Source organism: Streptomyces sp. NPDC017095, assembly GCF_044332325.1.
In the GTDB taxonomy this organism is placed as follows: domain Bacteria; phylum Actinomycetota; class Actinomycetes; order Streptomycetales; family Streptomycetaceae; genus Streptomyces.
This window is the reverse complement of record NZ_JBIROU010000014.1, coordinates 1-114,118: the sequence shown is the minus strand read 5'-3', so window position 1 is coordinate 114,118 and position 114,118 is coordinate 1. Positions and strand designations below refer to the sequence as shown.

Here is a 114,118-nt window from a genome sequence, read left to right as displayed (position 1 = left end):
GGCGATCCGGGTGGCCCAGCGACGGACTTCGGCCAGATCCTCCGAGAGCCGGGCCCGGCCGCTCAGCACCACGAAGTGGAACGGTGGACGGTCGTCGTCCACGCACAGGGCGACCCGGCCGTCACGGGCGAGATTGCGTCCCTTCACCGTGTCCTTGCCGGTGTTGAACACCACCTCGTCCCCGTCGAGCAGGAACCAGATCGGGGCCACATGAGGGCTCCCGTCGGCGCGGACGGTGGACAGCTTGCCGGTGCGGGTGCCGTCCGAGACGAACGCCCGCCATTCCTCATCGGTCATCTTCTCTGCCATGCGCCCATCCTGCTTGCCCGCGCGCCGGTCGTGGGGAAGGCTGGCGGTGAGTTCCTCCAGCCAGGGGGAGACATCACACGGGGAGATGGACATGGCGCAGAACCAGGGCCTCGGCTGGCTCCTGGACGATCTGACCGAGCGGGTGGACCACGTCCGCCATGCGCTCGTCCTGTCGAACGACGGACTGGTCACCGCGGCGAGCACGGGCCTGCGCCGCGAGGACGCCGAGCATCTGGCCGCCGTGGCCTCCGGGCTGCACAGCCTGGCCAAGGGCTCGGGACGCCACTTCGGCGCGGGACGGGTACGCCAGACGATGATCGAGTACGACGACGCCGTGCTGTTCGTGACCGCGGCCGGCACCGGCAGTTGTCTGTGCGTGCTCAGCGGCGCGGAGGCCGACATCGGCCAGATCGCCTACGAGATGACCCTGCTCGTCAACCGGGTCGGCGAACACCTCGGCGTCGACGCCCGACAACCCGAGCGAACTCGAATAGCAGACGCCTGACCTGGGGCTTTTCTCGCCCCCGTGGAGTTATCCACAGGCCCCGCCACGGCAGGTCAGGAAATGGCTACGGTGGGTGCACGGCGAACGCGCAGGGCGTGAGCCAGGACTCCGCGGGGGAGTACGACCATGTCGACCAGCACCTTCGATCCGGCCCGCACCAGCGCTCCGGTCCACGGCAGTACGTGTACACCGAGTCGTGCGGCTCGCGAACTTGGGCTCAAACCGGGCGAGTTCGATCTCGCCGTCCGGCTCGGCCACATCCGGACCGTGCCCGACGAAGGCGGGGGAGGGGGCCGCCGGGTGGACCGCGCGGAGATCGACCGTCTCCGCGCCCAGGACGGCTTCCCCGAGTCCCTGCTCGGACGGGTCCGGGTCGTGGGCACGGCGGAGGGGTCCGCCCTCATGGAGATTCCGGCAGCCAGGTTCACCAGGCTCGCCCGGCTGGGCCTGATCGTGCCCGTCAAGTTCTACCTCAACCGATACCGGGCCGTGGTCTGGCTCTATCTGGTCGAAGAACTACGCCAGTTCGCGACCGGGCCGGAGAACGCGCGCCTGCTCAAGGGGCGTACGCCCGAGACGCTGCGGGGCCAGCTCGCGGCGGGAGTGGACCTGCGCGCACGCAACTGGCGCGGACGCCACCTGGGCTTCCTGCTGCGGCAGGCCGGCGACTCGTGGGCACGCGCCGGGGCCGTGGCAGCGCTCCTCGCACCCGCCGAGGTCGCCGACATCGTCAAGGACCCTCACGAGCGGGCGCGTGTGAACCGGTTCCGGCCCAGCCCGGCCGGGCGCGGCGCTCCCGATTCACCTGCCGCGCACATCACCGAGCAGCTCATGACGGCGCAGGACGGGGACGAGATCGACTGGCTGCGCAGCGAACTGGCACGAGCGGTCGAGGAAGCCCGCGATACCTCACCCGCCCCGCACCCGGCCCACCGTCCCAACCCGTGCCCGGCCACCCCCGTCGCCCACCCGATCTCCCACCTCGTCCCGCCCCCGGCCACCCACCTCGCCCCGCGCGCGGCCGTCCGCCTCGTCCGGCATCCGGCCGGCCGCCTCATCCCGCGCCCGGCAGCCCGTCTCCGCCCGGTGGCGATGCGCGCGGCCGCGCGCCCCATTGCCCCGATGGCTCGCACGGTCACCGGCGCCACGTGGGAGACGCCGAAGCTGTCTCGGGCAGCGGCGTCGTCGTCCGCACCGGCACCGCGGTCGCGGTCTCCGTTGCCGCCCCCGGAGCCAGCGGTGCTGCCGTCTCCGGAGCCGGCGGTGCGGCCGGCGCCCCCGTCGGCCCGCCGAGGGCCTGAGCCGGCACGACCCGCTCCGCAGCGGCCGTCCCGCGGCCTGCGGGCCTGGCTGCGGCGCAGAAGCCCACGGTCCACGGCGCACGCGCGGGGCTGAACCCCGGCACGGCCCCTGCCCTCAGCGACTACAGGGCCCGGAACAGACCTTCCTGGACGACCGAGACGAGCAGCCGCCCCTCGAGGTCGTAGATGCGCCCGCGGGCCAGCCCGCGCCCACCCGTGGCGATCGGGGACTCCTGGTCGTACAGGAACCACTCGTCCGCGCGGAAGGGCCGGTGGAACCACATGGCGTGGTCCAGCGAGGCCATGTCGAAGTTGCGCGGACCCCACAGCGGCTCCACGGGGATGCGGACCGCGTCCAGGAGGGTCATGTCACTGGCGTAGGTCAGCGCGCACGTGTGCACCAGGGGGTCGTCACCCAGTGGTCCCACCGCGCGCATCCACACGGCGCTGCGCGGCTCGGCGCCCTTGATCTCGTCGTCGTTCCAGCGCAGCCGGTCGACGTAGCGGATGTCGAAGGGCTGGCGGCGTGCCATCCGCTCCAACTGCTCGGGCAGCGTGCCCAGTTGCTTGCGGATCTCCTCGGAGACCGTCGGCAGCGACTCGGGGTGCGGTATCTCGCGGGCCGGCGGCAGCTGGTGCTCGAAAGGTCCTTCCTCAGGCTTGTGAAAGGAGGCGGTCAGATTGAAGATCGTGCGGCCCTGCTGCACGGCCGTGACCCGGCGCGTCGTGAAGGAGCGTCCGTCGCGGACCCGCTCCACCTGGTACACGATCGGCACGCCCGGCCGGCCCGGGCGCAGGAAGTACGCGTGCAGCGAGTGCACAGGGCGGTCGCCGTCCGTGGTGCGGCCGGCGGCGACCAGCGCCTGGCCGGCCACCTGGCCGCCGAAGACCCGCTGGATGGACTCCTGCGGGCTGCGGCCACGGAAGATGTTGACCTCGATCCGCTCCAGGTCGAGCAGGTCGACCAGGCTCTCGGCCGGATTCGTCATCGGTGGGTTTCTCCTTGGCTTGCCTCGGGCCGGGTACGGCTCACAGCTGGCCGACATCGGTGACACGGACGATCGCGCGGCCCTCGGCGTCGGAGGCCGCGAGGTCGACCTCCGCGCTGATGCCCCAGTCGTGGTCGCCGTTCGGGTCGTCGAAGATCTGGCGGACGCGCCAGAGGCCGTTGTCCGGCTCCTCCGTGATGAGGAGCAGCTTGGGACCGCGGGCGTCGGGACCGGTGCCGAGGTCGTCGTACTCGTCCCAGTACTTGTCCATCGCCTCGCCCCACGCGTCGGCGTCCCAGCCGGACTCGGCGTCCAGCTCGCCGAGTTCCTCGACCTGGTCCAGGGTGGCCAGTTCCACGCGGCGGAACATGGCATTGCGGACGAGGACGCGGAAGGCGCGGGCGTTGGTCGTGACCGGCTTGACCTCGTCGGCCTTCTCCCGGGCCTCCTCGGCGGTCATCACCTCCGGGTTGGCGAGCTGCTCCCACTCGTCCAGCAGGCTGGAGTCCACCTGGCGCACCATCTCGCCCAGCCACTCGATCAGGTCCTGGAGATCCTCGGACTTCAGGTCGTCCGGGATGGTGTGGTCCAGGGTCTTGTAGGCGCTGGCGAGGTAACGCAGCACGATGCCCTCGGTGCGGGCCAGCTCGTAGAAGGAGACCAGCTCGGTGAAGGACATCGCCCGCTCGTACATGTCCCGGACCACCGACTTCGGCGACAGCGGGTGGTCGCCGACCCACGGGTGGCTCTTGCGGTAGGTGTCGTAGGCGTGGAAGAGGAGTTCCTCCAGCGGCTTCGGGTAGGTCACGTCCTGGAGGCGCTCCATGCGCTCCTCGTACTCGACGCCGTCCGCCTTCATCGCGGCCACGGCCTCACCGCGCGCCTTGTTCTGCTGCGCGACGAGGATCTGCCGCGGATCGTCCAGGGTCGACTCGACCACGGAGACCATGTCGAGGGCGTAGGACGGCGACTCGGGGTCGAGGAGCTCGAACGAGGCCAGGGCGAACGTGGACAGCGGCTGGTTCAGGGCGAAGTCCTGCTGGAGATCGACCGTCAGCCGGACGATGCGGCCCTCGGCGTCGGGCTTGTCGAGTTTCTCCACGATCCCGCCGTCCAGCAGCGAGCGGTAGATCGCGATGGCCCGGCGGATGTGCCGCAGCTGCTGCTTGCGCGGCTCGTGGTTGTCCTCCAGGAGGTGGCGCATCGCCTGGAAGGCGTTGCCCGGACGGGCGATCACCGACAGCAGCATCGTGTGCGTCACCCGGAAACGCGAGGTCAGCGGCTCCGGGTCCGACTCGATCAGCTTCTGGAAGGTGTTCTCCGTCCAGCCGACGAAGCCCTCCGGCGCCTTCTTGCGCACCACCTTGCGCCGCTTCTTCGGGTCGTCGCCCGCCTTCGCCAGCGCCTTCTCGTTCTCGATGACGTGCTCCGGCGCCTGTGCGACCACCAGCCCCGCGGTGTCGAACCCGGCGCGTCCGGCCCGGCCGGCGATCTGGTGGAACTCACGGGCCCGCAGGGTGCGCACCCGGCTGCCGTCGTACTTGGTCAGTGCCGTGAACAGCACGGTGCGGATGGGCACGTTGACTCCCACGCCGAGCGTGTCCGTGCCGCAGATGACCTTCAGCAGTCCGGCCTGCGCGAGTTTCTCCACCAGGCGCCGGTACTTGGGCAGCATGCCGGCGTGGTGCACACCGATGCCGTGCCGCACGTACCGGGAGAGGTTGCGGCCGAACTTGGTGGTGAAGCGGAAGTTGCCGATCAGCTCGGCGATCTGGTCCTTCTCCTCACGCGAGCACATGTTGATGCTCATCAGCGCCTGCGCCCGCTCCACGGCCTGGGCCTGCGTGAAGTGGACGATGTACACCGGGGCCTGCTTGGTCTCCAGCAGGTCGGTGAGCGTCTCGGTGAGCGGGGTCAGCTTGTACTCGTAGGACAGGGGCACCGGGCGGGTCGCCGAGCGGACCACCGAGGTGGGGCGGCCGGTGCGGCGGGCGAGATCCTTCTCGAAGAAGGACACATCGCCCAGCGTGGCCGACATCAGGATGAACTGCGCCTGGGGGAGTTCGAGCAGCGGGATCTGCCAGGCCCAGCCGCGGTCGCCCTCGGCGTAGAAGTGGAACTCGTCCATGACGACCTGGCCGACGTCCGCGTTCCTGCCGTCGCGCAGCGCGATCGACGCCAGCACCTCGGCGGTGCAGCAGATGACGGGCGCGTCGGCGTTCACGGAGGCGTCACCGGTGAGCATGCCGACGTTCTCGGTGCCGAACAGCTTGCACAGCTCGAAGAACTTCTCCGACACCAGGGCCTTGATGGGAGCCGTGTAGAAGGTGACCTCGTCCCGAGCCAGCGCGGCGAAGTGCGCGCCCGCGGCGATCATGCTCTTGCCGGAACCGGTGGGCGTCGAAACGATCACGTTCGCCCCGGACACCGCCTCGATCAGCGCCTCCTCCTGGTGGGGATAGAGGGTGAGACCGCGCTCCTGGGCCCAGGTCTCGAAGGCTTCGTACAGGGCGTCGGGATCGGCGGTCGGCGGGAGCTGATCGATGAGGGTCACGCCCCCATCTTGCCTGGCCCACCGCCCGAGCGGGGAATCGGCTGCGAGTACGAAGATCACGACGGTTACGCTGTGTCGCCGGCGCGGCGCCGGCGCACCAGGACAACTGGACAGCGGCACACGAGGAATGGGGCGGGAAGCGGCCATGATGGGACCAGCACACTCACTGTCGGGGGCCGCGGCCTGGCTGGGCGTCGGAGCGGCCACCGCGGCGGCCGGACACCCGATGCCCTGGCCGGTCCTGCTGTGCGGCGCCCTGATCTGCGCCGGAGCCGCTCTCGCCCCCGACCTGGACCACAAGGCGGCCACCATCTCGCGGTCCTTCGGACCGGTCTCCCGCTGGATCTGCGAGATCGTGGACAAGCTGTCGTACGCCGTCTACAAGGCGACCAGGAAGCAGGGCGACCCGCGCCGCTCCGGCGGCCACCGCACACTGACGCACACCTGGCTGTGGGCGGTCCTGATAGGCGCCGGCTGCTCCGCCGCGGCGATCACCGGCGGCCGCTGGGCGGTGCTGGCGATCCTGTTCGTGCACATGGTGCTGGCGATCGAAGGTCTGCTGTGGCGGGCGGCGCGCGGCTCCAGCAGCGACGTCCTGGTCTGGCTGCTGGCGGCGACCAGCGCGTGGATCCTGGCGGGCGTGCTGGACAAGCCGGGCAACGGCTCCCACTGGCTGTTCACCGAGCCGGGGCAGGAGTACCTGTGGCTGGGACTGCCGATCGTGCTGGGTGCGCTGGTGCACGACATCGGGGACGCCCTGACCGTCTCGGGCTGCCCGATCCTGTGGCCGATCCCGGTGGGCCGCAAGCGCTGGTACCCGCTGGGGCCGCCGAAGGCGATCCGGTTCCGGGCGGGCAGCTGGGTCGAGCTGAGGGTGCTCATGCCGCTGTTCATGCTGCTCGGCGCCGTGGGCTGCGCGGCGGCCCTGAACGTCATCTGAGCGAGCCCCCGGCACCGGCTCGCGTTCCGGCCGCGCTCCCGGGACCAGGGCGTGGCCCGGTGTGCTCCTCGGCAGCGGGCTCTGACCCGGCGGCGAGCCCGGATTCAGGGCCCCTCGCCGGCCTCCGCGCCCGCGGTGCCGTACCGGCGCTCGAAGCGTGCGACGCGGCCCTCGGTGTCGACCGTGCGCGCCTTGCCCGTGTAGAAGGGGTGGCTCTCCGCGGAGATCTCCACGTCGACGACCGGGTAGGACCGGCCGTCGTCCCAATCGATGGTCTGCTCGCTCTGCGCGGTGGACCGGGTCAGGAAGGCGTAACCGGCGGCGCGGTCGCGGAAGACGACGGGGTGGTAGTCGGGGTGCTTGTCCTGCTGCATGGCGGCTCCTCGATAGGGGAGGTCGGTGCGGAGGCGTCCGGATCACCAGGATGGCCCGGCTCAGCCGGGGAGGGCCTCCTCGTCGACGATGTGCACCGCGGCCTCCTCGGCGGAAGCGGCGGCACCGTCGATACCGACATCGGTGGCGACCAGGGCGGGCTCCTCGTCCTCGTGTGCTCCCTCGTCGGGGGCCACGAGCCGGCCGGAGCGGAAGTGGCCGACCTCGTTGTCCAGCAGCTCGCCGTCCGTGCCGGCGCAGTCGCCGATCCCGTCGCCGTCGGACGCGGCGAGATCGGGCAGCTCCTCGGCGAGCCGCTGGTCAAGGGTCTCGCCCGTCCGGCGTTCGGCCGCCGTCACCCCGATGTGCTCGACCGCCCACGGCCGCTCGGGAGGGGACCAGCCGCGGTCGAGCGGTTCGGCCAGACCGTCGAAGTCCAGTGTGTCCTCGACGTCGAGCACCCCCGTGTCCTCCGGTATCTCCGAGGGGTCGGGCTGGTAGACGTCGTCCCCCCATCCGTCGGCGCTGTCCACGACTACCTCCAGGTGGTGAGGACGGCCGGGTGCCACCCCAGCGGGCGGCGGGCCGCCGGCACACGCGGCACGGGCGTCGCACACCGCGAACCGGCTGGTTCCCGGGCGCGTCCCGAGCCGCTGCCGCTCTCCAGCCTTCCACCCCCGCTCGGCACCGCGCAACGCCACGGGAACGGGCGGGAGCGCCCGTCGCTGCGGCAGGGCCGGACACCGCTCACCGGGCGACGGCGCGCGGCGGGCGCAGGACCCGGACGGCCCCGGGGCCCGGCGCCCGGTGCCGCGGCGACGGGGATGCATCGAGCGGCCGTGACGGGGCGCTTCGCCGTCACCGTAGCCGCCCGCGTTCCCGGAACACCGGCCCCCGCCGGTGCGGGCGCCGGTGCGTCCGGTCGGTGCTCACCCGTGCCAGGACCGCCACAGCGCCGCGTAGGCACCGCCCGCCGCGACCAGCTCGTCATGGCTGCCCAGCTCGCTGATCCGGCCGTTCTCCACGACGGCGATCACGTCGGCGTCGTGGGCGGTGTGCAGCCGGTGGGCGATGGCCACCACCGTGCGGCCGTCGAGCACCCGCGCCAGGGAGCGTTCCAGATGGCGGGCGGCGCGCGGGTCGAGCAGCGAGGTCGCCTCGTCCAGGACCAGCGTGTGCGGATCGGCCAGCACCAGCCGGGCCAGCGCGATCTGCTGCGCCTGCGCCGGGGTGAGCGTGAGGCCGCCCGAGCCGACCTCGGTGTCCAGGCCGTCGTCCAGGGCCCGTGCCCAGCCGTCCGCGTCGACCGCGGCCAGGGCCGCCCACAGCTCGGCGTCCGTGGCGCCGGTGCGGGCCAGCAGCAGGTTGTCGCGCAGGGAGCCCACGAAGACGTGGTGCTCCTGGTTGACGAGGGCGACGTGCGAGCGGACGCGTTCGGCCGGCATGCGGGACAGCTCCGCACCGCCCAGGGTGACCCGGCCGTCCCGGGGCGCGTAGATCCCGGCGAGCAGCCGGCCCAGCGTGGACTTGCCCGCGCCGGACGGGCCGACCAGGGCCAGCCGGGTGCCCGGCGCGACCTCCAGGGAGACTTCGCGCAGCACGTCGGCGCCCTCCCGGTAGCCGAAGCGCACCCGGTCGGCGTGCACGGCCCGGCCCTCGGGGACCAGCGCCGCGTCCCCGGCTTCCGGCTCGATGTCCCGCACTCCGACCAGGCGGCCCAGCGACACCTGGGCGACCTGCACCTCGTCGTACCAGCGCAGGATCAGGTTCACCGGATCGACCAGCATCTGCGCGATCAGCGCGCCGGTGGTCAGCTGGCCCACGCCGATCCAGCCGTGCAGCACGAACACACCGCCGGCCATCAGCACCGAGCCGAGCACGAGGAGATGGACCGTGTTGATGACGGGGAAGAGCACGGACCGCAGCCACAGGGTGTAGCGCTCCCACGCGACCCAGCGCGCGATACGCAGCTCCGACAGGGCCACCCGGCGGGCGCCGAGGCGGTGGGCCTCGACGGTGTGGCCCGCGTCCACGGTCTCGGCGAGCGCGGCGGCGACGGCGGCGTATCCGGCGGCTTCCGAGCGGTAGCCGGACGGCGCCCGTTTGAAGTACCAGCGGCAGCCGATCACCAGGACCGGCACGGCGAGCAGCACGGCGGCGGCCAGCGGCGGGGCCGTCACGACCAGCCCGCCGAGCAGCAGCAGGGCCCAGACGACGCCGATGGCCAGCTGCGGCACGGCCTCGCGCATGGCGTTGGCCAGCCGGTCGATGTCGGTGGTGATGCGGGAGAGCAGATCGCCGGTGCCCGCCCGCTCCAGCACGCCCGGCGGCAGCGCCACGGCCCGGACGAGGAAGTCCTCGCGCAGGTCGGCCAGCATCCGTTCGCCGAGCATCGCGCCCCGCAGCCGCACCTGCCACACGAACACGGCCTGCACGGCCAGCGCCAGCGCGAACAGCCCGGCGGTCAGACCCAGGTGCAGTTCCCGGGCCCCGTCCGACACCCGCTCGACCAGGCCGCCGAGCAGGTACGGGCCCGCCATGGACGCCACCACGGCCACCGTGTTGACGGCGATCAGCAGCAGGAACGCCCGGCGGTGCCGGCGGAACAGCTCGGTGACGTAGGCGCGTACGGTCGCGGCGGCACCGACGGGCAGGGTGTCGGCGGTCGTCGGGGCCGCCGGGTCGTACGCCGGCGGCGCAACGCCGATCATGCGCTCTCCTCGATCTCTTCCAGCTCCTGGAGGGCGTCCAGCAGCAGGCCGTCGTCGGCCGTTTCCTCGTCGGTCTCCCGGGTCACCACGGCCCGGTACCGCGGCTCGCCGTCGAGCAGTTCGCGGTGCACGCCGACCGCCACGACCTCGCCCGCGTGCACCAGGGCGACCCGGTCGGCCCGGTCGAGCAGCAACGGAGAGGAGGTGAACACCACGGTCGTGCGCCCCGAACGCAGACGGCGCAGACCGTCCGCGATCCCGGCCTCGGTGTGCGAGTCGACGGCGGAGGTCGGCTCGTCCAGCACCAGCACCTCCGGGTCGGCGATCAGCGACCTGGCGAGGGCCAGCCGCTGGCGCTGTCCGCCGGACAGGGAGCGTCCGCGTTCGGTGATCCGGGTCTCCAGCGGATCGGTCGCGTCCAGTGAGCCCTGCACCAGCGCGTCCAGCACGTCCTCGCACCGCGCCGCCGCCAGCGCGTCCGCGGCCCGCACGGCACCGGAGGAGGGCACGTCGAGCAGGTCGCGCAGGGTGCCGGACAGCAGCACGGGGTCCTTGTCCTGGACCAGGACGGCGGTCCGGGCGGTGTCGAGGGGCAGTTCGTCCAGCGGCACCCCGCCGAGCAGCACCGACCGGTCCGGTTCCGCCGGATGGCCGCCCAGCCGTTCGGCCAGTTCGCCCGCCGCGTCCGGGTCGCCGCACACCACGGCGGTGAACCGGCCGGCGGGAGCGAGCAGACCGGTCACGGGGTCGTACAGGTCACCGCCCGGCACCTCGGCGCCGCGGGTGCCGGCCGTGGCCGTGGACCGCTCCAGCGCCAGCACGCGCGCGGCGCGTGTGGCCGACGGGCGTGAGAAGGAGTAGGCCATGGCGATCTCCTCGAAGTGCCGCAGGGGGTAGTTGAGGACCATGACCGCGCTGTAGACGGTGACGAGTTCGCCGACGCTGATCCGGCCCTGGCGGGCCAGTCCGATGCCGTGCCAGACCACCACGATCAGCAGCAGTCCGGGCAGCAGCACCTGCACGGCGGAGACCAGCGACCACATCCGGGCGCTGCGCACGGCGGCGTGCCGTACCTCCTGGGAGGCCCGGCGGTAGCGGTCGAGGAACAGTTCTTCGCCGCCGATGCCGCGCAGTACGCGCAGCCCGGCGACCGTGTCCGAAGCCAGTTCGGTGGCCCGGCCCGCCTTCTCGCGCTGCACATCGGCGCGGCGCGTCGCCCGGGGCAGCAGCGGCAGCACGGCGAGCGCCACGACGGGCAGGCCCACGGCGACGGTCACGCCGAGCGCGGGCTGGTACACGATCAGGCCGACGCCGACGACCAGCACCGTCACGGCGGCGGCGGTGAAGCGGGAGACCGCCTCGACGAACCAGCCGATCTTCTCCACGTCGGCGGTGGAGACGGCCACCACCTCACCGGCGGCCACCCGCCGGGTCAGGGCGGAGCCCAGCTCGGCGGCCTTGCGTGCCAGCAACTGCTGGAGGCGGGCCGCGGCGGTGATCCAGTTGGTGACGGCGGTCCGGTGCAGGAAGGTGTCGCCGACGGCGATACCCGTCCCGCACACCAGCATCAGAGCACCCGTCAGGGCGAGCCGGGTGCCGGACCGGTCGACGGCCGCCTGTACCGCGAGACCGACGCAGAAGGGCAGGGCGGAGACGGAGACGAAGTGGAGCAGTCCCCAGGCGAGCGACTTCAGTTGCCCGCCCAGCTGGTTGCGCCAGAGCCACCACAGGAATCGAGGGCCCGAACGCACGTCGGGCACGCCCGGGTCGGGATACGGAAGGTCTTGAATCTGCATGACGTCCCAGTGGCTCGTGTCAGGGCAGGGAAGAGAAGGAAAGGGGGAAAGGGGGAACGGGGAAATGGGGGAGAACAGGAGGGAAGGGCAGGGGATGGGAGGGGAGGGCGGGAGTCCGCGGCGAACGGCAGCAAGCCGTGAAAGGTTCGCGTCGCGGAGCGGGGATTTCAAACAGTTTTTCTGCGCGCCCCGCGCGATCCGCCGCGTTCCGGCCAGGACTTCGCCGTCCTTTTCCCCAGCTCCGTGGCCCGGGCGAGGCGGGGCGTGGTGGCACTCTGGGCGGATGCCCATCGACAACGCACGGCGCGCGGCGGTCGCGGTGGCGGCCTGCGCCGTCCTCCTCGCGACGCTCGCCGCCTGCGGCACCCCCGCCCACGGTCCCGTCCCCCGGGGCGTCCAGGGTGCCCACGGCCGGACGGCACCCACACCCACGGCCGGCCCGACCCGCGTCCCGGGGATCGGCGACCGCCTGTACCGGCGGATCCCGGCCGGCTCCCGGCAGGTCGTGGCCGTATACGGCGAAGGCCGGGACTCGACCGGCTCCCGGCTCGTGCTGTACACCCGGCGGGGCACCCGGTGGCGGGAGGTGCGCGCGTGGCCCGCCCACAACGGCCGCGCCGGATGGACCACCCGTCACCGCGAGGGCGACCAGCGTTCCCCGGTCGGCGTGTTCACCCTCACCGACGCGGGCGGGGTCCTCCCCGCCCCGGGCACCAGGCTGCCCTACGACCACGACGCGACGGCCTACGCGCCCCCGGCCGGCTGGGACCAGGCGCACCAGCACGACTTCGACCACGTCATCGCCATCGACTACAACCGCCGCAGGGGCACCCCGCCGCGCGACGCCACCCGCCCCTGGGGAGAGGACAAGGGCGGCGGCATCTGGCTGCACCTGGACCACGGCAGCGGCACCTCGGCCTGCGTCAGCGTCTCCAAGGAGGCCATGCAGTTCCTGCTGCGCACGCTCGACCCGGCCGACGGCCCGGTGGTGGTGATGGGGGACAGGGCGGCCCTGACGGCCGGGTGACCGCGCGGTGCCGCACCGCCTGCGTCAGGAGACCGAGGGTCAGGCGGCCGCGCCCGGAGGCACGCGCGCGGCCGCCGCGCGTCATCGCCCGGCCGGGCGGCCCTGCTCTCCACCCGGTCCCGCCGCGGCGGACGAGTCCACCAGGTCCACGTCGCTCGCCCGGACGTAGGCGAGCCGGTGGCCGAACTGGATCTCGTAGTACCGCTCGCGGCCCCACACCACCGGGTTGGGCGTGTCGGTGAAGGTCTTGGCGGTGTAGGAGCTGCCGACACCGGACTGCGTCACATACCGCTGACCGGCCCGGAAGCCGTACGGCAGCGGCGACTGCTCCGGTTCCTCCATGTCCTCCGGGTAGGCGTCCTCCTCCGGGAGGGCCCGCCCGTACACCGGCACCTCGTCCAGGCCCTCCTTCGGGGTGACCATGCGGCCGGCCGCTCCGACGGCGGTCGGGTGCTTCTTGGGGTTCTGGAACCACGCTTTGTGGCCCTGGAACCAGATCGCCGTCCACTCGCCGCTTCGGCCGGCGACGGCGAAGGTCTGGCCGGCGGAGACGCGCGACCCGAGATCGTTGACGTCCACGGTGGAGTCGTCGCCGTCCGGCTTGCGGCCGGGGTCCTGGATCAGCGCGGCGCGCTCGTTCGGCTCGGTGTACAGGCGCACGGCGCTGGAGCCGTGCGGCCGACACGGTGAACCACTGCCGGTGCACCCGGTGAACCGCGGCTTGTGCGTGGCGTACTCGGGCAGGATGGTCACCATGTCGCTGTCCGGTCCCGCCGTGGCCCGCAGTGGTGCGCCGAGGAGGTCGAAGTAGTGCCGCCAGTCCCAGAAGGGGCCGGGGTCGTCGTGCATGTCGGGGATGCTGTCGGTGGTCGGGGCCGGCACGTTGTCGTGGCCGAAGATGTGCTGCCGGTCGAGCGGGATGGCGTACTTCTTCGCCAGGTACCGCACCAGGCGCGCCGAGGCCTGGTACATCCGCTCCGTGTACCAGGTCCCCGGCTGGGTGAGGAATCCCTCGTGCTCGATGCCGATCGAGCGGGCGTTCACGAACTGGCTGCCGGAGTGCCAGGCCTCGTCCTTCGTCCGGACGTGCTGGGTGACGTGGCCGTCGCTGGACCGGATCGAGTAGTGCCAGGAGGACTCCGTCGGGTCCTGCACGGTCTGGAACATGCTCGGCAGGTTGGCCTCGGTGTCGTGGATGACGATGTAGTCGATCGGCTGGTCCCGGGGGCGGTCACCCAGGTCGTGGTTGCCGTAGGTGTCGTCGATCTCCTGGTACGGCGCGCCGAGCCAGTCGCAGGCCAGTTCGGCGGGGCATTCGACGTTCTTCGACCGTGGGGGGCCCGCGGCGGTCTGGGTGCGGTGGCGCGGGTGCACCCGGGGAGTGGCGGGGAGCGTGACGTCCTGTCCTTCGGCGGTGGTGCGGTGCGCGCCCCGGCGGATCAGCGCGAAGACGTCGTCGGCGTAGGCGGCGGCCGACGTGACGTCACGGGTGCCGGGGAAGCGGGCCACCGCCTCCCACCAGTCCCCGGGGTCGGCGCTGAGGGGCTTGCCGAGCTGGCGTTGGGTGGCGGCCAGGAGGGCGGCGCCGCCGCGTACGTTGGCGACGGCGTCCTCGCGAAGGCGTGCGGCCGGGGTCTGGATCAGCCGCGCCGCGCGGTCCAGGTCGGCCGGCTGCACGGCGTGCCCGGGCGAGGAGTCCGCGGGGCCCGGGGAGGCCGCGGAGCCGGTGGTCCCCGCCGGGCCCGCGGTGGCCGTCGAGCCTCCCGAGGCCGTGGAGTCGGGGACGGCTGTGGAGCCGGGCACGGTCGTGGAGCCGGGGGCGGTCGTGGGACCCGGGGCGGTCGTGGAGCCGGGGGTTTCCCTGGCGCCCGGACCCGCGGCCTCCGTGCCGGGCAGGGCGTGCACGCCGTCCGCCGGACGCGGGCCGGCCGGGGGTGACGATGCCGTGACGAGGCCGGTGTCCAGCAGGTGCATCGGGCCGAAACCGCCCGCGACGCTGGGCGCGCCCGGGTGGGAGTCCCAGCGCGACTGCATGTAGGAGACGCTCATCAGCACGCTGCGCGGCACCCGGAACTCGCGCGCGGCTTGGGTGAAGGCGTCCTGCAGACGCCGGTCGGAGGGGTCGTCGGTGCCGGACATCGGGAGGATCAGCAGCGGGGGCAGCAGAGCCGCCCCGGCGATCACACAGGCCGTACGGCGGCATCTCCGGACAGCACCGGGGACACGAGCAGCGACAGTTCTTCTCATTGCAGAGGCTCTCCCAACCACGCTCGTTCACAACCCGGGCAAAGGAGTTGCCCGTCGCGCCACCCCTCGTACGTTTCCGTGCCCTGCGCGCCGTGTCGTGGCGAGCGTCACCGGGGTGGACCAGCGGCCCCCCAGAGGCCACCCGGTCGGCGGCAGTGACTCGGCTGCCCGGGGCAACCAAACGCACCCGCCGCGTCCTGGTGCCGGGTGCGGTCGCGTTCCGCGGTGATGCCGGGTCGCGTTCCGCCGTGATGCCCGGGCCGCGCCTCGGTGTGATGTCCCGCGGCGCCCCGGCCCGGCGCCCGCCCCGGCCTGGCGCCCCCGCCCGGCGTCCGCCCAGCTCCGGTCCAGCGCCCAGCCCCGGTCCAGGGTCCGCGCCCGGCGCCCCCGCCCGGCGCCGACCCCGCCCCCGATCAGTCGTCGACCGGGTCCACCTCCCAGTCGGGATGTCCCGGCATGGGTGGCGTGTGCGCGCCGTACAGCCACGGCGTCAGGAAGGTGTTCAGGTCCTCGCCCGCGATGCGGGAGGCGAGCGCGACGAAGTCCCGGGTGCCGGCCGCCCGGCCCCGGTAGGCGCTCACCCAGGCCCGTTCGATCCGTGCGAAGGTCTCCTCGCCGACCTTCTCGCGCAGCGCGAACAGCACCAGCGCCGAGCCGTCGTAGCGCATCACCTTGAACAGCGTCGCGGCGGTGGGTTCGGCGGGCGCTCCCTCGTCGTGGCGCCACTGGTCGTGCTGCTCGTACGCCGCCCGCATCGCGGACTCCAGGCTCACGCCGCCGTGCTCGGCGGAGTACAGGCGCTCGTAGAAACGGGCGTGACCCTCGCTCAGCCACAGGTCGGACCAGCGCCGGAGGGCGACGCTGTCCCCGGTCCAATGGTGCGTCAGCTCGTGGACGAGGTTGCGTTCGGCGTCGACCCGGTCGCCCAGCAGGTCGTCCCGGGGCAGGACGGAGAGCGACTGGGTCTCCAGCGCCACCGGCAGGTCGGTGTCGCCGACCAGCACGCCGTAGCGGGGGAACGGGTAGGGGCCGAGCCGCCGCTCCAGCCAGGCCAGGTGGTCCGGGGTCAGCGAGCGGTACTCCTCGGTGTCCGCGACCAGGCCCTCCGGCACCACGTCCCGGACGGGCAGCCCGCGCGGACCCTCGCTGTCGACGAACGTGAACCTGCCGATGGCCAGCTGGACGAGCTGGGCCGCGATCGGCTGTTCGGAGTCGTACGTCCACCGGGTGCGGCCACCGGGGCGCCGGGCGGTGCCGACGAGCCGTCCGTTGGCCACCGCGCTCAGCCCGGGAGGAGTCGTGATGTGGAACGTGACGGGTGCCCGGAGGCTGGGGTGGTCGTTCGCCGGGAAGATCATCCGGGCGCCGTCGGGCTGCGCGCAGACCACGGTTCCGTCGGGCGTGGGCACCCAGCCGTAGTCCTGGATCACGTCGTCGCGGTGCCGCCCCTGCGTCGGGTCGGCGGTGTAGGCGACGCGGACCGTGAACGCGCCGCCGCGCGGGATCGGCTGCGCGGGAGTGACGACGAGTTCGTCACCGTGGCGTTCGGCGGTCACCGGCGCGCCGTCGACGGTGACGCGGTGCAGGGTGTTGCCCGCGAAGTCCAGGTCGAAGCGGGACAGTGCCTGGGTGGCCGTGGCGCTGATGGCGGCGGCCGCCTCGAAGGGCGTGCGGGGAGCCCGCCAGTCGAAGTCGAGTGTGTACCGGCGGACGGTGTAGCCGCCGTTGCCGGCCAGCGGCATGAGCGGATCGCCAATGCCCGGCGCGCCCGGGGCCGGGGCGGCCGAGGTGGCCGAGGTGGCCGAGGCGCCGGGGGCGGGCGTGCCACGGCCGGGACGGGGGCTCGGGTGCGCGGACAGGGCGTCACGCGTGAGGAAGACGGCGGCGGTGAGTGCCCCGGCCGCCGCGAGCGCGGCGGCCGTGCGGCCGAGTGCCGTGCGCCGCCCGTGTCCGAGCCGGGACACCGGGCGCGTGACCGGCGCCTTCACCGGAGGGACCCGTGGGCGTCACGGCGACGGGGAAGCGGGCGCGCGGCCGTGCCCGCCGCGGAACCGTGTCCCGCGCGACCACCGGCGGTGAGGATCTCCATGCCCGCACTATGCCAGTAAGGAATGCTTATATCACTAATGTCCCTTCGGTGGGTCATCGCGTCGATCCGCCCGAGGCATCCTTGCGGGGCGGTCCGTCCGCGCCGTAGAACACGGGTCATGAGAAGCCGGTTAGTCAGGTCCATGCTCGCCGGGGTGACCCTTCTGGCGGGCACTCTCCTCGGCGCGAGCACGCCGGGCGCACAAGCGGTGGACGTGCCCGCGGAGTTCGGCACCGACTGGCACGACCCGGTGACCGCCGCCCCGCCCGTCGGCCGGCCGCACACCGCGTCATGCCAGGTGACGCTCGCCGACGCGCGGTTCCGCGACTTCACGCCCTACCGCGGCGCGTACACGCCTCCCGAGGGCTGCGGCGACCGCTGGAGCAAGGTGGTCCTGCGCCTCGACGGCAAGGTGAAGGGCCGTCAGTACGACCGGCTCGGCTCGCTGCGCGTCGGCGGCGTCGAGATCCTGCGCACCTCCACACCGGAGCCCTCGCCCGACGGCATCGAGTGGCACGTCGAGAAGGACGTCACCCGTTACAGCGACACCTTCCGCGCCGCCCGGGACGTCGAGATGCTGATCGGCAACGTGGTGGACGACACCTTCACCGGCGTCATCGACGTCCACGTCACCCTGGCCTTCTATGCCGGACGCCCCGCGGCCCCCGCGCCCGACCGCGTCCTCACCCTCGCGGGCGCGCCCACCGGTACGACGCTCACCACGCCGCGCAACAGCGAACGGATCGTCGCCGAGGTGTACGCCACCGGTTCGGGCGGCGGCTGCGAGGAGTTCTGGTACCTGACCGTGCCCGACCCGGCGCCGTACTCGTGCACGGCAGGCGACGGCCCGTACCGGGAGGTGCGGGTGAGCGTCGACGGCCGGCTCGCCGGCATCGCGGCGCCGTTCCCGCACGTGTGGACGGGCGGCTGGTCCAACCCCTTTCTCTGGTACGTCCTCCCGGCCCCGCGCGCCTTCGACGTGCGGCCCGTCGCCTACGACCTCACGCCCTTCGCCGGCGTGCTCAACGACGGCCGGCCGCACCGCGTCGAGGTGTCGGTCGCCGGTGTGCCCGCGGGACAGCCGGGCTGGAGCACCGCGGTGAACGTCCTGGTCTGGCGGGACCCGCACCGCGCCCGCGTCACCGGAGCGCTCACCGAGGACACGGCGACCGCTCTGACCGACTCCTCGCGCTACACGCCCGGCGCGGAGCACCGGGTCGCCACCGAGGCGGGACACCGGCTCACCGTCTCCGGCTACCTGGACACCTCGCACGGACGCGTCACCACCACCGTCACCCGGACGCTCGCGCACACCTCCGTCCACCGCTGGGCCGACGGCGAGACCAGGGACGGACTCGACGCCGTCTGGAGCGACGACGAGACGGTCGGGGTCACCGGCCACGGCCCCGCGCGGACGACGCGCACCCACCGGACGTACACCATGAACGGCGCCACCACCCTCGGCCCGGACGACCGGCTGCGCACCGTGCTCACCCTCGGCGACCGGGCGTCGGTGCAGACGCGCGCGGACGGCCGGCGCGCCGCGTGGTCACGGCTGGACGACACCTACCGGGGTGACGCGGCGTACACGCTGAACGTCCCGCGTGACCAGCGGCACGCCGTGGGCACGTCGGCCGAGCGCTATCGCCTCGGCGGTTCGGGCGGCTGCCACGACCGGTCGCTGGCCACGGTCCAGGGCGTGCTGACGGAGGACCGCGACCGCTGCTGACGCCGGCCGGTGCGGGCGCGCGCGATCCCGCCGGACCGGCCGCGCCACGGGGGCGCCCCGGCCCCCGGTCCGCGCCGCGGGGGCGCGGCGGTCAGCAGCGCTGGGCCGCGTCCCCGTCCACCAGCGCGTCCAGCAGCACGCCGAGCACCTGGCGCTCCTTCTCCGTCAGCGGCGCGAGTATCTCCTCGGCCGCCGAGCGGCGGGCGCCGCGCAGCTCGCGCAGGGCCGCGCGGCCGTCCTCCGTCAGCTCGATCCGGGTCACGCGCCGGTTCGCCGGGTCCGCAGCCCGCCGCACCTTGCCGCTCGCCTCCAGCCCGTCGACCAGCGTCGTCACCGCGCGCGGCACCACCTCCAGGCGCTCCGCCAGGTCGGCCATGCGCGGTGGCGAGGGATAGTGCGCGAGGGTGCGCAGCAGTCTGGACTGGGCCGGGGTGACACCCAGGTCGCGCTCTTCCAGATGGCGTTTCTGGATGCGGTGCACCCGGCGGGTGAGCCGTAGCAACTGCTCGGCGAGCAGGCCGTCGGGATCGGGTGTGGTCATGCGGGAACAATATCAGGATGCCGTTCATTGTGAGTATAGGTAACAATGAGCTACGATCCGTCAGGCATCGCCGGCCGCCCCCGGGCCGGCGTCCGTCCCCTCCGTAGGAGCCCATGCATCCCGACCGTGAACCCTCCTGGACCCCACCTGCCGACGCGGGCGACCAGCCCCGGCAGGTGCGCCGCATCCTGCGGCTCTTCCGTCCCTACCGCGGGCGGCTCGCCGTCGTCGGCCTGCTCGTCGGCGCCTCCTCGCTGGTCTCGGTGGCCACGCCGTTCCTGCTGAAGGAGACGCTCGATGTCGCCATCCCGCGGGGCCGTACCGGACTGCTCAGCCTGCTCGCGCTCGGCATGATCCTCAGCGCCGTCCTCTCCAGCGTCTTCGGCGTGCTCCAGACGCTGATCTCGACCACCGTCGGCCAGCGGGTCATGCACGACCTGCGCACGGCGGTCTACGGCCGGCTCCAGCGCATGTCGCTCGCCTTCTTCACCCGCACCCGCACCGGCGAGGTGCAGTCCCGCATCGCCAACGACATCGGCGGCATGCAGGCCACCGTCACCTCCACCGCCACCTCGCTGGTCTCCAACGCCACCAGCGTGATCGCCACGATCGTCGCGATGGCCGCGCTGGACTGGCGGCTGACGCTCGTCTCGCTGGTCCTGCTGCCGGTGTTCGTCTGGATCAGCCGCCGCGTCGGCAGGGAACGCAAGAAGATCACCACCCAGCGGCAGAAACAGATGGCCGCGATGGCGGCCACCGTCACCGAGTCGCTCTCGGTCAGCGGCATCCTGCTCGGCCGCACCATGGGCCGCTCCGACTCGCTGACCGCGTCCTTCGCCGGGGAGTCCGAGCGCCTGGTCGACCTGGAGGTCAGGGCGAACATGGCCGGGCGCTGGCGCATGGCCGTGATCACGATCGTGATGGCCGCCATGCCCGCCGTCATCTACTGGACGGCCGGCCTCGCCCTCCGCTTCGAGGGTCCCGGCGTCTCCCTCGGCACCATCGTCGCCTTCGTCTCGCTCCAGCAGGGCCTGTTCCGGCCGGCCGTCAGCCTGCTGGCCACCGGCGTCCAGATCCAGACCTCGCTGGCGCTCTTCCAGCGCATCTTCGAGTATCTGGACCTGCCGGTCGACATCAGCGAGCGCGAGCGGCCGGTCCGGCTGGACCGGGTCAAGGGTGAGGTCCGCTTCGAGGGCGTCGCGTTCCGGTACGACGACAAGGGCGGCCCCGTCCTCGACGGCATCGACCTCACCGTGCCGGCCGGCGGCAGCCTCGCGGTCGTCGGTCCGACCGGCGCCGGCAAGTCCACGCTCGGCTATCTGGTGCCCCGCCTGTACGACGTCACCGGCGGCCGCGTCACGCTGGACGGCGTGGACGTCCGCGACCTCGACTTCGACACCCTCGCCCGCGCGGTCGGCGTCGTCTCCCAGGAGACGTACCTCTTCCACGCCTCGGTCGCCGACAACCTGCGGTTCGCCAGGCCGGACGCCACCGACGAGGAACTGCACGCGGCGGCCAGGGCGGCGCAGATACACGACCACATCGCCGCGCTGCCCGACGGCTACGACACGGTCGTGGGCGAACGCGGCCACCGCTTCTCCGGCGGCGAGAAGCAGCGCCTGGCCATCGCCCGCACCATCCTGCGCGACCCGCCGGTCCTCATCCTGGACGAGGCGACCAGCGCGCTCGACACCCGTACGGAGGCCGCCGTCCAGGAAGCCATCGACGCGCTGTCGGCCAACCGCACGACGATCACCATCGCCCACCGTCTGTCCACCGTCCGCGACGCCGACCAGATCGTGGTGCTGGACTCCGGACGCGTCGCCGAACGCGGCACGCACGAGGAACTGCTGGCGCGGGACGGCCGGTACGCGGCGTTGGTGCGCCGTGATGCGCAACTGCAACCGACAAACTGACATATGCCGGGTTTATGGCGATGAGCGTATTACCGTGCCCGCATGCAGACGAACACTCCGCCACGGACTTCGATCCGACTGACCCGCCGGGGCCGACTCGCCACCCTCGTGGCCGGAGCCGTCGTGGCCGGCACCGCCGTGGCGGTGCCGCTGCTGATGCTGGCGGGCGACCGCGGGCAGACGAGGACCGCCACACTGGTCATCCCGGACGGCTGGCGCGCGAGCCAGGTCTACGACGCGGTCGACAAGGCGCTCCGGCTGCCCCCGGGCAGCACCCGCAAGTCCCTCGGCAAGGCCGCGCTGAAGCTGCCGAGCGAGGCCGCGGGCAATCCGGAGGGCTACCTCTTCCCGGCCACGTATCCGATCCCGGACGGAGCGACCCCCGAGTCCCTGCTGCGGGCCATGGTCGACGCCGCCAACGACAAGTACGACCTCGCTCCGGTCACGGCGGGAGCGCAGCGCAACGCGATGAACCTCCACCAGGCCGTCACGGTCGCCAGCATCGTGCAGGCCGAGGCAGGCAGCAAGGCGGACATGGCCAAGGTGGCCCGGGTCATCCTCAACCGGCTGCAGCGCGGCATGCCGCTTCAGATGGACTCGACCGTCGACTACGCGCTCAGCCACGACCCCGCCCGCACCGGCCAGAGCGGCAGCCAGGCCCAGAGCCCCTACAACTCCTACCAGCGCATGGGCCTGCCGCCGACCCCGATCGACAACCCCGGCCAGGACGCGATGCGCGCCGCCCTCAACCCGGCGCCGGGCGACTGGCTGTACTTCGTCGCGGTCAAGCCCGGCGACACCCGCTTCACCGCGGACTACGACGAGCACCTGCGCAACGTGGCCGAGTTCAACGCCTATCGCCAGCGCCCGACGGACCAGCCCGACACCGGTGTGCCGTGGTCCCCGCCCTCCTCGCTCTCCGGGCAGCCCTCGGCCGGCTGAACCGGCCCGGCCTCACGCGGCGACGCGCTCCCCGGGCGGCAGCCGCCGGATGTCCCGGACCGCCGCGCGGCCGGCCCGGTTCGCCCCGATGGTGCTGGCCGAGGGACCGTAGCCCAGGAGGTGGACCCGCGGATCGGCGACCGCCCGGGTGCCCTCCAGCCGGATGCCGCCACCCGGCTCGCGCAGCCGCAGCGGGGCGAGATGGCCGAGCTCGGGCCGGAAACCGGTCGCCCACAGGATCACGTCGGCGGTCACCTTCCGGCCGTCCCGCCACTCCACACCGTCCGGACCGATCCGGTCGAACATCGGCAGCCGGTCCAGGACCCCGTCCGCCAGACCCCGCCGAACGGCGTCGTTCAGGGGCAGCCCGGTCACCGAGACCACACTGCGCGGCGGCAGCCCCCGGCGCACCCGCTCCTCCACCAGCGCCACGGCCGCGCGGCCCGCCTCCTGGTCGAAGGGCCCCTCCCGGAAGACCGGGGGCCGCCGGGTGACCCAGGTGGTCGCGGCGGCGTACGGGGCGAGTTCCAGCAGGTGCTGGGTGCCCGAGGCGCCTCCGCCCACCACGACGACCCGCTGCCCGGCGAACTCCTCGGGACCGGCGTACTGCGCGGTGTGCAGCTGCCGCCCGCGGAACGTCTCCTGACCGGGGTAGCGCGGTCGGAACGGCCGGTCCCAGGTGCCGGTCGCGTTGATCAGCGCACGCGTCGACCAGACGCCCTGCGAGGTCTCCACCCGCAGCCGGCCGCCGGTGCCCTCCCGTACCGCGCGCACGTCCACGGGACGCCGTACCCGCAGGCCGAAGGCGCGCTCGTACCGGTCGAAGTACTCCCGGACGACCTCGGACGAGGGCCGCGCCGGGTCGGCGCCGGTCAGCTCCATGCCGGGCAGGGCGTGCATCCCGTGCACCTTGCCGAAGGTCAGCGAGGGCCACCGGAACTGCCAGGCGCCGCCCGGCCCGGGGGAGTGGTCGAGGACCACGAAGTCGCGGTCCGGCTCCCAGCCGGTCCGCCGCAGGTGGTAGGCGGCGGACAGACCTGCCTGGCCCGCGCCGATGACGACGGCCTCGACCTCGCGTGCTGCGTTCACGCCCTTGCCAACAGGGAGCCGTGCGCGGATCTTCCCGGCGGCTCACCGCGGGCGGACGCCGAGCGGCCGGCGGGAACCCGCGCCGCCAGGGCCTTCCTCAGTGCCTGGCCGGGGTCGTCGAGGGCGGCAGGCCGCCGTTGTACCGGGAGTCGACGAAGCCGGCGAAGTCGACCTTGCGCGGAATGAGCCGCAACTCGGCGAAGGTGTCGGCGATCCGCTGCTCCGAGGCGACCAGCGGCTTGTCGACGGCGACCGCGACCCGGGTGGAGTTCGTGCGCCGTACGGAGGCCAGTGCCACCTCGTACGGCAGACCGGTGTCTTTCGCCCACACGGCGGCCCACTCCTTCTGGTGGCCGTTCACCCAGGCCGTGGCCCGCCGCAGCCGTGCCAGGTAGTCCTTGACGGCGGCGGCCTTCTCCGGGTCGCGCAGCGCGGCGGGCGAGGCGACCTGGAAGGTCAGGCCGTTGGTGACGCCCTCGCCGGTGGTGAGCACCCGGCCCCGCCCGGCCTGGAGGATCTGCGAGGTGTACGGGTCCCAGACCGCCCAGGCGTCGACCTTCCCGGAGGTGAACGCGGCGAGCGCGTCGGCCGGCTGGAGGTACGTGACCTTCACGTCGGACAGGCGCAGCCCCACCGCCCTGAGCGAGGCGACCAGCTGGTAGTGGGCGGACGAGCCCTGGGCGACGGCGACGGACCTGCCCTTCAGCTGCTCGGGCCCGGTCAGCCGCGAACTCTTCGGCACGAGGATGGTGTCGCCCTTGGAGGTGCCGTGCCAGGCCGCGACGACGGTGATCTCCGAGCCGGCACCGGCCGCGAAGACGGGCGGGGTGTTGCCGACGCCGCCGATGTCGACGGCTTTGGCGTCGACGGCCTCCAGCAGGGGCGGACCGGAGGTGAACGTCGACCACTTGATCCTGTAGTGCAGGTTCTCCAGTTCCCCGGCGGCCCGCAGGATGGCCTCCGAACCGCCCTTCTGGTCACCCACGTCGAGCGTGACCGGGCCCGCTCCGTCGGTGTCGGTGCTCGCGGTGGAGTTCCCGCCGCAGGCGGTGAACAGGAGCGCGAGAGGCAGGAGCAGCACGGCGGGGACGAGACGTCGTCGCATGACGGTTCCGTTCGGGTGCGAGGGCTTCCAGGGACCGGGGGGCGGGTTCGGGGATCAGGCGGGTGTGAGGACTTCCAAGGACCGGGCGGGTCGGGGTGGCGGGTGCGAGGGCTCTCGGGGATCAGGCGGGTTCGGTGGCCGTGTCGACGCCGAGCCGTTCGAGCAGCCGGACGCGGAGCGCGGCGAACCGAGGGTCGGTGATGTCGCGCGGCCGGTCGAGACCGACGCGCTGCTCGTGGGCGATCCGTCCGCCGTCCATCACCAGGACGCGGTCGGCGAGCAGTACGGCCTCCTCGACGTCGTGCGTGACCAGCAGCACCGCGCAGCCCCGGCGCTGCCACACCTCCCCGACCAGCCGCTGGGCCGTGATCCGGGTGAGGGCGTCGAGCGCGCCGAACGGCTCGTCGAGCAGCAGCAGGTCGGGTTCGCGGACCAGGGCGCGGGCGAGGGAGGCGCGCTGGGCCTCGCCGCCGGACAGGGTCTTCGGCCAGGCGCCGACCCGGTGCCCGAGGCCGACCTCGTCCAACGCCCGCTCGGCGACGGCGCGTTCGGGCCTGCCCGGCAGACCGAGCAGGATGTTGCGCCACACCTTCTTCCAGGGCATGAGCCGGGGTTCCTGGAAGGCTACGGCCCGGCGGCGCGGCACCAGGGCGGTGCCCTCGATGTCCCGGTCCAGGCCGGCGAGGATGCGCAGCAGGGTCGACTTGCCACAGCCGCTGCGGCCGAGCAGGGCCACGAACTCGCCGGGAGCGATGTCGAGCCGCAGATCGTCGATGACCGCGTGGCCGTCGAAGGAGCGGGTCAGCCCTTCCACCCGCACCGCCTGTCCGGTCACCGGCCGGTGAACGTCGGTCGCCATTGCAGCAGCAGCCTTTCGAGGGAGCGGACGATGGAGTCGGCGAGCAGACCGAGGAAGGCGTAGATGATCAGGCAGACCACGATGACGTCGGTCCGCAGGAAGTCCCGCGCCTGCACCATCAGGAAGCCGATGCCCGCGTCGGCGTTGACCTGCTCGGCGAAGACGAGCGCGAGCCAGGCGATGCCGAGCGAGTAGCGCAGCCCGGTCAGCGCCCCGGGCAGCGCTCCCGGCAGCACCACATGCCGTACCAGGCCCCACCGTGACAGCCCCAACGACTCGCCCGTTTCGATCAGTTGGGCGTCGACACCGCGGATGCCCGCGTAGACGTTGAGATAGAGCGGGAAGGTGACACCGAGCGTGATGATCGCGATCTTCGGGGTCTCGCCGATCCCGAACCAGATGATGAACAGCGGGATGAGGCCGACGAACGGCACCGTGCGCAGCATCTGCACCGGCGCGTCCACCAGGTCCTCGCCGACCCGGAACAGGCCGGAGAGCAGGGCCAGTCCGGTGCCGGTCACCGTGCCGGCCAGCAGGCCGAACGCGACCCGCCGCAGCGAGGTCGCCATCGCCGAGGGCAGTGAACCGTCGGCGATCAGGTCCCAGCCGACCCGCCCGATCCGGCCCGGCGAGGCGAGCGTGTCCGCGGCCAACACCCCGGTGTTGCTGAGGAGTTGCCACAGGGCGAGCAGCAGGAGCAGACCGGCGGCGCGGCGCAGCCAGCGCGGGATCCGGGCGCGGTGGGCGAGGGCGGGGACGACGGGCTGGAGATCGGGCGGGATGGCCGGCGTGGGGCCGTCCGGCCGGGGGATACCGGCGACACCGGGTGTCGGGGGATTGGGCGGGGCATGGCTGATGCTCATGGACGCTCCACGGGGGAGAGCGGGAGGAGGCGGGGACGACGGCCCGGCACCGCCGCGTCCCGCTCCTCTACGTCATGCTCCGGTCAACCACCGTCGGCGACTGGCCTGACGGTGCGAAGGGCGGTGCGGATGACGTGCGCGAGGGAGACATGCGGGGGCGGCGGCCCGGAGTCCGCGAGCGGACAGCGCGGAGAGGGAGGAAAAGCGTCAGCGGCCGCGGCGACACGCGGCGGAGACCACCCGCAGCAGGTCGATGTGACCGCGCGTGGTGAGATGGGCTGAACGCAGCATGCGGCAGAACGTAACCAGCCGGACGCGCACAGGTCAACGGTGTCTCGTCCAGCGGACCGCGCGTATCAGCGCATGGTGGTGCCGGGGCGTGTGAAAACCGGCGCATGGGTCAGGATGGGGGCATGTCCGATGCCTTCACCACGCGCATGCTGAACGTCTCCACCGGCTCCCGGGAACGCGTCGTCGATCTGACCGCCGACTGCGAGGAGTTCCTGCGGGAGACGGCGGCCGGCCGGGACGGTCTGCTCAACATCTTCGTCCCGCACGCCACCGCCGGGATCGCCGTCATCGAGACGGGCTCCGGCAGCGACGACGACCTCCTCGCGGCGCTGCACACCCTGCTGCCCGCCGACGACCGCTGGCAGCACCGGCACGGCAGCCCCGGCCATGGGCGCGACCACGTCCTGCCGGCGATCGTCCCGCCGCACGCCACGCTCCCGGTGATCGCCGGCCGGCTGGAGCTGGGCACCTGGCAGTCGGTGTGCCTGGTGGACACCAACAAGGACAACCCCGACCGGCGGGTACGGCTGAGCTTCCTGGGCTGACCTCGCCCGACGGGGCGGAGCCGGGCTTCCCCGGCCGGACCCGGCCGGCGGGGGAGCGGCGAAGGAGGGGGTCGGCAGGATCAGTCGCGTTCGGCGGCGTCGGACTGCTTCTCCCGCTTCTCCTTCTCCGCGTTCTTCAGCCGCGCCGCTTCCTTGCGGACCTCGGCCTGGGTGGCGCGCTCCTTCTCCAGCCACTCGGGCCGCTCCTGCTTGAGCGCCTCGATCTGCTCGGTGGTCAGCGCCTCGGTGACCCCGCCCCGGGCCAGGCCCGCGATGGACACGCCCAGCTTGGCGGCCACCACCGGACGCGGGTGGGGGCCGTTGAGCCGCAGCTCGCGCAGCCACTCCGGCGGATCGGCCTGCAGTTCGTTCAGCTCGGCGCGGGAGACCACACCCTGCTGGAAGGAGGCGGGGGTGGCGGGGAGGTACACACCCAGCTTCTTCGCCGCGGTCGCGGGCTTCATCGTCTGGGTGCTCTGCTGCGACTTCATGAGGTCAAGGGTATCGGCCGAGGGCGCGGGCGCCGACCACGGCCGGGGCCGGGCGACCGCCGGCGGCCGGTAGTCTGGCCTGGTGACAGGCTCGGAGGAATCACCGTCGTTCCGGCTCGCGTACGTTCCCGGGGTGACGCCCGCCAAGTGGGTGAAGACCTGGAAAGAGCGTCTGCCCGGCATTCCGCTCACCCTCGCGCAGGTACCGGCCGCCGAGGCGCCCGGGGTGCTGCGCGCGGGCGAGGCGGACGCGGGTCTCGTCCGGCAGCCGGTCGACCGCACGTTCTTCAGCGCGATCCCGCTGTACGCCGAGACCACGGTGGTCGTCGTCCCCAAGGACCACCTGATCACGGCCGTGGACGAGGTGACCCTGGCCGACCTCGCCGACGAGGTCCTCCTGCACCCGCTGGACGACGTCTTCGACTGGGAGGCGCCGCCGGGCGAACCGGCCTTCGAGCGGCCCGCGACGACCTCGGACGCCGTCGAGCTGGTGGCGGCGAACATCGGCCTCCTGGTCGTACCGCAGTCGCTGGCCCGCCTGTACCACCGCCGGGACCTCACCTACCGCCCGGTCGTCGACGCGCCGCAGTCCGGCGTCGCCCTGTGCTGGCCGGAGGAGGCCACCACCGACCTGGTGGAGGAGTTCATCGGCATCGTCCGGGGCCGTACGGTCAACAGCACCCGGGGCCGTACGGCGGCGAAGCCCGCGGCCGACGCCGGGCGGGGGAGTTCCGGCCAGGGCGGCACCCGGCAGACCCCGGCGGCGAAGTCGGGCAAGTCCTCCGGGACGTCCGGAAAGCCGGCCGGCCGCGGCGCGCGCGCCCGCACGGGCGGCGGCAGACCGGCCGGCCCGGCCAAGCGGGGCAAGCCGCGCCGGCGGTCGTAGCCGCCGCACCCCCGGCCGGCTCGGACGCACCGGCGGTCGTAGCCGCCGTACCCGGCCGCTCCGTCGGTCGTAGGTGCTGCACCGGTCGCTCGGCCGCGCCGGCGGTCGTAGGCGCCGCACCCCGTGACTCGGCCGCGTCGGCGGTCCTAGCGCGGTACCCGGTCGCTCAGCCGTGCCGGCGGTCGTAGCCGCCGTACCCCGGTCGCTCGTACCCGGGCGTGCCCGTCCCGGGAGGCACGGGTGTGCTCCGGCGGTTGCTCACGCGCCGGGCCGTACCTTTTCCTCGACGTCGTCCTCGCCCCGCCCGGCCATCTCCATGGCCTTCTCGGGTTCCGGGCGCACATGGCGTTCGCGCAGGTCGGCGATCGCCAGTACGAGGGCGACCAGGATGATGCCCACGGCGGAGAGCAGCCCGAGCTGCATCGCCGTGTCGGTGCGGCCGTGGTTGGCGAGGTGCGCGAAGTACACCGAGCCCACCACCGCGATTCCGGCCGCCGAGCCGACGCGCTGGCCCGTCTGGAGGACGCCGCCGGCCGCGCCCGCGCGGTGCACCGGGACCCGGGTCAGCGTCAGGGTCGTGTTCGGGGAGACCGTCAGCCCGGACCCGGCGCCGCCGATGAGCAGCGGCAGCGCCGACGCCCAGCCCAGGTTCTGTCCGGGTGCCAGCGCGACCGCCGCCATCACTCCGAGCAGTCCCAGTGCGACGCCGGCGAGGCCGATGACGACCAGCTTGCGGCCGAAACGCACCACCAGCCGGCCTCCGGCGGCGGCCCCCGCCGCCGAGGCCGCCGCGAAGGGCAGCACCGTCAGGCCCGACGCCAGCGCGCTGTAGCCGAGGCCGTTCTGGAGGTACAGGGCGTAGAGGAAGAAGACGGTGGTGAAGCCCGCGAAGTAGGTGAGGCTGATCAGGGCGCCCAGCGTGAACGAGCGCAGGGAGAACAGCGCCAGGTCCACCAGCGGGGCGCGGGAGAGCAGGCCCTGCCGTCGCTCCCACGCCCAGAACGCGCCCAGCAGCGCCAGCCCCAGCGGCAGCAGCGCCCACTTCGCCCGGCCGGTCCACTGCTGCTCCTGCACCAGGGGCAGCATGAGGGCGAGCACGCCCGAGCCGAGGAGCAGCACGCCGAACAGGTCGAAGTCCTCGCGCTTGCCCGCCGGCGGGAGCCGGGGCAGCAGCCGCAGGCCCGTGACGAAGGCGGCCACGCCGATCGGCAGGTTGACGAAGAAGACCCAGCGCCAGCCGTCGTCGGTGCCGGCGGCGTCGATCAGCAGACCGCCCACCAGCGGGCCCGCCGCCGTCGACACCCCGATGACCGTGCCGAGCACACCGAAGGCCTTGGCGCGTTCGTCGCCCTGGAACATCTGCTGGATCAGCCCGGAGGTCTGCGGTGCGACGATGCCCGCCGCCGTGCCCTGGATCAGCCGGAACACCACCAGCCAGACGGGTCCGGACGCGAGCCCGCAGGCCAGCGAGGCCACCGTGAACAGGGCGAGCCCGAACAGGAAGGCCTGGCGCCGGCCGCGCATGTCGCCCAGCCGGCCGGCCGGGACCAGCGCGAGGCCGAAGGTGAGGGCGTACCCGGAGACCACCCAGGACTGGGTCGCCTCCGAGGCGCCCAGTCCGTGTTCCAGCGAGGGCAGTGCCACATTCACGATCGAGGTGTCGAGAAGCGAGATGAAACCCGCCGCCAGACAGACCCCGAGCGCCTTCCACCGCCGCTCGTCGGGGGCGGGCCGTGCCTGGACTGTGCTCATGGGGTCACGCTAAGCAGCCGTGGCCCGCCGCGCACGCGGAGGCACCCGGCGTCACCTCGGCGTCACCCCGGCGGCTCCCCGGGCCTCACGGCGCGCAGGACACCCGCCGGGCCGTCCGCACCACCGCCTCGCCGTCCTCCCGGCCGGAGAAGACCGGAGGCCCGGCGGTTTCCCGCCGGGCCTCCGGCTGCTGTCGGACGCGTCGCCCGCTCAGGGAGCCTCGTCCGGTTCGATGTCCAGGCCGGCCTCCAGGTCGACCGCGTAGACCGGCCGTTCGTCGATGCCCAGAATGCGCATCAGCGGTGTCGTCGGAATCCTGAAGCGGCCTCCGACCCGCAGGACGGGGCAGGGGAAGTCGCCGCGGTGGATCAGCCGGTAGGCGGTGTGCGGGCAGATGCCCAGGGCCCGCGCGGCGGTGCGGAGGTCGACGGCCACGGGCAGGTCGAACACCTCGGTGAAGGTGAGCGGATCCCGCCTGGGGGAGGGGGTGCTCACGGACGCCTCCTCGGCGGGCCGACCCGCAGGGTCGCGACCCGGCGCCCGCGGCCGGGACGGCGCACCTGCCGGACGGCGTCGTGCAGGCCCAGGCGCTTGGCGAGCGCGCCCAGCCGCTCGCCTTCGACCTGCTCCGCCGAGACCGTGACGCGCACGGAGGCGCGCAGCCCGGCGGGGTCCGGGGGCGCCGCGATCTCCCAGGCGAGGCCGCCGGTTCCGTCCGTCTCGTGCTCGTGGCCTTCGTCCTCCCCGCAGGAGTCGCCGTCTCCCGGGCGGGCGCTGCGCGCGGCGACGCCCTCGATGTCGGCGGTGGGGAAGCTGCGCGCCTCGGAACGCGCGTAGTGCCAGGCGCTGCTGCGGGCGGCCCGGAGCAACTGCCCGATGGCGTCCGGCGCTTCGGGATCGACCGTCGTCAGCCGTTCCAGGAGGGTGGCGACCATCTCCGCTTCCAGGTCCCGCCGGCCGGTGCGCAGGCGCAGGGCGATCCGGCGGACCGTGCCCGTCAGGCGGGGCAGGGCGAGCCAGAGGAGCAGCAACTGCCACGGACGGCCGGGGGAGTCGTCGGAGCGCGCGGCCCGGATGGCGTCCCGCCAGACGGCGGCGGCCAGTTCCTGGTCGACGAGGTCGCCGTGGAGCGCCCGGTGCGCCTCGGCGGGCGTCAGCGGTACCGCGTCCTGCTCCGGCCCGTACCTGACGTGAAGGACCGCACGGTCCGCGAAGCGGGGCTGGGTGACGTGCGCCATGACCGCGGCGAACGCGCCGCCGGAATCTACCAGTATCAAGGCTTTTTCCTTCCTGGGCTGGGGTGGATGTGCTTATAGCGGGCAAAGCGAATGAACTGGGCATGCGTCACACGCGTAACGGTTTTGTACGGGTGTGAGGGTGGGAGGAGTGCGTGCGCCACGCGTTGCAGAGGTGGCTTTACGGGTGGCGGCCCGTAGGGGGCCAAGGGGGCGCCCGCCCGGAGGCGGGCACCCCGAGACCGTGACCGGCGCGGCAGGTGCCGCCGGTCAGGCGGACTCGTCCCCGGCCTCCGTGTCGGCCGGCGCGGCGGCCGGCGGCGTCTCGGGGGCGGCCGGGCGTACCGGGCGCCTGGAGGTCCGGCCCCCGCGGATCGAGGAGGACCGCCTCCGGCCTCCCCGGCGCGTGCTGCGTCGCTGGTTCATCGATCGTCTCCTTCGTGCTGCCGTTCGGCCGGCGCCTGTACCACCGGGCCGAACTGCCGGTCGCTCGGCCTCTGGTGAGGGGAGCGGCCGCGCCGGGCGCCCTGGGCGGGTGGTCCGGTGGTGCGGCTGACGGTGATGGTGGCCCTTTCGCGGCCACGGCGCCCGGCGCGTTCTGAGGGGAATCTGAGTCCGGTCTGAGGGCGCGCGGGAGCACTCGCGTGTGAAGCCGCGCCGATCGGCATACGCATGCACAGGTGCCGGCGGAACCAGGCCGGTGACCGTCACGGAGGTGAGGAGAGTTCGTGGAGGGGCAGGTACTCGGCCCGGTCAGAGCCGTCGTCCCAGGTGGGCGGGGAGTGGAGGGCACATCGATGCTTCCCCGCCTGTTCGCGCTGTTCGTGCTCGCGCGCGGCCATCGGGTGCGGCGGGAGGAGATCGTCTACCACCTCTGGCCGGACGGGAACCCGAGTGACAACGCGATCAGCCGTCAGTTGACGGACCTGCGCAAGCGGCTGGGCGGGCGGGTGGCGCGCATGGGATCGGGCGGATGTTCGATGGATCTGTCGGGGTGTCGTGTCGACCTCCTCCACTTCCGCGATGAAATGCGACGGTCCAGGGAAATGTCGGCTTTCGCGCGCTTCGATGTTCTCCGTGGCGCTCTGGAGCCGTGGTGTCCCGAGGGGCCGCTGACCGGTCTTCCCGGTCCCGGATTCCGGTTGGCGCGGACCGAGTTGCTGGGTGAACGGAGTGCCGCGGTGGTCGCCTGCACGGCCGCCGCCTGGGAGGCCGGAGAGCATGAATGGCTACGCAAGGAAACCGAGGAGTTCTTGGACCGGTTCCCCGTCGACAGGAAGAGCGATGAACAGATATTCCGCTACCGATTGCAGGCGACCGCGGAGAAGTCGGTGCGGGCCGCCAAGCAGTTGATCAGGGACCGGAAGAGGGTCCGCGGCAACCCGGTCGACGCCGAACTCGCCCGGCTGGTCCGTGCCCTCACCCGGAACACCTACCAGGCCGGCCGCGTCCGGACCGGCACGCCCAGCCCTCCGGTTCCCCGCCAGCTCCCCTTCCCGGAACGCGAACTGCGGGGCCGCGGTGCGGACATCACGTCCCTGCGCCGGTACCTCGCCCAGCGGCGGGCCGAAGGAAAGGTGGCGGTGATCCTGCTGACCGGTCTGCCGGGAGTGGGCAAGAGCGCACTGGCGAACCACCTGTGCCGGTCGGTGGAAGCGGACTACCCCGACGGCACCCTCTCCGCGCACCTGTACGGATTCGCCGGCGAAGGCGCGGCACCCGCCGAACCGGCCCGGGTGATCGGGCGGTTCCTGTCCGACCTGGGGGTCGGGACCGAGACGACCGATCCCGACGCGCTGAGCAGCACGCTGCGCACCCGGCTGGCCGGCCGCTCCCTCGTCATGCTGCTGGACGACGCCGCCAACGCCGGCCAGGTACTGCCGCTGCTGCCCGGCGCCGGCACCTCGGCCGTGATCGTCACCAGCAGGAACCGGCTGCCCGACCTCGCCGCCCGCGAGGGCGTGTACCTCTGCGACGTCGAACCGCTGGACCGGGAGCCGGCGGCCGAGGTCCTGTACGCCGCGATGGCCCCGGACGTGCGCGACAAGTGCGCGGCCGCCGTCGACCGGCTCGTGGAGCTGTGCGGCCGGCTGCCCCTGGCCCTCTCCCTGATCGCCGGACGGCTCCGCAACCGTCCGCCGCGGGCGGTCGCCGACCTGGTCACCCGGCTGAGCCGGGACCACGAACGGCTCAGCGAACTCTACGAGCCGGGCGGGACCCTCTCGGTGCGGCTGGCCCTCGGCTGTTCGGTCCGCGCGCTGTCGCCCGAGGCCAGGCGGCTGCTGTGGCAGCTGGGCGTCCATCCAGGGCCCAGCGTCGACTGGGACGCCGTGATGGACCTCGCAGCCGTGCGGCCGGGAAACCACACGGACCGCTACCTCGCCGAACTGACCGAGGCGAACCTCGTCGAATACGCCGCGCACCGCTACCGCCTGCACGACCTGGTGCGTGACTACGCACGCCATGAGGTGCTGTCGGAGGACGGCGAACCCCTGGAGGAACTGAAGGAGATGACGGTGCGCCGGATACTCGACCACCACCTGCACAACGTGGCGGCGTGCGACCGGGTGATCGATCCGCAGCGGACCCTGCCCATAGCGGACCCCGGCACGGGCCGGGTGATCGACCCCGACACGGAAGAACAGGCCATGGCCTACCTCGACGCCGAGTACGAGACGGTCCTGCGCGGCATCGAACTCGCCGCGGACCACCACCTCGGGGACCACGTCTGGCGGACCTCGCTGGCGCTCGTGTCGTACCAGTGGCGGCGCGGCCGGCATGCCGAGGCGGAGCGCCTGCTGCGCCGGGCCGCCGAGGAGGCGCACGGATCGGCCTCGCCCACCGAGCAGGCCATGGTCTACCGGATGCTGGCCGGGAGCCAGATACGCTGCGGCTCCTTCGAACTGGGGCTGCGCAACGTCGAGGCCGCCGTCCGGCTCAGCGCGGAGCGGGACGACCCCGCCGGCCGGCTGAGCCTGGCCTTCTCCCTCCACATGCGCGCCGCCGGCCATGAACGCCGCGGCGACCTCCAGGCGGCGGAGAACGATCACCGACACGCCCTGGGACTCTTCGAAGCGGTGGGCAACGCCGCGGGTGCGGCCGCCGCGCTGAACGGGATCGGCACCGTGCGGGGTGCGCGCGGCGAGTACGACGAGGCGCTGCGCACCTGTGGCGAGGCCCTGCGGATCTTCGAGACGACCGACGACGACAACGGGCGGGCGAACGCCCTGACGACCCTCGCCGGCATCCATGTCGCGCGGTCCGAGCGGGACGAGGCGCTCCGCCTGTACGAGCGGGCCGTCGGGATCTACCGGGACCTCGGCTACTGGCCGAACGAGGCCAAGACCCTGTGCCGGCTGGCCGAGGTCCGCCTGGCCTCGGGGCACACCGACGCGGCGGTCCGGGCACTCGAACGCATCGCCGTCCTCCGCGAGTTCATGGGCGACGACGACGGCGTGCGCGAGGTCCTCGACAAGCTGGAGAGCCTGCGGTGAGCGCAGGTGCCGGCAGGCTCACAGACGTGGCTCGTGGGTGCGGTAGTACTCGGTCGGATCGGGGTCGAGGGGTTTCGCCGGGGGCCTCGCCCCGGGCGCGGGCAGAAACGGACGCAGGTGGTCGAACACCTCCCGTACGTCCCGCGGACGGTTCCCCGGGAGACGGTCCACCATGCTCAGGGCGAGGTCCCGCAGTTCGCGGGGGACACGCCGCAGGTCGTCGGGCGGCAGCACCGGGCAGTCGGGCGCGGGGCGTTCCGCCATGCCGGCGTACGGCAGCCGCAGCACCGTCATCTCCAGGATCATGCAACCGAGCGCGAAGACGTCCGTCAGGTGCGTCACCCCGTGGGGGCAGCCGTCGTACTCGTCCGGCGGCACATAGCCGGGCGTGCCCTCGCCCCGGTCCGTCTTCTCACCCTGGTACCGCGCGAAGCCCATGTCGATCAGCCAGACCCGGCCGCTCCAGTCCAGGATGACGTTCTCCGGCTTGACGTCGCGGTGCACCAGCTCCCGGTCGTGGACCTGGTGCAGCGTCTCGCAGAGCTGACCGATGACGGCCGCCACGGTGGGCACCCGCAACGGACGGGCCTTGAGCATGGCGTCGTAGAGAACGGTGCCCTCGATCAGCTCCAGGACGATGCACCTGCGCTCCCCGCCGGAGCGGCCGGGTCCGCTGCGGCCGAAGACGCGCGGAATCCCCTGGATGCCGGTGAGCTGCCGAGTGGTGTCGGCCTCCGCCTCGAATTCCTCCCCCATCCCCCGATAGCTGCTCTCACGCTCGAAGAGGCGCGCCCTCTGGAGCTTCACCGCCACCGGCCGGCCGGTCTCGGTGTCCCGCCCGCGATACAGCTCGCCCTGACCACCGCTGCCGATCTCCGCCAGTACCTCGTACCGCCCCAGAACGGTCTTTCCCCGGTACGTCAACCGACTTCCCTTCCCTTCGCGCCGCACAGCCGCGTGCGGTCGTCACCGAACCGAGAGGAGTGAGCATGCCGGAATCCTGGTCACCACCCGAGGGGGTGTACCGCGGCTCCGACGTCGTCACGGTGTCACTGGGCATGTTCAAGGACACCGCCTACCGCTGCCCCGCCGCGGACGCGATGAAGGCCCGCGGGTATCTGCCGCGGGCCCGGCAGGAACGCCCACGCGAGATCCTGGAGCACTTCGCCCTGGGACCCTTCATGAAACCACGGTCCGGCCCCCTCCACGACGGACTGCGGCAGTGGTCCGCCCACGCCCGTTCCGTCTACGGCGCCGCCTTCCCGCCGGACCCGTCGCGCCCGCTGACCGAGGTGGACCCGTGGACCTACCGGCACCGGCTGCCCGCCGCCGACCACCGCGGCGCCGGCGAGTACCGCATCACCGTCTGGGGCCGCTGCCTGCGGTCACCGGACGGCACCACCCGCGAACTCCGGCTCCCCGTGCACCGGATCGGCGCGGCGGAACCGCGCCCGGGCCAGGTGGCCGCGGCCGCCCTCGCCACCGCCGAGGGCCTGCCCGGCCCACTGCCCGAGCGGGTGCGCGTCGTCGAGTTCGCCGTGCTCGACGGCCGCACGCGCGTCCTGTTCGAGGGCACCCGGGAGAAAGCCGTCGAACAGTACCGGACCGGCGGCGGTCCCGAGGCGCTGTCCGCCGTGCTCGACGGACAGGAGTACCGGCCCGGGCCCTCCTGCGCGGGCTGCGCCTACCTGCCCGTGTGCCCGGTGCTGCGCAAGGCACCGGGACTGCTGGGCTCGGACACTCCCGGACGGCCGCGGCGGACCTGGTCGGTGACCAACGGCCGCAGCTACCGCGACTGTCCGGCGCGCGACCACATGCGCCGCCTCCACCTCCCGGCCGCCGACGCCGTCGAGCGCGGCGCCGCCGCCGAACGCGGCCGTGCCGTGCACGCCTATCTCGCCCAGCGCCACGGCCAGGGCTCCCTGCGGCCCTGCACGGTGGACGTCCCCGCCCACTGGGTCCCGGCGGGCTTCGACCTGCCGGCGGACGAACAGCGCCTGGGCAGAGTCCTGTTGCGTCATCACGCCGCGGTATGTCCCCTGCGCCGCGTACGGGACCGCAGCGACGTGCGGGCCGAGCCCCGGGTGGTCCGCCACGACGACACCGCCGAGGTGATCGTGATCGCGGAGCCCGATCTGCTGTACCGCGACGGGGACTCCTGGGTGTGGCGGGAGACCAAGACGTCCGCCCGCGGCGCGCGCCCCGCTCAGGACCTGCTGCGCGCCTACCCCCAACTGGCCCTGGCCGTCCTGCTCCTCTCCCGGGGCGACCTCGGCGGTTCCGCCTCACGGGCACGCGTGGAACTGGAGATCCTGCGGCCGGACGGCGCCGACCTGGAGATCATCGACCCCACCGCCCCCGCCCACCGCACCACCGCGGCCGGCCTGGTCCGTGACCTCACCGCCGGATGGCACCGGGACGACGACTACGCCGCCACCCCGGGCGAGGTCTGCACGCGCTGCGAGGTGGCGCGGTGGTGCTCCGCCCGCACCGACGCGACGGACGCCGCGTGACGGCCGGGCCCGAGACCGCGGCGCCGGACCGCCACCCGGACGACCTCGTCCTCGACCTGGCACGCGCCCTCACCGTCCTGGCGGAACAGGACGGGCTCCGCTCGTTCTCGCTGCCGTATCCGCAGCCGGCGCAACTGGCCCTGGACCGCATGGTGCTGCACTGCCTGCACCACGGGCGGACGGCGCCCAGAAGCCTGCCCGAGCTGCTCTCCTGGTGCACCGGCCCCGGCACCCGCCGGCCGGCCGGGAGCCGGCCGGCACCGGTGCACCCCGAACTGTGGCTGATCGACCCGGTGGGGCTGGTGCCCACCCGCCGGTGCCTGGAACTGGCCCCGCCGGGCCGGGCGGGACGTGTGGAGCAGGACGCCCTCGACGCCCTGGCCCTGCTGGAACGCAGATGTGCCTCCGCCGACCGCTACAGCCGGTGCCGGCGCTTCCTGACCCGGCATCCGGTGGTCGGTCCCCGGGACCGGTTCGGCTCCCGCCGCTGGGACGCGGTCGTCTGGAACAAGGTCAGGGACCTGTACGAACCGGTTCCCGAGGCGCTGCTCGTCCGCGGCACCCTCAGGCTGTGCGGCACCTGCGGGCTGCCGGCCCGTGCCCCGGGCGACGAGCGCGAGAGCACCGGATCGACGTGGTGCGAGGCGGAGGACTGCCCGCCCGGCGTCCCCTTCCGGCTGATCCGCAAGCCCGCCGGCCACCGCCTCCTCACCCGTGCGCTGCGCGCGTTCCTCTCGGTTCCCGCACGCACCGAACAGGAGGCGCTCGACGCACTCGGGCGGGCCGGCGCCGCGTACACCCTGCTCGCGGACGGCGGCCTCGGCACCTACCGGGTCACCGGTGCCGGGACGCGCTCCCGCCTCCTCCAGGTGCACGACCGCCACGACCCCGCCCTGCTGGCCGGGCGGGCCGGCGCCGCCTTCGCGCGGACCACGGACCCGGTGCTGATCGTGGTCCCCCGCCGTGCGGCGGACCGGGCCGGTTACCGGCCGGCCTTCCGGGCCGCGCTGGGCGAGGAGTGCCGCGACCGCGTGAGCCTCACCACCCCCGACGGACTGGAGCGCCTGCTGCGTCCGCCGGGCCGCCCGGACACCGACCCCGAGAAAGGACCCTGATGCGCAGCTTCGCCCGTGGCGTGTCCGATGTCATCGCGCGCCTCCTGGAGTTCGATCCGGCCGGGCGCAGAGCGGCGTACGAGCTGCTGTGCCAAGTGGAGACGGGGCTGCGGCTCCAGGAGCGGCTGATGCCCGACAGCCCCGCGGTGCACGCCTGGGTGCTCTTCAGCGGCTATCCGTTCGCCGAAGCATGGGGCGTCCCGCTGCCCCCGGACGCGGACGCCGCGCTGCGCGCCGGCCGCTACTCGATGTGGACGCTGCGCAGGCGCCGCGCCTGGCGGGAGGCCCTGGAGCGCTACCAGCAGTCCGCCGCGGCACTGCGCGGTTACGACGTCCCCGACCCGGACGGCCCGGCCCGGCGCCGCGAGGTCTCCGTCGCGGCCGACCGGTGGGCCGCCTACGACCGGCTGCTGCGCGTGGCACCGCCGCCGACGGGCGACCGCCCCAAGGTGGCGGGGCCCGGACCGCACGCCTTCCCGCTCGGCCATACGACGGAGGTGATCGATCTGCCGGCCGTCCCGGCCGGCCCGCCCGTCGCCCACGACCTCGACGCCCTGCCGCCCGGCAAGGGGGAGCCGCTGACCTTCGACATCGACGAGCTGACACGGACGGCGGCCCGCATGGACGCCGTACGCGACCGCGACTGGGCGGGCCGGCTCGGCAAACTGCTCCTCTCGGTCAGGACCGGGCACGGATTCGCCGAACACGCGAAGACGTTCAGGGTCGACCGCGTCCAGCACCTCCTCGGCATCGTCGGCGCGGGCAAGAGCACCCTGCGGGACGTCATCGCCGTACATCTGGCCACCAGGCCCCGCAAGGGACGGGTCACCGTGGTGGTCGGCGACGTCGCCGAAGTCCTCCGCCTGGTCGAGCTGTACAACGTCTACACCGACGGCGCCGCCGCGCCGGTCGTGGGCGTCAAGAACCGGGAACGGCACGCGCAGCGGCTGCACCGGCGGCTGGCCGGGCAGGGCGAGCACCGCCTGCTCGCCCACCAGGACCCGGCCTTCGACCACCTGGGCACCTCCTGCGCGCTGAACGCCCTGCGGCGCGGGCCGGCGGCGGCGAAGGCACTGGCCTTCGGCGAGGCGCCCTGCACCCGGCTGCGGCCCCAGGCGCGGCGCGGACGCGGCGCCCCCGAGGCCTCCGGCGGCCCACGCTGGCAGAAACAGGCGGTGACCTGCCCCTACTGGTCCGTGTGCCCACGGCATCACACCTCCCGCGCGCTGGTCGACGCGGACATCTGGGTGGCCACACCCGCCGCGCTCCTCGACGCGCGACCGCCCTACGCACAGCAGGGGGAACGCATCCGGTACCTGGAACTCGCCTGCCGCCGCAGCGATCTGGTGATCGTGGACGAGGCGGACCGGGTGCAGATGCAGTGGGACCAGTCCTTCGCCCCGGCCGTGCCGCTGGCCGGGGGCCAGGAGGACGGCTTCATCGACCGGCTCGGCGGCCACAAGATCCGGGAGCTGGCGGTCCGCGGCCGGGTACAGCTCTCCGACCGGGACGTGGAGACCTTCACCGCCGCGCTGAACACCGCCCAGGCGGCGACCGACCGGCTCTACGCCATGCTGGTCACCGACCACGGGCTGCGCACCTGGGTGCGCACCGGCTACTTCAGCGCATGGACGTTGCAACTGAGACTGCTGGAGGAGCGCTACAGCCTCCCTGACGACCGGGCACCGGAAACCGACCGGGACGCCGCCGCCGACAGCGCGGCCCGGGAGGCGCTGTGGAACAAGCTGGACGCCTTCCGGGACAACCCGTTCGGGGACCGGCACCGGTTCACCGACGAGGACTTCGGCGACCTCACCGGACTCCTCAACGAGATCCTGCACACCACCAGCCCCGAGAACACCCGGCAGCGCGTCGGGCGGGTGATGGACCGGGTGTTCCGGCTCCAGCCCTTCATGGAACGCAGACGGCGGCAGTACCGGCGGGACCACGCGGCCTGGCAGGAGAAGTGGCAGCGGTGGAAGAACGGACGGGGCGCGTCCCGCGGCCGTGCCGAACCCAAACCGCCGCAGACCCCGCAGCAGTGGCGGACGGAGTTCGCCCAGCGCTTCGAGTTCAGCCTGCTGCTGTGCGCCCTGGAGCCGAGACTCGCCCTCGTCAACGCCATGTGGCCACGTGTCGAGGCCGCGCTCAACCTGGGCTTCAACACGATGTACCGCCGCCCGGACGACTACGGACCGATGGTGCCGGAAGCACCGATGGGCAACGTCATCGGCTTCAAGTTCCACGTCCAGGGACCGGACGAGGGCGGGGTGCGCAGCGGCTCGCTGACCTTCTTCCGGTGCAGCGGCGTCGGCCGGGAGCTGCTGCGGAAACTGCCCGAACTCGCGGCGGCCGACGGCCGGCCCGGGGCGCACGTCCTGCTGATGTCGGGCAGCAGCTGGGCCGGCACGTCCAGCCGCTACCACATCCACGTGCCCGTCGGCGTGATCATCGAACCGCCCGCCGCGGAGACCGGGCGCATCGCCGAAGAGAGCCTGATGCGTTTCGAGTTCATCGACGACGACGACGGTCCCGTCCGGGTGTCCGGCACCGACCCGGACGAACGGCTGGACACCCTGCGGTACATCGCCACCGTGCTCGGCGCGAGCGAGGAGAGCGGGACCGAGGGCGGCGGCCCCCTGGAACGCGAGATGGTGGAACTGCCGGACGGCCGGGACCACATCCTCCTCGTGGTCGGCAGCTACGAGGAGGCACGGGTCGTCGCCGACACCCTGCACAACCTCAACTCCCGCTGGCGCGGCCGGGTGCTGCGGCTCGTCTCCGACGACGAGGACCTGCACGAGGACGGCCACGACGGCGACGGTCCGCATGCCAGGACGCTGCGTCGCGGAGACGTGGAACACCTCAGGGAGGCCCGGGCCGACCTCCTGGTGGCGCCGCTGCTCGCCGTCGAGCGCGGCCACAACATCCTGAACCACGACGACCAGGCCGCCATCGGCACGGTCTACTTCCTGGCCCGCCCCAACCCGCACCCCGAGGATTTCGGGCTCGCCGTCAACGCCGTCAACGACTGGATCGTCCGCGCCCAGGACAACGGCGACTTCGCCCGGTGGGTGCGCGGCGGCGCGACGGTGGCGGACGGCGCCGAGGCGGTCCGGCGCGAGGCGCGCTCGCACTGGTACCACGTGCTGCGGCGGAGCATGGCCTGGAGCCGGCTCGGCGACGACCGGGAACAGGTCACGTGGGATCTGCTCGTGCTGATGTGGCAGGTCGTCGGACGCCTCGTCCGCGGCGGTGTGCCGGCCCGCGTGGTCTTCGTGGACTCCGCCTTCACGCCGTGCCGGGCGGCCGTCCCGCCGGGGCCCGACACACCCGTGACCAGCCTCCTGCACAGCGTGCGCCACGTGCTGCGGCACTACCTCGAAGACGGACACGGCGCCCCGGAGGACCACCGGTTCATCGTGCGGGCGCTGTACCAGCCCCTGTGGCGGATGCTCGACCGCTGTCTGGAGGCCCAGGGCCGGACCGCCGGCCACGGTACGCCCGGACCCGGACTCCCCGCATCATCCTGACCCCCCGAAGGAGGAACGCGTGTACGGCACCATCCGCACGGCCGCCTACGAACCCGACCCCGCCCACGGACCCCTGCTGGAGTCCCTGCACGTCATGCGCCTGGGCACGGAACTGCACACGGCACTGACCCGGCTGCACGACCACGCCCGGCACCACGACGGCCGCCCGGCGCGGCTGCCGGTGCGCCAGCTCAACTCCCTGCTGCGGGCCCTGGCCCCCGGCGTCGTGGCCACCGCCCGCAACGCGGACGCCGCCGGCCGCCCCTGGCTGTACGGCAGCGAGCCGGTGCCCGCCGAGGTGGTGGGCCCGCTGGTCGCCACCTGGGCGGCCGGCCTGCTGCGCGCACGCGGCGACGACGACACCGAGGACGACGACGCCGACACCCTCGACCGGGAGGACAGGCTGCTGGACCAGGTGGACACGGTTGTCGCGGACCTGCCCTCCTGGGAGAGCGAAGAGGTCGATCTGACCGAGGCCACCGTCTCGCCCGGAGGTACCGCCGAGCCCGCCCAGCGGGTGTTCGGCCTGCTGCCGGAATGGGTGGCCCACCGGCTCGCCGCCCGCCCGTTCGACGCGCTCGGCCCGGACATCCGGTTCCGCGTGGCCAGCCGCGAGGGCGGCGCCGAACTCGTCTCGTGGCCGCCGCGGGCACACGAGCACAACAAACGCACCTGGTACTACTCCGCGCTCCTCACCATCGCCGTCCACACCGTGCCGTTCGCCGCACGGCCGCGCGTCCACGTCTCGACGAGCATCCGCCGCTGGGCCACCAGCCTCGCGATCGCGCCCCGCGACCTGCGCGGCAGCACCGTCCTGCTGGACGCACCGCTGCCCTGGCCCGACGGCCCCGGCCGCGCACGCCGGCTGGTGGAGAACACCCTCGCCTACGACCGCGCCCGGGGCCGGGTCGTCTGGCGGCGGCACAGCCCGGCCATCCTGCTGCCGGACCTGGACATCGTGCGGCGCTACCCCGGGGCGGCGGACCTCTTCTCCGCTCCCGGGACCTGGCTCGCCGGCCGCGACGGCATCGCCGCGGGCATCGTCTACAGCCCGGTCCTCGGCCCGCACAGCGTGGGACCGGGCCTGATGCCCAGGGAACGGTCGCTCCTGGACGCCTGGGTCGAGGAGGGACTGCGGCCGATGCTGCGCCGCGTACCCGATCTCGGCCGGGTCACCCGGCGGAACACGCCCTCGCTGCTGCCCCGTACCGCCCCGGCGGACCAGCCGGAGGCCCGGGAGGCGGCTCTCTGCCTCGGCCGCCGCTCGGCCCTGGCCAAGGTGCTCGACGGCGCTCCGCTGGACGTGGAACTCCTCTGGCAGACACCCGAGACACGCGACGCGCTGATCGCCGCCCTCCCCGCGCTGATCGGACTGCCCCCGGGACGGCGCGTCGACGACGGCGAGGGCGGCGGTGGCGACGGCGGGGGCGCGACGTGGCGTTGGCAGACGGACGGCATCGACATCCGGGTCCGCGCGCGGCCCGCCGGCCGCCTCGCCGATCCCCTGCGGCTCCCGGGAGACCGCGGGCGGTCCCGGGCGCTGCGGCTCGCCGACGCGGTGACCGGCCGGTGCGACCTCGTCTCCCGGGAGCTGACCGAGCCGGCCGACGGCCTGGGCGTCGCCCTCGTGGAGATCCGGGGCAAGGAGGGGTTCCGGAAGGTGCCCGACTCCGACCCCAAGCACGCCCTGCGCATCGCCTGCGCGCACCGGGGGAGGCTGAGCCAGTTCATCACCGTGCCCACGGAGGCGGAGGAGGCCCTCGCGCACCGGGCGCGGTGGGCGTGGCTCGACGTCCTCAGGCAACTCGGCGCCCTCTCCCCGCCCGCGCACCGGGTCGGCGCGGGCATCCCGGGCGACCTCCAGTACGCCGCGCTCTGGCTGGTCCGCCACACCCGGAAGGGTCCGACACGCCGCCCTGTGCGGCGCCTCGTCGCGGTGCGCGTGCGGCCTGGCGACGGAACCGTGCACGGCTGGGACGCCGAGCGCGCCGAGTGGGTGCCGTACCACCGGCTGCTGCGCCTGCTGGCCGCCGAGGAGACCCAGGCCCCGCCCGCCGCACCCGGAGGGACGGCCACCGGCGGCCGGATCCGGGAGACGGCGGCAGAGCGCCCGTGGCCGTACGAGGCGACGGCGGGGCGGCCATGGCCGTACGAGGCGGAGCGGCAGATCAGGACCCTGCTCTACCAGTTCCGCGACCGGCCGACCCTGCTGCTGGCCGACCTGGGCAACCTGCGCCAGTGCTGGCCCCGGCTGCGGAACGGGGCACTGGCGCGGGACATGCTCGGCTTCGGCGCCGACCGGGACCAGCGGCTGGCCGTCTACGGACCCGACCTGCGCCTGGTCCTCACCCGGGACGGCAACGGCCGCGAGGAGGTACCCGAGTGGTACGCCCACGACGGCACCGGCAAGGTGGGCTTCTCCCAGGGCGTCTGGGGCCCGGCCGAGCCGGACAACCGGGTCTTCGCGAGCACGACCGACGTCCCGCACACGGCGACCCTGCCCAAGGGGCTGATGAAGCTGGTGCCCGTCGCGCCGCACCGGACGGCTCCCCGGAAGACCGCCTGGAACCCGGTGTACCTGGAGCTGACCGTGCTCGGCTGTCTGTCGGAGAAGGCCCTCGCCGACGCCGGCCGCCCGGAGGAGTCGGCCGACTCGCCCGCGGAGTGGGCGACCCTCGCCCATCAGCTCCGCCTGCACGACGACTACCCGCCGCTGTCCCGGCCCCTTCCCCTGCATCTGGCACGGCTGGCGGGGGAGTACGTGCTGCCCCTCGCCGAGCCTGCGCCGCGGTCGGCCGCCCCTGCGTCGCAGCCGACCGCCTCTGCGTCGCAGCCTGCCGGGTCCGCCGGGTCCGCCGGGTCCGCCGGGTCCGCCGGGTCCGCCGGGTCCGCCGGGTCCGGTGGTGACGGGAGCGGCTGAGCCTGTGCGCGCCGGGTCCGGCGGGTCAGCCGCGGGCCGCCCGGCCCACCGACTCCACCAGGGGCAGCAGCCGGAACGGCACGCGCTCACGCAGCGCCACCTCGGTACGGGTGCGCACCACGCCCGGGAGGCTGATCAGCTTCTGGATCACGTCCTCCAGATGCGCGTTGTCCCGGCCCACCACCCGGGCCAGCAGATCCCCGCCACCGGTGATCGAGAACGCCTCCACGATCTCCGGTACGGCGGCCAGCGCGTCCCCCACGTCGTCCAGGTGCCCCTGGGTGACCTCGATGTGCACGAACGCCAGCACCGGATGGCCCAGCGCGGCGGGGGACAGGGACGGACCCGTGCCGGTGATCACACCCTCCCGTTCCATCCGCTCCAGCCGGGCCTGGAGCGTGCCGCGGGCCACGCCGAGGATCCGGGCGTACTCGCGCACGCTGGTGCGCGGCTGCTCCAGGAGCAGCCGCAGGATTCGGGTGTCGAGTGTGTCCACGGCCATGACGGACGACTGTACCAATGGCTCAGCCGCCGACCACCCGCGCATGCCCCCGGACCTGGTCCGTTGGCATTCCGGTGAACGCTCGTTACGGTGCGCTGCTGGGCCAATGGCACGGCGATCCGGGCCGGACTTGAGCCAGTGACGCCGGTGATGCTCTCATGGACGTGTCGATGGCGCTGCGGATCCCCGCGGCGCCTTTTCCGTACCGGTGGTCTCCCAGGGGAGGGCGGCAAGTGCTGAAGAGGATGTTCGTGGCTCCGGACCCGGGACGGGCGCGGCTGCGCTTCGCCGCGCGGGCCGTCCTCGGCATCGGGCCGGCGGTCGTGGTCTGCTTCCTGGCCGGGCACTCCCTCGCCGGTGCGGTCACCGGCGGTCTCGCCGCGCTGCTCGCCCTGTTCACCGTCGCCGACCCGACCGTGCGCGGCCAGGCGGTCACCACCGCCCTGCTGCCCGCCGTGGGGCTCCCGGTGCTCGCCGTCGCGGCCGGGCTGCACGACCGGCCCGTCGCCCGCGACCTGGCGTTCCTGGCCGTCGTCGGCGCCGGCGTCTACGCCCGCCGGTGGGGCCCGCGCGGACACAGCCTCGGCGTGTTCGCCTTCATGACCTTCTTCGTGGCCCAGTTCCTGCACGCCACCCCGGCCCGGCTGCCCGAGCTGTACGCCGCCGTCCTGCTCTCCGTGGCCACCGCGGCCGCCGTACGGTTCGGGGTGTGGTGCTACGAGCGCCGGCTCCCCCCGGCCGCCGTACCCGCCCCGCCCGGCGGCACCGGGCTGGCCCGGGTGACCACCCGGCAGGCCGTCCAGGCGACCGCCGGCGCCGGTTTCGCGCTCCTCCTGGGCCAGCTGGTGTCCGGACAGCGCTGGTACTGGGCCGTCGGCGCCACCTGGTGGATCTTCGTCAACACCGCCTCGCGCGGCGAGACCCTGGTGCGCGGCTTCCGCCGGGTCCTCGGCACGGTGATCGGCATGGGGCTGGGCTTCCTCGTCGCCGTCCCGGTGCACGGCGCGCCCGTCCCGACGGCCGTCCTCGTCGCCGTCTGCGTCTTCGGCATCTTCTACACGGCCGCCGTCTCCTACACCTGGATGATGCTCTGGGTGACCCTGCTCGCCGAACTCCTCTACGGCCTGCTCGGCGTCCTCAGCCCCGGGCTGCTCGGGCTGCGGCTCGCCGAGACCGCCGTGGGCGCGCTCGGCGCCGCGCTCGCGGTCGCCCTGGTCCTGCCGGTCACCACGCACGCCACCACCGACGCCTGGATCCAGCGGGCGCTGCGCTGTGTGCACGCCTGCACCGCCGAGGCCGCGGCCCGCCTGGCCGGCTCCGCCACGGCCGACCCGGCGCCCCGCGTGGCCGAGCTGGAGCAGCTGCTCGGCCGGGTGCGGCTGTCGGTGGCGCCGCTGGTGCACCCGCTGAACCCGCTGGCGGCGCGCAAGGCGCGGGCCCGCCGGGTCCTGGCACTGCTGGACGACTGCGCCCGCGAGATCCGTGGTCTGGTGGCGGTCGCCGCCGACCCGGAGGCGTCCCACGACGCCCGGCTGGCCGCCGCCTGCTGGCGCGTCGAGGCGGCGGTCGAGGCCCTCACCGCGGGCCGCGCCGCCCCGACGCCCCACCCGGCAACAAACCCGTCCCCGACCTCCGTGCCCGCTCCCGCGCCGGCTTCCGCGTCCGGGCCCGCGGTGGCCGCGGCGCCTGGTCTCGCGCCGGCTTCTGGGTCCGGGTCCACGGTGGCCGCGGCACCTTCTGGGTCCGGGTCCGCCGTGGTGGCGGCGCCCGGTCTCGCGTCGGCCTCCGCATCCTGCCTCGCGGCGGTCCCGGTGCACGGCACCGCCTCGGCCTCTGGGTCCTGCCTCGCGGCGGTCCCGGCCCCCGCCCGCGCCTCGGCTTCCGCGCATGACCTCACCCCGGCCCCCGCGCACGACCTCACCCCGGCCCAGGCGCACAGCGCCCCCGTACCGATTCCCGCGCCCCGCCCCGCCCCCATCCCCATGCCGGACTCCGCGGACAACGTCGCCCTGTCCCGTCCGCACGGTCCCGCGCTGGTCCATCTGCATGGTCTGGAGCGTGCCCTCGCCGATCTCGCGGAGCCGCTGCGCAGGCCCGCCGGGGCCCGGCTGGTCCGTGCCTGAGCGGGGCCGGCGGCGAGAGGCACCGCGTGACGAACCGCCCGGCCGGCCCGCCCTCTTGGTCTAGACCGCTACGGACCGGCTGCTACCGTCGGCCCCGGAGCGGCACGACCGGCTCGACCGAGAGGGGACAGCGGTGGCACAGGACGGCAGGGCGGGCGGACGCCGGGCGTTCATCGGATCGTTCACGGCGGCGGGCGGCCCCGGCCTGGTGACCGCCCGGCTCGCGGCGGACGGCGGGGCCCTCACCCTCGGCGCCGCCCTCAAGGACGTACCCGACCCCTCCTACCTCGCCCTCGCACCGGACGGACGCACCCTCTACGCGGTCAGCGAGACGGCCGAGGGAGCCGTCGCCGCCTACCGCGTCACCGGCGACCGCCCCGAACCCGCCGGCGCACCGGTGCCGGTGGGCGGCAGCGGACCCACCCACCTCGGCGTGTACGCCGGGCATGTGCTGACCGCCAACTACGGCTCCGGCAGCGTCACCGCCGTACCCGTGCGCCCGGACGGCACGCTCGCCGCTGCGCCCTCCGGACGGCTCCAGCACACCGGCTCGGGACCGCACGACCGGCGCCAGCGCGGCCCGCACGCCCACCAGGTGCAGCCCGACCCGAGCGGCCGGTGGGCCGTCAGCGTCGACCTCGGCACGGACTCCGTCCGGGTCTGCACGCTCGTCGGCGGCAGCCCCGCCGTGCACCGCGAGTTCGCCCTGCGCCCGGGCTCAGGGCCGCGCCACCTGGCCTTCCACCCGGACGGCGAGCACGCCTACGTGGTCAACGAGCTGACTCCCACCGTGACCGTGTGCCGCTGGGACGCCCCGACCGGCTCGCTCAAGCCCCTCACCGAGGTCCCCGTGCTGCGCGACGCACCGGCCGGCGACGCCTACCCCTCGGGGATCGCCGTCTCGCCCGACGGCCGCTTCGTGTGGACGGCGACCCGCGGCGAGGACGTCCTGTCGGTCCTCGCCGTCGAGGCGGACGGACTGCGGCTGACCGGCACGGTGCCCTGCGGCGGGCACTGGCCACGCGCGCTGACCCACCACGACGGCTACCTCTACGCGGCCAACGAGCGCTCCGGCGACGTCTCCTGGTTCGCCGTCGACACGGCCACCGGCACACCCCGCTACGACGGCTCCGTACGCGTCCCCGCCGCCTCCTGCGTCGTCTTCGGCTGAACACACACCGGGCCCCCGGACGGGCCACACCGCCCGGGGCACGGCGAAGGGCCCGCTCCGGGCAGGAGTGGGCCCTTTCGCGGTACGGATGCGGATGCCGCGTGCCGGTGGCCGGCGCGGTACGGAGGCCGCGTGCCGGTGGCCGCAGGCGTCAGCGGACCGGTGCGCCCTGCGCCGGCTGCGGGGCGATGCCCAGCGCCGTCGTGTACTTGGCGAGCGCCAGCTTGCCGATCGCCGGGTAGGCGCCGAGCGCTTCGGCGGTGGCACAGCCCGCCTCCTCGGCCGCGGCGGCCAGCAGCCCCGGCTCGATCTCCGGACCGACCAGGTACGGCGCCAGGGCGAGCTGCTGCGAACCGGCGGACCGCAGCTGCTCGGCCACGGAGGAGATGGAACCCTCCTGGTCCAGCGCCGCAGCCATCACCGGCACGGCCAGGCGCGCGGCGAGCAGCATGCCGGTGATGCCGGCCGCCTGCACGGCCTCCTCGCCGCCCACGGTGGCCAGGACGATGCCGTCGGCGGCGGTGGCCACGGTGAACAGCCGGGCCCGGTCGGCGCGGGCCAGACCCGCCTCGGACAGCCGCACGTGCAGCGCCTCGGCGAGCAGCGGGTGCGGGCCCAGCACATCGGTCAGCTCGGCGGCGGCCCGGCTGTCCATCACGGACTGCCGGACGCGGCGCAGCAGCGCGCCGTCCGGACCGGCCAGCAGCGGAACGACGACGGCGTCCGGGCCGTCGGACTCCTTGGCTCCCTCGACCCCGGCGGCGGCCGCCCGCTCGCGCCGCGCGGTGCGCTCCCCGGCGGCGCGCGCCAGCACGGAGCGCAGCGTGGGGAACTCGGCGTCGTCCCCGTCCACATACCCGATCCGGGCGTCCAGGCCGGGCAGTTCGGAGCGGGCGATGCTCACGACCTCCTCGGCGAGGCTGCGCGTGGCGGGGCTGGGCGCACCGGGCACCGCGAGGACGAGCGCGGGCGCGCCCTCGGGAGCCACCAGCGGTTCCGGGCGGCGGTGCCGTCCGGGCTGGCGGGGTCGCGGCATTCGTACGGGCAGGCCGGACGCGGGTCCAGTGGGGGAGCTCATGGCGCCGCATGTTACTGGTTTCCTGCGCTCCGCCGTTCGGGGAGGGTGCAGGTGAGCGGTATCCGTCCGGTTTTGTCTGATGAGTTACGCGGGCGGGACACCCCCGTTCCGGCACATGCCGGGCACATGGTCCGCACCGGGGCAGAACCGCTCATGCCGGAAGCTCAGTCACCTCCGGTACGGGTCACGCAGAGCAGCGCCGGTTCGTCCGGCAGGAGGAGCCGGCCCGCCGCCAGATCCGTAGCGATCCGCACCGCGCCGTGCAGCGGGTCGCCCTCGGCCGGCACCTCCCGGGCGTGCGGCAGCCTGCGGGCCAGTTCCTCCCGCACGGGCGCGAGGAGCGGCTCGCCCATGCGGAACAGCCCGCCGGTGAGCGCCACTTCGGGTGCGCCGTCCGCCGGGCACACGGCGGCGGCGGAATCGGCCAGGTGCCGGGCCGCCGTGCGCAGGATGTCCGCGGCGACCGGGTCGTGCGCGGCGCACTCGGCCACCCGGGGCGCGAACGAGGCCAGTACGGCGGCCCGGTCGTCCCGCGGGTAGAGCAGGCCGGGCAGGCCGCGCACCGGGCCGAACCGCTCCTCGGCGCGGGCCAGCAACGGCGCGGAACCGCCGTCCCGGCCGTCGTGGGCGCGCAGCGCGGCCTCCAGTCCGGCCCGCCCGATCCAGGCACCGCCGCCGCAGTCGCCCAGCAGATGCCCCCAGCCGTCGGCCCGCCGCCAGCCCGTCAGGTCCGTGCCCACCGCGATCACTCCGGTGCCCGCGGCCAGCACGGCGCCGGGCCGCGCCCCGAGAGCGCCGGCGTACGCGGTGACGGCGTCCGCGGCGAGCGCCACACCGCGCACCCCCAGCTCCCGGGCGAGCGCGCCGGGCAGTTCGGCGCGCAGGGCGTCGCCCAGGCTGGCGAACCCGGCGGCCCCGACGACGGCCGTGCCCAGCGCGTCCAGTCCCGCCTCGGCGGCCAGGGCGCGCGCCACCGGGACGAGCTGCTCCAGCAGGTGGTCCGGGTCGAGGCCCCGCGCACCGGTGCGGACCGGTTCCCGGGTCTCCCGCCGGGCCGAGGGCTCCCGCCCCGGCACCCCGACGGCGATCCGGAGGCCGGAACCGCCGGAGTCCACGGCGAGATACCCGGGGACGGTCACGGCAGGCGCCAGTCCACCGGCTGCCCGCCCTGCTGGACCAGCAGGTCGTTGGCCCGGCTGAACGGGCGCGAACCGAAGAAGCCGCGGTCGGCCGACATGGGCGAGGGGTGTGCGGACTCCACCGCCGGCAGACTGCCCAGCAGCGGACGCACGTTGCGGGCGTCGCGGCCCCACAGGATCGACACCAGCGGCTTGCCGCGTGCCGCCAGCGCCTTGATCGCCTGCTCGGTGACCTCCTCCCAGCCCTTGCCGCGGTGCGCGCCCGGGCTGCGCGGCGCCGTGGTGAGCGCCCTGTTGAGCAGCAGGACGCCCTGCTGCGCCCACGGCGTGAGATCCCCGGTGGACGGCTGGGGCAGCCCCAGGTCGGCGTGCAGCTCCCGGAAGATGTTGATCAGGCTGGGCGGCAGCGGGCGTACCTCCGGAGCGACGGAGAACGACAGCCCCACCGCGTGCCCCGGGGTCGGATACGGGTCCTGGCCTACGATCAGGACCCGCACCTCGTCGAAGGGCTGCTGGAAGGCCCGCAGGACGTTCGGTCCGGCCGGGAGGTAGGTGCGTCCGGCGGCGATCTCCGCGCGCAGGAAGTCGCCCATCACGGCGATCCGTCCGGCGACGGGTTCGAGGGCCTTCGCCCAGCCCGGTTCGACGATTTCATGCAAGGGTCGTGGTGCCACGGGCGTCACCCTACTGCCGCACACCCGTCGGCGATCAACCGTTGGCCGGAGCCCGGCCGGCGTCCGCCTCGCCGCCGGTCCGCCCGTGCGCCTGTCCTCGCCGGCGGGCGGGGCGGGTGCCGTCATCCGATCACCGCGGCCCGTACACAGAGCACGTCCGGCAGGTGCGCGGCCAGCAGCCGCCAGCTCTCGCCCTCGTCGGCCGAGGCGAAGAGCTCGCCGTTGCGGTTGCCGAAGTACACCCCTGCCGGGTCCGCGTCGTCCGTGCACAGGGCGTCGCGCAGCACCGTGCCGTAGTGGTCCTCCGCCGGCAGTCCCTCGCTGAGCGGCTCCCACGACCCGCCCGCGTCGGTGGTGCGGAAGACCCGGCAACGGCGTCCGGCGGGCACCCGGTCGGCGTCCGCGTTGATCGGGAAGACGTACGCCGTGCCGCCCCGGCGCGGGTGCGCGGCCACCGCGAAGCCGAACGTGGACGGCAGGTTCCCGCCGATGTCGGTCCACCGCGCACCCGCGTCGTCGCTGCGGTACACCCCCCAGTGGTTCTGCAGGTACAGCCGGTCCGGGTCGCGCGCGTCCCGGGCGACCTTGTGCACGCACTGGCCGAACTCCGGGTACGGGTCCGGCAGGAACACCGCGGACACCCCGGAGTTGGACGGCGACCAGCTCGCGCCGCCGTCCGTCGTGCGGTACACCCCCGCCGCCGAGACGGCCACCGTCACGGACCGCGGGTCGCGTGCGTCGGTGAGCACCGTGTGCAGGCCCTCACCGCCCAGGCCCGGCACCCACCGGGAGCGGGTCGGGTGTTCCCACAGCGGCCGGACCAGCGTGAAACTCTCGCCGCGGTCCTCCGAGCGGTACAGCGCGGCCGGTTCCGTGCCCGCGTACACCACGCCGGGCTCGGCGGCGGCCGGGTGGAGCTGCCAGACGCGCTCCAGACAAGCGCCGGTGTCCTTGGGGAACTTCACGGCGGGCCGCGCCGGTTCGGTCCAGTTGCGGCCGAGGTCGTCGGAGTGGAAGACCGACGGGCCCCAGTGCGTGCTGTCACCGCCGGCCAGCAGTCGGGGCCGGGGCTCGCGGGTGTCGAGCGCGACCGAGTACACGGCCTGTGCGTTGAAATACGGACTTTCGTCGAACTCCCAGGGGCCGCCGCCCCGTCGCCGTCCGATGAAGAGGCCTTTGCGGGTGCCCACCGCGAGCAGTACCTCGGCCATGCCGGTCACCTCCGGGACGCCTTTGTCCGGGTTGTCATCAGATAGCGGCCAGTGTGCACCCCAGCACTGACAATCACCCCCACAACGGTCGTCCGCGCAGGTCACGGCCTGTGTCGCCGCCGGGTGGCCAAGATCGGCCGGTTCCGTCGCCGAGCACCTGCGCGAGAGGGGTGTCCCGTGCGACCGTCGGGTAACGGCTCGTCGTGAGCAACGGAGCGATCCCTTCCGTAGAGAAGGGCGGTCCGGCCGGTCGGTGCGCTCGTGAGGAGGATGCCCTTGAAGGCGTTCCGTGGTCCGAAGGCGTGGCTGTGGCGCTGGCGGCGCAACCCGCTCAAGCGCCGGGCCGACGTGGTGGAGGCCTGGGTGGTGCTCGGTGCCTGTCTGCTGACCGTCCTGGGCGGGGTGCTGGCGGGCCTCGCGGCGGCCGGTTCGGTGCAGCACGCACTGGCCCGGGAGCGGGATGGCCGGCGGCCCGCGGCGGCCCGGGTCGTCGAGAAGGTCCCGGACACGGCCCCCGCCCGCAACAGCCGCTCCTCCGGCGGCGGACGGGTCTGGGTCCGGGTCCGCTGGACGGCGGCCGACGGCTCCGCGCACACCGGCCGGGTCCGGATGCAGCCCGGCGCCGAGGCCGGTACGCCGGTCACCGTGTGGACCGACCGGCGGGACCGGCTCGTGAACAGGCCCACCTCCGTCGCCGAGGCCGCGTTCCGGGCGACCCTGATCGGCATCCTGGTCGGCGTCAGCGCCGCCGCCGTCCCCTGCGTCGGCGGCCTGGCCCTGCGGGGCCGTCTGGAACGCCGCCGCCTCCAGGAGTGGGACACGGAATGGGCCCGCCTAGGTCCCCAGTGGGGCCGCACGGTCTGACCCCACGCCCGGGACCACCCCGCCACCCCGGACGCGGCAGCCACCGGAACCCGCCCGAGCGTGACAGCCACCGCCACCCCACGGCCCCGGGCACGGCAGCCACCGGCCCCAGCGATCCGGCGCGGCGCCCACCGGGGCTCCCCGGCCGGGGTACGGCAGCTCACCGGGGCCCACCTGTCGGGCGTGGCGCCCACCGGCACCCCGCCGGCCCGAATACAGCAGCCACCGGAACTCACCGGCCCAGGCGCGGCAGGCCACCGGCACCCACCGCCCCGGGCGCGGCAGTCACCGGGACTCCCCGGCCGGGCGCGGCGCCCAGCGGCCCGATACGGCAGCCACCGGAACGCATCGCCCCAGGCGCGGCAGCCCACCCGGCTCACCGGCCGCACGCGGCGGTCACCGGTCCACCGTCGCAGCCACGTCTCTCACCCGTTGCCTCTAAAACCCCCGAAGTCCCCCCAGCACCCCCCGGCACCCGCGCAGCAGTTCCTCGTCGTCGGGGATGGCGTGGGTGGTGTCCGGGGACCGGTGGGCGGTGTGGCGGCGGGGGCTGCTCAGTTCCGTGGTGAGCAAGTCGTGCAGCGGCGCGGCGGCGGGGCCCATCGCGGTCAGGCAGTCGGCGATGGACAGGCGGGTGCCCGGCGCCGCCGGCCAGGCGGCACGGAACACGGGCACGACCGGCTCCGGGTCCCCGCCGATGTGCCACAGCGCGCACGCGACCGGTACGCGCTCCGGCAGCGGCCCCGACCGTACGAGCCGGTGCAGAAGGGGCAGCGCGGGGCGCGCGGCCGGGCCCAGCCGGCCGAGCTGGCGTGCGGCGCCGAGGCGTATCCGCGCGTCGCCGTGGGACAACTCGCGCAGCAGCACGGGGAGGACGGCGCCGGTGTCGCCGTCCGCCGACCACAGCGCGCCCGCCGCGGTGGCCGCGTGCCGGGTGGTGAGCAGGGCGCGCAGCGCCGGTGCCGCCTGGGCCGCGGCGCCCAGTTCCGTCAGTGTCCCGATCAGCCGGGGGACGAGCGCGTCCCGCGCGCCCGGTCCGCCGGGTGCCCCGGAGAGCAGCCGCAGCAGTTCGGGCACGGCGTGCCGGTCCCCGATGGCTCCCAGCGCCGTCAGCAGCGGCGCGGCGAGCCGGGCGGCGGCGGGCGAGGCCAGGGGGATGCGGGCGAGCCGGTGGCGCAGCGCGGGGGCGAGCGGGGCCGCGGCCCGGCCGAGGTGCGCCGCCTCGCGGCCCAGCTCCTCGGGTGCCGCCGGACCCGCCAGCAACTGGGCGAGGGCCGGGACAGCGCGCGGATCGCCGCTTCTGACCAGCGCCTTCAGCGGACCGCCCAGCGTGGGCGGGCAGCGCTCCCAGCGGTGGGTCCACAGGTCGGGCCGGGCGGTCACCAGCGCGTGCAGGGCGTCCGCCGCGGGCGCGGCCAGGGTGTACAGCTCCGCCAGCACGGAGACCGTCGAGTCCCGTAACCGGTCCTCCTCGGTGTCCAGTTGGTCCCCGAGCAGCCGCACCGGAGCGTCGTACGCGCCGCGCCAGCCGCGGAACAGCCCCGCCGACATCCACACGCCGTTGCACCGGTCCACCGGGTCCGGACTGGTCAGCTGGCCGGTGAGCAGGGCGATCCGGTCGTCGACCCGGTCACCGAGCGCGCCGTGCAGGGTGCGCAGCAGGGCGGCGCCCTGTTCGTCGGAGGGGCGCAGCCGCCGTATCCGGCCCACCAGCGTGTCCGGGCCGGGGTGTTCCCCGGCCTGCCGGCGCTGCGCGGAGCGCTGCCGCAGCAGCCGGACCGCGGTCGGCACCAGGTCGGCGGGGAGCCGGCCGGGTGCGACCAGCGCGAGCCGGCCGAGCGCCGCGAGCCGCAGTCCCGGCGGGTAGGGCGGTGCGCTCCGTTCGGCCAGCAGGTCCACCGCGCCGGCGGCGTGCGCGGTGTGCCGGCGGGCGAACAGGCCGAGCGCTTCGACGAGGGCCGGCAGCACCCGGTCGTCGTGCTCGGCCCGCAGCCGCCGCCGCAGCAGTTCCAGGATCCGCGCGGGCTCGTCCAGGAAGCGCACCAGGGCCCCGGCCGCCGCCCGCCGCACGGCGGGGTCCGGGTCCCCGACGAGCACGGCGAAGGTCTCGGCGCCCGCGCACACCGCCGCCCGCGCGCGGGGGTCCCGCGCCGTCTCCTCCTCGCCGTCCCCGCCGATGCTGACCAGCAGTTCCACGATGCCGCCGCGGTCCGGCACCTCCTCGCGCGCCGCCAGCGCGAACAGGAACGGGACACAGGCCGGCGTCGCGTCGAACACCCTGCCCTCGTGGTGCACCGCGCCGTACATCCCGTCGAGCGCGGTCGCCCGCTCGGCGGTGTCCGCGGACGCCAGGGCCCGCAGCCGGCCGGGCAGGTCCTCCGCGCTGCCGTGCGCGTGCCGCAGCGAGGCCCAGTCGACCTCGTCGATCCCCGTGAACACGTTGTCCTCCCCAGACGAGTGCCACCTGAGCGCGAGTGTGCACCACGGCACCGACAACGGTACGCGTCCGGCCGCTGACTGTGTGCGATCCGTCGGTGGTCACCGGCCACGGCAGGGCGGTGGCGGACTCCCGCGCCAGGAGTCAGTCGCCGCCGGGCAGGGCGCGCGCCAGGATGGCGTCGAGTCCGGTGCCGGCGGGCAGGGTGCCGAACGCGTGCCCCCAGTCGCCGCCCAGCCGGGAGGCGCAGAAGGCGTCCGCGACCGGGTGCGGGGCGTACCGGACGAGCAGGGACGCCTGGAGGGCGAGCGCCATCCGCTCGACCAGCCGGCGGGCGCCCGCCTGGTCGGTTCCGGCCACCTGGTCCTTGAGCGCGGCCACGGCCGCGTCCAGGCGGGCGTCGGCCCCGCGCGCGAGGGCGAGTTCGGCGAACAGCGCCTGGGCGCCGTCCTGTTCCCGGCCGAGGGCGCGCAGCACGTCGAGCGCGTTGACGTTCCCGGAGCCCTCCCAGATCGACAGCAGCGGGGCCTCGCGGTAGTGCCGGGGCATCCCGGAGTCCTCGACGTAGCCGTTGCCGCCCAGGCACTCCAGGGCCTCGGCGGTGAACGCCGGGCCGCGCTTGGTGACCCAGTACTTGCCGACGGCGGTGGCGACGCGCCGGAAGGCCCGCTCCCCGGCGTCCCCGCGCACCGCGCGGTCGGCCGCGCCGGCCAGCCGCAGCGTGAGCGCGGTCGCGGCCTCCGACTCCAGCGCGAGATCGGCCAGGACGTTGCGCATCAGCGGCTGTCCGAGCAGCCGGGCACCGAAGGCGCTGCGGTGCCGGGCGTGGTGGCCGGCCTCGACCAGCGTCTTGCGCATGAGGGTCGCCGAGGCCATCACACAGTCCAGCCGGGTGCAGTTGACCATCTCGATGATGGTCTTCACGCCCCGCCCCTCCGGGCCCACCAGCCAGGCCACCGTCCGGTCGAACTCCGGTTCCGAGGAGGCGTTGGAGCGGTTGCCCAGCTTGTCCTTCAGCCGCTGGATGCGGAAGGTGTTGCGGCTGCCGTCCGGCAGGACCCGCGGCACCAGGAAGCACGACAGCCCGCCCGGTGCCTGCGCGAGCACCAGGAAGAGATCGCACATGGGCGCCGACGTGAACCACTTGTGCCCGCGCAGCGTGTACACGCCCGGTTCGCCGGTGGGCGTCGCCGTGGTGGTGTTCGAGCGCACGTCGGAGCCGCCCTGCTTCTCCGTCATGCCCATCCCGGCGAGCAGTCCGGGCTTCTCGGCGGGGACGCGCAGCTCCGGGTCGTACTCCCGGCTGGTGAGCAGCGGCTCGTACACCTTGGCGAGTTCCGGCTGGGCGCGCAGGGTGGGCACGGCGGCGTACGTCATCGAGGTGGGGCAGCCGTGTCCCGCCTCCGTGTGCCCCCACACCAGGCCGCCCGCGGTCCGGGCCACGTGCGCGCCCGGCCGGTCGTCGGCCCACGGGGCGCCGGCCAGGCCCTCGGCGACCGCCGTCCGCAACAGGTGGTGCCAGCTGGGGTGGAACTCGACTTCGTCGACGCGGTGGCCGTAGCGGTCGTGGGTGCGCAGCACCGGCTCGTGCCGGTTCGCCAGCCCGGCCCACTCCTGCGCCTGCACGCTGCCGGCGCGCGCCCCCAGCCGCCGGACGTCCGCCTCCGCCCAGTCCGCGCCCTCCCGGCGCAGCCCCTCCAGCAGGGCCGGGTCGTCGGAGGCGTCGTACGGCGCGAGCGGCGGGGGCTGGTTGGTGACGTCGTGCGTGACGGACTGCGGCTGCGGCTGCGCGGGAAGCGAGACCATACCCAGCATGTTGCACTCTTTCCGCGGTCGTAGCAATGTTGCAACAACGGGTGGCACGTACAGTACGGACCCATGCGCATGAACGTTTCGGCGGAACCGGACCCGGCGGGGACGCGGCCGCTGTCCGCCCGGTCGGTGGTGCTGAGCCTGCTGCTCGGCACGCACCCGCCGCGACTGCCGGTGAAGGACCTGGTCCGGCTGGTGGAGCCGTTCGGGGTCGGCGGCTCCACGCTGCGGGCCGCGCTGAGCCGGATGGTGGCCGCCGGGGACCTGCGCCGCGCGGACGGCTTCTATCGGCTCAGCGACCGGCTGCTGGACCGCCAGCGCCGCCAGGACGACGCCGTACACCCCCGCACACGCGTGTGGGACGGTGACTGGGAGATGGTGGTGATCACGGCGACCGGCCGCGGCCCCGCCGAACGCGCCGGCCTGCGCGCCCGGCTGGCCGCGCTGCGCCTGGCCGAACTGCGCGAGGGCGTGTGGCTGCGCCCGGCCAACCTCGACCGCCCGCTGCCCGCCGAGGTGCACCGGGTGGCGCTGACGTACACGGCCCGTCCCGGCGAACCGCCGCGCGAGCTGGCCGCCCGGCTCTGGCCGCTGGCCGGCTGGGCGGCCACCGCGCGCGCCCTGCTCGCCCGCGCGAGCCGCGCCGACCACCCGGCCGACCGGCTCGGCGCCTACGCCGCGGCCGTCCGCCATCTGCTCGCCGACCCGGTCCTGCCGCCCGCGCTGCTGCCCGCCGACTGGCCGGGAGGGGAACTGCGCGCCGCGTACGCCGGATACCGGCGGGAACTGGCCGCTTTCCTCGGAGCGCGGGACGCCGTGAGCTGACCGGCAGGAGCGTCCCGCACGGCCCGCCGAACACGCTTGCGGGCAACGGCGGTTGCCGGACACGTGCTTGTCAGGCAGGTCGGGCCATGCCAGAGTGGCGTCTTCGTGAGGCTGACCGATGGACACCCTCCGCCGCGGCGCCGACCCCGCCGCGCGGACCCGGTTCCGCGGTCTGGAATGTGATGGCAGCGGAGATCCCGAGCCGGGGGGAACACAGGGTGTTCACGTTCGACATCGTCCCGGGCGGCACTGTGCGCGATGTGCTGCGCGACGGCCGCCGCGACATCATCGACCTGGTGGACCGGACCTACCGCCTCCACGAGGCCGGCCGGACCGTCAATCCCGACAGCTACTTCCTGCGTTTCCCGGAGAAGCCGGACTCCCGCATCATCGCGCTGCCCGCCTTCCTCGGCCCCGAGTCCGGCGTCGCCGGCATCAAGTGGATCGCCAGCTTCCCCGAGAACACCCGGTCCGGCGCGCCCCGCGCCTCCGCCGTGCTCGTCCTCAACGACTACGAGACCGGCTATCCCGTGGCCTGTCTGGAAGCCGCCGCGATCAGCTCCGCCCGCACCGCCGCCTCCGCGGCGCTCGCCGCCCGCACGCTGCGGCCCGCGGGGTACCAGGGCAGCACGATCGCGGTCGTGGGCGCCGGAGTCATCGCCCGCAACATCTGCGACTACCTGCACGCCGCGGACTGTGTCCCCGGCTCCTGGCTCGTCCACGACCTGCACGAACCCTCCGGCCAGGCCCTGGTCGAGCACCTGCGCGCCACCGGACGGGCGCCCGCCGCCTTCACCACGGACCTCGGCGAAGCCCTGGCCGCAGACACCGTCGTGTTCGCGACCACGGCACTGAAGCCGTACGTCACCACGCCGTTCAAACCCGGCCAGCTCGTGCTGCACATCTCGCTGCGCGACCTGGCGCCCGAGGTGGTGCTGGCGGCCCAGAACATCCTGGACGACGTCGACCACTGCCTGAAGGCCGACACCTCGCCGCACCTCGCCGAACAGGCCACCGGCTCCCGGGATTTCGTCACCGGCACGCTGGCCGGCGTACTGAACGGCGAGGTGACGCCCGACGCGGAACGCCCGGTGGTCTTCTCGCCGTTCGGCCTCGGCGTCCTGGACCTCGCGGTCGGCGCCTTCGTCCTGGAGCGGGCGCGGCGCGACGGCACCGCCATCGACATCCCCGACTTCTTCGGGGAGACGCGCCGCTGGTGACCCCGGCCGCGCGCGCGGACGGCGAACGCGTCGCCGGGCCGGGCCGCCGGATGCGGCCCGGCCCGGCGGGACTCACTTGTAGGTGATGTCCGAGCCGGAGTACTTGCAGTAGGTGCCGTCCGGGTCCGAGCCGTTCGTGGTCGGCTCCTTGCCGGTGTTGTTGCCGATGTACTTCTGGCAGGGAATGATCTTCTTGCCGGTGTCCCCGACGATGGTGATGTTGCGCAGGGTCGCGCTGTCGCCGTAGTTCGTGTTGATGCCGACCAGCTTGCTGCCCTTGTAGGTCGCCTCGATGCCGCTGAGGTTGATCGTGCGCTTGTACTGCGTCTTGCAGTTGCCGCAGGAGCGGGCGAAGGTGCCGAAGTTCTTCACCGCGAAGCCCGACACGTTGAGCGTGCCGGCCCCGTTGAACTGGAACACCTTGTCGCTGGCCTCCTTCGCCCCGCCGCCGCTGACGGTGTAGACGTTGGACGACGAGGAGCCGAGGAAGGTGGCCGCGTCCTCGCCGACGTCCTCCCACCAGACGTTCTGGAGCGTGCAGCTGCCGAGGCAGTGGATGCCGTCGGCGGCCGGGGAGCCGATGATGACGTTCTTGAGGACCGTGCCGGGAGCCAGCTCCAGCAGCGGGCCCTGGTCCTCGTCCTGGCTGTCGCTGCCGAGGTCGCCGCTGCCGTAGAGCTGCTTCATCCCGTAATCCTTGGTGCCGGAGACCGAGATGGTGGCGGAGACCGCCTGGCTGCCGTTGGCGGAGGGCCAGGTGGCCGCGCCCGCCGGCGCACCGGAGGTCATGAGCATGCCAAGTGTGAGTCCGAGGGTGGCCAGGCCGCCCAGCAGACCGCGCGAGGTCGCTGATGAGGTCATGTCCCGAATGCCTTCTTCCGAGTGGGGTCAGATCTTCCCGGCGCCCGCGCCGGACGTCACCGAGGCGACGACACCGGAGGCGGGCTCTGCCGTGTAGCCGTACGGCGGTGTGGTGAAGCCGCCGGTCTGCGAGATCTCGGTGGCGGCTCCGCCGAGGTCGTTGCCCCGCAGTACGGCGTATCCGTCGACGTCGCTGTCCCGGCTGGTGGTGACGGCGACCTGCGTGTCGCGGAAGACGTTGTTCTCGACGAGCATCTGCGCGCCCATGCGCGAGTGCACGCCGGTCTCCGCGCCGACCACGTAGTTGTCGTAGAAGTGCCCGGTGCCGAACCGCAGGCTCGGGGTGCGGGAGTTGACGTGGTCGAACCAGTTGTGGTGGTACGTCACGTGCAGGTGCCCGGTGTCCTCGGCCGCGTTGTTGTCGCTGTGGCCGACCAGCGAGCCCTTGTAGTGGTCCTTGAACACGTTCCAGGAGACGGTGACCTGGTCGGAGCCGTGGGTGACGTCCACCAGGCCGTCGTAGTAGTCCTTGCCGTGATCGCGGTCGGAGGACAGGGAGTTGTGGTCGATCCACACCTTGGTGGACGCCTGCACGGTGATGGCGTCGGTCTTGACGGCCTTGGTGATGACCAGGTTGCGCAGGACGACGTTGCCGACCTGCTTCAGGCGCAGTCCGCCGCCGGTGAAGCCGGACGACGAACCGACGCCCAGGACCGTGGTGTTGGAGCCGATGTCGACCTGCCCGCTCAGCGGGATCAGGCCGCTCACCTTCACCACCTTCGCCGTGCCGCCGGTCACGGCGGCCTTGAAGGCGGCCGGCGTGGAGACGGTCACCGCCGGGGCGCTGCCGCCGCCGGTGGTCCCGGCGCCGAAGCCGACCGGCGAGGAGTCGGCGGCACCGGCCGGGTGGGGCAGCGCGAGGACGGCGGCGGCCGCCAGCGCGACGGCCGTGGCCGCCGCGCTCGAAGCTGTTCTGATGTGCATGGGGGTGCGTCCCTTCTCTGTGGGGAGGGGTTGTGTACGTGAATGACGTACAACATCTGGAACGCAATCGTGCGATGTGGTGGCCGACCTCGCCCTGTCGCGCGCCGGTCGGTCACGTTGATGAACGGACCGTAGAGTGCAAGCGCTTTCTAGTCAACCTGTCGCGCAGTCTCGCCCGGTTCCCGGGAAGTCTGGTGGGAGCGCTTCCATGGCTTGCGTGTCCATGCCACGATGCCGGGTGTTCCGTCCGCAAGCACGCCCCCGCACGAGCCGTGACCAGAAGGGACCAGGTGACGTGCCCCCCACCTCGCACCGCTCACGAACCCGTCTCCGCACCGCACTCGCCGGACTGCTGGGCGCCCTGCTGCCGCTCCTCGCGGCCCTGGCCCTCGCCGCGCCCCCGGCCGAGGCCGGCACCCGCGCCGTGCCCACGGCCACCCTGACGGAGGTCACCGGCTTCGGCGCCAACCCGAGCAACCTCCAGATGTACGTCTACGTCCCCGAGCACCTCGCCCCGCACCCGGCGGTCGTCGTGGCCGTGCACTGGTGCGGCGGTTCCGCCTCCGCCATGTACTCCGGCACCGAATGGCCCGCACTGGCCGACCAGCACGGCTTCGTCGTCGTGTACCCGTCCGTGACCCGCGCCAGCAAGTGCTTCGACGTCTCCTCGCCGCAGGCGCTGCGTCACGACGGCGGCAGCGACCCGGCCGGCATCCGCTCCATGGTCGACTGGACCGTCCGCACCTACGCGGCCGACACCGGCCGCGTCTTCGTCACCGGCATCTCGTCCGGCGCGATGATGACCAACGTCCTGCTCGGCGACTACCCCGACGTGTTCGCGGCCGGCGCCGCCTTCTCCGGTGTGCCCTTCGGCTGCTTCGCCACCACCGACGGCTCCGAGTGGAACAGCACCTGCTCGGGCGGCACCCTCACCCACACCCCGCAGCAGTGGGGCGACTTGGTGCGCGGCGCCTATCCGGGCTACGCCGGGCCGCGCCCGCGCGTGCAGCTGTGGCACGGCACCGAGGACGACACCCTGCGCTACCCCAACTTCGGGGAGGAGATCAAGCAGTGGACGAACGTGCTCGGCGTGAGCCAGACCCCCGCCGCCACCGACACCCCCGCCGCCGGCTGGACCCGCACCCGCTACGGCGCCACCGGTGACCAGGCCCCCGTCGAGGCGATCAGCCTCCAGGGCGTCGGCCACAACCTCTACAGCTGGGGCATGGCCTCCCGCGCGCTCGCCTTCTTCGGGCTCGACGGCGGCACCACCACTCCCCAGCCCCCCGCCGCCGGCTGCGCGGTGACCGCCTCCGTCAGCGCCTGGAGCACCGGGCTGACCGCCTCCGTCACCCTCACCAACACCGGCACCACCCCGGTGAACGGCTGGCAGCTCGCCTTCTCCCTGCCCGCCGGCCAGACCCTCACCAACGGCTGGAACGCCGTCTACAGCGGCCGCACCGGCGCCGTGACGGCGGCCGACGCCGCGTACAACGCCACCCTCGCGCCCGGCGCCAGCGTGACCATCGGCTACCAGGCCACGCACACCGGGAACAGCGCGGCACCGGCCGCGTACAGCCTCAACGGCAGTGCCTGCACGACCGGCTGACCAACCGGGGTGCGCGCTACGCGGCCTTGGGGCGGGCGCGCACCCCCGCCGCTCCGGGGCACTCCCGCTCCGGGGCACTCCCGTACCCCGCCGCTCCGGGGCACGGGGACGCTCCCGCACCCCGCCGCCCCGGGATACGGCACGCTCCCGCACCGAGCCCGCGGTCGTCACCATGCCGCCCTGTGCCCGCCGTCTCCGTGCACGTCGCTGCCCCGGCGGCTCGTCCTCCCACGCCTCCGTCGGCCCTCCTCTCCCGCCAGTTCACCGCATCCCGGAAAGGCCCCCGTGAAACCGCCCAGCAGAACGCCCTTCGTCACCGTGCTCGGCACCTGTGTGCTCGTCCTCGCCCTCGTCGTCACGGCCTCCGCGCTCACCGCGCTGGCCGGCACACCGGGCCCGGCCGGCGCCGGTGCCGCCATCGCCGGGCCCGGCCGGCACTGGGTGACCACCTGGACCGCCGCGCCGCAGCAGGCCGAGCCGGCCAATCTGCCGCCCGCGCCGTACACCGGGGCGAAGTCGGTGCTCGTGGACACCACCCTGCGGCAGACCGTCCGGGTCACCACCGGCGGCTCCCGCATCCGGCTGCGCTTCTCCAACGCCTACGGCGACACCCCGCTGCCGCTCACCGCCGTCACCGTCGCCCTGCCCGAGGGCGGCAGGGCCGGGGCGGGCGCGGTCGAGCCGGGCAGCCTGCGCCGGGTCGCCTTCGCGGGCCGGGACTCCGCGACCGTCCCGGTCGGCGCCCAACTGGTCTCCGACCCGCTGGACTTCACGCTGCGCGCCGGTTCCGAGCTGACCGTGACGGCGTACACCGCGCGCGGTCAGGAGTCGCTCGCGCTCACCTCCCACCCCGGCTCGCGCACCACGTCGTACCTCACGCACGGCGACCACACCCGCGACCAGGACCTCCCGGGCGCGACCGCCGTCGACCACTGGTACCTGCTCAGCGATGTCGAGGTGCGGGCCGCCGGCCGCAGCCGGGCGGTGGCCGTCGTCGGCGACTCCCTCACCGACGGGCGCGGCTCCACCCCCAACGGCAACGACCGCTGGCCCGACCAGTTCTACGACCGCCTCCGCAGCCACCCGGCCACCTCGGACACCGCCGTCCTCAACCAGGCGCTCGGCGGCAACCGCGTCCTCGCCGACGGGCTCGGCCCCAGCGTGCTCGCCCGCCTCGACCGGGACGTGCTCGCCCACGGCGCGGTGGACTGGCTGATCCTCTTCGAGGGCGTCAACGACATCGGCACCGCCGACGCCGGACCCGGGGCGCAGCGCGCGGTCGCCGACGACCTGATCGCCGGTTACCAGCAGGTCGTCGCCCGCGCCCACGCCCGGGGCATCCGGGTCTACGGTGCCACGATCACGCCGTTCGGCGGCAACGCGCAGTACGACGACCCGGCCGGGGAACGGGAGGCCACCCGGCAGCGCGTCAACACCTGGATCCGCACGCCGGGCCACTTCGACGCGGTGATCGACTTCGACCGGGCCGTCCGCGACCCCGCGGCTCCGGGCCGGCTCCGCGCCGACCTGCACACCGGGGACTGGCTGCACCTCACCCCGGAGGGCTACCGCGTCCTCGCCGCCGCCGTGCCCGAAGGGCTGTTCCGGCCCGGGCGGTGAGGCGGCCCCGGCGGCGCGGGGACGGGTGGCGCCGCCGGGAGCGGGAACACATCCGGGCATCTGGGGGCATTTGTGGAGAAAAACGGGGATGGCCTGCGCGGTCACGGGCACTCGGGGAGCAGGTACGGGGATCTACCCGAGGAGAGTCATGGCTGAGCAGAAGTCGTCGTCGGCCCTCACGGCGCCCCTGCGCGGCGCCGCCTCGGTACTGCGCAGGGTGCCCGGCGCCGGAACGGTGGGCAGGGCCGCCGAGGGGACACTCGACAAGATCGGCGCCGTGTCGCCGCGCGGCCGGCGCATCGCGGTGTACGCGGGGGCCGGAGTCCTCGGCGCGGCGGGCGTGGTGGAGTGGCCCGTGGCGGTCACGGGCGCGGCGGTGGCCTGGCTGACCCAGCCGAGGCCGGCCCGGCCGGCGTCGGCCGGCCCCACGGCCGGACAGGGACCCGGACTCGTGTCCGTGCCCGAGTCCGGGCCCGAACGCGCGCACGACCTCGGCACCGCGGCCCTCAGGTCCGGCGCCGACAGCGGGCACGGCGGGGATGCGGCCGAGGACACGTCCGCCGGGACCGGGGTGTCCGCGGGTGCCGATGAGGCTCCGGGGCCGGTCCGGGCCATCGATCCGGGCCGCTCCGCCAAGCGGTCCAAAGGCTCCGGCCACCACAAGAAGGGCTCCGGTCACCGCGCCGAGGGGTCCGTCCAGCCCGGCGAGGCGTCCGGTCCGGCCGAGTCCGCCCCCGGGGTGAGGACGTCCTCCAGTCCTCTCGGCCCGACCGCGCGGCCCGACCGCACCACCCTCTGAGGAGGCCACGGTGCTCGGTCTGACGGCGCCGCCGGCCGCCCGCCTGCTGCCCGCCGCGCCCCGCCTGCTCGCCCGGGCGGCGGCACCCGCGGCCGGGCTGGCCGCCGGTGCCGCCGCCGGAACGGCGCGCGCCGGCGTGCGCGGCGCGGACACCGCGGTCCGGGTCGCCCGGGTGGCCCGGCACGCGCTGCCCGGCGCCGGTGTCCACTGGCGTTCGGGCGCCCGCGCCCACCTCGCCCTGCGCCCCGCGGAACCGGACGGGACGCGGCACGCGGACGGCATCGCGCACCTCGCGCGCCGGGTGGCCGAAGCGCTCCAGGAGCACCCCGACGTACTCGTCGCCTACTGGGACCAGGGACTGGCCCGTCTGGTGGTGACCGCCACCGGGCAGGAGGCCGCCGACCGGGTCCTGGACCACGCGGCCGGCCTCGCCGAACGGCACGGCCTGGTCCTGGCCGGACCCGCCGTGGAGGAGACCACGCACCCGGCGGACCCGGCCGGGGTGCGCGCCGCCGCGGCCACGCTCGCCGCCGACGCCGTCGGGACCGCCCTGGCCCTGACCGCGTACGCGCTGCGGCTGCCGCCCTCGCCCCGGATGGTGACCGCGGCCGTCACCCTGCTGCGCGAGAACCCGCGCTTCCGCGCCCTGCTGAGCGCGCGGATCGGGGACTCCCGCACCGACCTCTTGCTGGCCTGCGCGAACGCGGCCGTGCACGGCGCCGGGCAGACCCCCGCCTCACTCGTGCTCGACGGCGCCCTGCGCGCCTGCCAGATGGCCGAGACGGTGGCCCGCTCGGCCGCCTTCGACGCGCTGCACGACAAGCTGTGCGGCCCGGACCGGGTCAGCCTCGCCGCGGCCGGGCCACCGCGGCCGCCGCTGCGGGTCTCCCCGGCGCAGGAGTACGCGGCCCACGCCTCCACGGGCAGCGTGCTGGGCGCGGCGGCCACGCTGCTGGTGAAGCACAACGCCGCCGAGGCGGCGGAGGCCGTGCTCTCCGGCTCCCCGAAGGCCGCCCGCTACGGCCCGGCCGCCTTCCACGCCCTGCTCGGCACCGCGCTGGCCCGCGCCGGTGTCCTGGTCCGCGACCCGGAGCGGCTGCGCGAGCTGGAGATGGCCGGCACCGTCGTCCTGCACCCGAGCGCCCTGCGCGCCGGCGACGGCGAACCCGACCCGTGGGCCGAGCCGGTGCTCGACGCCGCCCGCCGGGCCGGCCTGCGCGTCGTCCTGGTGGACGACCCGGCGCTGGAGGACTTCACCGGCCTCGCCGACCAGGTCGTCGACGCCCGCCGGCCGCTGGACGACGTCGTGTACGAGGCACGCGGCCAGGAGGGTGCCGTGCTGGTGGCCGCGCGGGTGTGCTCGGCCGGCGAGCACGACGTCCTGGCCGCCCTGCGCGCCGCCGATGTCGCGGTCGCGCTGACCGACCGGGACGGCGCGGTCGTCTGGGGCGCGGACCTCCTCGCGCCGCACGGCCTGCCCGACGTGTGGCGGGTGCTGACCGCGATCCCGGCCGCCCGCACGGTCGGCCACCGGGCGCAGACGCTGGCCCGCTCCGGGGCCGCGCTGTCCGGGCTGCTCGTCGCCGTCGGCGAGTCCGGCGGCGGGCGCGGTCGCCGGTCGCTGCTGCCGGGGCTCCGGCACGCACCCGTCGACGCGGGTGCCGCGGCGGCGCTGCTGTCCGGCGGGCGCGCCGCGCTCGGCGTGGCGGCGGCCCGCGCCCCGCACCCGCGCCCCCGGGTGCACTGGCACGAGCTGGGCCCGGAGGAGACCCGGGACCGGCTGGCCCGCGAACCGGCCGCCGAGCCCGGCCCGTTCGACACGGTGACCGCTCCGCTGCGCAAGGCGGCCGAAGGCGTCACCCGGCATCCGGCCGCCGCGCCCGCCCGCTGGTCCTACCGGCTCGGCCGGGCCGTACGCGGTGAACTCCAGGACCCGCTCACCCCGGTGCTGGCCGTCGGTTCGGCGGCCTCGGCGATCCTCGGCTCCGTCGTGGACGCGCTGCTCGTCGTCGGCGCCCTGGACCTGAACGCCCTCGTCGGCGGCTTCCAGCGGCTGCGGGCCGAGCGGGCGCTGTCCGGGCTGGTCGCGGAGCAGAAGCAGAAGGCGCGGCTGGTGCCGGCCGGGGCCGAGGCCCCGGCCGGCGACGCCCGCACGGTCGAGGCGGGCCGGCTCCGCCCCGGCCATGTCATCCAGCTCAAGGCGGACGACGTGGTGCCCGCCGACGCCCGGCTGCTGTGGCAGCAGGGCCTGGAGGTGGACGAGTCGGCGCTCACCGGCGAGTCGCTGCCGGTGGAGAAGCAGACCGCCCCCACCCCGCACGCCGTCGTGGCCGACCGGCGCTGCATGGTCTTCGAGGGGACGACCGTGGTGGCGGGGGAGGCCCGGGCCGTCGTGGTCGACACCGGCGACCGCACGGAGGCCGCCCGCGCCGTGCACCTCGCCGCGCGCACGCCACCGGCCGGCGGCGTGCAGGCCAGGCTCCAGGAACTCACCCGCAAGGCCCTGCCGCTGACCCTGGCGGGCGGCGCCGCGGTGACGGGCCTGGCCCTGCTGCGCGGCACCCCGATCCGCGACGCGGTCAGCGGCGGCGTGGCGGTGGCCGTCGCGGCCGTACCCGAAGGGCTGCCGCTGGTGGCGACGGTGGCCCAGCTCGCCGCCGCCCGGCGGCTGAGCCGGGGCGGCGTGCTGGTGCGCACCCCGCGCACGCTGGAGGCACTGGGCCGCATGGACACCGTCTGCTTCGACAAGACCGGCACCCTCACCGAGAACCGGCTGCGCCTGGTGCGTACCACCGACGCCGGGGGCGCGGTGCACGCGGTGGACGAACCCGGCTCGGCGCGGACGGTCCGGGCCGCCGCCCGGGCCTGCCCGCGGCTGGGCGGCGGCTCCGGGCAGCCGGTGCACGCCACCGACGAAGCGGTGCTGGACGCCGCGGCACCCGATCCGGACTGGACGCAACTGGCCGGGCTGCCGTTCGAGGCCGCGCGCGGCTACGCCGCCGCCGTCGGCCGCGACGGGGACGGCCCGCCCGTCCTGGTGGTCAAAGGCGCCCCGGAGACCGTGCTGCCCGCCTGCACCGGGCTGTCCGGGGACGCCTCCGACGCCGCGCACGCGCTGGCCGGCGGCGGCCTGCGGGTGCTGGCGGTGGCCGAACGGCGGCTCGGCGCGGACGAGCAGGCGTCCCAGGCCCTGGAACATGCCCTGGAGGACCTGGAGTTCACGGGTCTGCTGGCGCTGTCCGACGTCCCGCGCGAGACCTCCACGGCGCTGGTCGGCGGGCTGTACAAGGCGGGCGTACGACCGGTGATGCTCACCGGCGACCATCCGCAGACCGCGCGGTCCATCGCCGCCGACCTGGGCTGGCCCGGGGACACCGTGGTGGTCACCGGCGACGAACTGGCCGCGGCCGACCGCGCGACCCGGGCCGGGATGCTGCGCGACGCCGGCGTGGTCGCCCGGGTGGCACCCGAGCAGAAACTCCAGGTCGTGGAGGCGCTCAGGGACGCGGGCCGGGTGGTCGGCATGGTCGGCGACGGCGCCAACGACGCCGCCGCGATCCGCGCCGCCGACATCGGTGTGGGCATCAGCGCCCGGGGCTCGGCCGCCGCGCGCAACGCCGCGGACATCGTGCTGACCGACGACGACCTGACGGTGCTGATCGACGCGGTCGGCGAGGGCCGCGCGCTGTGGCACAGCGTGGCCGACGCGATCGCCATCCTGATCGGCGGCAACGCGGGCGAGGTCGGGTTCGGCATCCTCGGGACGCTGCTGTCCGGGCGGGCGCCGCTGTCCACCCGGCAGATGCTCATGGTGAACCTGTTCACCGACCTGTTCCCGTCGATGGCGGTGGCCGTGACGGAGAAGGAGGACGGGCAGGAGACGGTACGGGCCCGGGGCGGGTCGCCGGAGGACGCCTCCGCGGTCCTGGGCGCCCCGCTGCTGCGGCAGATCCGGCACCGGGCCCTGACCACCTGCCTGGGCGCGGTCACGGCCTGGCTGATCGGCCGCTTCACCCCGGGCACCGCCCGCCGCTCCAGCACCATGGCGCTGTGCGGGCTGGTCGGCACCCAGCTCGTGCAGACCCTGCTCGACCGGCGGGACAGCCGGCTGGTGCGGGTCACCTCGCTGGGCTCCGCGCTGGCCCTCGTCGCCGTGGTCCAGACGCCGGTGCTCAGCCATGCGTTCGGCTGCACCCCGCTGGGCCCGTTCGCCTGGGCCGGTGTCGTGGCCGCGATCGCCCTGGCATTGGCGGGCCAGCGCACCCTGCCCCGCCTGGAACAGACCGTCGGCCGCCTGCTGCCTGTGTGAGGAGGCGGACCCGGCCACCGGCCGGCCCGGTCCGGCCCGGTCCGCCCTTTCCGGTCCGCCCCCTCCCGTCCCGGATCAGACCGACCGGTGGTACTGGTCCGGCACCCGGATCTCCGCGCCCAGTTCGCGGGCGGCCTGCCGGGCCCAGGACGGGTTGCGCAGCAGCTCCCGGCCGAGCAGCACCACGTCCGCCTCGCCGTTCTCCAGCACCTTCCCGGCCTGCCCGGCCTCGGTGATCAGACCGACGGCACCGACCGGCAGCGGCGTCTCGGCCTTGACCCGGGCGGCGAACGGCACCTGGTAGCCCGGCCCGGTCGGGATGCTGACGCCGGCGGCGTTCCCGCCGGTGGAGACGTCGAGCAGGTCGACGCCGTGGGCGTGCAGGTCACGGGCGAGCCGGACCGTGTCGTCCGGCGTCCAGCCGCCCTCCGGGAGCCAGTCGGTGGCGGAGACGCGGAAGAACACCGGCTTGTCCGCGGGCCACACCTCGCGTATGGCGTCCACGACCTCCAGGGGGAACCGCACGCGGTTCTCGTACGAGCCGCCGTAGGCGTCCGTGCGGTGGTTGGAGTGCGGGGAGAGGAACTCGTTGATCAGGTAGCCGTGGGCGCCGTGGATCTCGACGGCCTCGAAGCCCGCGGCGAGCGCCCGGCGCGCGGCGGCGGCGAACTGGCCGACGATCTCCTGTATCTGATCGACCGTCAACTCGGTCGGGACGGGGTGCCGTTCGTCGAACGGCAGCGCGCTCGGCGCGAGCGGCTGCCAGCCGTGCGCCTCCGGTCCGACCGGTGCGCCGCCCTTCCACGGCTGGTCGGTGGAGGCCTTGCGGCCGCCGTGGGCGAGCTGGATCGCCGGTACGGTGCCCTGCGCGGCGAGGAAGCGGGTGATCCGGCGGAACGCCTCGACCTGGGTGTCGTTCCACAGCCCGAGGTCGTACGGGGAGATCCGGCCCTCGGGTGCGACGGCGGTGGCCTCCACCACGATCAGGCCGGTGCCGCCGGTGGCCCGCGCCGCGTAGTGCGCGAAGTGCCAGTCGTGCGGGGCCCCGGTGAGCGGACCCGTCGGTTCGGCCGAGTACTGGCACATCGGCGCCATCCACACCCGGTTCGGGATCGTCACTTCGCGCAGGGTGAGAGGCTCGAAGAGGGCGCTCACGACGGACTCCATTCGTCAGGGACCACTGATGCTCTCGTACGGTACCTCTCGTACTACGATAGATGTCAAACTACGAAACTACTCGTACGATGCGGGTAGTGCAGGATTCCCGCGACGAAGGAGCGGTCGCCGTGACCGACACAGCCACCACCGGCCGCTCGCTGCCGCACCCGGAGCGGGAGGAGATCCGCCTGGAGTCGGTGCTGCACGCCCTCTCCGATCCGATGCGGATGCGGATCGTGCGCGAACTCGCCGCCCGGGACGTGGAGTTGTCCTGTTCGTACTTCGACCTGCCGGTGACCAAGTCCACCACCACGCACCACTTCCGGGTGCTGCGGGAGAGCGGGGTCATCCGGCAGGTCTACCGGGGCACGGCCAAGATGAACGGCCTGCGCCGGGACGATCTAGACAGTCTCTTCCCGGGGCTGTTCGACAGTCTCCTCGCCGCGGCCGACCGGCAGGCCGGCCGGCTCGGCGACGCCGCCCGGGTGCCCGCCGCCGGCTGAACCGCCCTTGCGCGGAAGGTGGTGGAAGAGCAGGTTCAGGACGATCGCGGACAGACAGCCCGCGCTGATCCCGCTGTTCATCACCGTCTGGAACCAGTCCGGGAACCGCGCGTACACCCCGGGCACCCCGACCGGCAGCAGGCCGACCGCCACCGAGACGGCCACCACGGTCAGACCCCCGTCACCGCGGAGGTCGGCCCGGGCCAGCGTCCGCAGCCCGCTCGCCGCGACCGTCCCGAACATCACCAGACCGGCGCCGCCGAGCACCGGCGCCGGGATCGCCGCGACCACCGCGCCCAGCTTGGGCAGCAGCCCGAGCAGCACCAGGATGCCGCCGGCCGCCGCGACCACCCAGCGGCTGCGCACCCGGGTCATGCCGACCAGGCCCACGTTCTGCGCGTACGCCGTGTACGGGAAGGTGTTGAACACGCCGCCCAGCACGGTCGACAGACCGTCCGCGCGCAACCCGTCCGCCAGCGGCCCGGCCGCGGCCTTCCGCCCGGTCAGCTCACCCACGGCGATCAGGTCACCGACCGTCTCGGTCATCGTCACCAGGGCCACGACCAGCATGGACACGATCGCGGACGTCCGGAACTGGGGCGCCCCGAAGTGGAACGGCGTGCTGACGCCCACCCAGTCGGCGGCGCCGACCCCGCCGAAGTCGGTGAACCCGAACGGCACGGCGACCGCCAGGCCCGCCGCGATGCCGAGGAGCACGGCGATCCGGGAGAGGAAGGCGGGTGCGAACCGCTGCACACCCAGCACCACCGCGAGCACGAAGCCCGCCAGCGCCAGGTTGCGCGGCTCCCCGAAGTCCTTCGCTCCGGCGCCGCCCGCCGCCCAGTTGCCCGCGACCGGCAGCAGGGAGACTCCGATGATCAGGATCACCGTGCCGGTCACCAGCGGCGGGAAGAAGCGCAGCAGACGGCCGAAGACCGGCGCGAGCAGCATGATCGCCAGCCCGGCGACGATCACCGAGCCGTAGATCGCGGGCAGCCCGCCCTGCGTCGTCCCGATGAGCACCATCGGTGACACGGCGGCGAACGTGCACCCCTGCATGACCGGCAGCCGCACCCCGAAGTGCCGGAACCCGACGCACTGGACCAGCGTGGCGATCCCGCACACCAGCAGATCGGCGGTGATCAGATAGGCCAGGTCGGCGGGCGACAGCTTCATCGCGCCGCCCACGATCAGCGGCACCGCGACGGCGCCCGCGTACATCGCGAGGACGTGCTGGAGCCCGAAGGCGGCGAGTTGCCGTACCGGGGGTATCTCGTCGACGGGGTGCACGTCTGCGGTGGTGGCCATGGGGACTCCGGCGGAGGCGGGTGGAGACGGACATGCGGACAGGACGAGACCGTAAGGGCCTTGAACAGTTTGTTGATTTCCGCCCTGTTGCCGGTGTGTGTCCTGCCCGGCGCGGCACCCGGCCGCCGTCGCGCGAGCCGCGGCCGGTCGCGCCGGGGCCGCCCGCCGCACCCTGCCGCCGGTCGCTCCGCGCAGGCGCTACGGCGCGGCTACGGCACCCTCGCCGCCCTGAGCAGCGTGTCCCAGTCGGCCAGCTTGACCACGCTCCGGCCCAGCCGCGCCCCCAGTTCGGCCTCGGCCCGTTCGATGGCCAGCCAGCCGCCCCAGGGCACGGGCTCGATGCCCGCCGCCCGCAGCGCCGCCACCGGATCCGCCCGTGCGGAGACGCGACCGAGTGCCGGGGCGTCCGCGAGCAGCGAGGTCACCGTCTCCTTGGCACAGGGCCGGTTGGTGCCGATGACCCCGGTCGGGCCGCGCTTGATCCACCCGGCGACGTACTCGCCCGGCGAGGGCACGCCGTCCCGCAGGACACGGCCCTCCCGGTGCGGGACCGTGCCGCTCGCGGCGTCGAACGGCAGCCCGTCCAGCGGCACTCCGCGATAGCCCACCGAGCGCAGCACCAACTGCGCGGGCACGTCCTCGTACCGGCCGGTGCCGGTCACACCGCCCCGGCCGTCCGGCGCGGTCCGCTCGAAACGGACGGCGCACACCCGGCCGTCCGCGCCGAGCAGTTCCACCGGGCGCAGGAAGAACCGCAGCCGGATCCGCCGGGCGGCCGCCGCGGCGGGCCGCGCCGCCCAGTCCCGCAGCACCTCCGCGTTGCGGCGCGGGCCGGCCGGCAGCGCGCCGGTGTCCGCCGGGTCGAGCGCCACCTCGGCCTGCTCCACGGTGACTTCGGTGCCGGGCAGGCCACCCAGCTCGCGCAGTTCCTTGGTGGTGAAGCGGGCCTGTGCGGGGCCGCGCCGGCCCGCCATGTGCACCTCGGTGAGCCCGCTCGCCGCCAGCGTGTCCAGCGCGGCCTGCGGGATGTCCGTCGGACGCAGTTCCGCCGCGCCGCGGAGCAGCATCCGGGCGACGTCCACCGCGACGTTGCCCATCCCGATCACGACCGCCGACCGCACCCCGCGCAGGAAGCCCGCGTCGGCCGCGTCCGGGTGCGCGCTGTACCAGGAGACGAACTCGGTGGCCGACCAGCTTCCCGGCAGATCCTCGCCGGGGATGCCGAGCCGCCGGTCGGTGGCGGCACCCACGCAGTACACCACCGCGTCGTACAGCTCCCGCAGCCGCTTGGCCGGCAGACCGCCGGGGCCGCCCACCCGGACACCGCCGAGGAACCGCACCCGCTCGTGCTCCAGCACCGTGCGGAGGCTGCCCTGCAAGGACTTGATCTTCTCGTGGTCGGGTGCGACGCCGTAGCGGACCAGCCCGTAGGGGCACGGCAGCCGGTCCAGGACGTCCACGAGAATGCCCGGATCACGCTGGACCAGGCTCTGGGCGGTGTAGCACCCGCTCGGTCCGGAGCCTACGACGGCGACACGCAGCACAGCGGAACTCCTTGCCCGAAGGAGGGGCGTGCGGACACTTCCAGCATGGCACCGAGGCGCACCGGCGGGCAGGGCCGGAGGAGTGATCCGGCCGCGCGTCCGCTCACCGGGGCGGGTGATCGTACGGCTGGGGCTGGGGCTGGGGCTGGGGCTGGGGCTGGGGCTGGGGCTGGGGCCGCGCCCGCTCACCTGACAGCGGCGACCCGCCGCGCTCAGGGCCGGTCCGGCGATGTCAGAGCCGGTCCGGCCGCCGTCCGTCGGGGGCCGGACCGCCGCCGTCAGGGACGTTCCGGCCGTTCCTCGGTGGCGAAGAAGCGGGACAGGTCGGACAGGTCCTCGCCCCCCGCTTCCGGGCCGGCGGCCCCGGCCCCCGGCGGCACGCCCATCTCCCAGTCCAGCCCGTACCGCTGGAACAGCTCCGCCCGCAGCGCCGGAACGGGCATCGGCACCCCCGGCACCAGCGCCGCGTACACCGCGCCCATCAGCAGGGCCCGCAGCACCGGATAGTCGGCCGAGACGTTCTGCGCGCCGTACCGGGCGACCGTGTCGCTGAGCAGCTCGGCGAGCCGGCGCTGCTCCGGGCACTGCACGAAGCCCTCGGCCTGGAGCAGGCCCGCCATGTGCTGCCGCATCAGCACGGGCCGGTCCCGGGCCAGGCCCAGGATCGCGTCGATGGCCCGGGCCAGCCGCTCCCGGCCGTCCTCCGTGTGCGGCTCCCGCTCCAGCGCCTCCTCCAGCGTGCGGTGCATCAGCCGGTGGACGGCGGACTGCACCAACTGGCGCTTGCCGGGGAAGTAGTACGACACCAGTCCGCGTGCCGAGCCGGCCCGGTCCGCGATGTCGGCCAGCGTCGTGGCCTCGAATCCGCGCTCGCCGACCAGTTCGACGGCGGCCTGCAACAGCCGTTCCCGGGAACGCCGCCGCAATTCTTCATTGACCGAGGCGCTGCGCGGGGACATCCTGTAACTCCTGCGTTGACTGGCTGCCAGCCAACTATACTCAACGCATCGGGCACCCGTGTGTTCGGGATCGCCCGGGGCAGCCGTCCGTCTGGGGCGACGCGGGGGATCGTCTCAGACGGACGGCGCCGGACTTCCGGCCGCCTCGGCGCGTCCGCTCCGGCCCGCCGGCCGCGGGCTCAGCCCACCAGGTCCAGCACCGGCAGCAGCGCGTCCGGGCGCCGGTCCACGGGCAGGTGGTCCACGAAGCGGACCCGGCAGCCGAGCGCGGCGGCGCCGCCGTCCGCCACCTTGTTGTCGCCGACCATCAGCACCCGGCGCGGATCCGCGCCGAGCGCCTCGCAGGCGACCGAGAACAGCCGCGGATCCGGTTTCTGCACGCCGTGTTCGTACGACAGCGTGTACCTGTCCACGTACGCGTCGAGCCCGTGCGCGCGGAACACCGGCCGCAGGTCCCAGCCGATGTTGCTGACCACGCCGACGCCGATCCCGCGCTCGCGCAGCGTGCGCAGCACCTCGGCAGCGTCGGGGTACGGGGTCCATGCGGCCGGCGACATGTGCCGCTCGTACAGGGCGTCGTGCAGCCCGGGATCCGGCAGCGGCACCCGGCGGGACAGGCCCGTGTACGCGGCCCGGTGCAGCCGCGCGCTCTCGTCCCGGACCGCCCACAGGCCGGCGAGGTCCGCCGGCACCCGCACCGGCGCCGCGCCTCCCGGCAGCGCGCCGGCCGCCTCCAGGGCCCGGGCGACGCGGGCGAGTTCGGGTTCGGCGAGTGCGTGTCCGGTCTCGCCCAGCACCGCGCGCAGCCAGGTTTCGACAGGCTCGACGCGAAACAGCGTCCCGGAGAAGTCGAACAGTACGGCGGTCATGCGCGGGACTCTACCGACGGCCCGGCGGTCGCGTCCGGCGGTCGCGCGGCCGTTCGTACACCAGCACGGCCAGCGCCACCAGCAGCGCTCCGAACAGCCACCCGCCGAGCACGTCCGAGGCCCAGTGGACGCCCAGCCACACCCGGGTCACGCCCACGCCGGCCACCGAGACGAGCGCCGCCCCCACCGCCGTACGCCACAGGGGGCGGCCCGGGGCGTGGCGGCGCAGCAGCCACAGCAGCAGGCCGCAGACCACGGTGGCGGTCAGCGCGTGTCCGGACGGGAAGGCCGCGTAGTGAGCGGAGTCGACGGGATCCGGCCAGACCGGGCGGGGCCGGCCGGCGGCGGCCTTCAGCGACTGCTGCACGAGCGCCGCCAGCGCACAGGTCGCCGCCAGCCACAGCGCCGTCCACCAGGCCGCGCGGCGCCAGACCAGCCACCCGGCCGCCGCCGCGCACACCAGGCGCATGGTCAGCGGGTCCCACACCCAGTCCGTCAGCACCCGGAACAGATGGGTCACCTCGCGGTCGCGGACCGCCCAGCGGTGGGTGGTGCGGGCGATGGCGCCGTCCAGGGAGAACAGCGGATGCCAGCGCGCCGCGACGAGGACGAGCAGCAGAACCGAACAGCCACCGAGGACCACGGCGACGCGGCCGGCCGCACGGGCCGCGGCGGGTGAGCCGGGGGGCGGCAAGGGGCCGGGGGCTGGTGGAGGGCCAGAGGGCGGGGGGTCGGGGGGCGGCGCGGGCGGGGGAGCGGTGGGACGATCGCGCATGCCGCGATCTTTGTCGATACGACGGCCCGGTCCAAGCCCGGCGGGGCCGAAAACCACCGCGAGCGACCGAGAGCGACCGATGGCGGGGGCGCCGCCATGCGGGGGAGGCAGACGGAGGTGCGGGGCGCCGTCACGCGGAGCGGCCGGCGGGGGGCGCGGGGCCGGTCGGTCGTTCTGCGGGCTGCCGTGGCGGCGGCAGTGGTGTCGGCGTCGGCCGGCATCCGCGCGCGCCGGGGCGCCCGGCGCGCGCGGGTGTTCACATGGTCAGCAGCATCGCCACCATGCCGATCCCCATCGACAGCCGGCACGCCCGGGCCAGCTCCGGGCGGTCGCCCCAGCCGGCCGGTCCGGGCCCGCCCGCCGGGGCCGCCGCGGGCACCAGGCGGGCGCCGGACAGCAGCACATAGCCGGTGAAGTACAGCAGGAGCGCGCCGGTCAGCAGCGGTACGCCCGTGCCGCCGTGATCATGGTGGGCGGCGGGCAGGGCCACGGTCATCGCCACCGCCATGTAGACCATCGCCGCGCTGCCCACCAGATGGTGCAGATGGCGGGAGCCGTCGCGCGCGGTCCACAGCGCCCGCAGGGCCGCCGCGCCGAACACGGCCGCGTACACCGGCCACGCCCACCGCGGCGGGGTGAACACCGCCGCCGGCACGGCCATCGCGGCCATGCCGAAGCCCATCAGCGCTTCGCCGCCCGCGGCCCGGCGCTGCTCCTCGACGCCGCTGCGCATCCGCAGCAGGCAGTAGGCGCCGGTCACCGCGCACAGCGCCACCAGCAGCCAGGCGGTCGACACCGGTCCGTGCACGCGTACCTCCCCGCTCGACGGTCCGCCCAGGGATGCCCCGAAGACGCTCCAGGGGGTGCGATGCCCCACGCGGACGGAGCGCACGCGAGCGCAAGGATGTACGCGGGGAGCATGCGGGGGAGCACACGCCGTGATCACCCCGCCCGGCGCAATTATTTCACTGGTAAAACACGTGCTAAATTATTGGGATGAGCAGTACCTCCCCCCACCGTCTTCCCCTGGCCGGAGTCCTCCGCCTCGGGCGTCCCTCCGACATCTGGTTCAAGCCCGCGCTGAGCGTCGTCGCCGCGGTCGCCCCGCCCAACCTCACGCTGCTCGCACTCGGCCGCCTCGATCTCGCCATGTACACCATGGCCGGATCGCTGTGCGCGCTCTACGCCCACAACCGGCCCTACCCCGCCCGGGCCCGCGTCCTGGCCTGGGTGGTGCTCGGCATGGTCGGCGGCCTCGCCGTGGCCCTGCTCGCCGCGGCGCTGACCACGAGCGCCGTCGTCCTCGTCACCGTCGGCGCCGTCCTCGCCGCGGTCCAGAAGACGGTGTGCGACGCCACCCGGATCGGACCGCCCGGCAACGTGGTCCTCACCTTCATCAGCTCCGCCTCGCTCTTCGCGCCGCAGACCGCCGGCCAGCTCCCCGGCCACCTCGGACTGGCCCTCGCCGCGGGCGCCTGGGCCTGGCTGGTCGGCATGGCCCCCGGGCTGCTGCGCCCGCACGGCCCCGAGCGGCGCGCCACCGCACAGGCCCTGAACACCGCCGCCGCGTACGCCGGCACCCGCGGCACCGCCGAAGGCCACGCCCGGGCCCGCGCCGCGTGCGCCGCCGCGATCCACGCCGCCTGGCAGACGCTGCTCGCCGCCGGCGCCCGCCCCGACCCCACCCGCCGCGCCCTCGAACAGCTCCTCGTGCGCGCCGAGGTCGCCCTCGCCGCCCCCGCCGACACCGACCCGGAGCGGCTGCGCGGCTGGGCCCGGGAGCTGCGCGGCACCGGCCGGGTCCCGCGCGTCGAGCCGCCCCGCGAGTCCGCCGACGAACTCCTCGGCGTGGCCGCCGAACAGGCCGTGCCGCCCCGCTCGCTGCGCCACCGCCTCGCCCCGCTGGCCCCCCTCGCCGTCCGCACCGCGCTCGGCTGCGCCCTCGCCGGGTACGCCGCGCTCGCCCTCGGCGTCGGCCGCCCCTACTGGGCGCTGGTCACCGCGGCCTCCCTCTACCAGGCCAACGTCACCCTCACCTGGAACCGGGGCGTCCAGCGGGTCGTGGGCAACCTCGTCGGGGTCCTCGTCTTCGCCGCCCTCGCCCCGCTCGCCCATCTGCACCCCGCCGCCCTGGTGCTCTGCTCGCTCGCCCTGAACTTCGGCGCCGAGGCGCTCATCGGCCGCAACTACTGGCTGGGCAGCGTCTGCGTCACCCCGATGGCCCTGCTGATCACCGAGTTCGCGCGCAGCCAGAACCCGGCGGAGCTGATCACCGACCGGGTCGTGGACACCCTCGTCGGCGCCCTGGTCGGCTTCGCCGCCGCCGTCGCCGTCACCAACCGGCGGGCCGGCGACCGCCTGGAACACGCGCTGACCGCTGCCAACCGCGCCCGCGAGAGCGCCGCCCGCCTGCTCGCCGAGCCCCGCCCGGCGCCCCGCGCCCTGGAGTCCGCCCGCCGCGCGCTCGCCGCCGCCCTGGTCGACCTGCGCGCCACGGCCGACGCCGCCGCCGGCGAGTGGTGGCAGCGCGCCCTGCCCGGGGAGCGGGTCGTGCTCACCGAGCAGGCCGGACACCGTACGCTCGCCGCGACGGTACGGCGTCAGGGGCTCGTACCGCGGGACGAGGACCGGGACCCGGCGGGCGACCGCGGCCGGGAACCGGGCAGGACGACGGAGGACATACGGCCATGACGGCGACGCACGGCGGACCGACGCCCGGCAGCGACGCGCCCCGCACCCGACCCGCACCCCACACCGATGCCACGCCGGCCGGCACCCAAGCCGTGCCCACCGGCACTGATGCCACGCCGGCCGGCACCGAAGCCGTACCGACCCGCACCGGTCCGGCCGGTACCGACACCGTCTCCGCCGTCGTCCGCCAGTGGCGGGCCGTCCACCCGGAGCTGGACACCGGACCCATGGAGGTCATCGGCCGGATCAACCGCTGCGCCGCCCTCCTCCAGCAGGCCGAGGACGCCCCGCTGCGCCGGGCGGGCCTCAGCCGCGCCGAGTTCGACCTGCTCGGCGCGCTGCGCCGCACCGGACACGAGCTGACCCCGGGCGAGCTGGCCCGGGAAACCTTCTCCTCGGGGGCCGCCGTCACCAAGCGGCTCAAGCAGCTGACCGAGCGCGGTCTGGTCGATCGGCGCGGCGACACCCGTGACCGGCGCGTCGCCCACGTCCGTCTCACCGACGCCGGGCGCGACCTGGTCGACGGCATCCTGCCCGAGCAACTCGCCTACGAGACCGCCGTACTGTCCGTCCTGGCTCCGGACGGCCAAGGCGAACTGGCGGGCCTGCTCGCCGGGTTGCTGGGCCGCCTGGAGAGCCGGACGGGCGCGCTGCGCACCTGACGCCGCCGGCCGCCCTCCGAATGACGGCGCGCGTGGCCGGACAGGCCCGCGGCCTCTCGTCGGGACCGGACCGGCCGGTGGATCCCGGCGGGGTGACGCGTCGCTCCGGGACGGGACCGGCCGTTCGTCGGCCGCCGGGGCACGGCCGGTCAGCGGGTGCCGTCCGGGCGGTGGACGGTCAGATCGCCGTGGGCCGACAGCACGCCGGCCAGGTCAACGGGGCGGTGCCGCAGGGTGGCGTCCAGGAAGGCGAGCGTCGTCGCGGCGACGACGCGCGGGCTCTCCGCGCGGCCCAGGGAGCCGACCACGGAGGGCACGGGCGGCAGGTACAGGGGGCCGTCCATGAAGGTGAGGTGCGCGGCGCCGGGGACGGTGAGCCGGTAGCTCGTCGCGGTGCTGTGCTCCAGGGCGCTGGTGAGGCGGGGCAGGTAATCCGGGTCCGTCGCGGGCGTGATCGCCTGGGTGAGCGCAAGGGCCGGCCGGCGGAGGGCGGGGAAGGCGGGGCCGTGGGGGTAGCCGTCCAGGTCGATGACGGCGTCGAACCGGCGGTCCTGGCGGGCTGCCTGCAGCGCGGCGGCACCGCCCATGGAGTGGCCGGTGACCGCGACCCGGCCGGTGTCCAGGCGTCCGGCCAGCGGGCCGGCCGCCCCGTCCCGGCCCGGGTGTTCCAGCCGGGTGAGGACGAAGCGGAGGTCCGCGGCCCGGACGGCCGTCCAGCGGGCCGCCAGCCTGCCGTCCTCGACCCGGTCCCCGGAAGAGGTGGTCCTGGCGCGGATCGTCCGGCCGTCGGCGAGCACGACGGCCGCGGAGTCGTACGGGTGGTCGAGCGCGGCGACCACGTAGCCGTGGCTGGCGAGTTCCTCCGCCCAGGCGGTGTTCTGGGTCCGCACTCCGCCCGACCCGGGGGAGAACAGCACGACCGGGAACCGTCCGCCCCCGCCGGTCACCGGGGCGTCGAACACCGCGTGGGTGTGCGCCCGCGGCACGCCGTCCACCAGGAAGCCGGGCAGGCCGGCGCCGCGGGCGAGGGCACCGGAGACGATGCGCGCCTCGTGCTCCGTGCGCCCGAGGTACCGGGCCAGCGGCGTGCCTGCCGGGCTCTTCCGGGCGGGGTACCAGAGCTGGACCACGACCGTGCGCCGGTCGTGCGGATCGGCGGTGAAGCTCTCGGGGCGGTGCGGGTCGGTCCACTGCACCACGCGGGTGCCGACCGCGAAACGGCCCGACGGCTCGGGGAACACGGGCACGGGAAACGCCCAGGCGGCCACCGGACCCGTGGCGATCAGGCCCACGCACACCGCCGACCCCGGCAGCGCCAGCCACCACCGGGCCCGCCACGCCGGCCGGCCGGCACGGCGGCGCAGCCACGGGGAGAGGGCGAACGGCGCCGCGACGGCGGCGCCCGCCAGGGCCGGCGCCATCTGCCAGCGCATCCCCGTCACGCTCAGCACGATCGCGGCCGGCACGAGAACCATCACCGCCGCGAGTGTCACGCGCGGGCGGGCCGCGCCGGGAAGCCAGCGCGCCGCCACCAGCGCCACGGCACCCAGCACGGCAAGCAGTTCCAGGGGCGACAGGTACAGCCCCGCGATGATCTCGGTCACCCGGCCATCCTCACGGCGGGGCACGCCCGGCCACATCGGCCCAGGGTCGCCCTCGCACGCGCCCCCGGTCACCCTTGAGGACCCGCCCCGGGTGCGACCACGGTCGCACCCGGGCACCCCGCCGTACGACCGCGGTCGCACCCGGCAGCGGTCGTACGGACCGGCCGGCGGGTGTCAGAGGACGTCGTGCACGGTACGGCGGTAGGCGGAGCGGCGGTCCTCGATGTCCGGCCAGCGGTCGCCGTACACGTTGCGGGTGATGGGCGGCTCGCGCAGGAAATCGTGCGGGAAGCCCAGCGGGACCGCGCTCACCTCGTCCAGCCGGGCCCGGGCGTCCGCGTCCAGCCGGACGCCGGTGCTCGCCAGGTTGTCCGCGAGCTGCTCGGGCCTGGTGGCCGACACGATCGGCACGACGTTCCCGGGCCGGCCGAGCAGCCAGGCCAGGGCCACCTGCGCCGGACTCCAGCCGCCCGCCTCGGCGACCTCCACGACCGCGTCGACGATGCCCTCCTCCCACGCCTGCGGCCGCTCTCCCAGCGTGTCCAGCCGGCCCCGCTCCCCGCGCCGGTACTTCCCGGTGAGCAGGCCCGCCGCCAGCGGCGCCCAGGCGAACACGGCGAGGTCGAACGCCCGGGCCTGCGGCAGGAGTTCGCGCTCCACGGTCCGCTCCAGCAGGCTGTAGCGCAGCTGCGAGCCCGCGAAGCACGTCCAGCCGCGCAGCTCCGCGAGGGTGTTGGCCTGCGCGATCTCCCAGGCCGGCCAGTCCGATACGCCGATGTGGAGCACCTTGCCCGCGCGCACCACGTCGTCCAGGGCGCGCATCACCTCCGGCACCGGCGTGAAGTTGTCCCGGGCGTGCACCCACAGCACGTCGAGCCGGTCGGTGCGCAGCCGGCGCAGGCTGGCCTCGACCGACCGCACGAGGTTCCCGCGGTGGTTGCCCGCGGAGTTGGGGTCGCCGTCGCGGGTGGCGCAGGTGTACTTGCCGGCCAGCACGAACCGGTCGCGGCGCCCGGTGAGCAGTTCGCCGAGGATCCGCTCGGAGCTGCCCGAGGTGTAGATGTCGGCGGTGTCCACGAAGTTGCCGCCGGCGTCGGCGTAGGCGTCGAGGATCCGGGCGCTGGTGTCCTTGTCGGCACCCCAGCCCCAGTCCTCCCCGAAGGTCATGGTGCCCAGCGCCAGTTCGCTGACGCGCAGGCCGGTCCGTCCGAACAGCGTGTACTTCACGGGTGCTTCCCTCTCCGCAGATGGTCGGCTACGACGCTAGGAGCTGGAGCGCCCTCGAAGGCAAGCCCGCCGCCCGGTCCCGCGCGCCTCGCGACCGCGGGCGGTCCGGCCGGACCGCCCGCCACCAGGCCCCGCTTGCCGTCCCTAGATCCCCGGCCGGTACCGCAGCGGATGGTCCGCGGGGATCTCCACCAGAACGATCCGCGTGCCGTCCGGGTCGGTGATCCACATCTCGATCAGGCCCCACGGCTCCCGCACCGGCGGCCGTACGATCTCCACGCCCCGGGCCCGCAGCTCCTCGGCCGCGGCCGCCACGTCCTCGACCTGCAGCCACAGCCGCACCGCGGGCGAGGGCGGGACGTCGGACCGGCCGGACAGCTCCAGGAAGCCGCTGCCGAGGAAGTAGACCGTGCCGCGCTCGGGGCCGGTTCCGAACTCGCGGTGGACGGAGAGGCCGAGCTGCTCGCCGTAGAAGGCGCGGGAACGCTCGGGATCGGTGGGCCGGAGCAGGGTCCGGCTGCTGAGTACATGCACCATGCGGGCCGAGCCTAGTCGCAGCGCTACCCTCTTCGGGACCCCGGCCACGCCCGAGCCGGTGCCGCGCACCCGAGATCGGAGACCCTCCCCATGGACACCCCCGCCACCGCACTCGTCTTCCGTGACGCCACCGCCGCCGACGTGGACGCCCTCGTCGCGCTGGTCGAGTCGGCGTACCGGGGTGACAGCAGCCGGGCCGGGTGGACCACCGAGGCGGACATCCTGGACGGCCAGCGCACCGACCCCCAGGGCGTGCTCGACGTGATCGAGTCGCCCGGCAGCCGGCTGCTCACCGTCGAGCAGGACGGCCGGATCGTCGCCTGCTGCCAGCTCGAACACCGCGATGACCACGCCTACTTCGGGATGTTCGCGGTGAGCCCCGCCCTCCAGGGCGCCGGTCTGGGCAAGGCGGTCCTGGCGGAGGCGGAGCGCCGGTGCCGGCAGACCTGGGGCGTCACGGAGATGCGCATGACGGTGATCTCCGTACGGGAGGACCTGATCGCCTGGTACGAGCGCCGCGGCTACCGCCGTACGGGACAGACCTCCCCGTTCCCGTACGGCGACGAGCGCTTCGGCATCCCGCTGCGCGCCGGCCTCCGGTTCGAGCTGCTGGTCAAGAAGCTCAACGGAACCTTCACCGCCTAGGCGGTGAAGCGCCCCGTGCGCTTGATCTCCGGGTAGTCGGTCGTCGCCCCGTCCAGCTCCAGGGCGCGGACCAGCCGCAGCTGGTCCTGGGTGTTGACCACCCAGCCGATGATCCGCAGCCCGGACGCGCGGGCGTGCTCGACGATCTCCAGGGTGAGCCGGCGGATGTTCAGGCACAGTGTCGCCGCGCCCGCCGCGACCGCGCGGTCCACCACGTCGGTGCCGTACCGGCTCGCGACCAGCGCGGTGCGCACGCCCGGCACCAGCCGCGCGATCTCGGCCACCGCCTCGTCGTGGAACGAGGACACCTCCACCCGCGCGGTCAGGTCCCGCGCGCGCAGCACCCCGGCCAGCGCCCGTGCCGCCGCCACGTCCTTGATCTCGGCCTGCACCGGTGTGCGCACCGCCTCCAGCACCTCCTCGAACACCGGGATCCGCTCGCCGCGGCCCGCGTCCAGGGTGCGCAGCTCCGCGAGGGTCTTCTCGGCGATCAGGCCGGACCCGTCGGTCGTCCGGTCCACTTCCGCGTCGTGCATGACGACCAGGGCACCGTCCTTGCTCAGGTGCAGGTCGAGTTCGATCAGATCGAGGCCGGCCTGCTGCGCGGCGACGAAGGAACGGAGGGTGTTCTCGGGCTCGACGCCCATGACCCCGCGGTGACCGATGGTAAGGAAGTTCAAGGTTCAACTCGCTTCCGTCGACGGCGGCTCGGCGACGCGCGGACCGACGGACCCGGTGGCGGACGCCCTCGTCCACGCGGCAAGGCCGCAGCCTAGTGGCCGCGCCGTGCGTTGGACCCGTGGCTGCGCCGGGCATTCGGGAGCCGGGGCAGGCGCCAGTTGGCCGGTATCCGCCCTGGCCGTCACCCTCTGGTGGGCGCGTCCTCTGCTTCCTTGACCGCCCGGCGTCCCGGCCGCCCGCGAGCCCGGGGCCTTTGCTGAAGTGAGTGCCGTCACGGTTTGCGGCAGGAAAAACATCGGTGACCAAGGGGTTCGGCAGAATAATTTCCCGATCGGGCTCTTGCTGAGAGTAACGGGGTATGCATACGGTGTCTCCACGCGAGGTTCTCCCGTGGAGGATGGGACATGACGGAAATTCTTGTGCGGCCGGGTTCGGAGGAGCGGGTTCCTCCGCTGAGCAGGGTGGTCGAGCACCCGGCCTGGGCGGTGCTCAAGGATGCCGTGGAGCAGATCCGGCCATGGCAGTCGCAGGACGGATCGATCGACTTCGCCGCCGAGGACGCCCCGCCGCGGGCCGACGCCGTGGCGGCCGTCGAGCGGGTCGCCGGCGCGGTCGAGGAGCTCTCCCCGCTGGTCCCGCACGACGCCGCGTACCACCAGGCCCTGGTGCGGGACCTGCGCCGCTGGGCCGAGGGCGGCTTCGAGGTGCCGGACTTCCTGGACTCCCTGCTGGCCTTCCAGCCCGCCGCCCACCGCGAGGACGGCCTCCAGCACCTGGTCGTCTTCCCGATGTACACGCAGAACGGCAACCCGGACCGCAATCTGGAGGCGGTCGTCCTGCGCATGGTGTGGCCGGAGTGGCTGGCCGAGCTGGAGCGCACCCGCTACGACAACCCGCTCTTCTGCGGCATCAGGTTCGAGGACTTCACCGCCGGCTACGACACCAACTCGGCGGTGCTCTTCCCGGAGACCATCGCCGTCCGCCAGGCACCGGAACGGTTCTCCTGGGGCGGCATCTTCTGCGACCGCGAGGCCGCCCGCTTCCGCCGGGTCACCGAGGCCGCCGTGGACATCCTGGGCCTGGAGCTGCCCGAGGACATCGCCGCGATGGTCCGCGACCAGAAGCGCTGCGAAGACGCCTTCGTCCTGTGGGACATGGTCCACGACCGCACCCACAGCCACGGCGACCTGCCGTTCGACCCGTTCATGATCAAGCAGCGCCAGCCGTTCTGGATGTACGGCCTGGAGGAGCTGCGCTGCGACCTCACCACCTTCAAGGAGGCCGTCAAGCTGCAGGCGGACGGCGTCCCGCAGGGCCGTGACGTGCAGTACGCGGTGCTCTTCGACCGTGTCTTCCGCTTCCCGGTCACCGGCGACCGCGTCCGCAACTACGACGGCCTCGGCGGCCAGCTGCTCTTCGCCTACCTGCACCGGCACGACGTCATCCGGTGGACCGACAACAAGCTCTCCCTCGACTGGGAGCGCGCCCCGCAGGTCACCAACCAGCTCTGCGCCGAGATCGAGAAGCTCTACCGGGACGGCATCGACCGCCCGAAGCTGGTGCACTGGCTCGCCGGCTACGAACTGGTCTCCACCTACCTCGCCCCGCACCCCGGCTCCACGTGGGCCAAGGGCCCCGACGCCCTGGACCTGACCCTGCCGCCGCGCAAGCTGGTGGACGACGTGCTTCCGGACGAGTTTCCGCTGAGCATGTTCTATGAGGCGCTCGGCAAGAAACTGAAGAACGTGATCGCCTCCACCAAGGGCATCACGGCGGACAGCGCCGAGCGGATCGCCGCGTGAGCGGCCACGCCCGCGGCACGGACACGGTGCAAGAGGGGACGAACATGGTGGGCAACGGGGTTCTGAGCGGTGCGGTGATCGCGGTGGCCGGCGCGGGCGGACCGGCCGGACGCGCGGCGCTGATCCGGCTCGCCGAGGCGGGCGCGGTCGTCGTCGGCGCCGACAACAACCCGGAGCGGCTCGCGGAGGCCGTCGACGCGGCCCGCTACGCCCGTGGCGGCGCCACGGTCACCGGTGAGACCGTCGACCTGCTCGACCTGGACTCCACCCGGGACTGGGCCGCGCGGATCGAGAAGGACCACGGCCGCGTGGACGGCCTGGTCCATCTGGTCGGCGGCTGGCGCGGCGGCGCCGGCTTCGGCGACACCGACCTGGCCGACTGGGACCTGCTGGAGAAGCTGCTCGTCCGCACCGTCCAGCACACCTCCCTCGGCTTCTTCGACGCGCTCCAGCGCGGCGAGCGCGGCCGGTACGTGCTGATCAGCGCCGCCGGCGCGGCGAAGCCGACGGCGGGCAACGCGGCGTACTCCGCGGCCAAGGCGGCGGCGGAGGCCTGGACGCTCGCGATGGCCGACGGCTTCCGCAAGGCCGGGGGCGAGGCGGGCCCGCGCGCGGCGGCTACGATCCTGGTGGTGAAGGCGCTGGTGCACGACGCCATGCGCGCCGAACGCCCCAACGCGAAGTTCGCGGGCTTCACGGACGTCACGGACCTGGCCGAGGCCGTCGAGGGCGTCTGGCGCAAGCCCGCCGCCGAAGTGAACGGAAACCGTCTGTGGCTGACCGAGAAGCCGTGAACCCTCCCAGGACCGACGCGCGTCGCCACCACGACCCGCGGGTCCGCGGTTTCGCCAGTGACAACTACGCCGGAGCCCACCCCGAGGTGCTGGCCGCCCTGGCCCTGGCCAACGGCGGCCACCAGGTGGCGTACGGCGAGGACGACTACACCGACCACCTCCAGCGGATCGTCCGCAGCCACTTCGGTGCCACCGCCGAGGCGTTCCCGGTCTTCAACGGCACCGGCGCGAACGTGGTCGCGCTCCAGGCGGTGACCGACCGCTGGGGCGCGGTGATCTGCGCCGAGAGCGCGCACATCCACGTGGACGAGGGCGGCGCCCCCGAGCGCATGGGCGGACTGAAGCTGCTCACCGTGCCCACGCCCGACGGCAAGCTCACCCCGGAGCTGATCGACCGGCAGGCGTACGGCTGGGAGGACGAGCACCGCGCGATGCCGCAGGTCGTGTCGATCACCCAGTCCACCGAGCTGGGCACCCTCTACACGCCCGGGGAGATCCGCGCGATCTGCGAGCACGCCCACGCGCACGGCATGCGGGTGCACCTGGACGGCTCCCGCATAGCCAACGCCGCCGCCTCCCTGGACGTGCCCATGCGGACGTTCACCAACGCGGTCGGCGTCGACATCCTCTCGCTGGGCGGCACGAAGAACGGCGCCCTGTTCGGCGAGGCCGTCGTCGTCCTGAACCAGGACGCCGTACGGCAGATGAAGCACCTGCGCAAGATGTCGATGCAGCTCGCCTCGAAGATGCGCTTCGTCTCCGTGCAGTTGGAGGCCCTGCTCGCCAAGGACCTCTGGCTGCGCAACGCCCGGCACGCCAACGAGATGGCCCAGCGGCTCGCCGAGGGCGCCCGCGCGGTGCACGGCGTGGAGATCCTCTACCCGGTACAGGCCAACGGCGTCTTCGCCAGGCTCCCGCACGACGTGAGCGAGCGGCTGCAGCGGCGGTTCCGGTTCTACTTCTGGGACGAGGCCGCCGGAGTGGTGCGCTGGATGTGCTCCTTCGACACCACGGACGAGGACGTCGACGCGTTCGTGGCGGCCCTCAAGGAGGAGATGGCCCGCTAGCCAGCTCTGCATAGGTATGCGGTCACCCGAAAAATCATTGACGTTCGGGTGATCGCTTTCCTATGCTCTGCGGGCATGGAGCTGATCCAGAGCACAGCCGACCTGTCCGCGTACCTGGCCGCCGACGAGGCCGTCGACCACCACCACCCGGTGGTCCGGGAGACCGCCGCGCGTCTCGCCGCAGGAGCCGCCGACTCGTATGACTATGCACGCGCCGCCTATGAATTCGTCCGGGACACCCTCACGCACTCCGCGGACTCCGGCGACCTCCGCGTCACCTGGCGCGCCTCCGACGTGCTGACCCTCGGCACCGGCGTCTGCCACGCCAAGTCCTACGCCCTGGCCGCCCTGCTGCGGGCCGAGGACATCCCGACGGCCCTGTGCTACCAGCGTCTGACCGACGACGAGGGCGGTCACCTGCTCCACGGGCTGATCGCCGTCCGCTTCCACGGCGCCTGGCACCGGCAGGACCCGCGTGGCAACAGACCGGGCGTCGACGCCCAATTCTCCCTGGACGGCGAACGGCTGGCCTGGATCCCGGACCCCGCGGCCGGGGAGAGGGACTATCCGGCCCTGTACGCCGCCCCGCACCCGGCCGTCCTCACGGCCCTGCGCACCGCCGCCGACCGGCGGCACCTGTGGAAGACGCTCCCGGACAGCCTCTGAGACCGTAGCCCTCGCGGCGGGCAGGCCACGGGCCGGCCCGCCCCACCGCGTGCGCCGGCGCCGCGGCCGGGCGCCGCAGGTCTCAGCGGACCTCGACCGCGCGCAGCTCCTGTGCCGTGGGCGCCGAACCGCCCAGGTGCGACGGCAGCCACCAGGTGTCCTCCGGGCCCTTGGGGTGGCCCGGGTAGGCGCGCTGGGCGGCCTCCAGCAGTTCCTGGACGCGCTCGCGCAGCCGGCGGGTGATGGCGCCGGCGTACTGGTCGCGGGGTGCCTCCACCGCCTCGCCGACGCGGATGGTCACGGGCAGGTGGCTGCGCTTGAAGTTGCGGGGGTGCCCCTTCGTCCACAGCCGCTGCGTGCCCCAGACCGCCATCGGGATCAGCGGGACGCCCGCCTCCTGGGCCAGCCGGGCCGCACCCGACTTGAAGCTCTTCAGCGTGAACGACTGCGAGATCGTCGCCTCCGGGAACACCCCGATGATCTCGCCGGAACGCAGCGCGTCCAGCGCGTGCGCGTACGCCGCCTCGCCCTGCCCGCGGTCCACCGGGATGTGCTTCATCCCGCGCATCAGCGGCCCGGAGATCCGGTGCCGGAAGACGGAGTCCTTCGCCATGAAGCGCACCAGGCGCTTCTGCGGCAGCGCCGCCAGGCCGTTGAAGATGAAGTCCAGGTAGCTGATGTGATTGCTCACCAGCACGGCGCCGCCCGAGCGAGGGATGTTCTCCGACCCACGGCAGTCGATGTTCAGGTCCCAGACCTTGAACAGCGTCTTGGCGAAACCGATGACGGGACGGTAGACCAGCTCTGCCATGGGCGGGGTGGACCCTTTCTGCTCTGCTCGGGAAAGGGAGGGCTCCCGGCGGGAAGTTACGCGGCCGTAGGTTTTACGGCGTCTCGCAGATCGTGCCCGAAGAACGCGCGGGTAGCCAGTCCTGGTGCCTCGCGGCGGCGAGATCCTCGTCACGTCGGCCTACATTCCGCCCCGGCTCCCCCCGCTTGCCCTCCCTCCTCTCCCCTTCTTTTCCCTTCTTTGCTTCCCTCTTCGCCGCGGGCGGGAATCTTCGCGGCCCCGCGACTGCTGGTGCTGAGGGAGACCGGACCGGTGGCGCGCCCGCGCGGGTGCCCGCCGTACTGAGCCGCAGCGGCGGCGGAACGGGAGAGTGCGGGTGTGCGGGCGCGACGACGGCAAGCGGCTCGGGGCGGCCGAACTCGGCGTGGAACCAGGGCGGCGCGCCACGCTGGTGCAGTTCTCCAGCGCCTTCTGCGCGCCCTGCCGGGCCACCCGGCGGGTGCTGCGCGAGGTCGCCGGGATGGTCCCGGGCGTGACCCACGTCGAGATCGACGCGGAGGCCCACCTGGACCTCGTGCGCGCGCTGGAGATCCGCGCGACGCCCACCGTCCTGGTCCTGGACGCCGGCGGACGCGTGGTGCGGCGCGCCACCGGACAGCCCCGCAGAGCCGACGTCATCGCGGCCCTGGGGCAGGCCGTCTGAGCGTGCCTCAGCGGACGGTGCGCCCGCTCGCGGACCGCGGGCCCCGCTTGACTGCACGGCTCACCTCTCGTCAACCTGACCGTATGCCGACAGAACTCCTTCTCTACGGGCGGGTGCACATCGACCTCGCCCGCACCGCGAGCGCGCGCTGTCCCGTCCGTTGAGCACCCGCGATCCCGCTCGTGACCTCCGGCAGAAGGACGATTCCATGACGGCCACGCCCGACCTCGGCACCCCTCAGCTCGCCTCCCCGGACCTGCTGCGCTCCACCTTCCGCCGGCACGCCGCCGGTGTCGCGGTGATCACCGCGCGCGGCGCCCGCGGACCGGTCGGCTTCACCGCCACCTCCCTCACCTCCGTCTCCGCGGAGCCGCCGATGGTCTCCTTCGGCATCGGCACGGGCGCCTCCAGCTGGCCCGCCATCGCCGAGGCCGACCATGTCGGCGTGCACATACTCGGCGAGCACCAGAGCGAGCTGGCCGCCACCTTCGCGCGCAGCGGCGCCGACCGCTTCGGCGCGCCCACCGCCTGGCGGGAGGGCCCGGAGGGCGTGCCGGTGCTGGGCGACGTGCTCGCCTGGCTGGTGTGCCGGATCGTCGGCCGGGTCCCCGCCGGCGACCACCGCATCGTGCTCGCCGAGGTCGTCCTCGGCGATCCCTCGGGCGCCGGCCGCCCGCTCCTCTACCACCAGGGCCGCTTCGGCGGCCTGCGGGACTGATCACCCCGCCGCCCCCTGCGAGACCGTCGGGTTCCGGTTACGCTGCGTTGCGAAGGTCACAGTTCAAAGCGCTTGCTTAGCGGGCAGGAACTGGGTGTACTGACGAGTAATATCTCGTTCGGAGCGCGCGGACGCCCCGACCGGGATCGGCCGCTTCAGGCGCCTATGCTGCCTGCAAGAGGCAGCCCGAACAGACGATGCAGTAGGAGAGCCGGCGTGAGCTTGAGGATCGTTGTCACTGTGAAGTACGTGCCCGACGCCACTGGCGACCGGCACTTCGCCGATGACCTGACCGTCGACCGCGACGACGTGGACGGTCTGCTCTCCGAACTGGACGAGTACGCGGTCGAGCAGGCGCTGCAGATCGCGGAGAACGCGGACGACGCCGAGGTCACCGTGCTGACGGTCGGCCCCGAGGACGCCAAGGACGCGCTTCGCAAGGCCCTGTCCATGGGCGCCGACAAGGCGATCCACGTCGAGGACGACGACCTGCACGGCACCGACGCCATCGGCACCTCCCTGGTGCTGGCCAAGGCGATCGAGAAGGCCGGCTTCGACCTGGTCGTCTCCGGCATGGCCTCCACCGACGGCACCATGGGTGTCGTGCCCGCGCTGGTCGCCGAGCGTCTGGGCGTCCCGCAGGTCACCCTGCTGTCCGAGGTCTCCGTCGAGGACGGCGTGGTCAAGGGCCGCCGTGACGGCGACGCCGCCTCCGAGCAGCTCGAGGCGCAGCTCCCGGCCGTCGTCTCCGTGACCGACCAGTCCGGCGAGGCCCGCTACCCGTCCTTCAAGGGCATCATGGCGGCCAAGAAGAAGCCGGTGCAGTCCTGGGACCTGTCCGACCTGGACATCGAGGCCGAGGAAGTCGGCCTGGACGGCGCCTTCACCAAGGTCGAGTCCGTGACCGAGCGCCCGGCGCGCACGGCCGGCACCATCGTCAAGGACGAGGGCGAGGGCGGCAAGCAGCTCGCTGAGTTCCTCGCGGGCCAGAAGTTCATCTAGGCCCGGCCCCCGCTGACCGCCCCTCAACTTCGTTACGCAGGAGAGCAATCCCATGGCTGAAGTCCTCGTCTACGTCGATCACGTGGACGGTGCCGTCCGCAAGCCCACGCTGGAGCTGCTGACCCTGGCCCGCCGTATCGGCGAGCCCGTCGCCGTGGCCCTGGGCAACGGCGCCGCCGACACCGTGAGCACCCTCGCCGAGCACGGTGCGACCCGTGTGCTGACCCATGAGGCGTCCGAGTACGCCGACTATCTGGTCGTGCCGAAGGTGGACGCCCTCCAGGCCGCCCACGAGGCCGTCTCCCCGGCCGCCGTGCTGGTGCCGTCCTCCGCCGACGGCAAGGAGATCGCCGCCCGCCTCGCGCTGCGCCTCGGCTCCGGCGTCATCACCGACGCCGTCGACCTGGAGGCCGGCGAGGAGGGCCCGGTGGCCACCCAGTCGGTGTTCGCCGCCTCCTTCACCACCAAGTCCCGCGTCGTCAAGGGCACGCCGGTCATCACGGTCAAGCCGAACTCGGCCGCCGTCGAGGCCGCTCCGGCCGCCGGCGCGGTGGAGTCCCTGTCGGTGTCCTTCTCGGACCAGGCGACCGGCACCAAGGTCACCGGCCGTACGCCGCGTGAGTCGACGGGCCGCCCGGAGCTGACCGAGGCCGCGATCGTGGTCTCCGGCGGCCGCGGTGTGAACGGCGCGGAGAACTTCTCGGTCATCGAGGCGCTCGCCGACTCCCTCGGCGCGGCCGTGGGTGCCTCCCGCGCCGCGGTGGACGCGGGCTGGTACCCGCACACCAACCAGGTCGGCCAGACCGGCAAGAGCGTGTCGCCGCAGCTGTACATCGCCAACGGCATCTCGGGCGCGATCCAGCACCGGGCCGGCATGCAGACCTCGAAGACGATCGTGGCCGTCAACAAGGACGCGGAGGCCCCGATCTTCGAGCTGGTCGACTTCGGCGTGGTCGGCGACCTGTTCGACGTCGTCCCGCAGCTGACCGAGGAGATCAAGACCCGCAAGGGCTGAGCCGTACCGTACCCGTACGAGGCCCCCGGGACCGCGCTGCCGGTCCCGGGGGCCTCGTGTCGTCCCGGGTGCCGCGCCCGCCGCGGGGGTACGCGGATGCCGAGCCGGTTCCGCCGTGTCTTCCTTCCGCTGTTGACCAGCGGGAAGTTGCCCGATAACTTCGCCATACGGATTGTTGATTCCATAAAGCGGAAAGTTGGAGGGTGTGGGATGGGTCAGCAGGAGAACGTGGCGACGAGCCTCGCGGGCGCCGTCAGCGAGGAGATCAGCGCTTCTCTCGCCTCGGTCGACGCGGAGCTGGAGCGCCGCTACCCCGGGGACCCGGGAACCCGGCAGCCCGTCCACACCGTGTACGTGCCCGGGGACGCCTTCGCCGCCGACACCATCCGCTCCTGGGGCGACCAGGCGCTCGCGCTGCTCGACGCGCACGCCCCGGACGCCGCCTCCTTCGCGGCCGTGCTCGGACTCTCGGAGGAACTGGCCGAACCGGTCTACTCCCGCGTCCGCGCCAAGCTGGAGCGCGAGCCCGTCGAGGACCTGCGCGTCGACTTCGAGGACGGCTACGGCCCCCGGCCCGACGCGGAGGAGGACGAGACGGCCGCCCGCGCCGCCCGGCTGATCGCGCGGGCGTACGCCGACGGCACGGCGGCGCCGTACATGGGCATCCGCATGAAGTGCATGGAGGCCCCCGTACGCGACCGGGGCATCCGCACCCTCGACGTCTTCCTCACCACGCTCATGGAGTCCGGCGGCCTGCCCGAGGGCCTGGTCCTCACCCTGCCCAAGGTGACCTACGCCGAGCAGGTCGGCGCCTTCGTCCGGCTGCTGGAGGCCTTCGAGAAGGCGCACGGCCTGGACGCCGGACGCCTGGGCTTCGAGATCCAGATCGAGACCAGCCAGTCCATCCTGGCCACCGACGGCACCGCCACGGTCGCCCGCATGATCCAGGCCGCCCAGGGCCGCGCCACCGGGCTGCACTACGGCACCTTCGACTACAGCGCCTGCCTCGGCGTCTCCGCCGCCTACCAGGCCAGCGACCACCCGGCCGCCGACCACGCCAAGGCGATCATGCAGGTCGCGGCGGCCGGCACGGGCGTCCGCGTCTCGGACGGCTCCACGAACGTCCTGCCCGTCGGCCCCACCGCGAAGGTCCACGACGCCTGGCGGCTGCACTACGGCCTCACCCGCCGCGCCCTCGCCCGCGCCTACTACCAGGGCTGGGACATGCACCCCGGCCACATCCCCACCCGCTACGCGGCCGTCTTCGCCTTCTACCGCGAGGGCTTCGAGCAGGCCGCGGGCCGCCTCGCCCGGTACGCCAACCGCGCCGGCGGCGACGTCATGGACGAGCCCGCCACCGCCAAGGCACTCAGTGGCTATCTGCTGCGCGGCCTGGACTGCGGCGCGCTGGACGTCGCCGAGGTGGCCCGCCTCAGCGGCCTGACCCGGGCCGACCTGGAAGCCTTCGCCTCCCCCCGCCGCGGCGACCTGACGGCCTCCGCGCAGTGACCGCCGGCCGGGGCTCACCCGCGAGGTGAGGCGGGCGGGCCCCGGCGGCTCCTTCGTCTCCGGCCGCCGGGCGGCTCAGTGCGCCGGGGGCAGCTCTCCCGAGCCGCGGGTGATCAGGCGGGTGGGCAGCTCGATGCGCTCCGGGGTGAGGAGGGTGCCGTCGAGCTGGCGGAAGAGGCGTTCGGCCGCGGTACGGCCGAGGGCCGCCGCGTCCTGGGCGACGACCGTGACGCCCGGCTGGAGCAGATCGGCCAGCTCGATGTCGTCGAAGCCGACGAACGCGATCCGGCGGGACTGCTCGGCCAGGACCCGGACGACGGTGACCGTCACCCGGTTGTTGCCGGCGAAGACCGCCGTCACGGGCTCGGGCCCGGACAGCATCTCCTCGGTCGCCCGGCGCACCCGCTCCGGGTTCGTCACACCGAGCGACATCCAGCGCGGCTCGACGGCGATGCCGGCGTCCTCCATGGCCGCCCGGTAGCCGCGCAGCCGCTCCGCGGCCGTGTGGATCCGCGGCATGTCGCCGATGAACCCGATCCGGCGGTGGCCGTGCGCGAGGAGATGGGCGACGCCGTCGCGGGCGCCGCCGAAGTTGTCGGACAGGACCACGTCGGCGTCGATCCGGCCGGCCGGGCGGTCCACGAACACGGTCGCCACCCCGGCCCGGATCTCCGGCTCCAGATACCGGTGGTCGTCACCGGCCGGGATCACCACCAGGCCGTCCACCCGCCGCGCGCACAGCGCCAGCGCCAGTTCCCGCTCACGCTCGGGGTCCTCGGCGCTGGAGCCGTTGATCAGCAGGGCGCCGTGGGCACGGGCCACCTCCTCGACGGCGCGGCTGAGCGGGCCGTAGAACGGGTCGGCGAGATCCTCCAGGACCAGCCCGATGCTCGCGGTCCGGCCCTTGCGCAGCACCCGCGCGCTGTCGTTGCGGCGGAAACCGAGCGCGTCGATCGCCTCCTGCACCCGGCGCTCGGTGTCCGGGGTGACCCCGGGCTCGCCGTTGACCACCCGGGAGACCGTCTTCAGACCGACACCGGCGCGCGCCGCCACGTCCTTCATCGTCGGGCGGTTGCCGTACCGGTTGCCGGAAAGGCGGTCTGCGCGGCGGGTGGTCTCGGGCACGATGCGCTGTCCTGTCTCTCGTCCGTCTCGCCCACGGAAGGTGCGGGACCGACGGGCTGGCTCGCCCACGGAAGGTGCGGAATCCGTGCGCTTGTATGAGGATGTGGCGTCGAGCATAGAGCCTGGACAACGTTGTCAGATGCGGGAGAGACTGTCCACCGCGCTTCTCCGGCCTGCGCCCCCACCGCTTGACCGGCCTGACGCTGTGTGGTTCTCGAGCCTTTCGACGGGGAGATCTGACGTGATGCACACCGACCTCGTGGCGGCCCTGGACATCGGGGGCACCAAGATCGCCGGCGCGCTGGTGGACGGCGACGGACGGATCCTGGCCCGCGCCCAGCGTCCGACGCCCGCCCGGCAGGACGGCGAGACGGTCATGCGGGCCGTCGAGGAGGTGCTCGGCGACCTCGCCGGGTCGCCCCTGTGGGGACGCGCCGGCGCGGTCGGCATCGGCAGCGCCGGCCCGGTGGACGCCTCGGCGGGCACCGTGAGCCCGGTGAACGTGCCGGGCTGGCGGGACTTCCCGCTGGTCGACCGGGTGCGGGCGGTCACCGGGGGCCTGCCGGTCGAGCTGATCGGCGACGGGGTCGCGATCACGGCGGCCGAGCACTGGCAGGGTGCCGCGCGGGGCCACGACAACGCGCTGTGCATGGTGGTCTCCACGGGCGTCGGCGGCGGTCTGGTGCTCGGCGGCCGGCTGCACACCGGACCCACCGGCAACGCGGGACACATCGGCCACATCAGCGTCGACCTCGACGGCGATCCCTGCCCGTGCGGCTCGCGTGGCTGTGTGGAGCGTCTCGCCAGCGGGCCCAACATCGCCCGCCGGGCCCGGGAGCGGGGCTGGCGTCCCGGCCCCGACGGCGACACTTCGGCCGCCGCGGTGGCCGCCGCCGCCCGCGCGGGCGACCCGGTCGCCGTGGCCTCCTTCGAGCGGGCCGCGCAGGCGCTGGCGGCCGGTATCGCGGCCACCGCGACCCTGGTGGAGATCGACATCGCGGTGATCGGCGGCGGGGTCGGCAAGGCCGGCGAGATCCTGTTCACCCCGCTGCGCAAGGCCCTCGCCGGCTACGCGGCCCTGTCCTTCGTCCGGCGGCTCACCGTCGTCCCCGCACGGACCGGCACCGACGCGGGCCTGGTCGGCGCCGCCGCGGCAGCACTGACCCGCAGCCCGGCCGTATCGGTGGCAAGCCGCTAACGCCGCCGGCCGGCCGGCCGGGACTGGCGGGCGCGGCTGTGCTGGCGCGCCACGCCGTAGTCCGGCGGGGCGCCGGGTGCGCGGCCGGGGCGCGGCCACCGGCCGGCCCCGGGGCCCACGGCGTGGGCGGTGAGGGCGGGGCTGGCCGTTGCGGCGCCGGGAGTCTGGGCCGACCGTGTGCAGCGGGTACCGCCGCGTGCCGAGCACGCGGGTGTTCTGATCGTGTCGGATCGGGCCGCGTGCGGGAGCGGGCGGTGCCGTCCGGCCGGACGCTGCGGCGTGGGCGGTGGTGGCCGGGCTCCGCGGCGGAGTGCCGGGGAGCCCCGCGCGGCCGTGTGCAGCGGGTTTCGTTGTGCCGAGCATGCGGGTGTCCTGGTCGCGTCGGGTCGTGGCGGGAGCGGGCGGTGCTGTCGGGCCGGACGTTGTGGCGTGGGCGGTGGTGGCCGGGCTCCGCGGCGGAGTGCCGGGGATCCCCGCGCGGCCGTGTGCAGCGGGTTTCGTTGTGCCGAGCATGCGGGTGTCCTGGTCGCGTCGGGTCGTGGCGGGAGGGGGCGGTGCTGTCGGGCCGGACGTTGTGGCGTGGGCGGTGGTGGCCGGGCTCCGCGGCGGAGTGCCGGGGAGCCCCGCGCGGCCGTGTGCAGCGGGTTCCGTTGCGCCGAGCATGCGGGCGTTCTGATCACATGGGACCGTGCCGTGTGCGGGAGCGGCCGGGCGCCACGGTGCGGACGGTGAGGGCGGGGCTTCCCGGTGGAGCGCCGGGGAGCCCCGCGTGGCCGTGTGCACCGGGTCCCTCCGCGCGCGCCGAGCACGCGCAGCGGACCGTGCCGTCCGGCCGTGGGTCGGGCCGGTTCAGCAGGTCAGCCGGGCGTCCGCCCAGTCCGCGTGGTCCGAGTCGACACCGTCCCCGCCGTCGGTGACGACGAGCCGGATCACCTGGGCGCCGGTGATGTCCGCGGTGAGCGACTGGGCGGGCATCTCGTTGGTGAGGACGCCGGTCGAGGCGGCCTCCGTGTCGTCCGCCAGGATCCGGAAGGCGACGCTGCCCTTGGCGCCCTTCTCGTCGTCCACGCCGACCGACGCGGTCACCTTCTCGCAGGCCCCGCCGGTGTAGAAGGCGATGTCGCCGAGCGCGTGCGTGCCGAGCCCCTTGGCGTACACCGTCCCGCCGATGGTCAGCGGGCCGCCGTCGCCGGCGCCGCTCTCCCCGTTGCTGGCGTTCCGCTCCACCGGCCCCCAGCCGTTGACCGCCGACAGCCACGGCAGATCGCCGAGGTACGACGTCCCGGACGGCGGCGCTACGACGACGGACGCGGTCAGCGGGAGCGTGGCGGTGACCGCCGTGCCGGACGGCGAGCGGTAACTCGCGCGCAGGGTCAGGCCGTAGGAGCCCGTCGGGGTGCCGGCCGGGGCGGTCACCCGCCAGCCGGTGCGCAGCGTCCGGCCGGTGGGCAGGGCGGTGGCCGAGGTCGCCGAGGCGGGCCGTACGGTCCAGCCGGCGGGGCCGGTGAGCGCCACCGAGACCCGGTGCGCGGTGGTGCGCCCGAGGTCGGTGACGGTGCTGGTCAGCGCGGCCGGGGTGGCCGCCCGCAGCAAGGTGCCGCCGTCCAGGCCGAGGGCGACGGCGGGCGGGTGGTCGGCCCAGTGCGGGTCGGTGAAGACGCGCAGCAGGACCGTGCCGTGGGCCGGGACGGTCGCGGCGAGGGCACCGGCGGTGTTGTAGGTGCGGTGCTGCCACAGATCGCGCACCGCGTAGCCGCCGGCGCCGGGCAGGCCCACGGCGCTCGCGCTGGTCGCGATCCGCTGGGCGGTGCCGGATTCGTTGAACAGGGCCACCGTGCGGCTGCCGTCCTTCATCTCCTTGGCGACGACCCAGCGTCCGCCGCCGGAGGAGACGACCGTGCCCTGCTTGCCGAGCGGGTCCTGGTCTACGGCGATGACCTCCTTGTTGCCCAGGATGTCGTAGGTCGCCGGGGACGCCGTGCGCAGGTCCGTGCCGATGAGCAGCGGTGCGGCCATGACCGACCAGAGCGAGAAGTGCGAGCGGTACTCGGTGTCCGTCATGCCGCCGTTGCCGACCTCCAGCATGTCGGGATCGTTCCAGTGGCCGGGACCGGCGTACGGCGCGAGCGGGAGGTTCTGCTTCAGGATCGACAGCATCGAGCTCCAGTTGTCGCTGATGTCGCCGGTGGTGCGCCACAGCTGGCCGACGTCGCCGGCCCACTCCCACGGCTTGTTCTGGCCCCATTCGCAGATGCTGTAGACGATGGGCCGGCCGGTCGCCCGGAGCGCGTCCCGCATGGTCCGGTAGCGCTGCCGGGCGTCCACACCCTGGTTGTTGCAGTTGTCGTACTTCAGGTAGTCCACGCCCCAGTCGGCGAACTGCCGCGCGTCGTCGTACTCGTGGCCCAGGGCGCCCGGGAAGCCCGTGTTGCTGCAGGTCTTGGTGCCGGCGCTGGTGTAGATGCCGAGTTTGAGCCCCTTGGCGTGGACGTAGTCCGCGACCGCCTTGATCCCACCGGGGAAGCGCGCCGGGTCGGGCACCAGACGGCCGTCCGCGTCGCGGTCCGGCAGGGCCCAGCAGTCGTCCAGGTTGACGTACTGGTAGCCCGCGTCCTTCAGGCCCTTCGCCACGAAGAGGTCCGCGATGCCCTTGACCATGTCCTCGTCGAAGTCGGCCCCGCACTGCGTGGAGTTCCAGTTGTTGAAGCCCATCGGCGGGGTGAGGGCCAGGCCGTCGGCCGGGGCGGGAGCGGCCGGGGCCGCCGGGGGCCGGGCCGGGGCCGCCAGGGCGGGGGCCGCGAGGCCCGCCGCGCACAGCAGGCCGGCGGTGAGGGCTCCGGCCAGTCTGCGGCGGGTCGTCCGGGTGGTGCTGGTGGTGCGGTCGTGAGGGTGACGCATCGTCGACGTTCCTCCCACTCGCGAACGGCAGATGACGGCATGCACGCGTCATCAGTGCGCGTTTACGGTAGGACCTGTCGGACTATGTTGGAAGAGGTCCGTCAGGGATGGTGCCGACGTTCGGGTCTGTGCGCTTCGCCGGTCAAGGCTTCCCGGCCGCTATCCGAGGGCGCGGACCCGCCGGATCGGTCCGGACCGCGGTCACCACAGCATCTTCACCCCGCACGCCATGATGAAGAAACAGAACGCCCACAGAATGATCGGTCCCGCGGCGCCTCGGAAGCGCACCACCCCGAAGAACTCCATCTCCACTTTGTCGTACCGGGCTTCGAGCAGGACGACGAGGAGGAAGGAGAGAAGTGCGCAGGCGGGCAGTCCGACGACAGCCGCGAAGTGGTCCTCGTACTGCTTCAGCAGCCACGGCTCCTGTCGCCAGAGGGCGAGCGCGATCGGGACACCGGCACCGGCGGCCGCACCGAGTGCGGACAGGATGGCGATGCCGCCGACCAGGTCACGGACCAGTCTCCGCAGCCGCGGTGCGTCCTGGAGGAACCGGTGGTGTCCCCCTGCCGCGGTGTCACGGACGGTGTTTCCCCGAATCTGATCGGTCATGCAGGTCAGTATTTCCCTACGGTCCCCGGCTTAGACGCCGCTCACCGCGGCGGCCGGCGGTGCCCGGCCGGCCCGGCCCCGCCGGCCGCCGGAGCCCCGGCTCCGCATCGTCGGTCCCACGCGAGTGCCGTGTTCCGCGAGACCCCCCGGCCTTTGTGCGCGGTCGATCCGTGACCCCCGGCCCTTGCGCGCAGTTGATCAGCGCATGAAGAAGCGCAGCATGCTCGCCCTCGCCACCCTCGCCGCCGGATTCGTCGTGGCCGCCGTCACCCCGTCCCACGCGGCGGACGGCGGGGCCCTCGGCGACCTCGACGTACCGGACACCGTGCAGACGGCCGGTCACCTCGTCAGCCAGGGAAGCCTGTCCGTCGACGAGAGCCCGCTCGGACAGGACTGACCCCGCCGCCGTACGGCCCGTGTGCCGGCGTCCCCGCCGCAGGGGGCGCCGGCACACCTGTGTGCGCGGACAGGCGCCCTCAACGGCGGGGGGTTTCCGTGGCAGGGTGGAGCGGGCAAGCCTCAGGGGGCCAACAGAAGAGGGGGAGTCCGTGACCGTCGTCTGGATCAACGGCGCGTTCGGTGCGGGGAAGACCACCACCGCGGGTGAACTGATCGAACTGATCCCGAACAGCGCGCTCTTCGACCCCGAGGTCATCGGCGGGGCGCTCACGCACCTGCTGCCGCCCAAGCGGTTCGCCGAGGTCGCCGACTTCCAGGACCTGCCGATCTGGCGCCGGCTCGTGGTCGACACCGCCGCCGCGATGCTCGCCGAACTGGGCGGCACCCTCGTGGTGCCGATGACCCTGCTCCGCCAGGAGTACCGCGACGAGATCTTCGGCGGCCTCGCCGCCCGCCGGATTCCTGTGCACCATCTGCTGCTCGCCCCGGCCGAAACGATCCTGCGAGAGCGAATAGCCGGACGCAAGGTGTCGTCCGACGCGCCGGACGGCGAGCTGCGGACGCGACAGTGGGGTGACGGCCACATCGAGCCCTACCGCGCGGCCCTCGCCGCCTGGCTCACCGCCGACGCCCACCTGCTCGACACCAGCGGCCTCACGCCGTACCAGACCGCCGTCCGTATCGCCGAGGCCGTCGGCAGCGGCGCCGTACCCGCCTGCGACATCGTGCAGACGCCCGAGCCGACCGGGGAGACGCTCGCCGCCGGGGTGCTCCTCTTCGACGAAGACGACCGGGTGCTGCTCGTCGACCCCACCTACAAGCCCGGCTGGGAGTTCCCCGGCGGTGTGGTGGAGCGGGGCGAGCCACCGGCCCGCGCCGGGATGCGCGAGGTCGCCGAGGAGACCGGGATACACCTGCGCGAGGTGCCCCGGCTGCTGGTCGTCGACTGGGAGCGGCCCGTACCGCCCGGCTTCGGCGGACTGCGGCTGCTGTTCGACGGCGGCCGGCTCGGCCCCGGCGAGGCGTCCCGGGTGCTGCTGCCCGGCCCGGAGCTGCGCGCCTGGCGGTTCGCCACGGAGCAGGAGGCCGCCACGATGCTGCCCCCGGTCCGCTACGAGCGGCTGCGCTGGGCCCTGCGCGCCCGGGAGCGGGGCAGCGCCCTCTACCTGGAGGCCGGCGTACCGGTCGGCTGACCCGGCCCCAGGGGCCGCCGGGCGTCCGCGGGCCGCCGGGCGCCCAGGGATCGCCGGCCGGGGGCCCTTCTCCTGTACGAGGCCGGTCCACGGGCCGCCGACCGAGGGCCTTGCTCCTCCACGGGGCCGGTCGAACCCGCGGCCGCGCGTCCCGGAACCGGGGCGGCCTGCCCAAAAACAGGCCGCCCCCTGGTATGCGCCCGGGGGCCGCCGTGGACGGGAGGGCTCAGCCCGCCGCGTAGTTGCGCAGGAACAGCGCCTCGGCGACGGACAGCCGCTCCAGCTCCTCGGGCGAGACGCTCTCGTTGACCGCGTGGATCTGCGCCTCCGGCTCGCTCAGCCCGATCAGCAGGATCTCCGCCTGCGGGTACAGCCCGGCGAGGGTGTTGCACAGCGGGATGGAGCCGCCCTGGCCGGCGTAGCTCATGGTCTCGCCCGGGTAGGCCACCGCCATCGCGTCCGCCATCGCCTGGTACGCGGGGCTGGAGGTGTCGGCGCGGAACGCCTGGCCCTGTCCGATCTGCTCGGTGCTCACCCGGGCGCCCCACGGGGCGTGCGCCTCGATGTGCGCCTGGAGCAGCTTGGTGGCCTCCGCCGCGTCCGTGCCCGGCGGCACCCGCAGGCTGACCAGGGCGCGGGCGCTCGACTGCACCGACGCGGTGGCACCCACGACCGGCGGGCAGTCGATGCCGAGGACGGTGACGGCCGGGCGGGCCCAGAGCCGGTCGGCGACCGAGCCGTCACCGATCAGCCCGACGCCGTCCAGCACCTTGGCGTCCCTGCGGAACTGCTCCTCGGCGTACTCCAGGCCCTTCCAGGTCGCCGTGGCGTCCAGCCCGTCCACCGTGGTCGAGCCGTCCTCGGCGCGCAGCGAGTCCAGCACCCGTATCAGCGCGGCCAGCGCGTCCGGGGCGGCCCCGCCGAACTGGCCCGAGTGCAGGTTGCCGGCCAGGGTGTCGACCCGCACCCGGAGCAGGGTCATGCCGCGCAGCGCGGTGGTGACCGTCGGCAGCCCGACCCGGAAGTTGCCCGCGTCGCCGATGACGATGGTGTCCGCCGCCAGCAGCTCGGGGTGCTGCTCGGCGTACCGCTCCAGACCGCCCGTGCCCTGCTCCTCCGAGCCCTCGACGATCACCTTCACGTGCACCGGCACCCCGCCGTTCGCCTTCAGGGCGCGCAGGGCGAGCAGGTGCATGAGGAAGCCGCCCTTGCAGTCGGCGGTCCCGCGGCCGTACCAGCGGCCGTCGCGCTCGGTCAGCTCGAACGGCGGAGTGTCCCAGCCGGCCTCGTCCAGCGGCGGCTGCACGTCGTAGTGCGCGTAGAGGAGAACCGTTTTCGCACCCTCGGGGCCCGGCAGATGGCCGTACACGGACTGCGTGCCGTCCGGGGTGTCCAGCAGGGCCACGTCCGTGAATCCCTCGGCGCGCAGCGCGTCGGCGACCCAGTTCGCGGCGGCCTCGCTCTCGCTCTTCGGGAACTGGGTGAAGTCCGCCACCGACTTGAAGGCGACCAGTTCGGCCAGTTCCGCCTTGGCCCGGGGCAGCAGCGAGGCGACGGTCTCGGCGACCGGATTCGACGGCATGGGCACGCTCCTCGTGGGTGCGACGTCGTACGGGGGGTGAGTACACCGATCCTCCCACAGCGACCTGCGCGGACGGTCGCCGTAGGATGCGACAGGACACTTGGCAGCGGCTTGATCGGAGCGGTAGACCATCGTGAGCGGCGACAATTCTTCGGCGGACGACGTGCAGCGGGTGTGGGACGTCGTCGTGGTGGGCGCGGGCCCGGCGGGCGCCTCGGCCGCCTACGCGGCGGCGGTCGCGGGACGGCGCGTGCTGTTGCTGGAGAAAGCCGAGTTGCCCCGGTACAAGACGTGCGGCGGCGGCCTCATCGGCCCCTCGCGCGACGCGCTGCCGCCCGGCTTCGAACTGCCCTTCCGTGACCGTGTGCACGCCGTCACCTTCTCCCACAACGGCCGCTTCTCGCGCACCCGCCGCTCCCGGCAGATGCTCTTCGGGCTGGTCAACCGCCCCGAGTTCGACCAGCAGCTCGTCGAGCACGCCCAGAAGGCGGGCGCCGAGCTGCGGACGGGCGTCACGGTCCAGCGGGTCGAGCAGCACGGCTCGGCGGTGCCGGACCGCCGCACGGTCGCCGTCGTGCTGCAGGGCGGCGAGACGGTGCTGGCCCGCGCGGTGGTCGGCGCCGACGGCAGCGCCAGCCGGATAGGGGCCCACGTCGGCGTGAAGCTGGACCAGGTCGACCTCGGTCTGGAGGCGGAGATCCCGGTGCCGGAGACCGTCGCCGAGGACTGGAAGGGCCGCGTCCTGATCGACTGGGGCCCGCTGCCGGGCAGTTACGGCTGGGTGTTCCCGAAGGGCGACACGCTGACCGTCGGCGTGATCTCCGCGCGCGGCGAAGGCGCCGCCACCAAGCGGTACCTGGAGGACTTCATCGCCCGGCTCGGTCTCGCCGGCTTCGAGCCGGCCATCTCCTCCGGGCATCTGACCCGCTGCCGCGCCGACGACTCGCCGCTGTCCCGGGGCCGGGTGCTGGTCTGCGGGGACGCCGCCGGTCTGCTGGAGCCGTGGACCCGCGAGGGCATCTCCTTCGCGCTGCGGTCGGGCCGGCTGGCGGGCGAGTGGGCGGTGCGCATCGCCGAGGCGCACGATGCCGTGGACACCCGGCGCCAGGCCCTGAACTACGCGTTCGCGGTCAAGGCCGGGCTCGGCGTCGAGATGAGCGTCGGCAAGCGGCTGCTGTCCGTGTTCGAGCGGCGCCCGGGTCTCTTCCACGCGGCGCTCACCGGCTTCCGCCCGGCCTGGCGCGCGTTCCGGGACATCACGCAGGGCTCGACCTCGCTCGGCGAACTGGTCCGCTCGCACCCGATCGCCCAGCGCGCGCTGACCGCACTGGACCGGGACCGCGGGCAGACCGCACCGGCCGAGCCGGCGGCACCGGCCGCGTCGGCGGAGGACCCCGTCGGTTCCTGACGGCCGGGGATCCGACCTCGTCGGTTGAGGACACCGCCCGCCCGACTGATGACCGGCCCGCTTACCGCCGGCCCGCTTACCGCCGGCCCGCTTACCGCCGGCCCGCGCGGGCCGGCGGGCGGGTCGGCGAGGGTGCGGCCGGGCTTCCGGGGCCGCGCCCTGCCGGCCGTACCGTCCTACTGGCCGTACCGCCGCGCCGGCCGTAACCGTTTTACTGGCTGTGCCCGCCCTACCGCTCGCGGCCGGCGTGACCCGGTGGGCCGGGCTGGACCGGCCGCTGGAAGCGCATCAGGACGCTCACCACCCGGGCCGCGAACACGACCGCCGCGGCCACCGCGCCCACCCGGAGCAGGATCGTGGCCGGCAGGGCGGGCAGATCGAACAGCAGCGCGGGCCCGGCCACCGCGCCGAACAGCACCGCCGCCGCGAATCCGGCGCTGACCAGCGCGTACCCGATCTCGACCGTCATCGCGTCCCGCTCCGCCCCGGAACGGCGGCCCCCGTGCGTATCCATGCCGTCAGCCTCGCAGCGAGGCGCCCGGCGAGGCAAGGCCGACCAGGCGGGATCAGGCCGGACCAGCGGGGCAAGCCTATGCAAACGCATTAAATTACGATGCAATGAACGGGGTTCTCTGCTACCGTGCCGCTATGGCGGCGACGAAGGCCGAGCAGGGGCTCGTGGAGCAGTGGCGGGAGATCCTGGCGCTGCACGCCCGCACGCAGTGCGAACTGGACCGGGTGTTGCACGCACACGGCCTGTGCGCGAGCGACTTCGAAGTGCTCGACCTGCTGGCCGCCGGCCCGGCTTCCGACACCGGCTGCGTCTACCGCGTACAGGAGATCTCCGACCGGGTCCACCTCAGTCAGAGCGCGCTGTCCCGGCTCATCGGCCGCCTGGAGAAGGACGGCCTCGTCGAGCGGGGCATGTGTCCGGAGGACCGGCGCGGAGTGCGCGTGTCCCTCACGGCGAAGGGCCGCGCGCTGCACGGTGAGGTACGGCCCGTACAGCGCGCGGTGCTGGTCCGGATGCTGGCCGACGCCCGCTGACCGGACCTCAGACCCCGGCCCGCTCCTGCCACAGAGCCACGAGCGACGGGTCACCGCTCACCCGCGGGAAGTCCCTCCGGTTCCACAGCGCCAGGTACAACTGGTCCGCGGGGCCCGACAGTTCCGCCTCGGCGTCGCCCCCCGCCGCGCGCACGGTCACCGCCGGCTCGGCCGTGAGCCGCATGGTCCACACGGCGTCCGTACCCGTCCCGGTGTCCACCGCCCGCACCCTGAGCACGCGCGGCTCGTCGCTGCGCAGCCGGCTGCGGGAGCGGGCGTGAAAGCCGCGCAGCAGTTCGTCGATGCCGTCCACCGCGAAGTCCGGCGCGATGGGTGACGGTGCGCCGCCGCGCGCCAGTTCGGCGTCGTAGCGGTGCACGGTCGTCTCGTGCGCCTGCCGACGGGCCCAGAAAGCCAGCGGTGACGGGCTGGGCGCGGGCAGGAAGGTCCAGCACTCCAGGTCGGCCGGGGCGGCGGCCAGGGTGTCCACCAGCCGGCGATGGCCGTCCCGGTACCAGTCGACCAGCTCGTCGCCGTCCAGCGCCGGCGGATCGCCGAACGGCCTGCGTGCGTCGGCGCGTTCGGCGACGAGAGCGGTGGCCCACCGGTGCACGAGGCCGACGTGCCGCACGAGGTCGCGCACCTGCCACTCCGGGCACACCGGCACCTGGGCGTCGGGTCCCGCGGCGGCGGCCGCCGCCGCCAGCGACCGGCCCTCACGGTCGAGGATCTCGATGAAGTCGGCGACCCCGAGGGAGGAATCGAGGTCAGCCGAGACGCCGGGCCGAGACATGGTCATGGCCGGCCACCCCCTTGTCCTTGTTCTTGTCCTTGACCTGTACGAGCTGTCAGGCGACCCTACTCGTCCCGCTGGAACGACGGCCGCGCGAACCCCAGCCGGTCCGGTACCGGTGCGCGCGGTCACGCTGGTTCAGCCGAGACCCCGGCGCGTGGAAAAGCCCAGGACGGCGGCCGTCGCCGCCAGCGCGGCCACGCTGGTGAGCGCGACGGGCAGGGAGAACCAGTCGGCCATGAACCCGATCGCGGGCGGCCCGAGCAGCATGCCGCCGTAGCCCAGCGTGGAGGCGACGGCGACACCGGACGGGCCGGTGAGCGCGCCCGCCCGCTCCACGGCGACCGGGAAGAGATTGGCGAGGCCGAGTCCGGTCACCGCGAAACCGGTCAGCGCCGCCCAGACGGAGGGCGCGAGCGACCCGAGGAGCATGCCGGCCGCCGCGACGCCGCCGCCGGCGATCACGGTCCGGGCCCGGCCGAGCCGGGCCAGCAGCGCCGCCCCCGACAGCCGGCCGACGGTCATCGCGAGCGCGAAACACGCGTACCCGGCAGCCGCCGTGCCCGCCGGGGCCGCGAGGTCCTGCCGGAGGTGGAGCGCGCCCCAGTCGGCCAGCGCGCCCTCGCCGTAGGCCGTGCACAACGCGACGAGCCCGAAGCCGACGACGAGCCCGCGCTCACCCCGCCGGACCGCCGCCGCGTCATCCGGCCCCGCCGCCATGCGGTCCGGCCCCGCTGTCGCGTCGTCCGGCCCCGCTGTCGCGTCGCCCGGTCCCGCCGTCGCACCGCCCCGTCCCACCGCCGTCGCACCGCCCCGTCCCGCCCTCGCGCCCTCCGGTCCTGCCGCCCCCCGCGCGCGTTCCGCCGGTGCCGGCGGCTCGTACCGCAGGAGCGTGCGCCCGGCGACGGCCGTGACCAGCAGCCCGATCACGGTGAGGCACAGGAGATGGCGGGTGGGGGAGAGGACGCCGGCGGCCAGCCCGCCGACGCCGGCGCCGACCAACCCGCCCAGGCTGAAGGCCGCGTGGAAACCGGGCATGAGCGGCCCCCGCAGGGCGGCGATCAGATCGACGGCCGCGCTGTTGAAGGCCACGTTCGCACCGCCGTAGGCCGCCCCGAACAACAGCAGGACCGCCCCCAGCGCCGGTGCCGAGCGGGTGAGCGGGGGCAGGGCCACGCTGAGGGCGAGCACCGCCATGCACACCACGGTCACCGGATGACTGCCGTGGCGACGGCACAGCCGCCCGGTCAGCGTCATGGTGAACACGGCCCCCGCGGACACGCCGAGCAGGGCGAGGCCGAGGGCGCCGGTGGAGGCGTGCGTCTGGTGCTTGATGTCGGGGATCCGGACGACCCAGCCCGCGAAGAGGAAACCGTCCAGTGCGAAGAAGGCGGTGATCGCCACCCGCAGTGCCGTCAGTCCGCGCTCCGGCACGACGTGGTGCCCCCGGGTTTTGTTCAGCTTCGGCACAAAAGCAGCGTACGAGCGGGGCGGAGGGCGGGCAAGGGACGCGGCCGGGATGGCTGGGCGTGGCCGGCCGGCTACGGCGGCCCGGAGGCGTCCTGATGACGAACCGGCGTCCGAGGCTTCATCCGTTCGGGAGTCGTCGCGCCGGGCGCATCCGGCGGGCCGGACGCACCCGGACGCGGGCCGTCCCGGGACGCGGAACCGGAGCGGTGGTCTCCGTACGCAAGTCACCTGCGGTTTCCCCCGGCTGTCCGCGACGGTGATGGTCAACCAGGCGTGTGGGCAGGTTTGTTCGGGGTGGGAATCCGTGTGCGATATGCGGGGCGCGAGGCGGATACGGGTCGGTTAATGCTTGCTCACGAGCTGGTTGCGGGCGGGTGAGCGCGCCATGATGGCCCCATGACGTTGGGCTCGCGCGCGTTCGCGCAACTGGCGACCTGGCCGGATCTGAGGCAGACCGTGCCGAGCTGCGGTCTGGGTCAGGCGGTGAGTTCGGTCCTGGGGGAGATCGTGCACATCCACTCCGAGCGCGATGTCGATCTGCTGCTCACCGACCGGGCCGTCCGCCGGTTCGCCAAGGACCTCAAACACTCGGGTGCGATCAGGATCGTGCCCGGCTCGCCGTGGGTGACCCTGCGCCTGGACGCCGCGAGCGATGTCGACCTGCTGCTGACGCTGGTGAGCGTCGCGCTCCAGGCCCCGCAGACCTGGCCCGACCCGGTCGGCCGGGCCGTCACGAGCTGCAACGACCAGCGGGGCGCGGGGTTCGTGAAGGCGGATCTCAGCGGGTTCTGAGGGCGCCTCGCCGAGGGCGGGGCGAGACGGGTGGCGACGCGGCGGAAGCGCGCGGCCGTGTCCGGGCCGGGGCCCGGTGTCTCACACGGTCAGCACCCGCACGCCCGCCTCCTCGAACCGCCGTACCGTCTCGCGCTCCGCCGCCGCGTCCGTCACCAGCGTGTCCACCAGCTCCGTCCCGCAGATCCGGGCGAAGGCCCGGCGGCCCAGTTTGCTGGAGTCGGCGGCGACCACCACCCGCTCGGCGCGCTCGCACAGCAGACGGTTGACGGCGGCCTCCGCCTCGTCGTGCGCAGCCGCCCCGTGCGCGGCGTCGAACCCGACGACACCGAGCACCGTCACGTCGAGCGTGATCTGGCCCAGCACCCCGTCCGCGAGCGGACCGATCAGCTCGTACGACTGCGCGCGCGCCACCCCGCCCGTCACCACGATCTTGAACTGGGGGCGTACGGCCAGCTCGTTGGCGATGTTGAGCGCGTTGGTGACGACGGTCAGCGCCGGCGAACCGGTGGCGAGGTCACCGCGCACGGCCAGCGCGCGGGCCACCTCCGTGGTCGTCGTACCGCCGGTCAGCCCCACCGCCTCGCCCGGCGCGAGGAGTTCGGCCACCGCCTTGGCGATGCGCTGCTTCTCGGAGGCACGGCGGGCCGTCTTGTAGCGCAACGGGAGTTCGTACGACACCCCGTGCACCACGGCCCCGCCCCGGGTGCGGACCAGCATCTGCTGTTCGGCGAGCTGGTCGAAGTCCCGGCGGATCGTGGCCGCCGACACCGCCAGCTCGGCCGCGGCCTCCTCGACGTCCAGCCGGCCGCGCTCGACGAGCAGTTCCAGCAGCGCCTTCCAGCGGGCGTCCCGGGACATCCGCAGCCTCCGTTCCCCTCTTCCGGACGATCTCCCGGTCGCCGGGTGGTGACCTTCCGGCCGCTCTTCGATCGCTTTCCGTCTCCCGGCGACCCTAGCGCACCCCCTCGAATGCTTGATTGTGTTCGAAAGCTCGCTATATCTTGCAGGAACAATCAGCAAGGGGAGGGTGTGGGCATGACCCATGTCGAGAACGAGCTGAACAGCCAGCCGGAGTGCTGGGCACGGGCGGCCGAGCAGGCCGGACGCCACCGGGACGCGCTGCCGCGGCCGGGGGAGCGGGTCGCCGTCGTCGGGTGCGGGACCTCGTACTTCATGGCCCAGGCGGTGGCCGCGCTGCGCGAGGGTGCCGGACAGGGCGAGACCGACGCGTTCGCCGCCTCGGAGTTCCCCCACGGGCGGTCGTACGACCGGGTCGTCGCCCTCACCCGGTCCGGCACCACCACCGAAGTGCTGGAGCTGCTGGGCGCGTTGGCCGGGCGGACCCGCACCACCGCCGTCACCGCCGACCCCGGCACCCCGGTCGTGGCGGCCGTGGACGACCTCCTCGTCCTGGACTACGCCGACGAACGCTCCGTCGTGCAGACCCGGTTCGCGACCACCGCGGTCACCCTGCTGCGCGCCCACCTCGGCCTGCACACCGACGCCGCCGTCGCCGACGCGCGCACCGCCCTCGCCGCCCCGTTGCCCGAAGGGCTCGTGGAATGCGCCCAGTTCACCTTCCTGGGCCGCGGCTGGACCGTCGGGCTCGCCAGCGAAGCCGCACTGAAGATGCGCGAGGCCTCCCTGTCCTGGACCGAGGCGTACCCGGCGATGGAGTACCGGCACGGCCCGATCAGCGTGACCACCGAGGGCACCGCCACCTGGATGCTCGGCACGGCACCCGACGGACTCGCCGCACAGGTCCGCGCCACCGGCGGCACGTGGATCGAGGGGACGCTGGACCCGCTCGCCGAACTGGTTTGCGTGCAGCGGCTCGCGGTCGCGGTCGCCGCCGCCCGGGGACTCGACCCCGACCGGCCCCGCCACCTCACCCGCTCGGTGATCCTCGCCCCCTGAGTCCGCCGCCCTTCAGGAGGAACAGGGAAGGAAGAGGAAGGACACCTCGTGCCCCTCGTGCCCACCGGCGAGCTGATCACCCGGGCCGCCGCGGCCCGCACCGCCGTCGCCGCGTTCAACGTCATCACCCTGGAACACATCGAGGCCGTCATCGCCGGCGCCGAAACGGCCGGCTCACCCGTGGTCCTCCAAGTCAGCGAGAACGCCGTCAAGTTCCGCTACGGACGGCTCCTGCCGCTGGCCCGCGCCGCCGTCGCGGCGGCCGGACAGGCGGCCGTACCGGTCGCGTTGCACCTGGACCACGTGCAGAGCGACGAGCTGCTGCGCCAGGCGCCCGAAGCCGGGTTCGGTTCCGTCATGTACGACGCGGCCCGCCTGCCGTACGCCGGGAACCTGGCCGCCACCCGTGCCGCCGCCGACTGGGCGCACGCCCAAGGGCTTTGGATCGAAGCCGAGTTGGGGCAGATCGGCGGCAAGGACGGCCGGCCCCCGCTGGACGCGCACGCGCCCGGCGCCCGTACCGATCCCGGCCGGGCCCGGGACTTCGTCACCGGCACCGGCGTCGACGCCCTGGCCGTCGCCGTCGGCAGCGCGCACGCCATGACCACCCGCACCGCCGTGCTCGACCAGGCGCTCCTGGAGCGGCTGTCCGCCGCGCTGGCCGTGCCGCTCGTCCTGCACGGCTCCTCCGGGGTGCCGGACGAGGGGCTGGTGGCGGCGGTCCGCGGCGGCATAGCCAAGGTCAACGTCGGCACGGCCCTCAACATCGCGATGACCGGCGCGATCCGCGCGTTCCTCGCCGCCCACCCCGAGGCCGTCGACTCCCGCAAGTACCTCACCGTCGGCCGGGAGGCGATGGCCCGCGAGGTGACCCGGATCATCGGCGTCCTCTCCCGCACGGCCGGCTGATTCTCGCCCGCATGGTCGGCTGATCTTCCTTCGCCCGGCCGCCGCTCCCGCCCCGGCGCGACGGCGGCGGCCGGGACGAGGCGGCCGGGGCCGCGCACTGCCGGCGGCCGCCCTACGCCCTCTTGACGGCCTTCAGCACGACGAACTTCGGGTCGCTGGCGACCAATTGGCTGTTGCCGAACAGTCGCTTCAGCTTCAGGTGGTAGCCGAGGTGCCGGTTGCCGATCACCCAGAGCTCGCCGCCCGGCCGCAGCGCGCGCTTCGCCCCGGTGAACATCCGCCAGGCCGTCGTGTCCGTGGTCGCCTGGTGGGAGTGGAACGGCGGGTTGTTCAGCACCAGGTCCACACTGGCGGCGGCGACCCCGGCCAGCCCGTCCCCGACCCGGAACTCGGCGTGCCCCGGCACCCCGTTCGCCTTGTACGTCGCCTCCGCCGAGGCCACCGCCGGGTACGACTCGTCCACGAACAGCACCTCGGCCGTCGGATCGGCCAGCGCCACCGCCGTACCGACCACGCCGTTGCCGCAGCCGAGGTCCACCACCCGTCCGGGACCCGGGCCGGGCAGGTGCTCCAGGAGGAAGCGGGTGCCGACGTCCAGCCGGTCGGCGCAGAAGACGCCCGCGTGGTTGACCACCGTGCGCCCCGACACCGCGCCGATGCCGTCCGGGAGGGTGTAGCTGTACGGCCACGGGTTCGCGGGCCGCTCCAGCGCCGGGTCCGGGGTGCAGAAGACCAGCCGCGCCTTCTGCCGGGCCAGCGAGGTCCGGGTCGGCCCGAGGATCCGCTCGAAGAGCCGAAGCGTCGAGGTGTGGATCTCCTTCACCATGCCGGTGCCGACCACGACCGTGTCCGCGTGCACGGCCGGGGCCAGCCGCAGCAACTGGTCCTCCAGCAGCGCCAGGCTCTTGGGCACCCGCACCAGCAGCACGTCCACCCGCTCCGGCGGCGGATCCTGGGTGGTGAGCAGCCTCACGGCGCCCGGTTCCACGCCGGCCCGCCGCAGGTTCGCCCGGGTCGCCTCCTGGCCTAGGAAGGAGTCGGTGATCTGGGTCGGCCGGTGCTCCGCCAGCGCGGTGACCAGCGCGCCCCACCGGTCCCCGACCACCACGACCGTGCCCGTGAGCGGCACCCGCTCCTCGGCGAGATGGTGCAGCAGATACGCGTCGGAGGCGTCCCAGGCACGCAGCCGGTCGCGCGGGTCCTCGGGGAAGCGGGTCAGCTCGGCCTCGCCCCACGGTGTCGTCATACGGTCGCTCATCGTGCGTCCAGGCTAGCGGAGCCGCAGCTCAGGGGCCGTGGACAGCGTGGGGCACACAGGACGGGCCGTATCGCCGGGAGCGCGCGGAGGTCGCGCCGGGCGCCGTGCACGTCCCGGACCCGCCGGTCACCGAGCGGAAGCACGCCCCGCGCGCCGCCTGGCGCGGGTGGGCGCGGCCCTGGCGAAACCCTTCCCGGACGGTTCGCCGAGCCGGTCGTGGCCCGCGCCACGACGCCGGCGCTTGCCCGGGCCCGCCCTCCCCCGTGACGGTGACAGGAGCAGCCAGACGTACCCGGGGGGGTGCCTCTATGTCTTTCGTCAAGCGATGCGGGGGCTCCTGGGTTCGTAGAAGGTTCCGTCGCGGAGCATGGCGAACAGGACGCTGGTG

General features: G+C 74.1%; 93 protein-coding genes (1 of these 93 cut by a window edge). 44 read left to right on the top strand and 49 right to left on the bottom strand.

Features of this window, described 5'->3' with window-relative positions:
* On the bottom strand, positions 1–309 hold the 5' portion of the coding sequence (locus tag ACH4OA_RS26135; protein ID WP_365881946.1) for a PPOX class F420-dependent oxidoreductase. 120 nt of this gene lie to the left of the window's left edge; 309 of the gene's 429 nt are visible here — the first part of the coding sequence; the start codon lies at positions 307–309; its stop codon lies off the left edge, out of view.
* A gap of 91 nt (positions 310–400) precedes the next feature.
* Here ACH4OA_RS26135 and ACH4OA_RS26130 point away from each other — a divergent pair, with 91 nt between their 5' ends.
* A complete protein-coding gene (locus tag ACH4OA_RS26130) occupies positions 401–814 on the top strand; it encodes a roadblock/LC7 domain-containing protein (protein WP_365881944.1) in 414 nt (137 codons plus the stop codon).
* A 126-nt stretch (positions 815–940) separates the two neighbouring features.
* A complete protein-coding gene (locus tag ACH4OA_RS26125; RefSeq protein WP_397971290.1) occupies positions 941–2,209 on the top strand; it encodes a DUF6397 family protein in 1,269 nt (422 codons plus the stop codon).
* A gap of 28 nt (positions 2,210–2,237) precedes the next feature.
* Here ACH4OA_RS26125 and ACH4OA_RS26120 read toward each other — a convergent pair whose 3' ends face one another.
* Both ACH4OA_RS26120 and ACH4OA_RS26115 read right to left on the bottom strand, forming a co-directional pair.
* Positions 2,238–3,104, bottom strand: coding sequence for an acyl-CoA thioesterase II (locus ACH4OA_RS26120; RefSeq protein ID WP_365878440.1), 867 nt, complete (start codon positions 3,102–3,104; stop codon positions 2,238–2,240).
* A 40-nt stretch (positions 3,105–3,144) separates the two neighbouring features.
* Positions 3,145–5,658 (bottom strand): DEAD/DEAH box helicase, encoded by a 2,514-nt coding sequence (locus tag ACH4OA_RS26115; protein WP_397971287.1) that lies wholly within the window; start codon positions 5,656–5,658, stop codon positions 3,145–3,147.
* Between the two features lie 145 nt (positions 5,659–5,803).
* Here ACH4OA_RS26115 and ACH4OA_RS26110 point away from each other — a divergent pair, with 145 nt between their 5' ends.
* Complete coding sequence (locus tag ACH4OA_RS26110) at positions 5,804–6,598, top strand: metal-dependent hydrolase (protein ID WP_397971284.1); 795 nt, start codon at positions 5,804–5,806, stop codon at positions 6,596–6,598.
* A 104-nt stretch (positions 6,599–6,702) separates the two neighbouring features.
* Here ACH4OA_RS26110 and ACH4OA_RS26105 read toward each other — a convergent pair whose 3' ends face one another.
* The 4 genes from ACH4OA_RS26105 to ACH4OA_RS26090 all read right to left on the bottom strand — a co-directional run bounded on the left by ACH4OA_RS26105 (position 6,703) and on the right by ACH4OA_RS26090 (position 11,477).
* Positions 6,703–6,972, bottom strand: coding sequence for a type B 50S ribosomal protein L31 (locus tag ACH4OA_RS26105; RefSeq protein ID WP_397947066.1), 270 nt, complete (start codon positions 6,970–6,972; stop codon positions 6,703–6,705).
* Positions 6,973–7,032: 60 nt separating this feature from the next.
* The gene (locus ACH4OA_RS26100; RefSeq protein ID WP_365878432.1) at positions 7,033–7,503 is read right to left on the bottom strand and encodes a DUF5709 domain-containing protein; all 471 of its coding nucleotides are present in this window, start codon (positions 7,501–7,503) and stop codon (positions 7,033–7,035) included.
* 396 nt (positions 7,504–7,899) lie between these two features.
* Entirely contained in the window at positions 7,900–9,681 is a 1,782-nt protein-coding gene (locus tag ACH4OA_RS26095; RefSeq protein ID WP_397971281.1) for an ABC transporter ATP-binding protein, read from the bottom strand.
* A complete protein-coding gene (locus ACH4OA_RS26090) occupies positions 9,678–11,477 on the bottom strand; it encodes an ABC transporter transmembrane domain-containing protein (protein ID WP_397971278.1) in 1,800 nt (599 codons plus the stop codon). The genes ACH4OA_RS26095 and ACH4OA_RS26090 overlap by 4 nt, the downstream gene beginning before the upstream one ends.
* Positions 11,478–11,760: 283 nt before the next feature.
* On the opposite strand from ACH4OA_RS26090, the gene ACH4OA_RS26085 reads away from it, so the two are divergent.
* Positions 11,761–12,504 carry a L,D-transpeptidase family protein gene (locus ACH4OA_RS26085; protein ID WP_397971276.1) on the top strand — a complete coding sequence of 248 codons (744 nt, stop codon included), beginning with the start codon at positions 11,761–11,763 and terminating at the stop codon, positions 12,502–12,504.
* Between the two features lie 81 nt (positions 12,505–12,585).
* On the opposite strand, the gene ACH4OA_RS26080 is transcribed toward ACH4OA_RS26085, so the two are convergent.
* Both ACH4OA_RS26080 and ACH4OA_RS26075 read right to left on the bottom strand, forming a co-directional pair.
* A complete protein-coding gene (locus ACH4OA_RS26080; protein ID WP_397939506.1) occupies positions 12,586–14,688 on the bottom strand; it encodes an N-acetylmuramoyl-L-alanine amidase in 2,103 nt (700 codons plus the stop codon).
* A gap of 476 nt (positions 14,689–15,164) precedes the next feature.
* Complete coding sequence (locus ACH4OA_RS26075; RefSeq protein WP_397971274.1) at positions 15,165–16,739, bottom strand: M1 family metallopeptidase; 1,575 nt, start codon at positions 16,737–16,739, stop codon at positions 15,165–15,167.
* A gap of 219 nt (positions 16,740–16,958) precedes the next feature.
* Between ACH4OA_RS26075 and ACH4OA_RS26070 the strand changes: the two genes are divergently transcribed.
* Complete coding sequence (locus tag ACH4OA_RS26070) at positions 16,959–18,569, top strand: peptide-N4-asparagine amidase (RefSeq protein ID WP_397971271.1); 1,611 nt, start codon at positions 16,959–16,961, stop codon at positions 18,567–18,569.
* 91 nt (positions 18,570–18,660) lie between these two features.
* Here the strand turns inward: ACH4OA_RS26070 and ACH4OA_RS26065 are convergent, their stop codons facing one another.
* Entirely contained in the window at positions 18,661–19,110 is a 450-nt protein-coding gene (locus ACH4OA_RS26065; RefSeq protein WP_397971268.1) for a MarR family winged helix-turn-helix transcriptional regulator, read from the bottom strand.
* 113 nt (positions 19,111–19,223) lie between these two features.
* Here ACH4OA_RS26065 and ACH4OA_RS26060 point away from each other — a divergent pair, with 113 nt between their 5' ends.
* Together ACH4OA_RS26060 and mltG are read left to right on the top strand one after the other, a co-directional pair.
* Positions 19,224–21,026 (top strand): ABC transporter ATP-binding protein, encoded by a 1,803-nt coding sequence (locus ACH4OA_RS26060; RefSeq protein ID WP_397971265.1) that lies wholly within the window; start codon positions 19,224–19,226, stop codon positions 21,024–21,026.
* 42 nt (positions 21,027–21,068) lie between these two features.
* Complete coding sequence (gene mltG / locus ACH4OA_RS26055; protein WP_397939499.1) at positions 21,069–21,968, top strand: endolytic transglycosylase MltG; 900 nt, start codon at positions 21,069–21,071, stop codon at positions 21,966–21,968.
* 12 nt (positions 21,969–21,980) lie between these two features.
* On the opposite strand, the gene ACH4OA_RS26050 is transcribed toward mltG, so the two are convergent.
* The 4 genes from ACH4OA_RS26050 to ACH4OA_RS26035 form a co-directional block, all read right to left on the bottom strand.
* Positions 21,981–23,057: an NAD(P)-binding domain-containing protein gene (locus ACH4OA_RS26050; RefSeq protein WP_397971263.1), complete on the bottom strand. Its 1,077-nt coding sequence runs from the start codon at positions 23,055–23,057 to the stop codon at positions 21,981–21,983.
* A 97-nt stretch (positions 23,058–23,154) separates the two neighbouring features.
* Positions 23,155–24,162, bottom strand: coding sequence for an ABC transporter substrate-binding protein (locus ACH4OA_RS26045; RefSeq protein WP_397971260.1), 1,008 nt, complete (start codon positions 24,160–24,162; stop codon positions 23,155–23,157).
* 121 nt (positions 24,163–24,283) lie between these two features.
* Positions 24,284–25,021, bottom strand: a complete 738-nt coding sequence (locus ACH4OA_RS26040; RefSeq protein ID WP_397947047.1) for an ABC transporter ATP-binding protein — start codon at positions 25,019–25,021, stop codon at positions 24,284–24,286.
* The gene (locus ACH4OA_RS26035; RefSeq protein ID WP_397971258.1) at positions 24,994–25,884 is read right to left on the bottom strand and encodes an ABC transporter permease; all 891 of its coding nucleotides are present in this window, start codon (positions 25,882–25,884) and stop codon (positions 24,994–24,996) included. The genes ACH4OA_RS26040 and ACH4OA_RS26035 overlap by 28 nt, the downstream gene beginning before the upstream one ends.
* A gap of 413 nt (positions 25,885–26,297) precedes the next feature.
* Between ACH4OA_RS26035 and ACH4OA_RS26030 the strand changes: the two genes are divergently transcribed.
* A complete protein-coding gene (locus ACH4OA_RS26030) occupies positions 26,298–26,720 on the top strand; it encodes a secondary thiamine-phosphate synthase enzyme YjbQ (protein WP_397971255.1) in 423 nt (140 codons plus the stop codon).
* A gap of 80 nt (positions 26,721–26,800) precedes the next feature.
* Here ACH4OA_RS26030 and ACH4OA_RS26025 read toward each other — a convergent pair whose 3' ends face one another.
* A complete protein-coding gene (locus tag ACH4OA_RS26025) occupies positions 26,801–27,211 on the bottom strand; it encodes a DUF5997 family protein (protein WP_397939491.1) in 411 nt (136 codons plus the stop codon).
* Positions 27,212–27,293: 82 nt separating this feature from the next.
* Here ACH4OA_RS26025 and ACH4OA_RS26020 point away from each other — a divergent pair, with 82 nt between their 5' ends.
* Entirely contained in the window at positions 27,294–28,097 is an 804-nt protein-coding gene (locus ACH4OA_RS26020) for a LysR family transcriptional regulator substrate-binding protein (protein ID WP_397939489.1), read from the top strand.
* Positions 28,098–28,355: 258 nt separating this feature from the next.
* On the opposite strand, the gene ACH4OA_RS26015 is transcribed toward ACH4OA_RS26020, so the two are convergent.
* From ACH4OA_RS26015 to ACH4OA_RS26005, 3 genes are all read right to left on the bottom strand, one after another.
* Positions 28,356–29,849, bottom strand: a complete 1,494-nt coding sequence (locus ACH4OA_RS26015) for an MFS transporter (protein ID WP_397971252.1) — start codon at positions 29,847–29,849, stop codon at positions 28,356–28,358.
* Between the two features lie 210 nt (positions 29,850–30,059).
* Positions 30,060–30,344 (bottom strand): helix-turn-helix domain-containing protein, encoded by a 285-nt coding sequence (locus ACH4OA_RS26010; RefSeq protein WP_397947043.1) that lies wholly within the window; start codon positions 30,342–30,344, stop codon positions 30,060–30,062.
* Positions 30,341–31,126 (bottom strand): hypothetical protein, encoded by a 786-nt coding sequence (locus ACH4OA_RS26005; protein ID WP_397971250.1) that lies wholly within the window; start codon positions 31,124–31,126, stop codon positions 30,341–30,343. Before ACH4OA_RS26005 ends, ACH4OA_RS26010 begins: the two co-directional genes overlap by 4 nt.
* 1,139 nt (positions 31,127–32,265) lie before the next feature.
* Between ACH4OA_RS26005 and ACH4OA_RS26000 the strand changes: the two genes are divergently transcribed.
* Positions 32,266–34,578 carry a tetratricopeptide repeat protein gene (locus ACH4OA_RS26000; protein WP_397971247.1) on the top strand — a complete coding sequence of 771 codons (2,313 nt, stop codon included), beginning with the start codon at positions 32,266–32,268 and terminating at the stop codon, positions 34,576–34,578.
* An 18-nt stretch (positions 34,579–34,596) separates the two neighbouring features.
* Here ACH4OA_RS26000 and ACH4OA_RS25995 read toward each other — a convergent pair whose 3' ends face one another.
* Complete coding sequence (locus ACH4OA_RS25995) at positions 34,597–35,502, bottom strand: serine/threonine-protein kinase (RefSeq protein ID WP_397971244.1); 906 nt, start codon at positions 35,500–35,502, stop codon at positions 34,597–34,599.
* A 65-nt stretch (positions 35,503–35,567) separates the two neighbouring features.
* On the opposite strand from ACH4OA_RS25995, the gene ACH4OA_RS25990 reads away from it, so the two are divergent.
* From ACH4OA_RS25990 to ACH4OA_RS25975, 4 genes are read left to right on the top strand one after another with little or no spacing between them, the layout of a single operon-like run.
* Positions 35,568–37,091, top strand: coding sequence for a PD-(D/E)XK nuclease family protein (locus ACH4OA_RS25990; protein ID WP_397971242.1), 1,524 nt, complete (start codon positions 35,568–35,570; stop codon positions 37,089–37,091).
* Complete coding sequence (locus ACH4OA_RS25985) at positions 37,088–38,206, top strand: hypothetical protein (RefSeq protein ID WP_397939480.1); 1,119 nt, start codon at positions 37,088–37,090, stop codon at positions 38,204–38,206. The genes ACH4OA_RS25990 and ACH4OA_RS25985 overlap by 4 nt, the downstream gene beginning before the upstream one ends.
* Positions 38,206–41,739, top strand: a complete 3,534-nt coding sequence (locus ACH4OA_RS25980; RefSeq protein WP_397971240.1) for a hypothetical protein — start codon at positions 38,206–38,208, stop codon at positions 41,737–41,739. Before ACH4OA_RS25985 ends, ACH4OA_RS25980 begins: the two co-directional genes overlap by 1 nt.
* A gap of 19 nt (positions 41,740–41,758) precedes the next feature.
* Complete coding sequence (locus ACH4OA_RS25975) at positions 41,759–44,659, top strand: pPIWI_RE module domain-containing protein (RefSeq protein ID WP_397971237.1); 2,901 nt, start codon at positions 41,759–41,761, stop codon at positions 44,657–44,659.
* A 25-nt stretch (positions 44,660–44,684) separates the two neighbouring features.
* On the opposite strand, the gene ACH4OA_RS25970 is transcribed toward ACH4OA_RS25975, so the two are convergent.
* On the bottom strand, positions 44,685–45,161 hold the full coding sequence (locus tag ACH4OA_RS25970) for an Lrp/AsnC family transcriptional regulator (protein ID WP_365876432.1): 477 nt from the start codon (positions 45,159–45,161) through the stop codon (positions 44,685–44,687).
* A gap of 233 nt (positions 45,162–45,394) precedes the next feature.
* Between ACH4OA_RS25970 and ACH4OA_RS25965 the strand changes: the two genes are divergently transcribed.
* Together ACH4OA_RS25965 and ACH4OA_RS25960 are read left to right on the top strand one after the other, a co-directional pair.
* Complete coding sequence (locus ACH4OA_RS25965; RefSeq protein WP_397971235.1) at positions 45,395–47,284, top strand: FUSC family protein; 1,890 nt, start codon at positions 45,395–45,397, stop codon at positions 47,282–47,284.
* Between the two features lie 133 nt (positions 47,285–47,417).
* Positions 47,418–48,455, top strand: a complete 1,038-nt coding sequence (locus ACH4OA_RS25960; RefSeq protein WP_397971233.1) for a lactonase family protein — start codon at positions 47,418–47,420, stop codon at positions 48,453–48,455.
* Positions 48,456–48,606: 151 nt separating this feature from the next.
* On the opposite strand, the gene ACH4OA_RS25955 is transcribed toward ACH4OA_RS25960, so the two are convergent.
* From ACH4OA_RS25955 to ACH4OA_RS25940, 4 genes are all read right to left on the bottom strand, one after another.
* Positions 48,607–49,533, bottom strand: coding sequence for a sirohydrochlorin chelatase (locus tag ACH4OA_RS25955; protein WP_397939470.1), 927 nt, complete (start codon positions 49,531–49,533; stop codon positions 48,607–48,609).
* A 164-nt stretch (positions 49,534–49,697) separates the two neighbouring features.
* Entirely contained in the window at positions 49,698–50,672 is a 975-nt protein-coding gene (locus tag ACH4OA_RS25950) for an N-acetylglucosamine kinase (protein ID WP_397971230.1), read from the bottom strand.
* Complete coding sequence (locus ACH4OA_RS25945; RefSeq protein WP_397939467.1) at positions 50,669–51,346, bottom strand: uracil-DNA glycosylase; 678 nt, start codon at positions 51,344–51,346, stop codon at positions 50,669–50,671. The genes ACH4OA_RS25950 and ACH4OA_RS25945 overlap by 4 nt, the downstream gene beginning before the upstream one ends.
* A 122-nt stretch (positions 51,347–51,468) precedes the next feature.
* On the bottom strand, positions 51,469–52,557 hold the full coding sequence (locus ACH4OA_RS25940) for a WD40/YVTN/BNR-like repeat-containing protein (protein ID WP_397971228.1): 1,089 nt from the start codon (positions 52,555–52,557) through the stop codon (positions 51,469–51,471).
* 270 nt (positions 52,558–52,827) lie between these two features.
* Here ACH4OA_RS25940 and ACH4OA_RS25935 point away from each other — a divergent pair, with 270 nt between their 5' ends.
* Positions 52,828–53,421: a hypothetical protein gene (locus ACH4OA_RS25935; protein WP_397971225.1), complete on the top strand. Its 594-nt coding sequence runs from the start codon at positions 52,828–52,830 to the stop codon at positions 53,419–53,421.
* 438 nt (positions 53,422–53,859) lie between these two features.
* Here ACH4OA_RS25935 and ACH4OA_RS25930 read toward each other — a convergent pair whose 3' ends face one another.
* Together ACH4OA_RS25930 and ACH4OA_RS25925 are read right to left on the bottom strand one after the other, a co-directional pair.
* Positions 53,860–55,860 (bottom strand): HEAT repeat domain-containing protein, encoded by a 2,001-nt coding sequence (locus ACH4OA_RS25930; RefSeq protein ID WP_397971222.1) that lies wholly within the window; start codon positions 55,858–55,860, stop codon positions 53,860–53,862.
* A 142-nt stretch (positions 55,861–56,002) separates the two neighbouring features.
* Positions 56,003–57,664, bottom strand: a complete 1,662-nt coding sequence (locus ACH4OA_RS25925; protein WP_397971220.1) for a DNA alkylation response protein — start codon at positions 57,662–57,664, stop codon at positions 56,003–56,005.
* A 72-nt stretch (positions 57,665–57,736) separates the two neighbouring features.
* Here ACH4OA_RS25925 and ACH4OA_RS25920 point away from each other — a divergent pair, with 72 nt between their 5' ends.
* Both ACH4OA_RS25920 and sbnB read left to right on the top strand, forming a co-directional pair.
* Positions 57,737–58,495 carry a PaaX family transcriptional regulator C-terminal domain-containing protein gene (locus tag ACH4OA_RS25920; protein ID WP_397971217.1) on the top strand — a complete coding sequence of 253 codons (759 nt, stop codon included), beginning with the start codon at positions 57,737–57,739 and terminating at the stop codon, positions 58,493–58,495.
* 218 nt (positions 58,496–58,713) lie between these two features.
* Positions 58,714–59,715, top strand: coding sequence for a 2,3-diaminopropionate biosynthesis protein SbnB (sbnB, locus tag ACH4OA_RS25915; RefSeq protein WP_397971216.1), 1,002 nt, complete (start codon positions 58,714–58,716; stop codon positions 59,713–59,715).
* A 72-nt stretch (positions 59,716–59,787) separates the two neighbouring features.
* On the opposite strand, the gene ACH4OA_RS25910 is transcribed toward sbnB, so the two are convergent.
* Both ACH4OA_RS25910 and ACH4OA_RS25905 read right to left on the bottom strand, forming a co-directional pair.
* Positions 59,788–60,576 (bottom strand): pectate lyase, encoded by a 789-nt coding sequence (locus ACH4OA_RS25910; RefSeq protein WP_397971213.1) that lies wholly within the window; start codon positions 60,574–60,576, stop codon positions 59,788–59,790.
* A 27-nt stretch (positions 60,577–60,603) separates the two neighbouring features.
* Positions 60,604–61,560 carry a polysaccharide lyase family 1 protein gene (locus ACH4OA_RS25905; RefSeq protein ID WP_397939454.1) on the bottom strand — a complete coding sequence of 319 codons (957 nt, stop codon included), beginning with the start codon at positions 61,558–61,560 and terminating at the stop codon, positions 60,604–60,606.
* A 295-nt stretch (positions 61,561–61,855) separates the two neighbouring features.
* On the opposite strand from ACH4OA_RS25905, the gene ACH4OA_RS25900 reads away from it, so the two are divergent.
* The 4 genes from ACH4OA_RS25900 to ACH4OA_RS25885 all read left to right on the top strand — a co-directional run bounded on the left by ACH4OA_RS25900 (position 61,856) and on the right by ACH4OA_RS25885 (position 69,897).
* Positions 61,856–63,169: a PHB depolymerase family esterase gene (locus ACH4OA_RS25900; RefSeq protein WP_397971210.1), complete on the top strand. Its 1,314-nt coding sequence runs from the start codon at positions 61,856–61,858 to the stop codon at positions 63,167–63,169.
* Positions 63,170–63,454: 285 nt separating this feature from the next.
* Entirely contained in the window at positions 63,455–64,789 is a 1,335-nt protein-coding gene (locus ACH4OA_RS25895) for an SGNH/GDSL hydrolase family protein (protein ID WP_397971207.1), read from the top strand.
* A 148-nt stretch (positions 64,790–64,937) separates the two neighbouring features.
* Positions 64,938–65,588, top strand: coding sequence for a hypothetical protein (locus tag ACH4OA_RS25890; protein ID WP_397971204.1), 651 nt, complete (start codon positions 64,938–64,940; stop codon positions 65,586–65,588).
* Positions 65,589–65,598: 10 nt separating this feature from the next.
* Complete coding sequence (locus ACH4OA_RS25885) at positions 65,599–69,897, top strand: HAD-IC family P-type ATPase (RefSeq protein ID WP_397971201.1); 4,299 nt, start codon at positions 65,599–65,601, stop codon at positions 69,895–69,897.
* A gap of 75 nt (positions 69,898–69,972) precedes the next feature.
* On the opposite strand, the gene ACH4OA_RS25880 is transcribed toward ACH4OA_RS25885, so the two are convergent.
* Positions 69,973–71,052, bottom strand: a complete 1,080-nt coding sequence (locus ACH4OA_RS25880) for an NADH:flavin oxidoreductase/NADH oxidase (protein ID WP_397947011.1) — start codon at positions 71,050–71,052, stop codon at positions 69,973–69,975.
* A gap of 89 nt (positions 71,053–71,141) precedes the next feature.
* Between ACH4OA_RS25880 and ACH4OA_RS25875 the strand changes: the two genes are divergently transcribed.
* Positions 71,142–71,558 carry an ArsR/SmtB family transcription factor gene (locus ACH4OA_RS25875; RefSeq protein ID WP_397939445.1) on the top strand — a complete coding sequence of 139 codons (417 nt, stop codon included), beginning with the start codon at positions 71,142–71,144 and terminating at the stop codon, positions 71,556–71,558.
* Here ACH4OA_RS25875 and ACH4OA_RS25870 read toward each other — a convergent pair.
* The 6 genes from ACH4OA_RS25870 to ACH4OA_RS25845 all read right to left on the bottom strand — a co-directional run bounded on the left by ACH4OA_RS25870 (position 71,457) and on the right by ACH4OA_RS25845 (position 77,821).
* A complete protein-coding gene (locus tag ACH4OA_RS25870; protein ID WP_397947009.1) occupies positions 71,457–72,866 on the bottom strand; it encodes a nucleobase:cation symporter-2 family protein in 1,410 nt (469 codons plus the stop codon). The genes ACH4OA_RS25875 and ACH4OA_RS25870 overlap by 102 nt on opposite strands.
* Positions 72,867–73,075: 209 nt before the next feature.
* Complete coding sequence (locus tag ACH4OA_RS25865; protein WP_397971199.1) at positions 73,076–74,410, bottom strand: FAD-dependent oxidoreductase; 1,335 nt, start codon at positions 74,408–74,410, stop codon at positions 73,076–73,078.
* Between the two features lie 278 nt (positions 74,411–74,688).
* Positions 74,689–75,369 carry a TetR/AcrR family transcriptional regulator gene (locus tag ACH4OA_RS25860; RefSeq protein ID WP_397971196.1) on the bottom strand — a complete coding sequence of 227 codons (681 nt, stop codon included), beginning with the start codon at positions 75,367–75,369 and terminating at the stop codon, positions 74,689–74,691.
* 179 nt (positions 75,370–75,548) lie between these two features.
* Positions 75,549–76,238: an HAD family hydrolase gene (locus ACH4OA_RS25855; RefSeq protein ID WP_397971194.1), complete on the bottom strand. Its 690-nt coding sequence runs from the start codon at positions 76,236–76,238 to the stop codon at positions 75,549–75,551.
* Positions 76,239–76,248: 10 nt separating this feature from the next.
* Positions 76,249–77,013, bottom strand: a complete 765-nt coding sequence (locus ACH4OA_RS25850) for a phosphatase PAP2 family protein (RefSeq protein ID WP_397971192.1) — start codon at positions 77,011–77,013, stop codon at positions 76,249–76,251.
* 256 nt (positions 77,014–77,269) lie between these two features.
* A complete protein-coding gene (locus tag ACH4OA_RS25845) occupies positions 77,270–77,821 on the bottom strand; it encodes a DUF5134 domain-containing protein (protein ID WP_397971189.1) in 552 nt (183 codons plus the stop codon).
* A gap of 188 nt (positions 77,822–78,009) precedes the next feature.
* Here ACH4OA_RS25845 and ACH4OA_RS25840 point away from each other — a divergent pair, with 188 nt between their 5' ends.
* Positions 78,010–79,704, top strand: a complete 1,695-nt coding sequence (locus ACH4OA_RS25840; RefSeq protein WP_397971187.1) for an FUSC family protein — start codon at positions 78,010–78,012, stop codon at positions 79,702–79,704.
* A complete protein-coding gene (locus ACH4OA_RS25835; RefSeq protein ID WP_397939431.1) occupies positions 79,701–80,366 on the top strand; it encodes a MarR family winged helix-turn-helix transcriptional regulator in 666 nt (221 codons plus the stop codon). Before ACH4OA_RS25840 ends, ACH4OA_RS25835 begins: the two co-directional genes overlap by 4 nt.
* Positions 80,367–80,515: 149 nt before the next feature.
* Here the strand turns inward: ACH4OA_RS25835 and ACH4OA_RS25830 are convergent, their stop codons facing one another.
* The 3 genes from ACH4OA_RS25830 to ACH4OA_RS25820 form a co-directional block, all read right to left on the bottom strand.
* Positions 80,516–82,006 (bottom strand): alpha/beta hydrolase family protein, encoded by a 1,491-nt coding sequence (locus ACH4OA_RS25830; protein WP_397971184.1) that lies wholly within the window; start codon positions 82,004–82,006, stop codon positions 80,516–80,518.
* A gap of 138 nt (positions 82,007–82,144) precedes the next feature.
* The gene (locus ACH4OA_RS25825) at positions 82,145–83,197 is read right to left on the bottom strand and encodes an aldo/keto reductase (protein ID WP_397971181.1); all 1,053 of its coding nucleotides are present in this window, start codon (positions 83,195–83,197) and stop codon (positions 82,145–82,147) included.
* A gap of 144 nt (positions 83,198–83,341) precedes the next feature.
* Positions 83,342–83,734 carry a VOC family protein gene (locus ACH4OA_RS25820; RefSeq protein ID WP_365879427.1) on the bottom strand — a complete coding sequence of 131 codons (393 nt, stop codon included), beginning with the start codon at positions 83,732–83,734 and terminating at the stop codon, positions 83,342–83,344.
* Positions 83,735–83,824: 90 nt separating this feature from the next.
* Between ACH4OA_RS25820 and ACH4OA_RS25815 the strand changes: the two genes are divergently transcribed.
* Positions 83,825–84,379: a GNAT family N-acetyltransferase gene (locus ACH4OA_RS25815; protein ID WP_397971178.1), complete on the top strand. Its 555-nt coding sequence runs from the start codon at positions 83,825–83,827 to the stop codon at positions 84,377–84,379.
* Here ACH4OA_RS25815 and ACH4OA_RS25810 read toward each other — a convergent pair.
* Complete coding sequence (locus tag ACH4OA_RS25810) at positions 84,376–85,059, bottom strand: glycerophosphodiester phosphodiesterase family protein (RefSeq protein WP_365879431.1); 684 nt, start codon at positions 85,057–85,059, stop codon at positions 84,376–84,378. The genes ACH4OA_RS25815 and ACH4OA_RS25810 overlap by 4 nt on opposite strands.
* Before the next feature lie 405 nt (positions 85,060–85,464).
* Here ACH4OA_RS25810 and ACH4OA_RS25805 point away from each other — a divergent pair, with 405 nt between their 5' ends.
* The 4 genes from ACH4OA_RS25805 (at position 85,465) to ACH4OA_RS25790 (ending at position 89,389) form a co-directional block, all read left to right on the top strand.
* Positions 85,465–86,862: a DUF6421 family protein gene (locus ACH4OA_RS25805; protein WP_397947000.1), complete on the top strand. Its 1,398-nt coding sequence runs from the start codon at positions 85,465–85,467 to the stop codon at positions 86,860–86,862.
* Positions 86,863–86,909: 47 nt separating this feature from the next.
* Positions 86,910–87,656: an SDR family NAD(P)-dependent oxidoreductase gene (locus ACH4OA_RS25800; RefSeq protein WP_397939613.1), complete on the top strand. Its 747-nt coding sequence runs from the start codon at positions 86,910–86,912 to the stop codon at positions 87,654–87,656.
* The gene (locus ACH4OA_RS25795; RefSeq protein WP_397939423.1) at positions 87,653–88,723 is read left to right on the top strand and encodes a threonine aldolase family protein; all 1,071 of its coding nucleotides are present in this window, start codon (positions 87,653–87,655) and stop codon (positions 88,721–88,723) included. Before ACH4OA_RS25800 ends, ACH4OA_RS25795 begins: the two co-directional genes overlap by 4 nt.
* Positions 88,724–88,798: 75 nt before the next feature.
* A complete protein-coding gene (locus ACH4OA_RS25790; RefSeq protein WP_397971175.1) occupies positions 88,799–89,389 on the top strand; it encodes a transglutaminase family protein in 591 nt (196 codons plus the stop codon).
* 82 nt (positions 89,390–89,471) lie between these two features.
* Here the strand turns inward: ACH4OA_RS25790 and ACH4OA_RS25785 are convergent, their stop codons facing one another.
* Positions 89,472–90,200, bottom strand: coding sequence for a lysophospholipid acyltransferase family protein (locus ACH4OA_RS25785; protein WP_365879439.1), 729 nt, complete (start codon positions 90,198–90,200; stop codon positions 89,472–89,474).
* 349 nt (positions 90,201–90,549) lie between these two features.
* On the opposite strand from ACH4OA_RS25785, the gene ACH4OA_RS25780 reads away from it, so the two are divergent.
* From ACH4OA_RS25780 to ACH4OA_RS25760, 5 genes are all read left to right on the top strand, one after another.
* A complete protein-coding gene (locus tag ACH4OA_RS25780; protein WP_365879441.1) occupies positions 90,550–90,882 on the top strand; it encodes a thioredoxin family protein in 333 nt (110 codons plus the stop codon).
* A gap of 208 nt (positions 90,883–91,090) precedes the next feature.
* Positions 91,091–91,600 (top strand): flavin reductase family protein, encoded by a 510-nt coding sequence (locus tag ACH4OA_RS25775; protein ID WP_365879443.1) that lies wholly within the window; start codon positions 91,091–91,093, stop codon positions 91,598–91,600.
* Between the two features lie 216 nt (positions 91,601–91,816).
* Positions 91,817–92,602, top strand: coding sequence for an electron transfer flavoprotein subunit beta/FixA family protein (locus tag ACH4OA_RS25770; RefSeq protein WP_397939417.1), 786 nt, complete (start codon positions 91,817–91,819; stop codon positions 92,600–92,602).
* Between the two features lie 52 nt (positions 92,603–92,654).
* The gene (locus ACH4OA_RS25765; protein ID WP_397939415.1) at positions 92,655–93,617 is read left to right on the top strand and encodes an electron transfer flavoprotein subunit alpha/FixB family protein; all 963 of its coding nucleotides are present in this window, start codon (positions 92,655–92,657) and stop codon (positions 93,615–93,617) included.
* Positions 93,618–93,827: 210 nt separating this feature from the next.
* Complete coding sequence (locus ACH4OA_RS25760; protein ID WP_397939413.1) at positions 93,828–95,126, top strand: DUF6986 family protein; 1,299 nt, start codon at positions 93,828–93,830, stop codon at positions 95,124–95,126.
* A 75-nt stretch (positions 95,127–95,201) separates the two neighbouring features.
* Here the strand turns inward: ACH4OA_RS25760 and ACH4OA_RS25755 are convergent, their stop codons facing one another.
* Positions 95,202–96,251, bottom strand: a complete 1,050-nt coding sequence (locus tag ACH4OA_RS25755; protein ID WP_397971172.1) for a LacI family DNA-binding transcriptional regulator — start codon at positions 96,249–96,251, stop codon at positions 95,202–95,204.
* A 244-nt stretch (positions 96,252–96,495) separates the two neighbouring features.
* Here ACH4OA_RS25755 and ACH4OA_RS25750 point away from each other — a divergent pair, with 244 nt between their 5' ends.
* Positions 96,496–97,449 (top strand): ROK family protein, encoded by a 954-nt coding sequence (locus ACH4OA_RS25750; RefSeq protein ID WP_397939611.1) that lies wholly within the window; start codon positions 96,496–96,498, stop codon positions 97,447–97,449.
* An 849-nt stretch (positions 97,450–98,298) separates the two neighbouring features.
* On the opposite strand, the gene ACH4OA_RS25745 is transcribed toward ACH4OA_RS25750, so the two are convergent.
* The gene (locus tag ACH4OA_RS25745; protein WP_397971170.1) at positions 98,299–100,347 is read right to left on the bottom strand and encodes an NPCBM/NEW2 domain-containing protein; all 2,049 of its coding nucleotides are present in this window, start codon (positions 100,345–100,347) and stop codon (positions 98,299–98,301) included.
* 201 nt (positions 100,348–100,548) lie between these two features.
* Complete coding sequence (locus ACH4OA_RS25740) at positions 100,549–100,959, bottom strand: hypothetical protein (RefSeq protein WP_397971167.1); 411 nt, start codon at positions 100,957–100,959, stop codon at positions 100,549–100,551.
* A gap of 205 nt (positions 100,960–101,164) precedes the next feature.
* Here ACH4OA_RS25740 and ACH4OA_RS25735 point away from each other — a divergent pair, with 205 nt between their 5' ends.
* Both ACH4OA_RS25735 and ACH4OA_RS25730 read left to right on the top strand, forming a co-directional pair.
* Complete coding sequence (locus ACH4OA_RS25735) at positions 101,165–101,356, top strand: hypothetical protein (RefSeq protein ID WP_365878470.1); 192 nt, start codon at positions 101,165–101,167, stop codon at positions 101,354–101,356.
* A 151-nt stretch (positions 101,357–101,507) separates the two neighbouring features.
* Positions 101,508–102,551, top strand: coding sequence for an NUDIX domain-containing protein (locus tag ACH4OA_RS25730; RefSeq protein ID WP_397949341.1), 1,044 nt, complete (start codon positions 101,508–101,510; stop codon positions 102,549–102,551).
* Between the two features lie 226 nt (positions 102,552–102,777).
* Here ACH4OA_RS25730 and ACH4OA_RS25725 read toward each other — a convergent pair whose 3' ends face one another.
* Positions 102,778–104,133: a dipeptidase gene (locus tag ACH4OA_RS25725; RefSeq protein WP_397949340.1), complete on the bottom strand. Its 1,356-nt coding sequence runs from the start codon at positions 104,131–104,133 to the stop codon at positions 102,778–102,780.
* A gap of 133 nt (positions 104,134–104,266) precedes the next feature.
* Here ACH4OA_RS25725 and ACH4OA_RS25720 point away from each other — a divergent pair, with 133 nt between their 5' ends.
* A complete protein-coding gene (locus ACH4OA_RS25720) occupies positions 104,267–105,541 on the top strand; it encodes a geranylgeranyl reductase family protein (RefSeq protein ID WP_397949339.1) in 1,275 nt (424 codons plus the stop codon).
* Positions 105,542–105,770: 229 nt separating this feature from the next.
* On the opposite strand, the gene ACH4OA_RS25715 is transcribed toward ACH4OA_RS25720, so the two are convergent.
* Positions 105,771–106,055: a DUF6332 family protein gene (locus ACH4OA_RS25715; RefSeq protein ID WP_397939399.1), complete on the bottom strand. Its 285-nt coding sequence runs from the start codon at positions 106,053–106,055 to the stop codon at positions 105,771–105,773.
* A gap of 134 nt (positions 106,056–106,189) precedes the next feature.
* Here ACH4OA_RS25715 and ACH4OA_RS25710 point away from each other — a divergent pair, with 134 nt between their 5' ends.
* Positions 106,190–106,588, top strand: a complete 399-nt coding sequence (locus ACH4OA_RS25710) for a MarR family winged helix-turn-helix transcriptional regulator (protein WP_397939398.1) — start codon at positions 106,190–106,192, stop codon at positions 106,586–106,588.
* Between the two features lie 7 nt (positions 106,589–106,595).
* Here the strand turns inward: ACH4OA_RS25710 and ACH4OA_RS25705 are convergent, their stop codons facing one another.
* On the bottom strand, positions 106,596–107,381 hold the full coding sequence (locus tag ACH4OA_RS25705) for a maleylpyruvate isomerase family mycothiol-dependent enzyme (RefSeq protein ID WP_397949344.1): 786 nt from the start codon (positions 107,379–107,381) through the stop codon (positions 106,596–106,598).
* Positions 107,382–107,519: 138 nt separating this feature from the next.
* Entirely contained in the window at positions 107,520–108,851 is a 1,332-nt protein-coding gene (locus tag ACH4OA_RS25700) for an MFS transporter (protein WP_397971164.1), read from the bottom strand.
* A gap of 396 nt (positions 108,852–109,247) precedes the next feature.
* Here ACH4OA_RS25700 and ACH4OA_RS25695 point away from each other — a divergent pair, with 396 nt between their 5' ends.
* On the top strand, positions 109,248–109,643 hold the full coding sequence (locus tag ACH4OA_RS25695) for a luciferase family protein (protein ID WP_365878458.1): 396 nt from the start codon (positions 109,248–109,250) through the stop codon (positions 109,641–109,643).
* Positions 109,644–109,724: 81 nt separating this feature from the next.
* Here the strand turns inward: ACH4OA_RS25695 and ACH4OA_RS25690 are convergent, their stop codons facing one another.
* The gene (locus tag ACH4OA_RS25690; protein WP_397971161.1) at positions 109,725–110,504 is read right to left on the bottom strand and encodes a DeoR/GlpR family DNA-binding transcription regulator; all 780 of its coding nucleotides are present in this window, start codon (positions 110,502–110,504) and stop codon (positions 109,725–109,727) included.
* Between the two features lie 177 nt (positions 110,505–110,681).
* On the opposite strand from ACH4OA_RS25690, the gene ACH4OA_RS25685 reads away from it, so the two are divergent.
* Positions 110,682–111,563 (top strand): SIS domain-containing protein, encoded by an 882-nt coding sequence (locus tag ACH4OA_RS25685; RefSeq protein ID WP_397971159.1) that lies wholly within the window; start codon positions 110,682–110,684, stop codon positions 111,561–111,563.
* Positions 111,564–111,611: 48 nt separating this feature from the next.
* On the top strand, positions 111,612–112,472 hold the full coding sequence (locus ACH4OA_RS25680) for a ketose-bisphosphate aldolase (protein ID WP_365878450.1): 861 nt from the start codon (positions 111,612–111,614) through the stop codon (positions 112,470–112,472).
* Between the two features lie 112 nt (positions 112,473–112,584).
* Here ACH4OA_RS25680 and ACH4OA_RS25675 read toward each other — a convergent pair whose 3' ends face one another.
* Positions 112,585–113,718 carry a methyltransferase gene (locus tag ACH4OA_RS25675; protein ID WP_397971157.1) on the bottom strand — a complete coding sequence of 378 codons (1,134 nt, stop codon included), beginning with the start codon at positions 113,716–113,718 and terminating at the stop codon, positions 112,585–112,587.
* Between the last annotated feature and the right edge of the window lie 400 nt (positions 113,719–114,118).

Excerpts from the sequence above, each read along its gene's own strand:
- ACH4OA_RS25980 (WP_397971240.1), top strand. The coding sequence starts at position 38,206 with ATGCGCAGCTTCGCCCGTGGCGTGTCCGATGTCATCGCGCGCCTCCTG.
- ACH4OA_RS25705 (WP_397949344.1), bottom strand. The coding sequence starts at position 107,381 with ATGTCTCGGCCCGGCGTCTCGGCTGACCTCGATTCCTCCCTCGGGGTC.
- ACH4OA_RS25765 (WP_397939415.1), top strand. The coding sequence starts at position 92,655 with ATGGCTGAAGTCCTCGTCTACGTCGATCACGTGGACGGTGCCGTCCGC.
- ACH4OA_RS25870 (WP_397947009.1), bottom strand. The coding sequence starts at position 72,866 with ATGGCCACCACCGCAGACGTGCACCCCGTCGACGAGATACCCCCGGTA.
- ACH4OA_RS25860 (WP_397971196.1), bottom strand. The coding sequence starts at position 75,369 with ATGTCCCCGCGCAGCGCCTCGGTCAATGAAGAATTGCGGCGGCGTTCC.
- ACH4OA_RS26065 (WP_397971268.1), bottom strand. The coding sequence starts at position 19,110 with ATGACCACACCCGATCCCGACGGCCTGCTCGCCGAGCAGTTGCTACGG.
- ACH4OA_RS25805 (WP_397947000.1), top strand. The coding sequence starts at position 85,465 with ATGACGGAAATTCTTGTGCGGCCGGGTTCGGAGGAGCGGGTTCCTCCG.
- ACH4OA_RS25745 (WP_397971170.1), bottom strand. The coding sequence starts at position 100,347 with ATGCGTCACCCTCACGACCGCACCACCAGCACCACCCGGACGACCCGC.
- ACH4OA_RS25715 (WP_397939399.1), bottom strand. The coding sequence starts at position 106,055 with ATGGATACGCACGGGGGCCGCCGTTCCGGGGCGGAGCGGGACGCGATG.
- ACH4OA_RS25775 (WP_365879443.1), top strand. The coding sequence starts at position 91,091 with ATGACGGCCACGCCCGACCTCGGCACCCCTCAGCTCGCCTCCCCGGAC.
- ACH4OA_RS25815 (WP_397971178.1), top strand. The coding sequence starts at position 83,825 with ATGGACACCCCCGCCACCGCACTCGTCTTCCGTGACGCCACCGCCGCC.
- ACH4OA_RS26130 (WP_365881944.1), top strand. The coding sequence starts at position 401 with ATGGCGCAGAACCAGGGCCTCGGCTGGCTCCTGGACGATCTGACCGAG.
- ACH4OA_RS26070 (WP_397971271.1), top strand. The coding sequence starts at position 16,959 with ATGAGAAGCCGGTTAGTCAGGTCCATGCTCGCCGGGGTGACCCTTCTG.
- ACH4OA_RS25910 (WP_397971213.1), bottom strand. The coding sequence starts at position 60,576 with ATGACCTCATCAGCGACCTCGCGCGGTCTGCTGGGCGGCCTGGCCACC.
- ACH4OA_RS25920 (WP_397971217.1), top strand. The coding sequence starts at position 57,737 with ATGCGCATGAACGTTTCGGCGGAACCGGACCCGGCGGGGACGCGGCCG.
- ACH4OA_RS25675 (WP_397971157.1), bottom strand. The coding sequence starts at position 113,718 with ATGACGACACCGTGGGGCGAGGCCGAGCTGACCCGCTTCCCCGAGGAC.
- ACH4OA_RS26035 (WP_397971258.1), bottom strand. The coding sequence starts at position 25,884 with ATGAGCATCAGCCATGCCCCGCCCAATCCCCCGACACCCGGTGTCGCC.
- ACH4OA_RS25740 (WP_397971167.1), bottom strand. The coding sequence starts at position 100,959 with ATGACCGATCAGATTCGGGGAAACACCGTCCGTGACACCGCGGCAGGG.
- ACH4OA_RS25760 (WP_397939413.1), top strand. The coding sequence starts at position 93,828 with ATGGGTCAGCAGGAGAACGTGGCGACGAGCCTCGCGGGCGCCGTCAGC.
- ACH4OA_RS25835 (WP_397939431.1), top strand. The coding sequence starts at position 79,701 with ATGACGGCGACGCACGGCGGACCGACGCCCGGCAGCGACGCGCCCCGC.
- ACH4OA_RS26120 (WP_365878440.1), bottom strand. The coding sequence starts at position 3,104 with ATGACGAATCCGGCCGAGAGCCTGGTCGACCTGCTCGACCTGGAGCGG.
- ACH4OA_RS26045 (WP_397971260.1), bottom strand. The coding sequence starts at position 24,162 with ATGCGACGACGTCTCGTCCCCGCCGTGCTGCTCCTGCCTCTCGCGCTC.
- ACH4OA_RS25970 (WP_365876432.1), bottom strand. The coding sequence starts at position 45,161 with ATGGCCGTGGACACACTCGACACCCGAATCCTGCGGCTGCTCCTGGAG.
- ACH4OA_RS26015 (WP_397971252.1), bottom strand. The coding sequence starts at position 29,849 with ATGAGCACAGTCCAGGCACGGCCCGCCCCCGACGAGCGGCGGTGGAAG.
- ACH4OA_RS25785 (WP_365879439.1), bottom strand. The coding sequence starts at position 90,200 with ATGGCAGAGCTGGTCTACCGTCCCGTCATCGGTTTCGCCAAGACGCTG.
- ACH4OA_RS25830 (WP_397971184.1), bottom strand. The coding sequence starts at position 82,006 with ATGTGGCCGGGCGTGCCCCGCCGTGAGGATGGCCGGGTGACCGAGATC.
- ACH4OA_RS25840 (WP_397971187.1), top strand. The coding sequence starts at position 78,010 with ATGAGCAGTACCTCCCCCCACCGTCTTCCCCTGGCCGGAGTCCTCCGC.
- ACH4OA_RS25820 (WP_365879427.1), bottom strand. The coding sequence starts at position 83,734 with ATGGTGCATGTACTCAGCAGCCGGACCCTGCTCCGGCCCACCGATCCC.
- ACH4OA_RS25850 (WP_397971192.1), bottom strand. The coding sequence starts at position 77,013 with ATGCGCGATCGTCCCACCGCTCCCCCGCCCGCGCCGCCCCCCGACCCC.
- ACH4OA_RS26125 (WP_397971290.1), top strand. The coding sequence starts at position 941 with ATGTCGACCAGCACCTTCGATCCGGCCCGCACCAGCGCTCCGGTCCAC.
- ACH4OA_RS26110 (WP_397971284.1), top strand. The coding sequence starts at position 5,804 with ATGATGGGACCAGCACACTCACTGTCGGGGGCCGCGGCCTGGCTGGGC.
- ACH4OA_RS25935 (WP_397971225.1), top strand. The coding sequence starts at position 52,828 with ATGCCCTTGAAGGCGTTCCGTGGTCCGAAGGCGTGGCTGTGGCGCTGG.
- ACH4OA_RS25855 (WP_397971194.1), bottom strand. The coding sequence starts at position 76,238 with ATGACCGCCGTACTGTTCGACTTCTCCGGGACGCTGTTTCGCGTCGAG.
- ACH4OA_RS26085 (WP_397971276.1), top strand. The coding sequence starts at position 11,761 with ATGCCCATCGACAACGCACGGCGCGCGGCGGTCGCGGTGGCGGCCTGC.
- ACH4OA_RS25940 (WP_397971228.1), bottom strand. The coding sequence starts at position 52,557 with ATGGCCGAGGTACTGCTCGCGGTGGGCACCCGCAAAGGCCTCTTCATC.
- ACH4OA_RS25695 (WP_365878458.1), top strand. The coding sequence starts at position 109,248 with ATGACGTTGGGCTCGCGCGCGTTCGCGCAACTGGCGACCTGGCCGGAT.
- ACH4OA_RS26095 (WP_397971281.1), bottom strand. The coding sequence starts at position 9,681 with ATGATCGGCGTTGCGCCGCCGGCGTACGACCCGGCGGCCCCGACGACC.
- ACH4OA_RS25690 (WP_397971161.1), bottom strand. The coding sequence starts at position 110,504 with ATGTCCCGGGACGCCCGCTGGAAGGCGCTGCTGGAACTGCTCGTCGAG.
- ACH4OA_RS25790 (WP_397971175.1), top strand. The coding sequence starts at position 88,799 with ATGGAGCTGATCCAGAGCACAGCCGACCTGTCCGCGTACCTGGCCGCC.
- ACH4OA_RS26105 (WP_397947066.1), bottom strand. The coding sequence starts at position 6,972 with ATGCAGCAGGACAAGCACCCCGACTACCACCCCGTCGTCTTCCGCGAC.
- ACH4OA_RS26030 (WP_397971255.1), top strand. The coding sequence starts at position 26,298 with ATGTCCGATGCCTTCACCACGCGCATGCTGAACGTCTCCACCGGCTCC.
- ACH4OA_RS26025 (WP_397939491.1), bottom strand. The coding sequence starts at position 27,211 with ATGAAGTCGCAGCAGAGCACCCAGACGATGAAGCCCGCGACCGCGGCG.
- ACH4OA_RS25710 (WP_397939398.1), top strand. The coding sequence starts at position 106,190 with ATGGCGGCGACGAAGGCCGAGCAGGGGCTCGTGGAGCAGTGGCGGGAG.
- ACH4OA_RS26060 (WP_397971265.1), top strand. The coding sequence starts at position 19,224 with ATGCATCCCGACCGTGAACCCTCCTGGACCCCACCTGCCGACGCGGGC.
- ACH4OA_RS25890 (WP_397971204.1), top strand. The coding sequence starts at position 64,938 with ATGGCTGAGCAGAAGTCGTCGTCGGCCCTCACGGCGCCCCTGCGCGGC.
- ACH4OA_RS25925 (WP_397971220.1), bottom strand. The coding sequence starts at position 57,664 with ATGGTCTCGCTTCCCGCGCAGCCGCAGCCGCAGTCCGTCACGCACGAC.
- ACH4OA_RS26040 (WP_397947047.1), bottom strand. The coding sequence starts at position 25,021 with ATGGCGACCGACGTTCACCGGCCGGTGACCGGACAGGCGGTGCGGGTG.
- ACH4OA_RS25990 (WP_397971242.1), top strand. The coding sequence starts at position 35,568 with ATGCCGGAATCCTGGTCACCACCCGAGGGGGTGTACCGCGGCTCCGAC.
- ACH4OA_RS25735 (WP_365878470.1), top strand. The coding sequence starts at position 101,165 with ATGAAGAAGCGCAGCATGCTCGCCCTCGCCACCCTCGCCGCCGGATTC.
- ACH4OA_RS25875 (WP_397939445.1), top strand. The coding sequence starts at position 71,142 with ATGCGGGTAGTGCAGGATTCCCGCGACGAAGGAGCGGTCGCCGTGACC.
- ACH4OA_RS25685 (WP_397971159.1), top strand. The coding sequence starts at position 110,682 with ATGACCCATGTCGAGAACGAGCTGAACAGCCAGCCGGAGTGCTGGGCA.
- ACH4OA_RS25750 (WP_397939611.1), top strand. The coding sequence starts at position 96,496 with ATGCACACCGACCTCGTGGCGGCCCTGGACATCGGGGGCACCAAGATC.
- ACH4OA_RS25955 (WP_397939470.1), bottom strand. The coding sequence starts at position 49,533 with ATGAGCTCCCCCACTGGACCCGCGTCCGGCCTGCCCGTACGAATGCCG.
- ACH4OA_RS25905 (WP_397939454.1), bottom strand. The coding sequence starts at position 61,560 with ATGCACATCAGAACAGCTTCGAGCGCGGCGGCCACGGCCGTCGCGCTG.
- ACH4OA_RS25725 (WP_397949340.1), bottom strand. The coding sequence starts at position 104,133 with ATGCCGTCGAATCCGGTCGCCGAGACCGTCGCCTCGCTGCTGCCCCGG.
- mltG (WP_397939499.1), top strand. The coding sequence starts at position 21,069 with ATGCAGACGAACACTCCGCCACGGACTTCGATCCGACTGACCCGCCGG.
- ACH4OA_RS26090 (WP_397971278.1), bottom strand. The coding sequence starts at position 11,477 with ATGCAGATTCAAGACCTTCCGTATCCCGACCCGGGCGTGCCCGACGTG.